Consider the following 87,500-nt stretch of genomic DNA (forward strand, 5'->3'; position numbering starts at 1 on the left):
AAGTCGGGCTTAGTGATCCGGTGGTTCCGCATGGAAGGGCCATCGCTCAACGGATAAAAGCTACCCCGGGGATAACAGGCTTATCTCCCCCAAGAGTCCACATCGACGGGGAGGTTTGGCACCTCGATGTCGGCTCATCGCATCCTGGGGCTGTAGTCGGTCCCAAGGGTTGGGCTGTTCGCCCATTAAAGCGGTACGCGAGCTGGGTTCAGAACGTCGTGAGACAGTTCGGTCCCTATCCGTCGTGGGCGTAGGAAATTTGAGAGGAGCTGTCCTTAGTACGAGAGGACCGGGATGGACGCACCGCTGGTGTACCAGTTGTTCTGCCAAGGGCATAGCTGGGTAGCTATGTGCGGAAGGGATAAGTGCTGAAAGCATCTAAGCATGAAGCCCCCCTCAAGATGAGATTTCCCATAGCGTAAGCTAGTAAGATCCCTGAAAGATGATCAGGTTGATAGGTTCGAGGTGGAAGCATGGTGACATGTGGAGCTGACGAATACTAATAGATCGAGGACTTAACCATATAATATGTAGCAAATGTTATCTAGTTTTGAAGGAATATATATTTAAAATTCCTTTTGACATTCTGAAAAGAATGTGTATAATGATAAAAGTCTGGTAATGATGGCAGAGAGGTCACACCCGTTCCCATACCGAACACGGAAGTTAAGCTCTCTAGCGCCGATGGTAGTTGGGACCTTGTCCCTGTGAGAGTAGGACGTTGCCAGGCTTGTATTATTCCGCAGTAGCTCAGCGGTAGAGCTATCGGCTGTTAACCGATCGGTCGTAGGTTCGATTCCTACCTGCGGAGCCATTATGCTTCCATAGCTCAGCTGGTAGAGTACTTCCATGGTAAGGAAGAGGTCACCGGTTCAACCCCGGTTGGAAGCTTGGAAAAAGTTTTTAAATTTTTGGCCCGTTGGTCAAGTGGTTAAGACACCGCCCTTTCACGGCGGTAACACGGGTTCGAATCCCGTACGGGTCACCACTTTTGGAGGATTAGCTCAGCTGGGAGAGCACCTGCCTTACAAGCAGGGGGTCGGCGGTTCGATCCCGTCATCCTCCACCATATATGTTTAAATGTCGGAGGGGTAGCGAAGTGGCTAAACGCGGCGGACTGTAAATCCGCTCCTTCGGGTTCGGCAGTTCGAATCTGCCCCCCTCCACCATTTTCTTTAAAATAACCTGAGAGGGTTTATTTTTTTGAGAAGATAAGCATACTAGTAAATATTAATGGGCTATAGCCAAGCGGTAAGGCAACGGACTTTGACTCCGTCATGCGCTGGTTCGAATCCAGCTAGCCCAGCCATTTACGAGCCATTAGCTCAGTTGGTAGAGCATCTGACTTTTAATCAGAGGGTCGAAGGTTCGAATCCTTCATGGCTCACCATTTTCGCGGAAGTAGTTCAGTGGTAGAATACAACCTTGCCAAGGTTGGGGTCGCGGGTTCGAATCCCGTCTTCCGCTTTATTACTACGGGGCCTTAGCTCAGCTGGGAGAGCGCCTGCCTTGCACGCAGGAGGTCAGCGGTTCGATCCCGCTAGGCTCCATATAAATAGAGAAAGTGTACATCATATGATGTACGCTTTTTTTGTGTTTAAAAAGACAACTTTCATATTTGTCGTTTAAAATGAAGAAAACGTAAAAATAAAGGATGGGGGATAATTGTGAAAGTTGTCATTGCATCTGATTCATACAAAGAAAGTCTAAAGGCTATAGAAGTATGTGAAGCTATTGAAAGAGGTTTTGGAGCAATTTTTCCTAAAGCAGAGTATGTAAAAATACCAATTGGAGATGGTGGGGAAGGAACTGTTGATTCACTTGTTGATGCCACAGGAGGAAGCGTTGTATCACTTTATGTGACAGGACCGCTTAGAGAAGGCGTACAAGCTTTTTATGGCATTTCTACAGATAAAAAGACAGCGTTTATTGAAATGGCATCGGCATCTGGACTACAACACGTACCGGTTGAAAAGCGAAATCCATTCATTACAACGTCAAAAGGGACAGGAGAGCTTATATTACATGCGCTAGACCAAGGAGTTAAGCATATTATTTTGGGGCTTGGAGGAAGCGCTACAAATGATGGTGGAGCAGGTATGTTATCGGCTTTAGGAGTAAGGTTTATAGATGAAAAGGGTGAAGCAATAGATCCATCTGGAGGAACATTACATTCGATTGTCACGATTGATTTTTCACGAATGGATTCACGCCTAAAGGAGATAACGATAGAAGCGGCGTGTGATGTAAATAATCCATTAGTCGGAATGAGAGGGGCATCTTTCGTGTTTGGTGCTCAAAAGGGTGGGGATGTAGAGATGCTGAAAAGGCTAGATGAGAATTTAAAGCATTATGCGACTATTCTTAAACGATATGTATCTTTGGATGTATCTGAAATACCTGGTGCAGGAGCGGCAGGAGGTATGGGAGCAGCTGTTATTGCAGTGTTAAAGGGGAGCTTACGAAAGGGTATTGAAATTGTATTGGATCATACAAATTTTGATAAGCATATAGAAGATGCGGATTTAATTATAACTGGTGAAGGTAGAATAGATGAACAAACAGCATATGGAAAGGCTCCTGTTGGTGTCGCGGGGCGAGCGAAACGTCTTCATATTCCTGTGATTGCTATAGGAGGATCGGTATCTCCAAATTATCCAGTTGTTTACGAAAAGGGAATCGATGCAGTATTTAGTATTACGCCTTTTCCAATGGCACTAGACGAGGCATATAAGATGGCAAAAGAGAATATTGAAATGACAGCAAGAAATATTGCAGCAGTATGGAAAATTGCATCGAAAAAACACTTCTAAATGTAGAAGTGTTTTTTATTATTATCTAATAATAATGATAGCAGTTGTTTCATTAAGTTAACTTTATACATAAAATGGTCTTAAGATTTGGATTTCAACATAAATATAAGTGAATAAATTGTATATCCATACAGAAAAATGTCGAGTTGAGTCAGAGTATATAAAAGATTTAAAATATTTAGTGAAGGCATAAAAGGGGGATACTATCTATGAAAAAAGAAATCTCAGTTATTGGAGTTCCAATGGATTTAGGACAGATGCGTCGTGGAGTTGATATGGGCCCGAGCGCGATCCGTTATGCAGGGGTAATTGAAAGAATTGAAGAAATTGGATATAACATTAAAGATATGGGAGATATATGTATAGAGAGAGAAAAAGAAGTTGATGAAAATACAAAATTAAGAAACCTTACACAAGTTGCGACTGTATGTAATGAATTGGCAAGTAAGGTGGATCATATTATAGAAGAAGGTCGTTTTCCACTTGTATTAGGTGGTGACCATAGTATCGCAATTGGTACACTAGCTGGTGTGGCAAAACATTATAAAAATTTAGGTGTTATTTGGTATGATGCACATGGAGATTTAAATACGGAGGAAACTTCACCATCTGGTAATATTCATGGAATGTCACTTGCAGCAAGTTTAGGCTATGGACATCCCACGCTTGTAGACTTATACGGGGCATATCCAAAGGTGAAAAAAGAGAACGTTGTAATTATCGGTGCACGTGCATTGGATGAAGGAGAAAAAGACTTTATTCGCAATGAAGGTATTAAAGTATTCTCAATGCATGAAATTGATCGTATGGGTATGACGGCTGTTATGGAAGAAACAATTGCTTATTTATCTCATACTGATGGTGTACATCTATCATTAGATTTAGATGGTCTTGATCCTCATGATGCACCGGGAGTTGGAACGCCTGTAATTGGTGGTCTATCGTATCGTGAAAGTCATTTAGCGATGGAAATGTTAGCGGAAGCTGATATTGTTACATCTGCTGAGTTTGTTGAAGTAAATACGATTTTAGATGAGAGAAATAGAACGGCAACAACCGCGGTTGCTTTAATGGGTTCTTTATTCGGTGAAAAACTAAAATAAATGTAAGAAAAGCAACTGAGAAGTTGCTTTTTTTATTTGAAAATAGACGTATAATAATGATTTATATTATACTGTACGATAAGATTGTTTGACATCTTACCAATTTGATTTAAAGGGGGTTGTTTGTAATTGTCGTTTGTTTCATGTATGGTATAATTAACTAGTTGTTGGAAATACATACAGATAGAGCATAAAACAATATTTCAATATATGGATAGAATTGCTCGTAAGTAGGAGGAAGGGTTAGCATGCCTTTTGAAGATACGACCATTTTGAAATATCTTAGTACGGTATTAGATATTGCCGTTGTATGGTTTATTATATATAAGCTAATTCTTATAATCCGAGGGACAAAAGCTGTTCAACTTTTAAAGGGGATTACAGTTATTATTGTCGTTCGGATGATTAGTATTTTCCTTGAATTGCATACGCTTTATTGGCTAACGGAACAAGTATTAACGTGGGGATTTTTAGCCGTTATTATTATCTTCCAGCCAGAATTGCGAAGAGCACTTGAGCAGCTAGGACGCGGAAGTTTATTTTCGCGTGTTGGAACTCAGGAGGATGATGAACCTGAAATTGTTGCAACATCGATAGCAAAAGCAACGGAATATATGGGAAAACGTAGAATTGGTGCATTAATTACGTTGTCAAAAGAGACCGGAATGGGTGATTATGTGGAAACGGGTATTCCGTTAAATGCAAATGTATCATCGGAGTTACTCATTAATATTTTCATTCCAAATACGCCTCTTCACGACGGAGCCGTAATTATGCAAGGAAGTACAATTAAAGCAGCGGCTTGTTATCTTCCATTATCAGAAAGCCCCTTTATTTCTAAAGAGTTAGGAACAAGGCATCGTGCTGCAATGGGAGTTAGTGAAGTCACTGATAGTATTACAGTAGTTGTATCTGAAGAAACAGGCCAAATTTCTTTAACGAAAAATGGTAAGTTGCATCGTGATTTGAAGACAGAACAACTGAAGGATATGTTATTAGCAGAATTTAGTGGGAACGAAAAAACGACTTCTTCGTCTTTATGGAATTGGAGGAGAAAGCGTCATGGATAAGTTAATGGAGAATCATTGGTTTTTAAAAGGAATCTCATTACTATTGGCGTGTATGCTTTTTATGTCCGCAACTTTAACTGAAAAGAATACGACATCGGGTATATTACCTTTCGCAAATGATACGAAAGAAACATTAACTAATCATGCTATTAACCTTAAGTATGATGAAGATAAATATATTGTAAGTGGTATTCCGGCAGAGGGCGTTAAGGTGAAGTTAGAAGGCCCAAAAGCAGCAGTTGCTACAGCAAAAGCAAAAAAACAATTTGATATAACGGTTGATTTGCGAGATAGTCCAAAAGGGACTTATGAAGTTTCTTTGAAAACGAACGGGCTTCCAGATGATGTGAAGGGAACAGTTCAGCCATCAACAATTAAAGTTACTCTTCATGAAAAAGCGAGAAAATATGTTCATGTAGACTTAAAGTTATCAAATGAGGATCAGATGCCAGCGGGTGCTACTCTCGAAAAATCAAACATTAAACCTGATACTGTTGAGGTAGTTGGGACGAAAGAAGAAATCGAAAGTATTTCATCTGCTAAGGCGTATATTGATTTAAAAGGTGTTAATAAAACTGTTACAAAAACAGCTGAAGTTACATTATACAATAAAGAAGGAAAACGTTTAAATGTAAGAACAAGTCCATCTAAAATTAGTGTAACGTTGAATGTGGCGACGCAAGCTACGGCCAATAATACGGAAAAAACTGTTCCTGTAACGTATACGAAAAAGGGGAGTTTACCAGAAGGATTGGCCGTTACAAATATTAGCGTTGAACCGAGAGAAGTAACGATAGCGGGTCCAAAAGATATTTTGGATAATATACAATCGATAGAGGGGGTCGAAGTAGATCTTAGTCAATTGACTGAGTCTACAACATTCGATACCTCTGTTTTATTGCCAAAGGGTGTAACGAGTTCTAAACCAAATCAAGTGAGGGTTTCCGTAGGGGTACAAAAAGTAAAACAAACAAAAACTAGAACAATTGAAGGTGTCTCGATTCAAAAAAATGGAGTTTCTAAAGATGTCACTGCTCAGCTACTTTCGCCACAGGATGGAAAGATAAGCGTTGATATTTCAGGAGAAGCAAGTATAGTAGATAAAATAACAGCTGCTCAAATAACAGCGGTAATTAATTTGCAAAATGTATCGCCAGGGACGAAGGATGTTTCGATTCAAGTGAGCGGTCCTGGTAATATTTCAATAGAGCCAAAACAAAAAAGTGCTAAAGTTACTATTGTGAAGAAAGAAAAGCCAGATCAAGAAGTACAGGGTAATGGTGAACAACCAGATTCAAATAATAATCAAGATAATCAAACTGAAAAACCAAAAGATCCTGAAACTAATCCAGAAAAAGACCAGGACAAAGAAAAAGACAAAGATAAAGATAAAGAACTTAGTCAAGAACCAACGGTAGATAATCAAAAAGAGCAAGAAAAAGGAGCGAATCATAATGGGTAAATATTTTGGTACAGATGGAGTACGTGGAGTTGCGAATGAGGAATTAACACCTGAATTAGCTTTCAAAATTGGACGTTTTGGTGGTTATGTATTAACAAAAGATACAGATCGTCCAAAAGTAATTATCGGTCGTGATACACGTGTATCTGGTCATATGTTAGAAGGAGCTTTAGTAGCAGGTCTATTATCAACTGGAGCAGAAGTAATGCGCCTTGGTGTTATTTCTACACCGGGTGTTGCTTATTTAACAAAGGCGTTAGGCGCACAAGCGGGTGTGATGATTTCTGCATCTCATAATCCGGTACAAGATAACGGAATTAAATTCTTCGGTTCAGACGGTTTTAAATTAACAGATGAGCAAGAAGCAGAAATCGAAGCTTTATTAGACAAAGAAGTTGATGAATTGCCACGTCCAACAGGTACTAACCTTGGACAAGTGAGCGATTACTTTGAAGGTGGACAAAAATATTTACAATACATTAAACAAACTGTAGAAGAAGATTTCTCTGGTTTACATATCGCTTTAGATTGTGCACATGGTGCAACGTCTTCTTTAGCGCCGTACTTATTTGCGGATTTAGAAGCTGATATTTCAACAATGGGAACTTCACCGAATGGTATGAATATTAATGCTGGAGTAGGTTCTACGCATCCTGAAGGCCTAGCAGAATTAGTGAAAGAAAAAGGTGCTGATATCGGTCTTGCTTTTGATGGTGATGGTGACCGTTTAATCGCTGTAGATGAAAAAGGAAACATCGTTGATGGCGATCAAATTATGTTTATTTGTGCGAAGTACATGAAAGAAACTGGCCAACTAAAGCACAATACAGTTGTTTCAACTGTTATGAGTAACTTAGGTTTCTACAAAGCACTTGAAGCAAACAATATTACAAGTGACAAAACTGCAGTTGGTGATCGCTACGTAATGGAAGAAATGAAACGCGGTGGTTACAACTTAGGCGGAGAACAATCAGGTCACATTATCTTACTTGATTACATTACAACTGGTGATGGAATGTTAAGTGCACTTCAACTTGTAAACATCATGAAAATGACGAAAAAGCCATTATCTGAGCTTGCAGGAGAAATGACGAAATTCCCACAATTACTAGTAAATGTTCGTGTAACAGATAAAAAATTAGCATTAGAAAATGAAAAAATTAAAGAAATTATTCGTGTTGTAGAAGAAGAAATGAACGGTGATGGCCGCATTCTTGTGCGTCCATCTGGAACAGAACCGCTTATTCGTGTAATGGCAGAAGCACCGACACAAGAAGTTTGTAATGCATATGTACATCGTATTGTAGAAGTTGTTAAAGCTGAAGTTGGCGCTTAATAATTTGTTGAATTTATTTTAAAAGGAGCACAAGAAGTGCTCCTTTTTCATATGTTTTAAAGACGATGAAAAAAATTTCATTGACGGTTTATAATGTTTGTTATAAGATTGTCTTGTTCTTTTTCTCAAAGTAAATGTTGTAAATTATAAAAGCGCCAGAACTACAAGTAGTGTAGTTGACGAGGTGGAGTTTTATCGAGATTTCGGCGGATGACTCCCGGTTGTTCATCATAACCGCAAGCTTTTACTTAAATCATTAAGGTGACTTAATGGACAAAGGTGAAAGTGTGATGAGAGAAAAGGAACGGATGAAAACTAGCTGTATAAGTATATACGGACTTAAACCCAATCGAGAGGAAGGTGAAAGCCGTTACAAGCTTACAGGGCTAGCAATATGTAATCCGTTTTTTAGTATAAATAAAAATGGTATCGGACTATGTCGTTACATGTTCGCAAAGCAGTGTAAGCATTTGTAACGGCGACTAAACATGTGTGGAATCGTAGGATTTATTGGAGAACAAGATGCAAAGGAAATTTTATTAAAAGGTTTAGAAAAACTAGAATATCGTGGATATGATTCAGCAGGTATTGCAGTACAAGCAGAGAACGGTGTTGTTGTGTACAAAGAAAAAGGCCGTATTGCAAAACTTCGCGAAATCGTAGATGAGAACGTAGCAGCAAGCGTAGGTATCGGACATACACGCTGGGCTACACACGGTGTTCCAAGTAAGGTAAACGCGCATCCGCATCAAAGTACATCAAAGCGCTTTACACTAGTTCATAACGGTGTAATTGAAAACTATGAATTAGTGAAAAAGGAATATTTACAAGATGTAACGTTCGTAAGTGAAACAGATACAGAAATTATCGTACAGCTTATGGAACAACAAGTGAGCACAGGATTAAGTGTAGAAGAAGCGTTCCGTAATACGCTATCTCTTTTACATGGCTCTTATGCAATCGGATTACTTGATGCTGAAAATCCAAACATGATTTATGTTGCTAAAAACAAAAGCCCGCTATTAGTAGGTGTTGGTGACAACTTTAATGTTGTGGCGAGCGACGCTATGGCGATGTTACAAGTTACAGATCAATTTATTGAGTTAATGGATAAAGAAATCGTAATCGTAACGAAAGAAAGCATTACAATTAAAAACTTACAAGGTGAAACGATTGAACGTGCACCGTTTACAGCGGAATTAGATGCAAGTGACATTGAAAAGGGAACATATCCTCATTTCATGCTTAAAGAAATTGATGAGCAACCACTTGTAATCCGTAATATTATTCAAAAGTATCAAGATGAAAATGGCGAAATTGAATTAGATCAAGATATCCGCAACGCGATTTTAGATAGCGATCGTATTTACATCATTGCATGTGGAACGAGTTATCATGCAGGTCTTGTTGGAAAACAATTTATCGAGAAGTTTGCAAAAACACCAGTTGAAGTACACGTAGCAAGTGAATTCTCTTACAACATGCCATTATTAACAGAAAGACCATTCTTCATTTACATTTCACAAAGTGGTGAAACAGCTGATAGCCGTGCAGTACTTGTGCAAACAAATGAAATGGGTCATAAAGCATTAACAATTACAAACGTACCTGGTTCTACGCTTTCTCGTGAAGCTGACTATACACTTCCACTATACGCTGGACCAGAAATTGCGGTTGCATCAACGAAAGCTTACACAGCACAACTTGCAGTACTTTCAATCTTAGCGGCTGACATTGCTAAAGCAAAAGGTGAAGTTCTTGATTTCGACTTAACACACGAACTAGGAATTGTAGCAAATGCAATGATAGAACTTTGTGATCAAAAAGAAGAAATGGACGCATTAGCAAAACAATTTTTAGCAACAACGCGTAACTGTTTCTTCATCGGACGTAGCGTAGACTTCTACGTAGGATTAGAAGGTGCGTTAAAACTAAAAGAAATCTCTTACATCCAAGCAGAAGGATTTGCTGGAGGAGAATTAAAACACGGTACAATCGCTTTAATCGAAAATGGTACACCAGTTATCGCACTTGCTACACAAGAGCACGTAAACCTTGGAATTCGCGGTAACGTGAAAGAAGTAGTAGCACGCGGAGCTAACCCATGTATCATCTCAATGAAAGGCTTAGAAATGGAAGGAGACAGCTTCGTATTACCAGCTGTACACGAAGCACTAGCACCGCTAGTAGCAGTTATTCCATTACAACTTATCTCATACTACGCAGCACTTCACCGCGAGTGTGACGTTGATAAGCCACGTAACTTAGCTAAATCTGTTACGGTTGAGTAGAAGGTTGGTAGATTTGAAATAAATTTGTGAAGCCTCACCCCTTTGGATATTTTTATCTAAAGGGGTGTTTTTGTGTCCAAAAGAAAGAGAACATTTAAAATCGATAAGTGGATTAAAGAGGAGCGAGGAACTAGCAGTGGGAATGGACAGAAGCCCTACTGATTAAAGGTTCACTTTATCGGATTTGGAACGAAATCACTTTTGTTTATCTGAATTTTCTAGTAATATTTTAAGTATTCATGAACAGTTTTCTTTATTACTACAAGAAAAGACGATTGTTATTGCTGAAGAGCTTGGAATGAAACACCTAGCTGATCCAATTGAACGGGAATCTTGGGAGTATAGATGCATTAATTGACTAGACATGACGAGGGGTGTTTATTAATGAAAGTGAAAGAAAAAACATATTTAAGTATAGAAGAGATTATTTCATTACCGGCCTTATCAAGTACAAATATAAGTGATGATGGCAAAAATGTAGCGTTTGTTAAAAAGACAGCTAACTGGAAAGACAATACATATAGAAACCATGTATGGATATATGAAAAGGAAAAGGGGAAGAGTTACCCATTAACAATTGGAGATATAGATAGTACACATCCATTATGGTCTCCAGATTCTAAGGGTATCGCATATCTTAGCCCTGTTGGAGATGGGAAAAATCAGATCTTTTTTAAGTCACTAGACGGCTATAGTGAGGTTCAAATTACTGATGAGAAAGAAGGAGTCAGTAATTTCAAATGGGAGCCTACTGGTAAAGGTTTTTATTATATTGCACAGTCAAAAGAATGTGAGGAGATAAAGAAACGTAAGGAACGATATGGAGATTTCCATCATGTAGGTAAGGAACATCAGAATAATTGTTTATACTACATTGAAATAGAAAAAGTGAAACAAAATGATAAACAGGAACGGAAGGTTAGCGGTGTTTATCAACTAACGGACGGTAAGGATTTTTATATACATAACTTTGATATTTCAAATAATGGGAAAAAGGTTGTATGTATGGCTACACCAAGCCTAAACGATTATATGAATGGTGATATATATATATTAGATGTTGAAGCTGGGGAACTACAAAAGATGAATATAGATACGTTGTTAGGAGCGAGCATCTGCTTTTCTCCTGAGGGCGATAAAATATGTTACTCAGCAAGCATAAGAGAGAAGGATTACTATAGAAATCATATACAAGATAATACATTAGAGATATATGATATGAATACTGGAGAGGTAATTCAGCCTCTAACAAATTTTGATAGTACGGTTACGCCATTACAGTGGACAGCTAAAGGAATTTTAATTAGATGGCAGGATAAAACGAATTATCGTATTGGATTACTAGCTGAAGATGGCACTGTGGAAGCATTAAGCGACAAGGTAGATGGCTTTATAATGGATGCCTCTATAACAAAGGATGGAAATCATATAACCTATAATAAGGCTATAACAAATGAAACCTTTGAAATCTATTTGGATGATAAAAGAATAACGGATGAAAATAGCTTTTTCGAAGACAAGCTTAAAAGTAATAGGGAAATCATCTCATGGAAAAGTAGAGATGGCCTTGAAATTGAGGGTGTGTTATCAACCCCAGCAGAGTTTGACTCAAATAAAAAATATCCTTTATTAGTAGTAATTCATGGTGGTCCGGCTTGGGCATCCTTTCCGATATTTTCAGACAGCTTCAATGAGAAATATCCGATTGAACAGTTTATCGAAAAAGGCTTTATCGTTTTAGAGCCAAACTACAGAGGAAGTTCAGGTTATGGTAATGAATTCTTAAAAGCAAACTACAGAAAACAGGGAATCGCTGACTATGATGATGTTATATCAGGGGTGGATAAACTAGTTGATCAAGGGATTGTAGATAAAGATACAGTAGGAGTTATGGGATGGAGTAACGGAGGATATATATCAGCTTTCTGTTCTACATTTAGTAGTAGATTTAAAGCTATTTCAGTTGGGGGCGGAATTACGAACTGGAGTACCCATTATGTAAATACAGATATCCCTTACTTTATTAGAATGTATTTAGGAAATACTCCATGGAATGATCCGGGGATCTATACGAAGACATCACCAATGACATATATTAAATCAGCTTGTACGCCTACCTTAATTCAACATGGGGAAAAGGATGCAAGAATTCCAACTACAAATGCATATGAGCTATATGAAGGATTAAGAGATATGGAAGTTGATACAGAATTAATTATATTTAAAGGAATGGCATATAGTTCTGATCAGCCAGGAATGAGAGTAGCTATTATGAAGCAGAACTTGATGTGGTTTTCACATTATATTCTTGGAGAAAGTATGGAGGGCTTTCGTACTATATAATGGATATTCGTACAGGGATTTTTCGTTGTACAATCGGGTCATATTGTTGAAAAAGAGATACAACAAATTATATAATTTGTTGTAAACTGCATGCAAACCATTATGATTATAAGGAAATGTAATTCGGAGGACTAATATGACAGAAAATAAAAATGTGTTACCAGTAGAACAGCGTGAACAATTATTCAAAGTATTGAAAGCTCGTTTTGAGAAGAATATGAATCGTCATGAAGGTCTTGAATGGGCTAAAGTTGAAGCGAAGCTGGATGTTAATGCTGAGAAATTATGGTCACTTAATGAAATGGAAGTAACTGGCGGTGAGCCGGATGTTGTTGGTTATGATAAAGAGAAGGACGAGTATACTTTCTATGATTGTTCAAAGGAGAGTCCTAAAGGCCGCAGAAGTCTTTGTTATGATCTTGAAGCGTTAGAGTCAAGAAAAAAACATAAACCAGAAAATAATGTCATTGATGTGGCAACTGCTATGGGCATTGAATTATTAACTGAAGAACAATATCGAGATTTGCAACAAATTGGGGATTTCGATATGAAATCATCAAGCTGGGTACAAACGCCTTCAGATATTCGCGAACTCGGTGGCGCTCTATTTTGCGATTATCGCTTTGGACACGTTTTTGTGTACCACAATGGAGCAGATTCCTATTATGCTGCTAGAGGGTTTCGCGGTTCGTTAAGAGTTTAAATTTGGAGTAAGTAAGAAAAGAGCCTATACTTAGGCTCTTTTCTTACTTATATTTTAAAAGTAAACTGTTACTACGCAGTTTTACTTAATTTATATGTTTCGTGGTTGTTTTTCCGGAAAAGTTTAGGGAAAACATAACCGTCTAATCCAATACGTCCAGCATTATGACCTGCAATTAAAATGAACATAGTTAAAACAAGCATGTTTGGGTTTACACTAACAGTTCCACTTAATAAGAATGAAAGATTCATTATGATTCCAAAGAATGCAGCAGTTTTTGTTAATCCACCTAAAATTAAACCTAAACCTACTAAGATTTCCCCCCATTGTACGAAAAAGCTAAATAAGTCTGCGTGCGGAAGAACAAAGTTTTGAAGGAAATCCGCCCACCAGCCTTGTACTGCGGGGTGATCGCCTGATGCTTGGGCGATGGCGCCTTTGAGGAAACCGCTGGCATCAAAAGATTGTCCTAAAACTTTCCCTATTCCAGCAGTAATCCAAGAATATCCTATGTAAAGACGTAAAAGTAATAATATGAAAGTAGCACGTTTATCAGTTCTTAAAAAATTGATAACCATTGAAATCCCTCCAATATTGTATTTACATGTTTATTATATATTCATTGTGAATAAATTCACAATGGAGGAAATGTGAACGAATATATGTTGTGAGTAATTGTTTTATTTTTTGTAACATTTCATCTTTTTTGATAGACTAATAATAGAGATATATCAAAAGGAGGCAAAGACTAGATATGTGGATGAACTTGTAATGATTAGCAATTGGATAGATTATTTTTCTCTCATAAGTGAGGGTTTATTTAGCTATCTGTAAATCATTCAAGGACTGCATATTTGGCGTAGTCATTCCTTCGGTAAGGATAGGCCTATTATGTATCTATCTTTTTTGTGGGGAAATTTATATCTCTCATATAAAATATGCGTCCTTTAAAATTGGAGGAGTATATGATGAATCAATTAAAAAATAAAGTAGCAGTTGTTACAGGTGTAAGTCGTCTAGACGGTATAGGAGCAGCTATTTGCACAGAGTTAGCAGAGGCTGGATACGATATATTTTTTACGTATTGGACAGCTTACGATAAAGAGATGCCTTGGGGCGTTGAGCAAAATGAACAAATACAATTAAAAGAAGAGCTAATACAAAAAGGTGTTAAAGTATCGAGCATGGAGTTAGATTTAACTCAAAATGATGCACCGAAAGAGCTTATAAATAGGGTTACTGAACAACTAGGCTACCCTCATATATTAATTAATAATGCAGCATATTCTACGAATAATGATTTCTCTAATTTGTCTGCTGAAGAGCTGGATAAGCATTACATGGTAAATGTTCGTGCGACTACATTGTTAAGTAGTCAATTTGCCCGAGGATTTGATAAGAAATTTGGTGGTAGAATTGTGAATATGACTTCGGGGCAATTTCAAGGGCCTATGGCAGGAGAACTGGCGTATGCAACAACGAAAGGAGCTATTGATGCTCTTACCAGTACGTTGTCAGCAGAAGTAGCCCATTTAGGAATAACAGTGAATGCAATTAACCCAGATCCAACTAGTACAGGATGGATGACTGAAGAGATAAAGCAAGGATTAAAGCCGATGTTTCCTCTGGGCAGAATTGGTGAGCCAAAGGATGCAGCTAGACTCATAAAGTTTTTAGTAAGTGAAGAAGCAGAGTGGATTACGGGACAAGTGATTCATTCGGAAGGTGGATTTAAAAGGTAAAAAGAAGGCATCTCCTTTCGGTGAGATGCCTTCTTTCTAATCTTTCTTCAATCTTCGTGCAACACCATTCCCTAAAGATTGTAATCCTTGAACGAGGATAATTAAAATAAAGACGGTTGCATACATTACTTCAGGTTCATAGCGTAAATGTCCGAAGCGATATGCCAAGTCCCCTAGCCCGCCAGCCCCTACAAGACCAGCCATCGCTGTTGCGCCAATTAAGCCGATTGTTGCGATCGTTAATCCGAGCACAAGAGATGGGCGTGCTTCTTTAACCATGACGTGCCAAATGATTTTTATAGTAGAGACTCCCATTGCTTGGTAAGCTTCAATAACACCACGATCCACTTCTAGTAAAGCTGTCTCCATTAAGCGTGCAATATAAGGAGCTGTGAAGACGACAAGTGGTACGATAACACCTTGCACGCCAATGGATGTTCCCATTAGGAACTTCGTAAAAGGTAAAATGAAGAATAATAGAATGATAAATGGAAGAGAGCGAATGACATTAATAACTGTATTAAGAATAGGATAGATAAGTTTATTTTCTCGCTGTCCACCGGGTCTCGTCAAAACAAGTGTAACGCCGAGCGGTAATGCGATAAGGATAGAGATAAGTAATGAAATAGATGTCATTTGAAATGTTTGAATTGTTGCTTCCCATATGACTTCACCCCATTCATCCAAAAAGGACTTGTTTTCCATAGTCTGTTTTCCCTCCCTCTACGATGATACCTCTCTCTTGTAAGAATGCTAAAGCACGGTTTACTTCATTTTTTTCACCTTGCATATGAACGACAAGTTTCCCATATGCCTCATGTTTTAGCTGCGTAATATTACCGGATAAAATATTTGGATATACTTGGAAACGTTTTGTGGCGAAAGCTAGTGCTGGTTCTCCTGAAGAACTTCCTATAAAAGAAAGTGTTACAATTTCACCAGTAGTTTGTAGTTCTTTTTGTACTTCTTCTGGAATTTTAGCTGCAAATGCGCTATTTACAAACTTCTTCGTTGTTACATGTTGTGGATTTGTAAAAATGTCTTTCGCAGTCCCACTTTCGACTACAGATCCATGCTCCATAACGGCAACCTGGTCACAAATACGCTGGATGACATTCATTTCATGTGTAATGAGTAAAATCGTGATGCCAATTTCTTCATTAATTTTTAGTAATAAATCAAGAATAGAATCAGTTGTTTCTGGATCTAATGCGCTCGTTGCTTCATCACTTAATAAAACCTCTGGTTCATGTGATAGTGAACGAGCGATGGCAACACGTTGTTTCTGGCCGCCAGAAAGTTCGCTTGGATAAGCATCTTTACGGTTAAAAAGATCCACGATGCGTAAATATTTTTCTACTCTTTTTTCAATTTCCGCTTTTGGAATGCCAGCAAGGCGTAACGGCAATGCGATATTTTCATAAACGGTAACAGTTTTAAGTAAATTGAATCCTTGAAAAATCATTCCGATTTTTTGCCTCGCTTTTGCTAGTTCTTTTGTTGATAAAGTGGTTAAGTCTTGGTTGTTTACGATGATGTTTCCTGTCGTTGGTTTTTCTAATAAATTTACACAGCGAATTAATGTGCTTTTACCAGCGCCGCTATACCCAATGATTCCAAATACCTCGCCTTTTTCTACTTTAAGGGAAGTAGACTTAAGAGCCTCAACAGTCCCTTTTTTTGTTGTAAATACTTTGGAGACGTTTTTTAATTCAATCATTATCGTCAGCTCCTACCAAGATGGTAAAACTGAACCATCAAATTTTTTCTCGATAAATTCTTTTACTTCTTTAGATTGATAAGCTTTCTTTAATTTACTTACAACAGCATCATCTTTATTTTCAGTACGAACAACGACCCAGTTCACGTATGGTGAATCTTTTCCTTCGCGGAAAATGGAATCTTTCGCTGGATTTAGTTTTGCACCTAATGCAAAGTTTGTGTTAATTGCAGCTGCTTTCACTTCACTTAATTGCGTTGGTAATTGAGAAGCTTCTAATTCAACAATCTTTAAATTTTTCGGGTTTTCAATTACATCCTTTGCAGTCGCTTTTTCTGTAGCCTTTGGATCAACTTTTAAAACCCCTGCTTTTTCAAATAATTTTAAAGCTCGAAGTTCATTCGTTGGGTCATTTGGTACAGCGATTGCATCGCCCTCTTTTAATTCTTTTACATCTTTTAAGCTTTTAGAATATACGCCCATTGGGAATGTTACTGTTGAAAATACTTCAGTTAATTTCATATTGCGTTCGGCTTTAAATACATCTAAATATGATTTCGTTTGATAGCTATTTACATCAAGACTTTTTTCATCTAACGAAACGTTTGGTGCTACGTAATCATTAAATATTTTTATATCAATGTCGAGACCGTCTTTTGCCGCAACTTCTTTAATCTTCTCAAAAATTTGTTCATGTGGTCCACCTGTTACACCGACAGTAATCTTTTTCTCGTCTAATATTTTTACATCTTTATCTGAATTTGCGCCACATGCGCCTAATAATAGTACTGCTCCGCTTACAATGCTCAATAATACTTTCTTCATCTATAATTCCCCCTTAATATACGTTCCAAAATAAAAAGCACCTCTCAAAATAAGAGAGGTGCCGAATAGACGAAATAGGTTCCTCTCTTATCTTCCAAAACGAAAACTCGTTTTGCAGGAATTAGCACCTTAGCTTATACGTTATAAGCTCGGTTGCCGGGCATCATCGGGCCAGTCCCTCCGCCACTCTTGATAAGAGTATGTATATGTAGTTTTTAAATATGGTACTAATAGTAAATCTAACAAAAGGAATTGTCAACTTTATTTTCTGAATATATTTTATTTTAAGGTAATCGAAACGTTTCCTTTCTTATGGCCCATTTCTACATACGTATGGGCTTCTGCAACTTCTTCTAATCGGTAAGTTCTATCAATAACAGGTTTTAGCTTTTCTGTTTCAACTAGTTGTTTTAGTAGGTTCATATCTTCTTTACTGACCTTTGCCATCATTCCGTTAACAGATACATATTTTCCATTAGGCATTAATGCGTCTGTACAAAGAGACTTTTTATATTTTCCAACTGCATCAAATATAATATCGTAGTTCTCGCCCTGTTTAGTAAAATCTTCTTTCATATAATCAATTACTTTATCAGTCCCTAAAGATTGCACTAGTTCAAAATTTGAATTACTACAAACAGCTGTAACGGTCGCGCCGAAATATTTAGCAAGTTGTACAGCAGCTGTTCCTACTGATCCAGAGGCGCCGTATATGAGCACTTGTTGCCCTTTTTTTATACGGCCCTTCCTCAGAAAATGCAATGCTGAAGTTCCGCCAAAAGGAATAACGGCAGCTTCTTCATATGTCACATTGGTAGGTTTTAATGCTATTAATCCACTTTCATGCACGCATGTGTATTCGGCATAACCACCAAGGTTTAGTTCTGTTAATGCAAAAACTGGGTCTCCTTTTTTAAATTGAGTTACATCTGTTCCAATTTCTTCGATTTCACCGGATAACTCTACGCCGAGTATAGGTTTTCTCGGTTTTCTAAAACCTAATATGATCCGCATAGGAACCCAAAATAAGAGGGGACTATTAAAGCCACGTATTCTACAATCTCCAGTCGATACACTTGTTGCGCGAATTTTAACTAATACTTCGTTCTTTTTAGGTTTAGGTTTTTCTACATTTTGAAGCTGGAGAACGTTTGGTGGTCCATATTGTGTACAAATAATCGCCTTCATAATAACCTCCTGAAATGAGTTGTTATTATTTACATCATATTTAAGATCTTCATTAAACATGTCTCTATATAGAGAATATAGATTAAAAATTATATAGATTTCATAGGAAAAGAGGTGATATTATTTTGGGAAAGGGGGCGACATTATGAAAAAAATTATTTTTGTTTCAAGTTTAGTACTTGCAATCAGTCTAGGGGTAGGGTGTAGTAATGAGAAAACAGCAAAGACGGATGAGCCGAAAAAAGAATCAGTTCAAAAAGAAAAGGAATTAGCAGCGAAGGATGTTTTCAAGAAAACGAACGAAGCTTTTAAAAATGAAGAGCATGTAACGATGACATATGGTGTAGGCGTAAAAGCTGAGGGAACAGAGATGGACATATTAAAGGCTAAGATGCAATTAGAGCCAAAGACAAAGAATTCTCGTTCTGAAATGAATATTTCCGGTACAGATGTTGTAGTGTATACTGTGGATGGTAAAGTTGCTGGTGAGGTAAAAAACCCTAATACAGGAGAAGTTATAACCGTACCAGAGGAGCAATTAAACGCTGGTGGAATGAAAGCGACTCAAGATATTATAGATAAGTTAGAAGTACCGGAAGTAGTTTTAGATAAAATGAAGATGGAGAAAAGCGGAGATAAATATAAACTGAAATTTACATTAAAAGGGCAAGAAACAGAAAGTATGTTAACTAGCATGGATGAAACGCAGAAGAAAATGTTACAAGCACAAAATGCGAAGATAGAAGAAGTGGATGCAGAATATATCATTACAAAAGATTTTAAATATGAATCAGCAAAGATAGACATGATTATGAGTAGTAATGGCAAGGATAAAGCACACATTATTACGAACGCAAAATATACGTCGTACGAAAAGTTTGACCCAATAAAATTGCCAGCAGCAAAGTAACAGTTTTGATGAGGGGGACCTAAAATAAGGACCCTCTTTTTTGTATACTTTCTTCATAGGAAAATAGGTACAATATGAAGAGGAAAAGATGTAGAAGAGGAGAGTGTCATTTGAAAAAAAGAAAGATGATGGTGGTCATTGTAGCTTATACAGTGTTGCTTGCAACATCTGTAAATACATATAAAGAGCAACTAATTCATCCCATTATGAGCGATGTAGGAAAGTTACTTCCAACGAAAATTAAACGTGTTGAACATGCTGAGGATGAAAGTTCATTAAAACAGGTCGTGCAAGATGCAAATGTTTCTAGAGAGAAGATTTCTATTGCAGGTATGCAACATAGCCAAGGCGGACAGACGTACTATCCGAACGGTACGATGCTTGATATGAAAGAGTATAATAAAATATTAGCATTCGATCCAGAGAAGAAGCGGATTACAGTTCAAAGTGGTGTCACGTGGAATGATATCCAGAAGAAAATTAATCCATACGGTCTTGCAGTTCAAGTGATGCAATCTCAAAACATTTTTACTGTTGGTGGTTCATTAAGTGTAAATGTACATGGGCGTGATATTCGTCATGAAGCATTGATTGATACAGTAGAGTCATTTAGATTGTTAATGGCAGATGGCACGGTACGTAATATAAGTAGAGAAGAAAATGCAGAGTTATTTCCATATGTCATCGGTGGTTACGGGTTATTTGGTGTCATTTTAGATGTGACATTAAAGCTAACTGATGATGAATTATATGAAATGCATACGAGAATGATAGACTATAAAGAATACACGTCTTACTTCAAAGAGAAAGTGAAAAAAGAAGAAAATGTTCGTATGCACTTAGCACGTATTTCTGTTGCTCCAAATTCATTTTTAAAAGAGATGTATGTGACGGATTATGCATTGGCACAAAATCAAAATATGAGAGAAGAGTACAGTGAATTAAAAGAAGAAAATATTATAGCTGCACCGAAATTTTTGCTTGGATTATCACGTTATAGTGATTGGGGAAAGAATACATTTTGGGATATACAAAGAAGTTATTTTGAACGTACAGATGGACAGTTTGAGACGCGGAATAATGTTATGAGATCAGATAGTGCTTTTATGGAATATGAAAATCCGAACCTTACAGAAGTGCTACAAGAATACTTTGTGCCTATAGATTCCTTCACGGAATATATAGATGATTTACGTGCCGTATTAAGTGAAGAAGAACTGAACTTGCTCAATATTACGATTCGTTACGTGGAAAAGAATGAAAATGCAGTTTTATCCTATGCAAAAGATGATATGTTTGCACTGGTGCTTTTAATTAACCAAGGACGCTCCGAGAGTGAGGTGAAGAAAACAGAGGATGTCATTCGGAAGATGATTGATGTTACTTTAAAACATAACGGTAGTTATTATTTACCGTATTATTCTTATCCAACGAAAGAACAGCTAAAGAAAGCATATCCTCGTATAGAAGAATTTCTTCAGAAGAAGAAGGAAGTGGATCCAGAAGAGAGATTTGTGAATTTATTTTATAGGGAGTATACGAAATGACATATAGAAGATTTGTAGCCTCACAAAGCATCATTATGATGGCAGGAAGTATGGTATTTCCTTTTTACATTCTATTGCTTCGGAATGTTGGAAATAGCTTCTCACAGTTTGGGTGGGCTTATGGCTTATTTGCATTAACTTCAGCACTTGTATATCCGTTAGTAGGGAAGGCGTCTGATAGAGTAGGTGATCAAAAATTATTAATAATATACGCTTGGTCCATGGCGATATTAATGCTTTGTTTTCCAATTGCAACGGAAGTCTGGCATGTGTATATTCTTCAAGTTGTAATGGGAGTTTTAGGTGCTGTGCAGCGTAATACTGAGAAAACGTCGTTAGCACGAAAGGTTGTGCAGGAAAAGGCTGGTTATGAGATTGGAAAATACCATGTGTGGACATCAATTGGAGGCGCAGTAGCGATTATTGTAACGGGGTATTTAGTAGATTTCTTTACGATTGGTACGATTTTTTATATTGCATCTATCTTATATGTAGTAAGTGGAGTTGTATTAAGTAGTAAAAAAATATAACCATTCCTATTTTTACCTAAATACCCTTTGTTTGTTATACTAAAAGGGAAGACAAAAGAAAAGGGGACATTGCCTTTGATGAAATTTTTAGTTTTAGTTATTCTCACTTTGTTTTTGATTCCATGGACAAGAAGCGGTAGTAAACTTCGAGCAGTGGATAAGAAGGGGGATGAGAAGGTTGTAAAGGGTAAGAAATCATCCATTTTAGTTATTCCTGTTTTATTTTGGATAGGTATTGCAATCTATGAATATTTTTGGCTAATTGATGATCGAGCAGATTCGATTCTTACTCATTATTCTGTTGCAGTAGCAATTTTAATTGGGCTTGTTTTATTTTCACAAGATCAGATAGGGAAATTAGAAGGTACATTAAAAGGTCTTCTAATGTTTGTTTTACTTGCAAGTTACGGCTATTTTGGTTATTTGCACGATATAGTAATCACGCAAAAGAAATATGATTCTGTTGTTAAGGTAGAGAAAGATATTTCAGAGCCATTTACTGAAAATGATCAGCCGTTTACAGTGCCGCCAAAGACAGCGGAGAATAAGATGAAAAAAGTATTTGGGGATATTCCGAAAGTAGCTTATTTTGAGCTAGGAGAATTAACGCCACAAATGGTAAACGGTGAGGCTTTATATGTAGCGCCGATTGAAGTTTCAGGATTTTTTAAAGCACGTAAAGCTGAAACAATTCCAGGGTACGTAACGATGTCAGGTACGAACCCTGATGCCGAAGCGAAACTGCATCTCGGTTATAAGATGAAATACGTGCCAAGCATGTTTTTCGGGAATAATTTAGAGCGTGTCGTACGAAAATCCGAACCAAATTTAATCTTTAAAGGGAAACCTAAATTTGAAGTTGATGATAAAGGGAAACCGTATTATACAATGACATATGGTGAATTTATTTCAGGGAGATCTGGATTTGAGGTAGAGGGTGTTGTTGTAGTAGATGCACAAACAGGTGAAGTGAAAAGATATGATAAAGGAAAGGCACCTAAATTTGTTGATGGTGTATTGAATCATGAGACCGCATCTACATTAAATACGTATTTCGGTAAATATATTCACGGATTTTGGAATACAAAATTCTCGCAAACTGATATGAAGATTCCGACTGAGTGGGGGACGAAAGAAGGAGTGACACCAATCTTCGGTAAGGATGGAACGCTATATTACTTTACTGATTTCACCTCTCCAAAAGAAGGAGTAGATTCTGCGTTAGGTTATTCACTTATTGATGCACGTACAGGTAAGTTGTATTACTATAACGGAAAAGAAGTAAAGGGAATTATGGATGGTTCAGCTGCTTCAGAAGTGGTGGATAATTCCTTTAAAAGAGAGAAATGGCATGGAACGATGCCGGTTATTTATAACGTGTACGGTAAACCTTCTTGGATTGTACCTGTTATTGATGACGGGGGATTAGTACGTGCCCATACTGTCATCTATGCTTCTAATGCAAAAATATTTGCAACAGGTTCGACGCAAAAAGAAGCTCTTGAAAATTATAAAAATGCGCTAAGCGGGAGTGGAGATTCATTTAGACCAACTTCGAGTGGAAAAGAAGCGCAAAAAGAAGGTATTGTACAGCGAGTATATAAAGAAAAATCAGGTGAAAATACAATTGTGTATGTACTGTTAGAAAATGAACAAAAAGTATTTATGATACCTGCGAAAAAATTCCCATATGCTATGTTTACAGAAGTGGGAGATCCAATTCAAATCACATACTTAGATACAGGAGAGGCGATGTCTTCCGTATCTAAATTTACAAATAGCAACTTGAAAAAGTAAAGCGATAGAATTTCTATCGCTTTTTTTTACATTATGAAAGAGGAAAATGCGCTATACTTGACGTATGTTTATGTTGTAACTATAATTGTTACGATTCAGTATGAATACGAAAGGGTGAATGGAAAAAGTGAATGAAGTTAATCACGAAATATATAAACCTGTAAAGATGAACAGGTTATGGATGATTCTTGTATTAGGAACACTTACGGCGATTGGGCCGTTATCTATTGATATGTATTTGCCTTCGTTACCGAAATTAACGGATGATTTACAAACGGGTGCATCCCTTGCGCAGCTTACGTTGACAGCATGTTTACTTGGGCTTTCAGTAGGACAATTATTTGTCGGTTCAATTAGTGATATTTACGGAAGGCGCAAACCTCTTATTATTGCTCTTATTATTTATGTTGCTTCTTCATTACTTTGTGCTGTAGCACCGTCTATTTGGACTTTAGTGCTTTTACGTTTCTTACAAGGCGCTTCGGGCTCTGCTGGTATCGTTATATCCCGTGCAATGGTAAGAGATATGTACTCAGGTTCTGAAATGACGAAGTTTTTCTCACTACTTATGTTAGTAAACGGAGCAGCACCTATTTTGGCCCCGATTATCGGGGGGCAATTATTACAGTTTACAACGTGGCGTGGTGTTTTTATCGTTCTTGGAGCAATTAGTGTATTTATGTTAATCTCGGCTACTTTCGTATTACGTGAAACATTACCTCCTGAAGAAAGAGAGACAGGTGGTTTGTCAGGAACATTGGCGACATACGGAAAGCTTCTGAAAGATCGCTTGTTTATGGGATATGCATTGTCACAAGGATTAGTAACAGCGGCAATGTTTGCCTACATTTCGGGATCACCATTTGTGTTGCAAAATATATACGGGGCATCACCACAGCAGTTTAGTTTATTCTTTGCGATTAACGGTATCGGTATTATTATTGCCAGCCAAGTTACTGGTCGTTTAGCAGGAAAAGTGAATGAGAAAACATTATTTGTTTCCGGTATTATTATCGCCGCTGTTGGTGGCTTATCTCTACTACTTACAATCGTATTAGGAATAGGTCTCATTGGTGTTTTATGCTCGTTATTCCTTGTTGTATCAAGTGTTGGGGTTGTATCGACAACCGGCTTCTCGTTAGCAATGAGAAATCAAAAACAAGCGGCAGGAACAGCATCAGCTTTACTAGGCTTATTACAGTTTATTTCAGGGGCACTTGTTGCACCATTAGTAGGTATTGGTGGAAGTAATACGGCATTGCCGATGGGTATTGTGATAGCTCTTTGTGAAATTGGTGCTGTATTATGTTATCTATTTATGGCCAGAAGAAGTGAAAAGCATTTTGAACTGCAACAAAGACAAAATTTAGAAGCTTAAATTATAAAAAAGAGTTGATTCAAATATTTTTGAATCAGCTCTTTTTTCATTTCTTTGAAATAACTCATACAGCTTTGTAAGGTGATGCAAAAGTTATTTGCATAAAGTGACGATACTGTGACAAAAATGTTGGTATATATATTAAGGTATCCTCTTAAGTGTAAAAAGTAGGGCGTTCTCGGTATAATAACAAGTGGAGATAAAAGAAACTATAGATAGAAGTAGATGTAGATAAAAGGAGAAAAAGAGATGAAGAAGGTTTTGGGTATTGCTGTAATGGGAAGTATGATTCTTCTAGCGGGATGTAATGGAAATAAAGATACGAAAGAACCGAAAGAGAAGGTAGAGCAATCTACAGAACAAACAGAAGAAATGAAAGAATACAGCGCAGTACATGAAAAATATGATATAAAAATGAATAAAGAAATCAATAAAGCACTGCAGTTATTTGAAGTGGCAAAGGAAAAGGGCGGTAAGGAAATAACGAATGCTGCATATAAAGAAGATGTGCAAAAAGTAACAACGAGCATGTTAGAAGATATTGATAATATACGTAAAGAAATTCATGTTCCGAAGTCGAAAGAGCAAGAACATGAGGTATATGTTGGTTTCTTGAATGAATCGGAACAAGCGATGAAAAAATTACAGAAGTTAGCTAAAGAAGAAGATTCATCATTAATTCGTGATATAGAAATTAATTTTGCAACAGCATCGACATACTATAAACGTTTTCAAACAGAAACGAAAAAATAACCTTGCACATGCAAGGTTATTTTTTCTTCTTACCATCACCATCTTCATCTTCGTATACTAACACTTTCTGCTCTTCGTGAAATTCGGAAATAGTTTGTCCGGTAATATTATCGAAGGGTGTGTAAAAAGAAGTAACGCTTTTCTTTTTAATGAAAAGTTTATAAAATCCAATGATAACAAGTATAACAATTGTTAATGGCAGTCCTATAGTTGCTAGAAGTAAGGGATCCATCATATAGCTCCTTTAATATCATTTCTTTATATTATAAACAAAAAACTGCGATTTAGATAAATAACCTCATCGAAAACTGATTTTTCTAAACATATCCAATTTGATTGACTTTTCATTTTTTCAGAATTATAATTCGAAATATACAATTTGAACCAAATAATAATATAGCAATTTACTTATCCAGAGAGGTAGAGGGACTGGCCCTATGACACCTCAGCAGCGGGTTCTGTAATAGGAACACCGTGCTAATTCCAGCAAGCAAGTCTTGAAAGATAAGTGATGGGCCTTTGTTTATTAAGCCTTGATCTTATTTTTTAAGATCAAGGTTTTTTGTATTCTAAAAAGAGAAAAGGGAGTAATGGAAAAAGTACGTTCATAAAACAAAGTAAATTTATGTGTTTAGGGGGTTATTGAAGTGTATGTAATTAAAAAATTATCGGTTATGGTGTTCACACTATGGGTTATTACGACAGTAACATTTCTAATTATGCATATCATTCCGGGAGATCCATTTTCATCAGATGCAAAAATCTTTCCTGAAGAAGTGATTCAAAACATGAGAGCGAAGTATCACCTTGATGAACCGTTGTGGAATCAATATGTTGCTTATTTAGACGGTGTAGTTCATTTTGATTTTGGTGAATCTGTTCAATCAACCGGGCAAGGTGTATCAGAAATTATAACAACTGGCTTTGGTCCATCAGCAATTATTGGTCTACAAGCACTTGTTATTTCATTGTTAGTCGGAATTGCTGCAGGTACATTTGCTGCTCTATATCATGGGAAAGTAATTGACTATAGTGTGAGTTTGCTCGCAATTCTCGGTATTTCTATTCCAAGTTTTATTTTAGCACCACTATTTATACAAGTATTCGCTATTCAATTTGAGCTTTTACCAGTAGCGTCTTGGGGAACATTCGAACATACCGTATTACCATCTTTCGCATTGGCGTTAGGTCCAATTGCGGTTATTACAAGGTTTGTTCGTTCTAATATGATCGAAGTATTGCAGAGTGATTATATTAAGCTAGCAAGAGCGAAAGGCATACCAATTAAGAAGATTATTATAAGACATGCTCTTCCAAATGCGATTGTTCCAGTACTGACATTTGTTGGACCATTAATGGCTGGACTTTTAACAGGGACTTTCGTTATTGAAAAAATCTTTTCAATTCCTGGCCTAGGAAAATATTTTGTAGATAGTATTTTTAACCGAGACTATCCGGTGATTATGGGAACAACAATTTTCTATAGTGCATTATTAATTACTTGTATTTTCATTACAGATATTATTCACCGCATTGTTGATCCACGTATTCGTTCTATTACATAAGGAGGGGGGATATTTAAATGGGAGCTTATGAAATTAATGAACAGTTATTAACGAAAGAAGAGAAAAAAGAATTAACGATAAATAAAAATCAGCAAACGATTAGCAGAAAGAAAGAAGTGTTTCGTAAGTTTATATCGAATCCAATCGCAGTTTTAGGAACAGTGACGTTATTGCTAATTATTGTTTTCTCGCTTATTGGCGAAAGTTTAACGCCATTTACTGCGAGTGAACAAGTAAAAGAGGCAACAAATTTACCGCCGAGTAGTGAACATTGGTTTGGAACAGATGATCTAGGGAGAGATATTTGGGCACGTACTTGGGCTGGTGGGAAGATTTCACTAACAGTTGGATTAGTAGCAGCTGCCCTCGATATAGGGCTTGGTGTACTAATTGGTGGATTTAGTGGATATGTGAGAGGGCGTAATTGCCTTGGAACGTTAATTGATGAGTGGATTATAAGAGGAATTGAAGTATTATACGGCATCCCATATTTATTAATTGTTATTTTACTATTAATTGTTATGAAACCAGGTCTTTTCACCATTATTATCGCCCTTGCATTAACGGGATGGATTGGAATGGCTCGTCTCATTCGAGCACAAGTATTGTCTTTAAAACAACGAGAGTTTGTTATTGCAGCAGAGCGATTAGGTACATCACATATAAAAATTATATATGGGCATTTAATTCCGAATTTAACAGGGATTATTATCGTCAATTTATCATTTACAATTCCAGCAGCTATTTTTTCAGAATCATTTTTAAGCTTTATAGGACTTGGGGTACAATCACCAGCGGCAAGTTGGGGGACGATGACGAATGATGCACTCGGGACATTATTGAGCGGAGAATGGTGGCAGCTATTTTTCCCGGCAATCATGATTGCACTCATTATGTTCGCATTTAATGCAATTGGTGATGGTTTGCAAGATGCAATTGATCCAAAAATCGTAAAACGGAATCGAAAGGAGAAAAAACATGGGACAGCTCTTATCTTTAGAAAACGTAACGTTAGCCGTTGAAAAAGAGAATAGTAAGCAAGCAATTGTGAAACATGTTTCCTTTTCTATTAACGAAGGTGAAATAGTTGCACTTGTAGGAGAAAGTGGTTCAGGAAAAAGTGTTACAGCACAATCCATTATCGGCTTGAATCAAGAATCAATTCATATCGATGATGGAAATGTATCTTTCCAATCAAAGGAATTAACGAATTTACAAGAATTAGAATGGAATCAAATTCGCGGAAAAGATATTTCCTTTATATTTCAAGATCCGCTTTCATCTTTAAACCCAACGATGAAGGTAGGCAAACAAATTACAGAAGTAATTTTGCAACATGGGAAAAAATCGAAAAGAGAAGCAAAGGGAATTGCGATTAACTTGCTAAATGATTTAGGGATACATGAAGCAGAGAAACGCTTTGAGCAATACCCACATCAATTAAGTGGGGGGATGAGGCAACGTATTTGCTTAGCAATTGCATTCGCTTGTCATCCAAAGCTTGTAATTGCAGACGAGCCGACAACAGCGTTAGATGTAACGATTCAGAAACAAATTATGGGGCTATTAAAAGAAAGGAAAGAAAAACAAAATACGAGTATTTTATTAATTACACATGATTTGGCACTTGTGCGTGAAGTAGCTGATCGAGTAGTTGTTATGTACGGGGGACGTGTCGTTGAAAAAGGAACGATACAGGAGGTAATAGGTTCTCCTAAACATCCATATACGAAAAGCTTATTACAAGCAATTCCGAATATGGATGATTCCGAAAAGGTATTACGTGCTATAGAAGGAACGACACCTTCCATTGAAACATTAAATAGCTTTGGTTGTCCTTTTGTAAATCGTTGCCCAGTAGCGATAAAAGAATGTATTCATCGTTTCCCAGAGAGAACAACATATTCTAAGGCGCATAGTTCACATTGTTGGCAGCATGTTCTAGAGCATAATAAAGCGAAATCAAAAGAGAAGGTGAATGCCTCATGACGACAGATTTAATTACTGTAAAGCAAGTAACGAAAATATATGGAAGTAAAAGTAAAGAAATCACAGCGTTAAAAGACATATCACTTTCTATCCCGAAAGGAACAACACTTGGCATTATTGGTGAAAGTGGTTCAGGAAAAACAACACTTGGAAAGCTCATAGCGGGGATTGAGAGTCCAACGTCTGGTGAAATTAATTATAACGGTCAAGTTGTTCACACGCTGAAGTCAGCTCATAAGCGAGATTTTTTACAGAAAGTACAGTTCATTTTTCAAGATTCTACAGCTGCATTAAATCCGCGCTGGAAAGTACGCGATAGCGTAACGGAAGGTTATATTTCATTCGGTTTAGGTGATAAAGGGCTGAAGGATAAAGTAGCAGGTGATGCGCTAGAGCGTGTTGGATTAGATAGAAGATATATTGATCGATATCCGCATGAATTTAGCGGAGGACAACGTCAACGTATCGCTATTGCAAGAGCGTTATTGTGTGAGCCAGAAGCATTGATTCTTGATGAACCAATTTCAGCATTAGACGTTTCATTGCAAATTCAAATTGTACATCTGCTGCAAAAAATCCAAAAAGAACAAGGTTATACATATTTATTCATCGCTCATGATTTACCGATGGTTCACTATTTATGTGAAAAAGTAGCTGTCTTATACAAAGGAGAACTTGTTGAATTTGGAAATACGGACGAAGTATTCCGTAATCCACAACATTCTTATACAAAAACATTATTAGCATCAACACCAAAAATTTCAGGTTAAAGGAGAATGTAGGATGAAGAAGTTTTTACTGTTTGTCATTATGACTGTTTTAGCAATTACTTCTGTTGCTTGCGGTAAGAAAGAAACGCAAAAGGCGAGTGCTGGTAAGGGAGAAGGAGATCGATTAGTAACGAATATTGGTAGCGATCCATATACACTTGATTCCGCTATTGCGACAGATAGTACTTCAGGTTATGTAATTGGACATTTATTCTCAAGCTTATATACACAAGATAGTGATGGGAAATATCAAAATGAATTAGCGGAGAAAGAAGACGTAAATGCTGATGGAACTGAGTATACAATTCATTTAAAGAAAGATATTAAATGGTCAGATGGTTCTCCTATTACAGCAAATGATTTTGAATTTGCATGGAAGCGATTATTAAATCCGAAAACGGGTTCTATGAATGCGACAGAAATGTATTTTATTAAAGGGGCAGAGGCATACAATACTGGAAAAGGTGAAGAGGGACAAGTTGGTATTCAAGTCGTTGATCCTCAAACATTAAAGGTAACTCTTGAACATCCAGTTGCTTCTATTAAACAAAAATTAGCAAGCTCACTATTTATTCCATTATCTAAAAAGTCAATTGATGATAATAATAAATTAAAAACAGATCCAAAAGAGTTAATTACGAATGGGCCATTCACGTTAAAAGAGTGGAAGCATAACCAGGCAATTACAGTACAAAAAAATAAAGAATTCTACGATAAAAAGGTAACTCTAAAAGAAATTGAGTTTCGTATTATTACAGACTCTAAAACAGCGTATCAATTATTTAAATCAAAAGAATTAGATTTACTAAGTGGTTTACCACAAGAGATGATTGAAAAAGAAAAAGGAAATAAAGAATATAAGCGTGTTGCAGGATTCTCATCTTATATTTACTCGTTTAACGTAGAAAAAGAGCCGTTTACAAATGCGAAGGTACGTAAAGCATTTTCATTAGCGGTTGATCGCAAATTTATCGTTGAAAAATTGTATAAAAATAATGCGCAAGAAGCATATGCATTCGTTCCAGAAGGAGCAAAAACACAAAGTGGCCGTGATTTCCGTAAAGAAAAAGGTGATTACGTTAAATTTGATCCAGCAGAAGCGAAAAAATTATTAGAAGAAGGTATGAAAGAACAAGGATGGTCTACATTACCTGAAGTAACATTAAAATTCACTACAGATACACAACATAAAAAAGTAGCAGAAGCAATGCAAGAAATGTTTAAGAAAAATCTTGGAGTAGATATTAAATTAGAAAATAAAGAGTGGAAGAGTTACATCGACACATACAAGCAAAGTGATTTCCAATTAGCTTATATGGGATGGGGCGGCTCTTTATTAGATCCAATTACTAAACTAGATTTATATGCAGGTGATGGTCCGAATAACTATGCAAAATGGCATAATAAAGAATTTGACGCTTTAATAAAAGAAGCAAAAGTTGAACAAAACGAGGATAAGCGTTTTGAATTATTGCATAAAGCGGAAGATATTATGTTTACAGATTCACCATTAATCCCAATTATTTTCCCAAGTTCCTCATATTTACAAAAACCATCAGTATCCGGTGTCCAATTCATTATCGGTTCTAGTCCAGAACTAAGGTACGCAAAAATTAAAAAATAAAGAAGTAGGCAACCGCCTACTTCTTTATTTTATTTCTCTTTTATATTCTTTTTTCGTTCCATCAGAGAAGACAACTTCTAAATCGAATTTTTGATAGTCTTTATCAAGTTTGAACACGTTCACTACTTGATCGATTACTTCTTGGTCAGCAGTATCTTTATCAAATTTTAATTCTTGTAGAAGTGGGCTTAATTTTGTGATAGCCTCGTCTCCTGTTAATTTTACATCTGCTTTATGATCTTCAATTTTTGCTTCCATTTTCTTATCAGCTGCTACATTTTTATAGTCTGCTTCGTAGTCTTTCTTTGTATCTTGGTAGTCTGCCTTTAAATCGAATTCATTGAAGTTTAGTTTTAAATCTGCAGGAGCCTCATTTTTTGCTTCTTCAGTCGTCTTTTTATTAGAAGTTGTGTCTTCTTTTGCAGGAGCTTTACATCCTGTTAATGCAGGTACTAGCATAAGAGCTAATAAAACTGATAGTAGAATTCTCATTATAAATTCCTCCTTATGTAAATTCGTTCTATACAAGTTTTTCCCAAAAACATGTAATTATGTATGTGTTGAAAATAAATTATTATCCTGCAGTCATAAGGGCTAATCCGCAATTTAAATCAAAACAATTTGTATGTATATGGTAAATTGAAGTTGTGAGGGAGGGACTAAAATGCATGAAGAATATAAAGAGATAATAAAAAAATCAATTGAATATATAGAGAATCACTTACATGAGGAGCTTACAACAGAAAGAGTGGCATCTCACAGTGCAGTATCGATGTACCATTTTCATCGCATCTTTCAAAGATATGTTGGGATGAGTGTAACGGATTATGTTCGTAAGAGAAGATTAACTCATGCTGCACAAGATTTGGTATCGACTGAAAGAGCAGTCATTAATATTGCAGTGCAATACGGTTTTTCCTCACAAGAGGCATTTACTAGAGCTTTTAAAAGAATGTTTCAATTACCACCAAAAAAATATCGAAAGTATTTCCAGTCATTTTATATAGAAAGAGAGGGGATTTCAATGGAAAAAGGTATACCGAAAGGATGGGTATTAAGTGGAAGTCATCCCGCTGAATATGAGATGGGTTTAGATTACGAAATTGCCCATCAAGGAAAAGTATCTGCATATATAAAAGCAAAAGAGAACGTTACGCACGGAGGATTTTCAACATTAATGCAAATGTTTCGAGCGGATAACTATGTAGGTAAGAGATTACGTTTAACAGCATTTATTAAGAGTGAGAATGTAAAAGATTGGGCAGGATTGTGGATGCGAGTAGATGGAAAAAATACGGAGCCGATTGCTATGGATAACATGCAAAATCGTCCAATTAAAAATACGAATAACTGGCAATCGTACTCGGTTGTACTAGATATAAAAGAAGAAGCACTTGGTATTGCATTTGGTGTTTTATTATCAGGAGAAGGTTGTGTCTGGTTAGATAGTATTCGATTTGATGAGGTGGATGGAAAAATTCCTGTAACGGATTTGGCAGAAAGTTTTTATGAAACTCTCCTAGAAGAGCCAATGAACCTGCAATTTGAAGAAATGGAAAAAGAATGAGGTAAGGAGAAAATGTATGCTCCAATATGTAAAACTAATAAGTATTAGTTTAGTAGCGTCATCTTGTATTATGGGAATTAACTATTTAATTAGCTATCTTTGGTCAGGGCATATACCTTCTTTGACGTGGAAAACATATTTGATATTTGTATTTATATTTATTATGAGTTTTAGTTCAATACAAAAAGATGGGAAAGAGGATTGTTGACAATAGTCTTTTTCGCATTTCTTTAACACAAATGTTTATTCCTGTATGTGGGATTATTTCCCGCAACATGCGTAGCGAATGGCTATTACAAAATAATATTTGCCGGAGTTAATTTAGAGAAAATATTATCTCATTATTATTTATTAGACTAGTTACACAATTAGTAGCGGGGCTCACTATAGGTATAAAAGAAATGATAAAGGGAAGAGACCTTGTAATTAATGAAGTACACAGTAAAAAGGTATCCTTCAATTGGATACCTTTTTATTAGTACTTATTATTTTGCAACTTCTGCCCACTTGTAGTTAAATTCACCGCCGAAGTCAGTTGTTACAAGTCCTTTAATGAAAGAGCGTTGTAAGTAAGAGCGACCTTGTTGGTACAAAGGAGCGACAGCGCCATCTTGTAATAAGATTTTTTCAGCTTGTTTCATTGCTTCCCAGCGTGCTTTTTCATCGCCAGCTAAATCTGTTTTCACTTTATGAATTAGCTCGTCGTACTCTTTGTTAGAGTATTTATCAAAGTTATAAGCACTATCTGTTGTGAATAAATCTAAGAATGTAATAGGATCAGCGAAGTCAGGACCCCAGCCATCAATTCCGATTTCATAATCACCACTTAATAGTAATTTCAACTGTTGTTTACGTGGTTGTGGCTTTAAATTCACTGTTAATCCATCTAGATTCTTTTCCAGTTCACCTTTTAAATATTCGCCAGTCTTTTTAGCTAAAGCATTATCACTTGTTAATAGTTCAAGTGTTACTTTGTCAGTACTAAGTTCTTGCTTCGCTTTTTTCCAGTTTTCTTTCGCTGATTTCACATCATCTTTGACTAGGTTTCCGTTTTCTTTGCGGAAGTCAGTGCCCTCTGGGCTCTTTGCAAATTTCGCAGGAACCATTCCTTCAGCTGGAACAGCACCGTTATTTAAAATTGTTTCTACGTATGCTTTTTTATTCATTGCGCCGTTAATAGCAAGGCGTGCATGTTGATTTTTTAATACTTCATTTTTTTGATTGAGTCGTAAAAATTGAATGCCGACTTCAGCACGTTCTTTGAAGTTTGGATCGCCCTTATATTTATCAACAAACTCCGCAGTTAAAGCAACACGGTCAATTTGTCCTGAATCATATAAGTTAACTTCTGTAGACTTATCTTTAACGACATTGAAGTTGACTTCTTCTAATTTTACTGTTTTAGCATCCCAATAGTTAGGATTCTTCTTTAATTGGAAGCCTTGTTCGTGCTTCCAGTTATCTAATGTGAAAGCACCGTTGTAGATTAAATGATTTGTTTCTAAACCGTATTTATCACCTTGCGATTTTAAGTAATCTTCATTAATTGGTAAGAATGTTGCAAATGTCGTTAAGCTTAAGAAGTAGGGAACAGGACGGTCTAGTTGTACTTCTAAAGTTTTGTCATCAAGGGCTTTGACACCTAATTGATCAAGTGGTAATTGTTTTTGATTTATTTGTTTTGCATTCTTTATATCGAAGAATAAGAATGCGTATTCGGCAGCTGTTTCAGGATTTACAGCACGTTGCCAAGCGAAGGCGAAGTCTTTTGCTGTAACAGGAGTACCGTTTGACCATTTCGAATCACGAAGATGGAATGTATATTTTGTTTTATCAGGACTAACGTCAACCGACTCAGCGACACCAGGAATTGGTTTATTATCTTCGCCCATTGCATATAAACCTTCAAAAACATTTCGCATTACGTTCATGGATTCCCCATCCGTTGCTTTCGCAACATCCATTGTTGGAATTTCTGAAGCAAATGATAAGTTAATTGCTTGTTTATCAGGTGCTTTATCGTTTGCTTTTGCTCCGCTTGCATTATTTTTATTTCCCCCACAAGCAGTTAGTAGTAGACTTGCCCCTAAAACAGATGCAACAACAGGTACAACTTTTTTCTTCATTGTTCGTTCCTCCCTAAATGTGTTGTTCATAACGTCATATTGTCCATGTCTTGAAGTAGCTATAGAAAGAGATAAAACCTAGTATAAATATTTGTTTATAGGTAATCATGTGTTCTATATGTATATACATGTTGAACTATAATGTATCGTCATATGTTTCAACATAGTAGATATTATATTTTGATGGTTAAATATTTCGTTTCTTTGATTATTTAGAATATTAACACCAGAAAGAACTATATGTCAATAATAAAAACAAAGCGTTAATTTCTTGGAATAATATATTGAAAAAGTAGATTCACTCATATTAAGGAATCTACTTTTAATATATTTTGTCAAAAAAACAATGGGAGTTGGTGGAAATACGTTGTTTAAAGTTTCACTTTATTTTTCAATTTTTGCCCATTTGAAGTTTAATTGACCTGCAAAGTCTACTTGTACAATGCCTTTCACATAAGATTTCTCTAAATAAGATTCGCCTTTTTGGTAAAGAGGAGCAATAACAGAGTCTTTAAATAATATTTTCTCTGATGCTAGTAATGCATCAAAGCGGGCTTTTTCATCACCAGCTAAAGTAGTTTTCACCTTTTCAATTGCTTCGTCGAACTCTTTATTAGAGTAATGATCTAAGTTGTAAGGGTTATTCGTTGTAAACAATTCAAGGAATGTAATTGGATCAGCAAAGTCAGGGCTCCAACCATCAATTCCGATTTCGTAGTCACCTTTTAATAAGAGTGAAACTTGTTGTTTACGTGGTTGCGGTTTTATATTTACTGTTAAGCCCTCTAAATTCTTTTCTAATTGACCTTTTAGAAACTCACCAGTCTTCTTCTCAAGGTCACCGTCACTTGTTAATAATTCTAATGTTATCTTTTCAGAACCTAGTTCTTTTTTTGCTTTTTTCCATAATTCTTGTGCAGATTTCGTATCAACTTTTGTTAAATCGCCGTTTGTAGCACGGAAGTCTTTTCCATCAGGACCTTTTGCAAAGTTTTTTGGCACAAGACCAAAGGTTGGTGTAGAGCCATCATTTAATAACGTATTGACAAAGGACTTTCGATCAATCGTTTGATCAATTGCTTGGCGTGCAGAAACGTTTTGAAGTACTTTGTTTTGTTGATTCATACGTAAAAATTGTACCCCTACGTTCGGACGTTCTTTAAAATTAGCATCCTTTTTATATTTATCAACGAAGTCAGATGTTAGTTTTATACGGTCTAATTGTTTAGATTCGAATAAATTTACTTCTGTTGATTTTTCTTTTACGATGTTGAAATTGATTTCTTCGATTTTGACAGTATCTTTATCCCAGTAGGTAGGGTTTTTCTTAAATTTAAAGCTTTGTTCATGCTTCCAATCACTTAGTGTAAAAGCTCCGTTATACAAAATTGTATTATCTTCTAAAGCGTACTTATCACCTTGTGTTTTAAAGAATTCCTCGCTAATTGGTAGAAATGTTGGGAACGCCGTTAAGCTAATAAAGTACGGAACAGGACGCTCTAATTCTACCTCAAACGTATAGTCATCAACTGCTTTTACACCAAGTTGATCGGCTGGAAGCTCTTTGTTGTTAATTTGTTTTGCGTTTTTAATATCAAAGAATAAAAATGCATATTCAGAGGCTGTTGCTGGATCAACAGCTCTTTGCCAGGCGAAGACGAAATCTTTCGCTGTAACAGGAGTACCGTTTGACCATTTTGAATCTCGCAGGTGGAATGTGTACTTCGTTTTATCGCCACTTACTTCATGGGATTTTGCAACGCCAGGGACAGGTTTGTTACCTTCACCAAGATTATACAAACCTTCAAATACGTTTCTCATTACTTGACCGGAATCAGTATCTGTAGCACGAGCTGTATCCATTGTTCGTATTTCAGAAGGTGAAGATAAGTTTAAAACCTGTTTACTAGATGCCTCGTCTTTTGCATTTGCTCCGCTAGCTTCGTTTTTATAACTACCGCAACCAGTTAATAAAATACTTACTCCTACAACTGATGCGATACCGGGTACAAACTTCTTTTTCATTTGATTTTCCTCCTAAATAATTAAGTTTGGATGATGATGAGGGAAATGAAAAATAAAAAAATCCCTCTTTTCTGATTGAGAAAGAGGGATTTTCACATACAAGTTATGTACCCGTATATAAACGAAGTCCCTCATTCTATCTTTCAAGCATAAAGCTTGCAGGAAGTGGCACAGTATTCAAAATGAACCTGCTGCCGAGGTTTCAAAGGGCCAGTCCCTCCACCTCTCTTGATACAATGAGTAAACGAATGAATTTTATTAATTTTTGTGTTTCTTTGATAATTCAAAATCTTACACCTTGGATAATGAAGTGTCAATCAAATGAAATATAGTTTAAATTTTCAGTTTTTTTAAAAGTGAAAAAACCACTGCACATGGCAGTGGTTTTTCTGCTAGAAGTTAAAGTTATCTGGATCTGGACCGACGCGATGATTTTCATTCAAAGCTTGAATTGCTTTCATATCATCCGAGCTTAATTCAAAATCAAAGATGTTTGCATTTTCAATAATGCGGTGCTCTTTAATTGATTTAGGAATCGTTACAACTTCATTTTGTAAATCCCAGCGTAAAATAACTTGTGCAGTTGATTTACTATATTTTGTCGCAATTTCTTGTAATGTTGGATGATCCAGTAGTTGCCCTTGCATTAATGGTGACCAAGCCTCGAGCTGGATGTTATGTTCTTTACAGAAAGCATGTAATTCTTCTTGTGCTAAACGAGGGTGGTATTCCACTTGGTTGACCATTGGCTTAATTTCAGCAATTTCAAATACGTCTTGTAAGTGGTGAATGTGGAAATTACTCACACCGATAGCACGAACACGACCATCTTTATAAAGCTTTTCTAACGCTTTCCATGATTCAGTATATTTCTCTTTTACAGGCCAATGTACTAAATATAAATCTAAATATTCTAGGCCTAATTTCTCTAATGTAGTTTCAAATGCTTGAATTGTTGTTTCATAACCTTGATCGCTATTCCATACTTTTGAAGTGATAAATAGCTCTTCACGAGGAATATCAGATTCGCGAATTGCTTGACCAACGCCTTCTTCATTTTGATAGATTGCTGCAGTATCGATGCTGCGGTATCCGTTTTTAATAGCTGCTTTTACAGAATCAATTACTTCTGATCCGTCCTCTACTTTAAACACACCTAAACCGAACCAAGGCATTTTTACACCATTATGTAATGTTGTATAGTCTTTTAAACTTGTTAAATTCATATTATTTCCCCCTAGCTTTTTTATTTGTTGCTTCAACTGCTTGTTGAATGACTTCTGAAAAATTATTTTCATATAGAACTTTTAAGCCTTCAGCAGTTGAACCTCCTGGTGTTGTTACTTGTTCTCGGAGCATAGCTGGATCTTCGTTTTGTTGGAGCATAGCGGCAGAACCAGCAATCATTTGAATGACAAGGTGGTTTGCCGTTTTCTCATCAATTCCATAGTTTTTCGTCGCTTCAATTAAACCTTCAGCAAAGTGATAGAGAAAAGCAGGTGCACTACCAGTAATGGCGGTAAGTTGATGAACTTCCTCTTCAGTACAAAACTGTGAGGTACCAATACCTTTTAAAAGGAGTTGTAGCGTTTCTTGATGCGTTTCACCTACGGAATGTCCCGTCGTATATAAGGAGATGGACTTTCCGATTTCGGCAGCTGTATTTGGCATAATCCAGGCAACAGGTGTCCCTTGAGGAAGCCGTTTTTCTAAATAAGATGGTCCAATTCCGGCAGCAACGGTCACAACGAATTGCTCAGTTAGAAGAGGAGATAACTCCTGTAATAACTGTTCATGTGCAGCTGGTGGCATTGCTAAAACAATCGTATCAACGGATGTAATATGCTGCTTCCAGTCTGTAGTGATGGACACATTATATCGCCCTTGTAATTGTTCTAGTTTTTCTATGTTGCTTCGGTTGGAAACGATAATTTCTTCGATATATTCTTTACTCGTTTTAAGTAACCCGGAGAAGATAGCTTCTGCCATACGACCGGCACCAATAAATAAAATTCGATGTTTAGTAAGCATATCCTTTATTCCCTTCTAGTAGAGATATGTTATAAAAAACGATACCATTTTTAAGAGAATTTTGTAAAAAGAAAAGACTTACCGTATATGGAATAGATAATGAGGGGGTTTTTGAATAAGGGAATTCATGATAAAAATAAGAGGAGTTCCTTATACTGGTGATATGGAATTTATTACACATCTGGGGAGAGATAAATATGGTTAGAAGTCCACTTTTTTTACTCATTTCTAGTATTATTTGCGTATTGGTTGGATTTTACATTCAATCGAGTTATATTGAAATTTTCGCATCGGTTATGGGGATTGTTAATGTTTGGTTATTAGCAAGAGAAAAAGTATCCAACTTTTTATTTGGTATGATTACTGTTACATTATTTCTGTATATTTTCATTATACAAGATTTATATGCAATGGCAGTATTAGCAGTCTTTCAATTTATATTTAATGTATATGGTTGGTATTATTGGATTGCACGTAGTGGGGAAGAAGAGGTAAAAGCAACTGTCCGTTTAGATTTAAAGGGGTGGACCTTTTATATAATTTTTATTTTAGTTGCTTGGGTTGGTTGGGGCTATTATCAAGTCCGTCATTTAGAATCGACAAGTCCATATTTAGACGCTTTAAATGCTGTATTAGGAATAGTAGCTCAATTTATGCTAAGTCGAAAAATCTTAGAGAACTGGCATTTATGGATTTTGTATAACGTAGTTAGCATTGTAATTTATATTTCCACTGGTTTATATGTCATGCTAATACTAGCTGTTATTAATCTCTTTATATGTGTAGCTGGTTTGCTAGAGTGGAAGAAGAACTATAAAGGACAAGTGCGTGTAAATAATTATATTTAGAAAATAATTAAAATCGAAAAAACCCCTGGGACACATATGCCTCAGGGGTTTTTAATAGAATATAAGTTTATGCTTTTGTTAGACCAAGTAATACAGCGCCGCCGATAATTAAAACACTACCTAGTGCAATAAAGATCAATTGACGTTTTGTTTTCTTTTCACCTAAGAAGACAATCGCACCGAATGTTGAGATAACGATTCCAGTTTGAGATAATGGGAAGCTTGTCGCTACTCCGACACGTGGTAATGAAAGAAGTAAGAATAAGTTTCCTGTTCCCCAAAGTAAACCAGATAAAGCATTACGAATTGCATATTTGTTAAATGGCTTATGTTTAGATGTCAGTACAACCGCACCGACAAACATACCAACTGCTTGTGGTAAAATAGCAGACCAACCATCAATGTTATACCAACGAATAATAATTACATATACAAGATAGCCGAAAGTAGAAACAATTAAAGTAAGAAGTCCTTTTTTCAATTGTCCTGGTGGCTGTGCATTTTCTTTATCATCTAATGATGTGAATACAACGCCAACTACGATTAATAGGATTGCAATCGTTCCCATAATGATCGTTGTTGTAGTAGTCCACTCGCGGAAAGCGATAACTCCAAAGATAGAAGTTGCAACAAGTTGCATACCAGTAGAAATCGTTACAGTAGTAGAAACACCTAACTTTTCAACTGTTTTTAATTGGTTTACTTGTCCTAAAGCCCAGAATACACCTGAAATAAAACCAACAATCAAGATTGTCATTGTTAAAGCTGGTTGAGTAAATACATACATAACTGTTGCGAAGAATAGAGCACCGATTGTCATACCTACCGTTTGGCTATATGCACCACCGCCCATTTTTACGCTTACTAATAAGATGTTTCCCCATGCAATTGCAGGAAGAAGCGCTAATAAAATGTCCATTACAAGACTCCCTTCGGTTTGCTATACCAATATAATTACATATCGTTCTAACGATCGGTAATGCCCCACTAATAGAGTAGAAGATTACCGATCGCTAAAACAGGATGAAGAATTCACGATATAAATGCGTTTTCATTTCTTCATTTTTTCAAACACCTCCATATAATAACAGGAAATTGCCTATTTTAGAAAGTAAATTCAAATAGAATGTATATTTAAATAAAAGGTAAAATTCAGTCACTTTATATAGTATTTTTTATTTCCTAAGAAATAAAAAAGCAGCTTTTGTCGAAAGCTGCTTTAAGAATTAGTAATTCTTTTATTAATGAGCTGAATACATAGGAGAAATATGAGTGACATACTGATAGTGATAATTACAAGTGTCCAAGCGAGTTGCATATTACTTGCATCAATGGCCATATAAATTGCTGTTGGGATTGTCTGTGTTTTGCCAGGAATATTCCCAGCAAACATGAGTGTAGCACCAAATTCTCCTAGTGCACGAACAAAGCTTAAGATCATACCGCTTAGTAATGCAGGAAATGCAAGCGGTAGTGTAACGTGTAGAAAAACTTGATATTCACTGGCGCCGAGATCGCGAGCGCCCTCTTCAATTTGTACATTTGCGATCGAAAATCCTGTTTTTGCTGATTGATACATGAGCGGAAATGCGACAACTGTAGAAGCAATGATAGCAGCAGTAGATGTGAACATAATGGACTGCTGAAATACCGATTCTATCCACTTTCCAATGGGGCTGTTATTTCCAAAAATAATAATGAGAAAAAAGCCGATTACAGTTGGCGGAAGTACCATTGGTAATAAGAAAATAGTTTCTAGTATTACTTTATATCTCCATGAGGAGCGTGCTAGTGACCGACCGATAATCGTTCCTAAAATTGTGACGATAATGGTGGCGTATGCAGCTACTCGTAAAGATAAAAAGACAGGTGACAAAATATCATCAAAGCTCATGGCAATTATGATAGGACTGTAAATCCATATTTCTTAAAGATAGATTGTGCATCTTTTGACTGCAAATATTCATAAAATGAAGTCGCCTCTTTCTTATGCTTCGATTCTTTTATAACGCCTAAAGGATAGTGGATTGGTTCATGAGAAGTAGCTGCTGCCGTCTCGCCAATTTTTACTTTGTCTGAAATGAGAGCATCTGTTTTGTATACAATACCAGCATCGACATTACCTGTTTCTACATATGTTAACACTTGGCGAACATCTTTTGTAAATACGATTTTATTTTGAATGTCATTCCAAAGATTTTCATGTGTGAGAGAAGCTTTTGCATATTTCCCAGCGGGTACAGATTCAGGTGTACCAAGTGCGATTTTTTTGATTTTCTCATCTTTTAAATCTTGAATTTTTGTAAGAGAGCTATCTTTTGGGACGACTAGAACTAGTTCATTTCCAAGAAGGTTTTTTCCTTCTTTTTCATTAATGAATCCTTTTTTAACAAGTGTTTGGAATTTATCTTCTGCTGCAGAGAAGAATAAATCAGCAGGCGCACCTTGTTCGATTTGTTGTTGAAGTGCACCGGAAGCACCGAAGTTAAAAGAAAGTTTAATATTAGGCTTTTTCTCTTTATATTGTTTTTCAATTTCTTTTAATGCATCTTGTAAGCTAGCAGCAGCTGATATAGTCAGTTCGACTGTTTTTCTCTCTTTAGCAACTGACTTCTCCTTCTTTTCCACGCTTGTACAAGCAGCACTAAATATAAGAAGGAAAGAAAGTATAAGTGCCCCAATAGATCGTAATGTGAATTTGTTCATAAAAAAATCCCCTTTCGTTTTGACATAACTAATTATAACTAAATATAACTAATTATAACTAGTTATAATTGAATATAATTTGAACAATATGGTTGTTTTTAAAAAATAGGAGAAATATTCTTTTCTTTGTTACAATGAAGGAAGAAAGTGAGGAATCGTCTATGGATCATCATTCCTACACAACGGAAGAAGTAGCGAAGCGATTAAAAGTATCAAAACTAACTGTATACGACTTAATTAAAAAAGGAGAACTTCCTTCTTATAGAGTTGGTAGACAGATGCGCATTGATACAGCGGATTTAGAACAATATATAAAGCAAATGAAAACAGGAAAGATACAAGTTACTTCTGTAAAGAATGACGATAGTAGTATCTTGAATACATGCATCATTAGCGGGCAAGAACTAACGTTAGATATGTTGGCAAAACGTATAGAAAATCGATTGCTAAATTCTAATGTATTAAGAGCGTATCAAGGTAGTTTAACAAGTTTAGTGAAGATGTACCAAGGAGAAGGAAGTGTAGTTAGTTTACACTTATTTGATGGTGAAACGGGTACTTATAATGTTCCTTACGTAAAACGTATTTTAGTTGGACAACCGTGTATTATAATCAATTTATTGGCAAGAAATGTGGGGTTTTATGTTCAAAAAGGAAACCCAAAGAAAATAAAGACATGGGCTGACATATTCGGGTCCTCTATAAAATTTGTAAATCGAGAAAAAGGCTCTGGTATTAGGGTGCTAGTGGATGAACAATTACGAATTCAAAAGTTAAATAAAGAACATATTAGTGGATATGAATGGGAAGAATCGAGTCATCTTGGTGTTGCCACGCAAGTTGCGAACGGAAAAGCTGATGTTGGGGTAGGATCGGAAAAGGTTTCGCAAATTGTAAATGTAGACTTTATTCCGATAATGAAAGAACAGTATGATTTAGTAATTTTGAAGAATAAAGACAATGAAGAACTTATTGAAGTTATGAAAGACATTCTGCAATCGGAAGAATTTCATAATGAGTTAAAAGCGATTGGCGGATACGATATTATGAAAACAGGCCAAATTATATATGAAACAAACTAAAAAGCTGCTTGTCTATAAGACGAGCAGCTTTTTCTATATATAAAGGGGTTTGGGGAAACGAATTGTTAAACAAGACTTTGAGCAAGTGTGTAAATGAAAGCTGTAAGAAGAGTCGCTCCACTTGCAAGTCCGATAAAGTCTGATTTGTTGAAAGTAATGTTGTTCATTATAATCTCTCCTTATTTGTTTAATGTAGTTGCAACTGCTTTTGCATCGACAAGTGCGGATAGCACCATGCCCATTGTGTTAAAAAAATTGTTTGATTTCATTTTGTTCATCATGCGTATCCGCTCCTTTTCGAATTGTTGTTGCCCTGCTTTATGTCTTAATTATAGGGAAAATGATGAACTACAACTATCGAATTATCTTACGGGAGACTTACACTTTTGTAAGAAAAAAAGACATTCGTGTAAGAATGTCTTTTAAAGCATATTGATGTGATGGTGCTCTTCAATTGTTTTTAAAAAGCTACGCATTGAATTGGTCATGTAGCTATCTTTGCGGCGTATGAAAACAGTTGAAATACTACCGTATTTCTCGGGAATCGGATGACAGTGTACTTTACCTGCTGTAGAAAGATGTTGTACCGCGGACTGGGGCACGAGTGTAATCCCAAGACCGAGTGCTACACTATTTAATATTGTTTCTAATATGTTAAATTCCATAATTCTTTTTGGTAGCAAACCTTCATCTTTAAGCCATCGTTCTAGTTTGGTACGGTATCCACACCCTTGATTAAAAACGAGTAAGGGCGTCGTAGTAAATTCTTCTATATGAAAAGCTTTATTTTGTGTCACGAGCATTAATTTTTCTGTACTAACATCGTATTGTTCAATTAGTGGATGCTTAATAGGACCTGATATAAAGGCGCCATCTAATTGATGGTCAAGGACTTCTCTAATAAGTTCTTCGGTTAGACCAGCTTGTAATGATAAATCAACGTTTGGATAGCTTTTATAGTAAGAAGACAAAATGGTAGGCAATGTACTTACTGTTTCGACTGTACCGATTTTTAATATACCAGATGGTGTTTCACTATCTAGAAACACTTGTTTTAGCTCTTCAACATCTTGCAAAATTTTATTAACATAAACGAGCATTTTTCTTCCTTCAGCTGTTAAAGTCATGCCTCGTTTATGACGGTAAAAGAGCGGTGTTTTTAGCTCGTTTTCTAATTGTTTAATACGTGCGGTTACATTTGATTGTACATAATTTAATTCCTTTGCTGCGCCGCTTACACTACCGCGATCGGCAACGCTTTGGAAGATTTGTAAGTCTCGTAATTCCATTGTATGCTCCCCCTTGATGTTAACTATCATTATAAATGATAGTTAACATCATTTTGAATCGTTTTACGTGATATGTTTTTTCTTTTACAATTCTCTTTGTGCAAATAGAAAGAAGCGGGGGATTATGGTGAGAAGAGGTCAAATAGTAATAGGAGCTTTGGCATGTTTAATTGCAAGTATGTCATGGGGAGCGATGTTTCCGGTTGCTGATCATGCGCTAGAATACATAGATCCATTTTATTTTTCACTTATTCGTTATGGAGCAGTGGCGATAGTACTGATTATATTATTGTTAATGAAAGAAGGAAAACAGGCATTTCGTTTAGAAGGAAGGGGAAAGTTACTCGTCTTTTTTGGAACGATGGCGTTTACTGTATATAATGTACTCATATTTTTAGGTCAAATGTTAATGGGAAAATCAGGTGTAATGGTAGCCTCCATTATGGAAGCACTCATGCCGATGATTTCCATTTGTATTTTATGGGGATATAAGCATATAAAACCGAAAAAATATATGATAACGAGCATGATTATCGCTTTTGTAGGAGCTGTGTTTGTTATTACGAAAGGTGATATGAGTTTCTTTTTAACATTGAAAGATAACATGTTTTCACTAGCGTTTATATTTATTGGTGTTGTAGGTTGGGTTATTTATACGATGGGTGGTCAAACGTGTAGCGATTGGTCAACATTACGCTATTCTACATTGACGTGTGTATTTGGTACGACTGTCACAGGAATTATAACTGTAATGATTACGGTGCTTGGGTATGTTCCAGTCCCAAGTATGGGAACGATTTCTATCGTGAAGTATGATTTGTTATTTATGATGACATTACCAGGAATCATAGCGCTACTCGCTTGGAATTACGGTGTGAAAATCTTATCATCGATTAACGGCATTTTATTTATTAATTTTGTACCCGTTACGACTTTGATTATTATGATGATACAAGGGTATCAAATAACAATGTTTGATATTGTAGGAACTTTACTTGTTATTGCAGCACTTATTCGCAATAACGTTTGTCAGAGAAAAGAAGAAAATATAAATAAGCAAGTTTTACAAGAAGAGCAATTACGCCAAGCGGTTTAATAGGCAATTGGAGGATTTAACATGTTAGAAAGTTTATTGTTTTTCTTCGCCGTCGGAGTTGCGTGCGAGCTTGCAGCAATTAATCGAAATGGTCGTAAGAAGGTAAAACAACAAGCTGAACTGATACAGCTTTTAAAAGAGTTAAAAGAAAGAAAAATTTAAAAAGACGACCGGGCATAGACGGTCGTCTTTTTCTATATATAAAGGGGAAAGGGGACACAAAGTTTATATAAGCGTAGCAGCGTAAATAAAAGCAGTAAGAAGAAGAGAGCCGCTAGCTAGTCCTAAAAAATCTAATTTGTTAAAGGTGATATTTTGCATAATATATTCTCCTTACTTGTTTAATGTAGAAGCAACAGATTTTGCATCGATAAGAGCGGACAATACCATGCCCATTGTATTCGTAAATTTGTTGTTCTTCATTTTGTTCATCATATCGATCCGCTCCTTTTCAAATGGTTGCCCTGTTTCTGACTTAATTGTATAAGATATTGGGGAGAGTCACTATCGAATTAGCTTACAAGAAAATTACACTTTTGTAAGAATTGAAATTTAACAATAAATACTTATTTTTATTACCAACTCCTAAAACTTAGTGTTATAATCATTGTAAGAAAATGATTATACTTCGGATATTTAGAAAGGAACGAAACAAATGTATAAACCAATTACATTTTCGTTGAAATATATATTTAAAATGGCTGGGAAAGTAGAAGTACAAGGGAGAGAGAAATTACCAGAAGGCGGCCCTTACGTTGTTGCGTGTACACATACGAGTTTTATGGACGTTTTAATGTTAGCAACTGGGATGTATCCAACCCAAATTCATTACATGGCCAAAAAAGAATTATTTGAAGGGAAATTCAAAAACTGGTTCTTTAAAAATGTAAATGCATTTCCGGTAGATCGTGCGAATCCAGGGCCGAGCACATTAAAAATTCCATCGCGTTTATTAAAAGAGGGAAAAGTAGTAGGGATTTTCCCAAGTGGAACGAGATCAACAGAAGACGTTTCATTAAAAGCGGGGGCTGTTACGATTGCACTGCGTTCTAACGTTCCATTAGTGCCGGCAGCTTATATTGGTCCATCAAGTGTAAAAGAATTAATAAAAGGAAAAAAAGCGCAATTAGTTTTTGGAGATCCGATTCAAATTGATGCCGGAGAACAAATAGATCGAAAAACGGCTATGAAAATGATGACAGATCAATTAAACGAAAAATTTGAAGAACTAAAGGAAACTTTGCAATCGAAACAAAAGTAAAAAAGACGACCGGGCATAGACGGTCGTCTTTTTCTATATATAAAGGGGAAAGGGGACACAAAGTTTATATAAGCGTAGCAGCGTAAATAAAAGCAGTAAGAAGAAGAGAGCCGCTAGCTAGTCCTAAAAAATCTAATTTGTTAAAAGTGATGTTGTTCATTATAATCTCTCCTTACTTGTTTGTAGAAGCAACAGATTTTGCATCGATAAGAGCGGACAATACCATGCCCATTGTATTCGTAAATTTGTTGTTCTTCATTTTGTTCATCATATTAATCCGCTCCTTTTCGAATAGTTGTTGCCCTGTTTCTGACTTAATTGTATAAGATATTGGGAAGAGTCACTATCGAATTAGCTTACAGGAAAATTACACTTTTGTAAGAAAAACGAATGAAGGTGTAATGATGAGAAGATTTGACATATGTTCATGGAATTCATTAAGTTAAAAGGAGAGGTGAGTGTATGGCTAATATTAAAGATATCGCAAAGATGGCCGGAGTTTCAGTTACGACCGTTTCGAGGGTGCTAAATGATCACCCATATGTAAGTGAAGAAAAAAGGAAAGCGGTTATTGAGATAGTTGAGAAGTTGAATTACTCACAAAACGCAAACGCTGTTCATTTATCCAAAGGGAAGACGAATATTGTTGGTGTAATTTTACCTTACATTAATCATCCGTGTTTTGATGCGATGGTAGGTGGAATGATGGAGGTGGCGTTAGCTCATAATTACAGGGTGTTACTTTGCCAAACGAATTACAATAAAAAAGAAGAAATGAAAAGTTTACATATGCTAAAAACAAAACAATTGGACGGCCTTATTATTTGCTCGCGTGCGAATGATTGGGAAACGATAGAACCGTATGCTTCTTACGGCACAATAATTGCTTGTGAAGATAATGATATTTCAAATATCTCAAGTGTATATACAAATCATTCTGCAGCCTTTCAGTTAGGAATGAATTATCTTATTGAAAAAGGTTATAAAAAAATTGGTTATTGTACGGGAAGGAAGTTAGGGCCAAGTAGTCAAAAACGTTTTGATGTTTATAAACATCAATTACAATCCATAGATGAAGAGGTTAATGAAGAGTGGATTTTTACAGAATGTTTTACATTAGAAGATGGTGTGAGAGCGGCTCATAAGTTAAAGGAGATGCAGGTCCTCCCAGAAGCGTTAATAGTAGCAGGAGATGAAGTTGCGATTGGGATTATGACAGAAGTTGAAAAGTTAGGTATTCAAGTTCCTGAGGATTTGGCGATTATTGGTTTTGATAATCAACCTATTTCACAAGTGTTACAGTTGACAACGATTGATCAAAATTTAAAGGAGATAGGCAAAAACGCTTTTGAAATGTTTTATAGGCAAGTGAGCAACGAGAGTTATAAACAAGAAAAGGTGGAGATTCCGTATGAACTTGTGGAACGCTCTACAGTTTAGTCTTAATCCGTTATGTGTATAATCGCATAACGGATTATTTTTTGAAATGTCTTTGACAGGAAACGCGTTTCATACTTTATAAAAGAGTTAAACCGGTCTGTAATAATCCATGGATTCTTTTCAAGTGTTAAAACAATGAATAGAATTTGGAGGAATATGCATGAATGAACTTTTATCGAGTATGAAAAAATATGTAGAGGATGACGAAAAGATTTTAGCTGTTGTGGTAGGGATATTTGAGAAGGATGATTTTACCGTAGCTTACCGGCATGGGATTTTCGCTGCTACTACTAGACGTCTCCTTTTTTACGGGAAATTTTCGGGCTACCCTGCAATATTTGAAGAGTATCCGTATTTGCATATAGATGACATAGATCTCTGTCCATATTTTGAATTTACTTGTAATCATGAAAGGGTTAGAGCTAGGTATATTCAGAAAGGGAATGTGGAGCGATTTGTTCGTGCAGTTAGAGAAAATATGAATAATTAATCAACCCTTTGTTTAAACATAATATCTCGATCTTTAAGAGGTAAAATGCGGAATAAAAACCACTTCTAAACCTCTAGGAGATAGTGATACAATGTCAAATGGGGGAGGGTATGAATTATGGTTAATCAACGTATAAAGGAAATAACACTAATTACAATTGGTTCATTATTATTCGCAATTGGTATTAATTACTTTGCAATTCCAAACCGTTTATCGGAAGGTGGAATTATTGGTTTAACGGTTGTTACGTACTACTTATTTGATTGGTCACCAGGGATTGTGAACTTTGCTATAAATGCAGTTTTACTAGCTATTGGTTATAAGTTTTTTGATAAAAAAACGATGGTTTATACGATTTTAGGGATTGTAGAAACATCCTTGTTTTTATATGTTACAGAACATATTGAGTATCATGTAAATAGTGATACGCTATTAGCAGCTTTATTTGCTGGTTTGTTTGTAGGTATCGGATTAGGCTGTATGTTCAAAGCTGGAGGTACATCAGGAGGATCGGCAATTTTAGCACAGTTAGCAAATCAATATTTAGGGTGGAGCGTTGGTAAAGGCGTACTTATTATTGATATCGTTGTAATTGCTGGTTCTGTATTTATAATAGGACAAGAAAAAGCGATGTACACACTTGTTGCAGTATTCATCGGTGCGAAAGTGATTGATTTCATTGTAGAAGGAATGGATACAAAAACGGCTGTTACAATCATTTCAAATCAACCAGATTTAATACGTGAGGCTATTACCAAAAACATGACACGCGGTGTCACTGTATTAGAAGGACGCGGCGGATATACTGGAAAAAATAAAGAAGTTTTATATGTTGTTATTAATAAACAAGAGCTTGTTAAGTTAAAGCAAGTTATTAGCCGAGTAGATGAAGATGCTTTCGTTGTTATTCATGATGTGCGTGATGTGCTTGGTGGGGGCTTTAAAGCGAGCTAAAAGGTGAACGAGTAAAATCGTTCACCTTTTTTTATTCTTACAAAAATGTAAGTGTAATGTAATGAGATTCAATAGTAGATTTTATTGCTTCTTCTTAAAATGGATGTATATATATCCTGCAGAGGAGGAATGTTTATTGTGAAGAAAAAAATGATCACTACTATAATAGCGATGCTAGTGATAGTAGTAATGTTACTGCCTACGAAACTTGGACCAGTTATTGATAAATATAATCCGCTTTATAAGACGAAAGAATACTATACGGTTGTGAATACAATTGGTCAGCATGTTGGTGATGAGTGGTATGAATATGAATTTATTGCATTTGACGAACGTGGAAGAGAACAAAAAATAAAGAAGACTGTTAAGCATATGTTAAAGAGAGATGAAGCATTAAAAGTGTACGCAAAAGGACGATACGGCGAGTCAATTGAAGAAATTGAAGCTGTAAATATTCCTATTAATGCGAAGAGTAAACTTTTAGCGATGAGATAGCGAAATATACCCCTGCCTATTTTTTGTCGAAAATCAAAATACTAGGTAGGGGTATTTCGAGGTTCGTAAAAAAGCCTTAGTCCATATGGGCTAAGGCTTTTTTTATTATATAAAGGGGAAGGGGGTACATTGTAGTAGCATGAGTGAAAGGTATAAGAAGAGTAGCTACTAGCAATGTAATTTGGTTATGTGAGCGTTCTTCTTATTTGGCTTACTTTCTAACTGTATTGTACGAAATATAGATATGGAAAACTATCGAATTACATTACGCATAGCTTACAAACATGTAAGCCTTCTGTAATGTAATTCGATAGTTAAAAGATAGTAAATTTAATATAGTATAAATAGAAAGTCTAATGTATTACTTTCTGTTTGTAATGTAAGGAAGAATGAAAAACCAACTACTTTTTAATAACCCTCATCTGTATGTAGATGGGGCTCTTTTTATAAACCTTACAACATTGTAAGGTTTACGTAAGTTAATTCGATAGTAAATTTGTCATATTTTTTGCATAATAGATACAAATAGATGAAAATAGTTAGGGATTTAGTAAGAAGGGAGAAAAATGGGATGCGTAAAGAAGAAGTAGTGAGGTTTCCAATTAAAGATTTCTGTAGCTACTTTACTGTTGCTGTAGTATGTATTGGATTATTTGATATCATAACAAACTTAATTGTTAAATAATATAGATGATAAAACAAGAAGGGAGTTCCTTTCTTGTTTTTTTTATGGAGGAATAAAGATGAAGTGGATTGATAGCCATATACATGTTGATCAATATAAGGATGAAGAGAAAAGTAGATTACTTAAAGATTTGGAAAATAGTAAAGAGGTAAAGGGGCTTATTGCGGTATCTATGAATTATCAATCATGTAAGGAAACTTTATCTTTAGGAAAGAAATTCCCTTTCATACACCCAGCAATAGGATTTCATCCGGAGCAATCGATTCATAAAGAAGAATGTGAGCGCATATTCAAATTAATTGAAGCTCATGCTGAGGAAATCATTGCGATTGGTGAAGTGGGCTTGCCGTATTATTTAACGAAAGAAGATGAAGGGGTTACTATAGATTCATACGTGGCGATATTGAGACGATTTATAGAACTAGCTAGTGAATATGATTTGCCCATTGTATTACACGCAGTTTATGAAGATGCCGATATTGTATGTGATTTACTTGAAGAATATAAAATTTCACGTGCACACTTCCATTGGTTTAAAGGAAATGAAGCGACAATGGGACGGATGGTGAGGAATGGTTATTATATTTCTATCACACCAGATGTTTTACATAAGGAGAAAATTAGAAAGATCGTTTCGTATTATCCACTGGAATATATGATGGTAGAAACGGATGGACCGTGGGAATTTCAAGAGAATACTATAACACACCCTTGTATGATTAAAGATGTATTAGAAGAAGTTAGTGTAATAAAAAAAATTCCAGTAGAGAAAGTTGCAGAACAAATATATAAGAATACAGTTCGCTTTTATCGATTGACTGAATCCTAAAAAACACCAAGCAGCTCGCTTAGTGTTTTTTATTAGGATTCTAATTTTTTCGCACGTCTTAATAATAATAGAAAGACAATGATAACGAACCCAAGTATAAGGAAGAATCCATATTGTTTTATATAATCAATTACGTCATTTGCACTAGTTGATTTTTCAACGTGGATACCGTCTTTATTAGTAGTAATATGAATATCTTTCATTTTTACTTCATTCGTTTCTTTTTGTAAATCAATCCACTCTATGTTTGGAATACTCTCTAGATCTTTTAATACTTCTTTTAATGGTTTCACACCTAAGTAAGGATGATAGAATGCACCAATAATTCCATCGGATAATTTAGCAACAGATAAAGCACGCTCTTTCATTTGGGCAATAGCTCGTGGTTTATCTTCTTCAATAAATCCAACTGTTTCAGGCATTAATTTCATTCCATGTAGAAATGATGGTGTACTTCTATACGCTGGAGAGTGCATGGATTTCCAAGTTGTATCACTTAACTGCAGTTGACCTACATAAGTTGAAAAGTACTTTGATAAGATTTCATAACCTTTTTGAGACATTGTGTAATGAGGTGCTTCAAATGCGACAGGATATAGTTTAGCATCTACAAGTTCTTGGATACCTTTTTCAATATGATCTGTCGTATATTTTTCTTCAAATGCTTCACCTTTTTTTACATATTGGTTATATGCCTCTATATTTGGGAAATTATCTTTTGTTTTTGGCTTTTCATGCTTCGGTTGACGAATGGGTTGATCAGTTTTTACGTCCCAAAATTCAAACCCTTCACCAGTTTCACTGTCATAAAATTGGTGAGTATAACCATGCATAATAATTGCTGCACCATCATCTTGCATAGAGCGTAAAAGATCGACTAGTTCGGGTTTATCTTTTAAATGTAGTGTTTCACCTGTATCTGGATCTGTATATACAGGAATAACAGTTATCATGTAAGGAATCTTTTTCTTCTTTAATAAGTCGGCAATATCCTGTAATTGATTTATATCTGCAGCTGGGTGAACATCCTCGAGGCGTAAATAGGCTAATTTTTTATTAGTTTCAGGTTTTTGTTGAAAATAAGAAAATAAGCTTTCGCCAATATAATAAGATATCCAATCAAAGAGGTTGGAAGTTGCAACGTAATACGAATTGTTTTGCTGTACAATTAATGGATAAGTATTATTGTCTCTTAAGGCATGGGCAAGAATTGTTCCATTTGTATCAAGTTGTTTAATTGATCTCTCTTCCTCTAATGTATTCTTTAGCTTACGTGTTGGATATTCAATTTTATCAGAGTTTATATCTTCGTTTTTAAGTGTGATGAACGAAAAACGATTAGATAACTGTTCTATGTTTTGACCTAAAACTAGTAGTGGTCCGGGGAAGCTTTCTAGAAATTCTTTTGCTTCAGTAGAAAGTTCTTCTTGTTTTTCACCCATGTAAATAACGTGTGTATACGAAGATTTATCAGTTACTTCAGATAACTGTTTTATATTTTTAATTGTTATATCATTAGTGAAATGTCCTACTTGTGTATTAAGTATTTGGATATCACTTGTAATTTGATCATCATTTGAACTGTATAAAATAAGGACTTTCGACTTTTCGGTTTTTTGTGCGGAAATAGGGACAGGAATTAATAGTAGTAAACTGAATAAGAGTAATAGCCATTTTTTCATATTATTATTCTCCTAGTTTATATTTAGAATTCAATTTACAATTATATACAAAAAATAAGTTATAGTCTATGAAAGTTACATTTTTGCACGTATTTACCAAATGTTTTTTCACAAAATAGGCCTAAAGCATGATGATAATATGTATAGTTATTTGCTATGATAAAAGAGTAAGAGAATGATAGAACATAGGTAATTGTAAAGGGAAGGCTGAAAGGGGACAAATTTCAGCGGAGAAAGAGGTAGAGGTAGTGAAGAAATTCTTTGTAGGATTTTTAGTCGTTCTTGGGGTGTATTTATATTTCCAAGGAAAGTCTGAAGGAATGGATAAGCTAGTGAAAGAGACAAGCTATGTTGATTCAGAAGAAGCAAAACAGATGAAACAAATTATTATAGAGGAAGCAAAGAAAGTAAATCTTCCAGAATGGATACCTCTTACAATTGCCGAACATGAAAGTCGATTGAATCCAAGAAGTATTGGAGACAACGGAACTTCATTCGGATTGTTTCAATTGCACCGTGGTGGTGGACTTGCGCCAGATCATTTAACTGATGAAGAGTTGAAAGACCCACGTACAAATGCACAAATTGCAATGCCGCATTTGGTGAAGGGATATAAGCGCGGGGTGCAAAGAGGCTTGACTGATTTTGCATTATTGAAATATGTAGCGAATACATCAGGATGGCCAGGGAATTTAGGGCCAGAGTGGACGGATAACAATATGAAGTATAACGTTGGATTAGAGAACGTATACTATCGAAATAAAGGTGTACTAAAAGAGTAGGTTTTCGATACCTACTCTATTTTTTTATGGATATTTTTGTCTTCCTGCCTTGTGAAGTACTGCGCTAGTTGTATGTTCACTTCTTCTAGTTTTGTAGAAACTTGTGGTATTTTATATCCTACATACAACGGTGAAACGACAAACCTAGGAACAACTTTACAAATAATTTTTCCGTTTAAGTGATAGAAGAATAAGTTATAACTGCTACACCCTTTATGGAAATCTGTCAGTATGTATCGTACAGTTTGCTGAATGTAATTTGCCATTTCATCTATACATGCAATATCATCAATGATTATATTGAATTCAGTAAAACCGATAATAGGAAGCTCTGAAATATTGAGTTCAATACGTTCATTTTTTTGAACAATTATCCCTTGGAAATTTTCCTCTTCAATATTCTCGAGATAGTCTACATGTTTCATTCCGATAATTTGCATGTGTGCATGATGCAAACTTCCGCCTGAAAATGGACCATGATTTTTGTATAAAATTACAGATGAAAAGTCTTCGTTTTCCTGTAACTTTAACCAATGTTGAATAGAGAAATGAATTAGTTTTCGCATATGCTCTTCTGTATATGTTGCGATATGATCTTCACAATTATCCGTTTCGATTAAAACGGTTTGAAATGTATCTTTTAATGTAGGGAATTTATTTTTCAACCAAATAATTGAGCCCTCAGTTTCTAAAATATCCGTTAAATTTTCTCTATCGCAAAATGGACATGCAGCGCTTCTGTTCCGAATGCTTTCTGGTTTTTGTTTACCGATATCGTTTAAAAAATATAGTTGTTGTGTATCCATTTGTATATACCCCTTTAAAATATGTGTAAAAATCCCGCTTAATACATTCGGGGAAAGGAGGAGGAAATCCTTTAAAGTGAATAGGGAAAAATAAAAGACAAGATATCCTCATTACGATAGGGTATCTTGTCTTTTATTTTTTCTTTAATAATGTGTATGGATAATATAGAGTATTTTCACTATGTTTCGTTTTTCTATTTTTTATTGTGTATAAGGCGATTGCTGTACTTGTGATTATAATAATGGCTTTCTTCATATTCATATACCCCTTTTTATTGTTGGTTTAATTCTTGGCTAACTGCCTTTGCATCGACTAAAGCATGTAAGATCATTTTCACCATGTTCATCATATTTCTTCACTCCTTTTTATAGTTCCTTTAGTTCTTTTACAACTGCTTGTCCGTTCACTAATACCTCAAAGATTGCTTTTACGATTTCTTTCATCATGATTGTTTCCTCCTTTTGTTTGTCTCTCTTGTTTACATCTTTATTGTATAGGGAGGCATCTTTTCGTACTATCGCTTTCCATTACGTGAACATAACAGTTTTGTAAGATTTGATGTCACTTATTGAAATGTTTAGTCTATCTTCATTATTTTCAGAAAAATGACTATTCAAACATAAAATAGGGAAGTATAATAAAGAAGTAAGTATTAAATTCCGTACGAAAGGGGTGAATGAGATGAAACGTTCTTTAGCTGCGCGTGCCAAATTTTTAGATTTTATCTATTTTTGTCGTGCGATTTTTCATGATGTAATTGTTAACGGGATACGTCTGCCCTTTTTTAACAATTGCATAGTAGCTATTGAACGATAGAAATCTCTTCACCCATTTTTAATAAACGTGTGAAAAGGGAGCTATTTGGCTTCCTTTTTCTATGTCGAAAATCATGGGGAATGTTTCTTTCCCATGGTTTTTTTATATTGAAAGGAGTACGGAAAATGACAATTTGTAGTGTAAATAATGTAACGAAATCTTTTGGTGGAAACATCATATTTGAAAATATATCGCTTGAAATAAAGAATGGTGAACGTGTTGGTTTAGTTGGCCGTAACGGTAGTGGGAAGACAACAATCTTTGGTCTTCTAACAGGAATGGAGAATGTGGATGCAGGAGCCGTTCATATGAAGAAAGGTACACGTATTGGTCATGTCGCACAAATTCCAAAGTTTGATGAGGGCATGACTGTATACGATGTATTGGGTTCCGCCTTTAAAGTAGAAAAGGAATTAGAAAAAGAAATGCGTGTTTTAGAAAAAAATATGACGGAGGAACGGGAAGCGTCTGCTTTGCAAAAACTGATGGAGAGGTACGGTGTAATTCAAGAAAAATTTACGTTTCTTGGTGGTTATGAAATAGAGGCAAATATTATGAAGGTAGCAAATGGTCTACAAGTGACGGAACTATTCCTCCGATCATTTCTAGAATTAAGTGGAGGAGAACAGACGAAGGTAAGCCTTGCGTATATGCTATTGCAGAAACCAGATTTACTTCTATTAGATGAACCGACAAATCATTTGGATTTATTTGCAGTCGAATGGTTAGAGCAATTTTTAAAAGAATACACCGGAACGGTTATGGTTATTTCACATGATCGCTATTTCCTTGATGAAGTTGTAACGAAAGTTTTTGATTTAGAAGATGGAGAAATTCACGTGTATCATACGAATTATTCTCAGTTTGTTGAGGAGAAGGAAGAAAGGTTGCTTCATGAGTTTCAGGCTTATCAAGAACAGCAAAAGAAAATAAAGAAAATGAAAGAAGCAATTAAGCGTCTACGTGAATGGGCAAATCAAGCGAATCCGCCGAATGAAGGACTGCATAAGAGAGCGAGAAATATGGAACGTGCGTTAGAACGTATGGAGAAGTTAAAGAGACCGATTTTAGAACGAAAACAGATGGGACTTCAGTTTGAAGGGCAAGAGAGAAGCGGGAAAGATGTTGTTGTAATGAAAGAAGTGAGTAAAGGTTTTTCTGACAAACCTTTATTTGAACAAGCGAATTTACATGTTCGTTTTCAGGAGCGTGCGGCTATCGTTGGTCGTAATGGCACAGGGAAGACTACGCTACTAAAATTACTATTAGAAGAAATAGAGCCAGATGCTGGTGAAATTCGGATGGGTAGTAGTGTCAAAATTGGTTATTTATCGCAGCATGCGTACGGAAATATGAAGAGTAATGTATTGGAAGCTTTCAGAGAGTATGTAGCTGTAACAGAGGGAGAAGCAAGACATATATTAGCTAAGTTTTTATTTTATGGTCCAGCTGTGTTTAAGAATGTAACGCAACTGAGCGGTGGAGAAAAAATGAGGCTAAGACTGGCGCAACTTATGTATCAAGACATCAATTTTTTAATTTTAGATGAGCCGACAAACCATCTTGATATTGAATCAAGGGAAGTTTTAGAGGAAGCTCTTGAGCAATATAATGGAACGATTTTAGCTGTTTCACATGATCGTTATTTTTTAAATAAGTTATTTGAAAAGACGTATTGGATTGATGAACGCAAATTATTTGAGTTTGCAGGGAACTATGCATGGGCTCGTCAAAAGTGGGAGGAAAGGATTGAGAAGCAAGTAATAAGGCAGAAACCTCAAGGGAGAAAAAGTATTGAAACAGTCCCTGTAAAAAAGAAAGAAGCTAGGAATATTGAGGGGATTGAAACCGAGTTAATGCGTGTAGAAGAAGATATATATGCACTTGAATGTAAAATGGAACATGTAGCTGATGTTGAAATGCTTGAACAATTGTATGAAGAAAAAACGAAAAAAGAGTTGTTACGAGCGGAGTTATATAATGAGTTAGATAATATTGTGGGGTAAAGAGTAGAAAGCTAATTCCTTTCAGTTTTGCTGAAGGGATTAGCTTTCTTTTTTTATAACTATATTTTACTGTAAGAGATAAATGAAAAAGTGTGTTTCACGTGAAACAGTAACTTGGGTAAATCTTTGTTACGCATCTTGTATAGGTTGTGAAACATATGCAATGATGAGGCAAAATATATATGTTATTAGTAGATTTTCGATAGGATTAATTACGAAAGTAAAGGCTAATTATTTCCCGAGACATAAGTATGTATGATGGAAATCTGAGATTGAAAATAAAAAAGAAAGCAGAGTCACAGCTTTACGCGCTGAACTCTGCTTTCTTTTTGTGTGGTATCTTCTTTTGTTGAAATGATAATAGCGATCCCGAGCATAATAAAAAAAGCTAAAAAGAGGACGAATTTTGGGAAGAAAGGGAATAGTAATAGCGCCCCGACTATCATAATTGTTAATAATACGTAGTGCAGGACATATTGGAATAGGTTGTCCATGTTTTCGCCCCCTTTTTGGTAATTGATTATTAGTATTCTATGTTTCATGCTGAAGGAATAGAAGTAGTTTTTATGTTTTTTAATATAAAATGTGGATGCATAAACTAAAAAACATTAGAAACGATACATATTGAAAACGAAAAGGGACTTATAAAAAAAGCTATAGTAGGGGTTGAGTGAAGATAACTACAACGATATGTAGTTTCCTAAATTAAATAGACAATATTTTTGAAAAAAACCATAAAAATATTTATTTAGAAAGAATTGACAAAATATATTGAAAGTTATAATCTATTAACCATAAAGTCTACCGGAAAAGTCGGAATAAGATTGTTACCCCTCAAAAACATCTATTTTTTACGATTAAAACCGACTTTTCCGATTGGTTATAAATGTTGCTGTGGGAGGCATACATAAGGCAAGCAGTTCATAAGGTGTAATTATTAAAAAAAAGTTAGGGTGGGGACAATGAAGAAAAAGACGAAAAAATGGGCTGGTGTATTTTCGGTATTAATGAGTAGTTCGCTTGTGCTATCTGCTTGTGGGGGACAGGAAGATAAGGCTTCTACAGAACCGGTTAAACAACAAGATTTAAAAAATATAAAAATTGAAAAGATCGCTGCGACAGATAAAACGAAAGTACCAGATAAAGCGAAGAATAGAAAAGATACGCTAGTAGTTGGTATTAGTAAACCTGGTGGCGTATTTTTACCATATTTCCAACAAAATGGTTGGGATGGAAACGTGACTTCAGTGATTTTTGCATCTCTTGTATCAACGGATAAACAAGGGAAACCAATTCCGGAATTAGCGGAGAAGTGGGACGTTTCTTCTGATCAGTTAACATATACATTCCATTTACGTAAAGACTTAAAATTTAGCGATGGATCGCCATTAACAGCAGATGATGTAGCGTTCACATTGACGCTTTTACATGATAAGGCATATGAAGGTGAAATAGATATCTCTCAATATGCGGTTAAAGGTGGTAAAGAATATAAAGAAGGAAAGGCAACTTCTATTGAAGGTATTCAAGTTGTTGATCCACAAACAATTAAAATTACCACTGAAAAAGTTAATTCACAAGCTATATTTGTTTTAGGTGGTACAGTATTATCAAAAGCTTATTACGGAAAAGATTACAAACAAAATACAAGTTTAGATTACTTAAAAGAGTTATATGGAAAACCGATAGCTGCGGGTCCATATAAATTTGAAAAGTATATCCCGGGGCAAGAAGTTCGATTTGTAGCAAATGAAAATTATTATGCGGGCAAACCCAAAATTCCAAACTTCATTTATAAAATTACTTCTGGCGATACGAAGCTTCAATTATTCCAAACAGGTGAGGTTGACTACACTGGCCTAGGTACTGGTGATGAAATTCTTGAACAGGCTAAGGGTTTAGAATTTGCGAATATCCAAATCGAAACAGCAGCGTCATTTAGTTATATTTATATGAATAATAATAAGCCGTACTTAAAGGATAAAAAGGTTCGCCAAGCACTTATTTACGGATTAGATCGTAAAAAATATGTTGATACAGCATTGAAAGGATACGGTACGGTAGCTAATGTACCAATTCATCCAACTTCTTGGGCTTATACGGAAGAAGGAGTTAATAAATATGAATACGACAAAGAAAAAGCGAAAAAATTATTAGATGAAGCAGGATGGAAAGTTGGTTCGGATGGAGTTCGTGAAAAAGATGGTCAAAAATTAAAGCTTTCTTATTTCGGCCCAAGTTCGGCTAAAGATAGTGATTTATTAATTCCAATTGCGAAAGAGAATTATAAAGAAATAGGTGTAGAATTTAATCCAGAATTTATGGACTTTAATACTATGCTTTCGAAGGTAAATAAAGGTGACTATGATTTAGCTTCTGTTTCGACACCGATTACAAGTGATCCGAGTGAAACAGCTGGTGAATATTTGTCTGGTGTCAATGATAAGAGTCTTGGTTATAAAAATGCGAAAGTAGATGAGTTAATTAAAAAAGGTATTGAGACAGTTGATATTGAAAAACGTAAACCTATTTATAAAGAATTATATAAAGAGTTAAGTGATGACCCACCAGTAATTCTATTAAACTACCGTAGAACAATTACTGGTTATAACGGGAATATAAAAGGAATTGACTCTGAAAAATACAATAGTATTAGCGCAAACTTACCAGTTTTATCATTTGAAAAATAACGATAAGGATGTATAAATAGAAGACATTTTTTCATTCGGTTAGTAATGTACCGCTTTGAAAAAATGTTCTTCTATTTTAGGCATAAGATTGGAGAGAAAAAGGGTGAAAACATATATCGTTCGTAGGTTGTTACAAATGATTCCTACACTGTTCGGAACATCAATTATTATTTTCTTCCTGTTTGCGCTTCTTCCAGGAGACTATATTGATTCAAATCCAAAGATTACACCTGAAAGGGCAGCTGAACTTAGGGAATTATATGGATTAAATAAGCCAATTGTTGAGCGTTATTTTCATTGGTTAGGTAATGCATTGCAAGGGGATTTTGGTTTTTCGCTTCAATATCAGGAACCTGTAACGTCATTATTAAATAAATTTATTTGGAATTCTTTTAGTGTAGCTGTTATTGCATTGTTTTTTATTTGGCTAATTGCACTTATTATCGGCGTATTCTCAGCGACGAAGCAACATTCTTTATTCGATAAACTTGTAACAATTGGTGTCTTTGCAGCAATGTCATTTCCTTCATTTTTTATCGGTTTGTTTTTAATTAAGGTGTTCGCGGTGGACTTTAAGTTATTACCGATAGGCGGAATGATTGATGTCGGGAGTAATTCGACTGGATTAGCTTACGTAATAGAAGTTGCCAAGCATATGGTTTTACCAGTATTTATTTTGACTCTTCTTGGTGTGGGTTCATTAACTCGTTACTTTAGAACAAGCATGTTAGAGGTTGTAAGGCAAGATTACATACGAACAGCACGGGCGAAAGGTTTAAAGGAGAAGACTGTTATTTATAAGCATGCGTTAAAAAATGCAATATTACCGGCGATTACGTTATTAGCATTTGAATTACCAGGTTTATTTTCGGGAGCAATTATTATTGAACAAATTTTTAACTGGCCAGGGATTGGTAATATTCAATTAGAAGCACTAAATTTTCGTGATTATACAGTATTAATGGCATTTACGATGTTTCTTTCTTGTTTAACAATTGTTTCAAACTTTTTCGCTGATATCGTATATGCAGTTGTCGATCCACGTATTCGGTTGAAGTAAGGGGGGATTAGATGGAAACTGTTACAGCAATTACAGAGAAAAAAGAAAAAAAGAGAAGAAATGAATCATCACCATGGCGACAGGCTCTTAAAAAAATAAAGAGAAATAAGATGGCACTCGTGGGGTTTTATGCACTAATGTTTATGTTTTTATTTTGTTTTGTCGGTCCGCTCTTTTCGCCATATGCATCAGGGAAAATACAAGTCGCTTTAATTAACAAACCACCTAGTTTTTCACATTGGCTCGGTACAGATCAATTGGGAAGAGATATTTTAACAAGACTTATGCAAGCAGGACGCATTTCATTAACAATTGGATTAGCTTCAATGGTCTTATCGGTTATACTTGGAGCTTTATTAGGAGCTATTGCAGGTTTTTATCGCGGGATTGTCGACAATATTATTATGCGTCTTGCAGATATTTTAATGTCGATGCCGGGATTGCCGTTGCTTATTATAATGGGAGCTATTTTATCAGAATGGAAAGTACCATCTGATTATCGTCTTTATGTCATTATGATTATTTTAAGTTTAGTAGGTTGGCCAGGACTTGCACGTCTTGTAAGAGGTCAAATTTTATCACTCAGGGAGCAAGCATTTATGCAAGCTGCTGATGTGTTAGGAATAAAAGATTACCGGAAAATTATATATCATTTAATCCCTAATGTTTTACCGATCTTAATTGTTGTATCCACATTAGGTGTTGCAGGCTCTATTTTAGGGGAATCCGCACTAAGCTACTTAGGTCTCGGAGTCGTCCCGCCTACACCATCATGGGGAAATATGATTAGTGCAGCTAACTCATTAATCGATTTCCAAAAGCGTCCGTGGTTATGGATTCCGCCCGGTTTTGCAATTTTTATAACAGTTGTATCAATTAATTTACTTGGTGATGCACTTCGTGATGCGTTAGATCCAAAGATGAGACGGTAGGTGAGGGAATATGAGTAAAGCGGTAGTAGAGCTGAAAGATTTGCAAACACATTTTCAGACAGAAGAAGGAACAGTAAAGGCTGTTAATCATGTTAGCTTTGCAGTTCGAGAAGGTGAAACAGTTTGTGTTGTAGGTGAATCGGGTTGCGGAAAGAGTGTAACGGCGCTATCGATTATGGGACTTATTGCTGAATCAGGAAGTGTAGTAGGTGGAGACATTTTATATGAAGGAAAAAGTCTTTTAGGTATGAAAGAGAAAGAGCTTCGTAGTTTACGAGGAAATGATATTGCGATGATATTCCAAGAGCCGATGACATCGCTGAATCCCGTCTTCACTGTAGGAGAACAAATTGTAGAAACGTTAAGAGAGCATGAATTACTTAGTAAAAATGAGGCGTATAAAAAGGCAATCGAATTAATTCGTAAAGTTGGTATAGCTCGTGCGGATGAAATTGTCCATTCGTATCCACATGAACTAAGTGGAGGCATGTTACAACGCATTATGATTGCTGTTGCGCTTAGTTGTAATCCTAAGTTATTAATTGCTGATGAGCCGACAACAGCTCTTGATGTTACGATTCAAGCCCAAATATTAGACTTATTAAGGCAAATAAAAGAGGAACTTAAAACATCCATTTTATTAATTACACATGATTTAGGCGTTGTAGCAGAAATGGCTGATTACGTTGTCGTTATGTATGGCGGGAAAGTTATTGAAGAAGCACCGGTACTAGAGATATTCCAAAATCCGAAACACCCATATACGAAAGGGTTGTTGAAATCAAAACCAGTGATGGGAAAACGAATAGATAAACTATATTCTATTCCAGGGCAAGTTCCTAATTTAGTTGGTTTGGATGAGTTTTGCTATTTTAGTGGTCGTTGTGAGCATTGTATGGAAATATGTAAAGAAGAGGCACCAAATTTGAATGTGCACGATGAGAACCATAAAGTAGCTTGCTGGTTATATGAGGAGCGTGCGGAACAATGAGTGAACCATTATTAGAAGTGAAAAACTTAAAGACGTATTTTCCAATTAAGGGCGGCATATTTAGTAGAACGATTGGACATGTAAAGGCAGTTGATGGAGTAAGTTTTACTATTAATAAAGGTGAAGTGTTTGGCCTAGTTGGAGAATCAGGAAGTGGAAAAACAACGATAGGAAAAACAATTTTACGTCTCGTCCAAAAAACGGAGGGAGAAGTAAAGTTTAAAGGGCACGATGTTTATTCCTTATCCAAGGAGGAATTGAGAAAACATCGCCCTAATATGCAGCTTGTTTTTCAAGATCCATTTAGTTCATTAAACCCAAGAATGAGAATTGGAGAAGCACTTGGTGAGCCGATGTTGGCTCACGGACTAGCGACGAAAGAAAATGTTCGTGCAAAGGTGATAGAAGTATTGGAGTTATGTGGTTTAGCTCCGTATCATATTGACCGGTATCCTCATGAGTTTTCTGGTGGGCAACGTCAGCGTATCGTTATCGCAAGAGCTATGGTATTAAATCCAGAATTCATTGTAGCTGACGAACCTGTGGCAGCACTAGATGTATCTATTCAAGCACAAATCATTAATTTATTTAGTGAGTTACAGGAGAAAAAGGGATTATCTTATTTATTCATTTCACATGATTTAAGTGTTGTGGAACATTTATGTACAAAAATAGGAATTATGTATTTAGGAACGATTGTAGAAACGGCACCGCGTGATGAGTTATTTACGAATCCACTTCATCCGTATACAAAAGCATTGTTATCAGCTGTGCCAATACCAGATCCAACAGTGAAGCGGGAGCGAATTATACTAGAGGGGGATATTCCCAGTCCAGCAAATCCACCTTCAGGTTGTCGTTTTCATACACGCTGCCCGTTTGCGACAGATGTTTGTACACAAACGGTACCAGAGTTTCGTAATGTTGGTGAAGATCATTTTGTTGCTTGTCATCATGTATAAAAGAGAAGGACCCTTTCAGAAGTTGAAAGGGTCTTTTTTTTATTTACTAGATAAAGTTTGTTTTAAAACAAATTGCTCGATTGCATGGGCAACACCATGTTCATTGTTTGTTAATGTTACAACGTCACATAATTTTTTTACATCTTCTTCAGCATTTCCCATTGCAACAGATAAACCAGCAACTTCTAACATTGGTACATCATTAAAATTATCACCAATAGCAATTGTATCTTCAATTGGTATATTAAAATGAGCTGCCATCTGCTGTAGCCCATTTCCTTTATGGCCATTCTTATCCATAATTTCTAAATTAGTAGGAGCAGATGCTGTAACCATAATAGCAGTGTCTTCTTGTAACATACTTAATAACTGGGCGCGATGACCTGCATTGAACGTTAAAATGAAGAATTTAGATATTTCGAGTTCTTGATTGTTTACAACATCTTCGATTTTTTGGAAATCAGTAATTAGGTTTGATTTCTTTTGTTTTTCTGTAATTCTTTCGAGTTCTTCTAATGTAACATCTAGCGCATGCTTGTTTTCTTCGAATGCCTGCATCACTTGATCTTGCCATGTAGAAGGAGAGTAAACCCCTTTATTTGTATATAGCTTATATGGAAAACCTTCAGCTTCTAGTAATTTTGCAAGTTTGTACACTTTATCGTTTTGTAAACAACGCGAGTTAATTACTTTTCCATCCACGTAAACAATTGCCCCATTGCTTGCTCCAACTGGAAGAGATAATTGGTATTCTTCCAATAGTTTTAAAGCATCCTCTTTTGCGCGGCCAGAACAAATCATTACAATATGTCCAGCTTCTTGTGCAGTTTGGATTGCTTGTAAGTTCTCTTTGGAGATTTCAAGATTAGATGATAGTAGTGTACCATCCATATCTAATGCGATTAATTTCAAAATGACCACCTCTTTGTTTTTATTATACATAGTTATATAGAGGAAACATATAAACTTATCTTGGAAAGATAGTATTTTGTCCTATAGTGTACCATCCAGTGAAAACCTAGTAGATTCAACCTTACTTATTAAAGATTCACCTTGATTTGTAACAAAAGTAGAGAGGAATATAGTTATATTTAGGTTTATGACTGTAATGTTACACGAATGTTACAAACGTGAATGTAGTGGGAAATGCATTGAAATAGGGTTTTTAAGGGTGTTTATAAAAAAACGTAAAAAAATGTAATAAAATTTACGTAATCATATTGCAACGTAATAATAGTTATGTTACATTAGTGTTACAAACGTTACGTTATCAAATTCAATGTAACGATAACATAAAAACTATGAAAAAAACATTTCTTAGAAATTACATATAGAAAACTTATTCAAAGGGAGGATAAATGATATGAAAGAGCAAGTATTACAAGTAACAAAAGGTGACTTCGTAGGATCAGCAAGTGGAGCGGTAGTATTAACAGCATTAATCGTATTTCTATCAAGCGTATTAGTATAATAGAAGTTTTGTAACAAAAGATAAATGAAGGGAGAATGAAAGATATGAAAGAGCAAGTATTACAAGTAACAAAAGGTGACTTCGTAGGATCAGCAAGTGGAGCGGTAGTATTAACAGCATTAATCGTATTTCTATCAAGCGTATTAGTATAATAGAAGTTTTGTAACAAAAGATAAATGAAGGGAGAATGAAAGATATGAAAGAGCAAGTATTACAAGTAACAAAAGGTGATTTCGTAGGATCAGCAAGTGGAGCGGTAGTATTAACAGCATTAATCGTATTTCTATCAAGCGTATTAGTATAATAGAAGTTTTGTAACAAAAGATAAATGAAGGGAGAATGAAAGATATGAAAGAGCAAGTATTACAAGTAACAAAAGGTGATTTCGTAGGATCAGCAAGTGGAGCAGTAGTGTTAACGGCATTAATCGTATTTCTATCAAGCGTATTAGTATAATAAAAGTTTTAAATTGTACAAAATGAAAGGAGAATGAGGAATATGAACAGTGAACAAGTGCTACAAGTAACAAAAACAGATTTATTAGGATCATTAGGCGGAGCAGTAATATTAACATCATTTATTCTATTCCTTGCAAATATATTAGTATGAGAAATATAAATACAATTATTCAAAAAAAATAAAGACTCTAACGTATTAGTAAGTAGTTAATATGTTGGAGTCTTTTTTGTTTTCCCCACATATATACCTTCAATTATGAATATTTTCCCCTTACTTTAAAGAGAAAAAAGTCGAATTTTATATGTAAGAAAAAAAGAGGAATTTGACAGAAAAGATAGAAAATTTTAAAGGTCAGAAATTGTTAGCCTGCTAACTAATTTCTATAAATTGATGTTGGAAGCGTTTTCGGTTGGTTTTAGGTATGGACCATTTAATCTATTTACAGGGGGATGAAGAGATTATGAAACAAAAATCTATGGATACGCTAGCTGCACAAATGGAGGACTTTTTTCCGGTACGTGATGTAGATCATTTGGAGTTTTACGTAGGGAATGCAAAACAATCGAGTTATTACCTTGCGAGAGCGTTCGGATTCAAAATTGTGGCTTACTCTGGATTAGAAACAGGAAACCGTGAAAAGGTATCTTATGTTCTTGTGCAAAAAAATATGCGTTTTGTTGTGTCCGGGGCCCTAGGTAGCGATAATCGTATCGCAGAGTTTGTAAAAACTCATGGTGATGGTGTAAAAGACGTTGCATTACTTGTCGATGACGTTGATAAGGCTTACTCGGAAGCGGTGAAACGTGGTGCCGTCGCAATTGCTCCACCTGAGGAGTTAACAGATGAGGATGGTACATTGAAAAAAGCAGTTATTGGTACGTATGGTGATACAATTCACACGCTTGTAGAGCGTAAAAATTATAAAGGAACATTTATGCCAGGATTCCAAAAGGTTGAGTTTAATATTCCATTTGAAGAATCTGGTTTAATTGCTGTAGATCATGTAGTTGGTAACGTTGAGAAAATGGAAGAGTGGGTTAGTTATTACGAGAATGTTATGGGCTTTAAACAAATGATCCATTTCGACGATGATGATATTAGTACAGAGTATTCGGCATTAATGTCAAAAGTTATGACGAATGGAAGTCGTATTAAGTTCCCTATTAACGAACCAGCAGATGGAAAGAGAAAATCGCAAATTCAAGAATATCTTGAATTCTATAATGGAGCAGGTGTACAACATCTTGCCTTATTAACGAGTGATATTGTTAAAACAGTTGAAGCGCTTCGTGCAAATGGTGTGGAGTTTTTAGATACACCAGATACGTATTACGATGAGTTAACTGCGCGAGTTGGAAAAATCGATGAGGAAATTGATAAGTTAAAAGAATTAAAGATTTTAGTAGACCGTGATGATGAGGGCTATTTACTGCAAATCTTTACGAAACCAATTGTAGACCGTCCAACTTTATTTATTGAAATCATTCAACGTAAAGGTTCTCGTGGATTTGGTGAAGGGAACTTTAAAGCATTATTCGAATCAATTGAAAGAGAACAAGAGCGTCGCGGAAATTTATAAGATTTGTATCCACCAGCAAGAATTCTTTTGCTGGTGGAAATTTCATTTTCATAGGGAGGAATTATGATGAAATTTGTTACATTTCGTCTCCCTTCGAAAGAAATGCGAGCTGGGTGGCTTGAAGGTGACAAAGTAATCGATATGAATCTTGCTAGTGACGGAAAAGTCCCTTCCTCTATGCTCGCCTTTTTAGAGAAAGCGGATGAGTATGTAGAGCTGCTGCGTAATAGTAAGAATCCAAACAAGGGTATATATTCCTTAGAAGAAGTACAATTGACAGCTGTTATTCCTAATCCGGGTAGCATTCGAGATTTTTATGCATTTGAACAGCATGTAAAAACAGCTCGCGGACGAAGAGGACTAGATGTTGTACCTGAATGGTATGATGTCCCGGTTTTTTATTTTACTAACCATCGTGCTGTTATTGGTCCAGATGATTTTGTAATTGGTCCGAAGAAGTCTAAAAAGCTTGATTATGAATTAGAGATTGCTTGTGTAATCGGAAAAGAAGGAAGAAATATTTCTCGTGAGCAAGCAGAGGAATATATTTTTGGTTATTGTATTATGAACGACTGGAGTGCAAGGGACTTACAAGCAACAGAAATGAAGGTAGGGCTTGGACCAGCAAAAGGAAAAGACTTTGCAACTTCATTAGGAGCGTATCTCGTTACGAAAGAGGAATTAGACATTTATCGTAATGGTAATCGATATGATTTAGAGATGACTGCTCACGTGAATGGGAAACTATTATCAAAGGGAAATTTCCAAGATATTTACTATACGTTTGCTGAAATGATTGAACGTGCTTCACAAGACGTGACCTTATATCCGGGAGATGTGATCGGTTCTGGAACAGTAGGAACAGGATGTATTTTAGAACTTGGTACAGAAGAGTGGCTACAAGATGGAGATGTTGTAGAGCTGTCGATTACTGGTTTAGGTACGTTACGTAATACGGTCAAAAAAGACATGAAAGCAGGTGATGGGCATGTTTTATCGTCACATGGGGGAGCTACCTCATAAACGACATGTACAATTTCGTAAAAAAGATGGAGCGCTTTATCGTGAACAGGTAATGGGAACGAAAGGTTTTTCTGGTACGCAGTCTATTTTGTACCATCATTATATGCCAACGGAAGTAGGTCATGCGGCAGTATCTCATTCTTGTCAGTTGCAGTATGAAGAAGATGTAGCTCTTGCACATCGTCATTTTCGCACGAAAGAAAATAAAAAAACGGGCGATGCAGTAAGCGGAAGAAATTTTATGCTTGGGAATGAGGATTTATTAATTGGAGTAGTGACTCCGACAGAAAAAATGGACTATTTCTATCGTAATGGCGATGGCGATGAAATGTTATTTGTTCATTATGGAACAGGAAAAATCGAAACAATGTTCGGAACGATTCACTATAGAAAAGGTGATTATGTAACGATCCCAATTGGAACGATTTATCGTGTTATTCCAGATGAAGGAGAGACTAAGTTTCTTGTTGTAGAGGCGAATAGCCAAATTACAACACCACGTCGCTATCGCAATGAATATGGGCAATTGTTAGAACATAGCCCGTTTTGTGAGAGAGATATTCGTGGCCCGGAAAAATTAGAGACATATGATGAGAAAGGTGAGTTTGTCGTAATGACAAAGTCGAGAGGATATATGCATAAGTATGTTTTAGGGCATCATCCGCTAGATGTTGTTGGGTGGGATGGTTATTTATATCCGTGGGTCTTTAATGTGGAGGATTTTGAACCAATTACAGGCCGTATTCATCAGCCACCACCAGTACATCAAACATTCGAAGGGCATAATTTCGTCATTTGCTCTTTCGTACCGCGTTTATACGATTATCATCCAGAATCTATCCCGGCACCGTATTATCATAGTAACGTGAATAGTGATGAAGTACTGTACTATGTAGAAGGAAACTTTATGAGCCGAAAAGGTGTGGAAGAAGGGTCTATTACACTTCACCCGAGCGGAATTCCTCATGGGCCGCATCCTGGGAAAACAGAGGCAAGTATCGGAAAAAAAGAGACGCTTGAATTAGCCGTTATGATAGATACATTCCGTCCGCTTCGTATTGTAAAACAAGCACATGAAACGGAAGATGAAAAGTATATGTATAGCTGGATTGAAGATGGTTCATATACTGTGAAATAAGCAAAAAGAGGCGTGCTCAATAAAGGAGCACGCCTCTTTAATATGTATAATGACACCAAAATAAGGTGATAGAAAGATTCTCAGAAAGAATAATAAGGATATTGTATATTCCGAAAGATTTCTACTTATTTCGACAAAAGTATTGACGAGAAAAAGTGTTATGAGTAAAATAAAAAAGCGAATTAAAAATTTTCAGAAAATTTAAAACTTGGAGGAGTGGACGATGAAGCAAATTTTTCAAAAGAAGCCTATTGCAAAGTTAATGCAAGAAAGTAAGCAAAAAACGTTAGCGAGAACATTGGGCGCACTGGATTTAACTATGCTTGGAATCGGAGCGATTGTTGGAACTGGTATTTTCGTTCTTACAGGCGTAGTGGCAGCAAAACATTCTGGACCAGCTATTATATTATCATTCGCGATAGCCGCATTAGCCTGTGCCTTTGCTGCATTTTGTTATGCTGAATTTGCTTCTTCAGTTCCTGTCTCGGGTAGCGTATATACATATACGTACGCGACGATGGGAGAAGTATTCGCGTTTTTAATTGGTTGGGATTTAATGCTTGAATATTTACTTGCTACATCTGCTGTAGCAAATGGATGGTCCGCTTATTTTCAGTCTTTACTAAAGGGATTTGGGATTCATATTCCGACCATTCTTTCTTCGGCCCCAGGCACAGGAAAAGGTGGAATAATTGATTTGCCTGCAGTCTTAATTATTTTAGTGATGACAGCTCTTTTATCTAGGGGTGTTCGAGAGAGTGCACGTGTAAATAATATTATGGTATTTATTAAAATAGCAGTTGTTCTTATTTTTATCTTTGCTGGTTTTAATTATGTGAAGCCTGAAAACTGGACGCCTTTTATGCCATTTGGTTTAGATGGTGTAATGGCTGGGGCTGCTACAGTATTCTTCGCATTTATAGGATTCGATGCAGTTTCAACAGCTGCGGAAGAAGTGAAACGTCCACAACGTGATTTACCAATCGGCATTATTGCATCGTTATTAATATGTACAGTTCTTTATATCGTTGTTTCACTTATTCTGACAGGAATTGTTCCATACGGCCAGCTGAATATATCAGATCCAGTTGCTTTTGCACTTCAATTTATTGGACAAGATGGTTTAGCGGGGGTAATTTCAGTAGGGGCAATCACAGGGATTACAACTGTAATGCTAGTGATGATGTATGGGCAAGTTCGTGTTTCATATGCGATGAGCCGTGATGGGTTATTGCCGAAGCGTCTGGCTAAGGTTCACCCGAAATTTAAAACACCGTTTTTAAATACATGGATAACGGGTATTATTGCAGCATTGATTTCAGGATTAATAGATTTAAATGTATTGGCACACCTTGTAAACATGGGGACATTGTCAGCCTTTGCACTCGTAGCTGTTGCGGTTATTGTGATGAGAAAGACTCATCCGGATTTACCAAGAGCATTTAAGGCGCCACTCGTACCATTTTTACCAGCGTTAACAGTAATTTTCTGTTTATACTTAATGCTTCAATTATCAGGGACAGCGTGGATTAGTTTTGGAGTATGGATGGTTATCGGTATAGCGGTTTACTTCTTATATAGTCGAAAACATAGTGTTTTAAATAATAGTAAAAAAGAAGATGATGTAGCGAATTTATAAGTGGAAAAATCCATTCTAATTCTGTTAGAATGGTTTTTTTATTTGAAAATTTACATTTTTCTGAATCTATTATAAGATAATTGTTGGTCAACTAAAGGGGTGAAAATATGAAAAATACATGGCGTGAGCTAAGGGAAATGGATCGTAACGTATGGATTCGATTTATCGGTGAGACATTGAATGGAATTGCGATGATGATGTTAATGCCTTTTTTCGCATTATATTTAAAAGATAAGGTAGATTCTTTATTACAGGTTGGAGTTATTATGGCGCTTTCTCCAATTGCTGCAAGCTTTGGATCGCTTATAGGTGGAAGAATTGCTGATATATATGGAAGAAAGCCGATTATGATATTTTCAATGGCAAGTAATGCATTATTAATGCTCGGTTTTTTATTTATAGAAGGGTTTATTTCATATGCAATTTTATCTGTTTTTTTAGGATTAAGTAATTCTTTATTTCATCCAGCTGCATCAGCGATGGTTGCAGATGTGACCGCGCCAGAAAAAAGAACCGAAGCATATGGTTTATTGCGAATGGGACACAATATAGGTGCTGCAATCGGTCCAATAATGGGTGCATCAGTAGTGGTGTTGTCAAAGAATCTTGTGTTTATTATTGCTTCTTCTACGATGCTATTTTATGCATTACTTGTACTAATTCTTATCCAGGAGACAATGCCAAAAGCAGCAGATAAAAAAGAAGAGAATGCAGAGAAGGAATCAGGTGCAGTTTGGAAAGTTTTAATGAGAGATAAGGCGTTAATGATTTATTTGTTAGCAGGTATCATTATTTCTATGGGATTTTCTCAAACAGAAGGCATGTTACCACTTCACTTTGATAATGAAATGAAGGATATTTTTGGAGTTAACAATCCATACCCGTATTTAATGGCGCTAAATGGACTATTAGTTGTGTTGTTCCAGTTTCAAATTTCAAAATGGGCGACAGATAAACCTGTCGGAAAGACGATGTTATACGGGGCGTGTTTGTTTGGAATTGGTTTGTTTTTTATAGGGTGGTTACCGAAGTGGTTTGGAGAATTTAATACAAATGCTACAATTATTTTAGTGACGTTAATGTTCGTGTATGCCATATATACGTTAGGCGAGATGATTATGTCGCCTGTACAGATGACGTTTGTAGCGAATTTGGCCCCTGAGCATTTGAGAGGAACTTATATGGGAGCAGCGAGTTTGCAGTGGATTACGGGAAGTGCATTTGGTCCACTTCTTGGAGGTTTTTTATTAGATAGATTACTCGGACATTTCTTATTTACAATTTTAGGTGTAGGATGTTTAGTTGCAGGTATTGTATACGTTTCTTTAGATCGCCTTGTGGAACAAAGGCAAAAGGACACACTAACCAAACAATCTTCTTAATAAAATAGGTGACATACACAAAAAGGGGATTTCTACATATTTTAGGTACATAACTAGATTAGGTTGCCATTTCATTTTGTGTAGTTGTGAAGAAAATGAAATAGAAAAGTGTAGAAATCCAATAAGTGGTGTCATTTAATTATTTGTGGAAGTTACATTTTATTTCAAATAGGAACTACCTATTTTTATAAAAAGTGCTAAAATAGAAAAATGAAAACAATTGGTTAGGGTGATTTAATTGACGAAAATTAAATTAGGTTTATTATATGGTGGAAAATCAGCTGAGCATCAAGTTTCGTTACAGACGGCTCTTGCTGCTATTAAAGCGTTAAATCAAGATAAATTCGAGATTCATCCGATTTATATTACAGAGCAAGGTCAATGGGTACGCGGTGAGCGTATTGAAGGTGAAGTAACGGATGTTGAAGCTTTAAAAATGAGCGGTGCAGAAAATTCGATTTCTCCGTTATCATTAAGCACGGAAATTATTCCATCTGCAACTTCTGAGGAAGATGCTATCGACGTTATTTTTCCATTACTACATGGACCAAATGGTGAAGATGGAACGGTTCAAGGGTTATTAGAATTAATGAACATTCCTTATGTAGGAAATGGTGTTCTAGCATCGTCTGCCGGTATGGATAAAGTTGTTATGAAAAATATCTTTGCAGAAGCTGGTTTGAAACAAGCGAAATATGCATCTTTCATTCGTAGTGCATGGGAAAAAAATCGCGAAGAAGCTTATGACAAAGTAGAAGAGAAGTTAGGGTATCCTTGCTTCGTAAAACCAGCAAACCTTGGTTCAAGTGTTGGTATTAATAAATGTAAAAATCGTGAAGAACTTGAGAGTGCATTTGAAGAGGCATTCCAATTCGACCGCAAAATTATTGTAGAAGAAAATATCGTAGGTCGTGAAGTAGAAGTTGGTGTACTAGGTAACGACGAACCGAAATGTTCAGTTGTAGGTGAAATCGTACCGAAAAAGGACTTTTATGATTATAAGTCGAAGTACATCGATGGTGATACAGCGTTAATTATTCCAGCTGAAATGACAGAAGAAGAGTCTAATGTAATTAAGCGAGATGCAATTGTTGCATTCCAATCTTTAGATGGTGCAGGCTTAACACGAGCTGATTTCTTCTTAACGAAAGACGGAGAAGTATATATTAACGAAGTAAACACAATGCCAGGATTTACGCCGTTTAGTATGTTCCCTCTATTATGGCAACATACTGGATTACCATATCCAGAATTAATTGAAGAGCTAATTCGTTTGGCGATTGAACGTCACGAAGAAAAACAAAAAATTAAATATACAATATAACAAAAAAGGAGGAGGCACTATTCGAAGGAATAGTGCTTCCTCTATGTAAGGAGTGTTTTCATGATTAATCGAACGTTAAAACAAGTAGAACAGATGATAAATGGTACGGGATTAGCAGAGCAGTATGAGGGAATTACTATACAGGGAGTGTCTATTGATACGAGAAAAATCGAAAAAGGAAATTTATATGTTCCGATTCAAGGTGAACGTTTCGATGGACATGCTTTTGTAGATAAAGCTGTTGAAAATGGAGCTGTTGCTACATTATGGATGAAAGATGTAGCAAATCCGCCTGAGAATCTTCCAGTTATTTTTGTAGAAGACACACTATTGGCATTACAAATGTTAGCGAAAAACTATCGCGATCAATTGGATGTTAAAGTTATTGGTGTGACAGGTAGTAACGGTAAAACATCTACGAAAGATATTGTAACAAGCCTTCTTGCGACTAAATTCAAAGTTCAAAAAACAGAAGGTAATTTCAATAACCATATCGGTTTACCTCTTACTATTTTAAACCTAGAAGAAAATACGGAAGTTGCTGTATTAGAAATGGGTATGTCAAGCCGAGGAGAAATTGAATTCTTATCTAAGTTAGCTCGTCCTAATGCAGCTATCATTACGAACATTGGTGAGGCGCATTTAATGGATTTAGGCTCTCGTGAGGCAATTGCAGAAGCGAAATTAGAAATTGTGGCAGGATTACAAGAAGGCGGAGTGTTCGTATATAACGGAGATGAGCCATTATTAACAAATCGTGTTCCTGAAATGAATTTAGCGACGGAAACAGTAACATTTGGTGATGCCAGAGCAAACGATTACTATCCAACGACTGTAACATTACAGGCAACTGGCACACATTTTAAAATGAATAGAGAAGAAAACATTTCATTCTATATACCAGTGTTAGGGAAACATAATGTGTATAATACACTTGCTTCCATGGCGATTGCGAAACATTTTGGTGTGACATGGGAAGAAATGAAACAAGGTTTAGTAACACTTCAAATGACAGGTATGCGCATGGAAATTGTAAAAAAGGATAGTGGGTTAACAGTTATCAATGATGCTTACAATGCAAGTCCGACAGCTATGGAAGCAGCATTCCATTTAATGAATGGTTTAGATGGTTTTTCTCAAAAAATCGTCGTGCTTGGTGATATGTTAGAGCTTGGAGACCAAGAGGTTCAATTTCATTATGAAGTAGGTAAATTAATTGACCCAGCAAAAATCTCATATGTATTCACATATGGTAGATTAGGGGCTCAAATTGCTGAGGGAGCGGAAATTAATTTCCCTGGTGAACGTGTAAAGGCCTATCATAATAAAGAAGAGCTTGTAAAAGATTTACAGGCGGTAGTTGGTAATAACGATGTTGTATTAGTTAAAGCATCTCGTGGTATGAAATTAGAAGAAGTTATTACGATGTTGAAATAATTGGTGAATATAAATAGGGATGATAGTCACGAAAATAGAAGAAACTTATAATAAGCGCTTACAGAGGATGTTAAAAAATAAAAGTGAAGAAAAAAAGTCCTGAATATGAAAATAAGGTAACAGTTGGGTTTGCTTTTTGCACATACAAAACTTATAATTGATAAAGTGTAATAACGTTTAAAAGTATTTTCGTGTAGAAATACGCCCGTTTATATACGTGAGCATTCAGGAAAAGGGCTTTTCCGCCAATTCGGAAAATGCCTTTTTTTAAATGATAAGTATAGGATAGAAAAGGAGAAGTAACATTGACAACATTTCGAGAATTAGGATTAAGTGAATCTTTATTGCAATCTGTTGAAAGTATGGGCTTTGAAGAGGCTACGCCGATTCAAGCTGAAACAATCCCACATGCATTGCAAGGTAAAGATATTATTGGGCAAGCGCAGACAGGTACAGGGAAAACAGCAGCATTTGGATTACCGCTATTAGATAAAGTAGATACTCGTAAAGAAGCAGTTCAAGGTATTGTTATCGCGCCAACGCGTGAATTAGCAATTCAAGTTGGAGAAGAACTATACAAAATTGGTAAACATAAACGCGTTCGTATTTTACCAATTTATGGTGGTCAAGATATTAACCGCCAAATTCGTGCTCTAAAAAAACACCCACACATTATTGTTGGTACGCCGGGTCGTATTTTAGATCATATTAACCGTAAAACACTTCGCCTACAAAACGTTGAGACTGTTGTTCTTGATGAAGCGGATGAAATGTTAAACATGGGCTTCATTGAAGATATTGAAGCAATTTTAACAGATGTGCCAGAAACACATCAAACATTATTATTCTCAGCGACAATGCCAGATCCAATCCGTCGTATTGCTGAGCGTTTCATGACTGAGCCTCAACACATTAAAGTAAAAGCAAAAGAAGTAACAATGCCAAACATTCAGCAGTTCTATTTAGAAGTGCAAGAAAAGAAAAAGTTTGACGTATTAACGCGCTTACTAGATATTCAATCTCCAGAGCTTGCGATCGTATTCGGTCGTACAAAGCGTCGTGTTGATGAATTATCAGAAGCATTAAACTTACGTGGTTATGCAGCAGAAGGTATTCATGGTGACTTAACACAAGCGAAACGTATGTCTGTATTACGTAAATTTAAAGAAGGTGCTATTGAAGTTCTTGTTGCAACAGATGTTGCTGCGCGTGGTCTTGATATTTCAGGCGTAACACACGTATACAACTTCGATATCCCACAAGATCCAGAATCATACGTTCACCGTATCGGTCGTACTGGCCGTGCAGGTAAAAAAGGTATTGCAATGTTATTTGTAACACCACGTGAATCAGGACAATTAAAAAATATCGAGCGTACAACAAAACGTAAGGTTGACCGTATGGAAGCACCGACACTTGACGAGGCACTAGAAGGTCAACAACGTTTAATCGCTGAAAAACTTCAAAGCACAATTGAAAATGATAACTTATCATACTACAAGCGTATTGCAGAAGAAATGTTAGAAGAGAACGACTCTGTAACAGTAGTAGCTGCTGCTTTAAAAATGATGACAAAAGAGCCAGATACAACACCAATCGCTTTAACATCAGAACCACCAGTTGTTTCAAGAGGTGGCGGTTCTAAAAAACGCGGTGGTAACGGAGGCGGATACCGTGATGGTAACCGTAATCGTAGTCGTGATGGACGCAGTGGCGATGGTCGTAACCGTGACCGTAACCGTGACGGACGCAGTGGCGATGGTCGTAACCGTGATCGCAATCGTGATGGTGGCCGTGATGGTAACCGTGGTCGTAGAGGTGAAGGTCAAGGTCGCCCTGGATCTTCTTCAAATGGACGCGGCGAAAGAAAACATCATAGCCGTCCACAAGCTTAATAAAAAAAGAGAATGCCCTTTGTTGGCATTCTCTTTTTTTATTTCTAAAATTGTACATACTACATAATAACTCATGTAGAAAAGAGGTACGATATGCTTGTAAGGCTTGGGTATGTTGCGATGAGTGTGCATTTGAAGAACGCATCTCCATCTCAAACGATGACATATGCACAGTTTCAACGGATTGATGATCGAGAGGCTGCGATTCGTAAACTTGAAAGAATCGCTAATTCGAATTTGGAAAATTGCTTGCGGTTATTAAAGCATAATAAGGGGCATGATATATCTTTCTTTCGACTTAGTTCTAAGCTTATTCCTTTAGCGAATCATGAGGAGTTGTTAGAGTGGAACTATATTCGTCCATTAAAAGAAAGTTTAAAAGTGCTAGGTGAATACGCAATTCGTATGAATATGCGTATTGATTTCCATCCGGATCACTTTGTTGTACTAAATTCACCGGAGGAAAGTATTTTTAAACAGTCAGTAAAAACTTTGCAGATGCACAAAAAAATGTTAAAAGGTATGGGGATTGCACATAAGCAACGATGTGTATTACATGTTGGAGGAGGTTATAAAGATAAAGAGCTCGCATTAGAACGCTTTATAGAAAATTGGTCTAACGTTCCAAGGGGTATTCAAGAAATGATCATGTTAGAAAATGATGATACAACCTTCACGCTAGCGGAAACATTGTATTTAGGAGAAAAATTAGACATTCCGGTCGTGTTTGATTTGCATCATCATACGATGAACAATGAACGAGAAGATTGGCATGAAGATTGGGCGCGTGTTGTTCATACGTGGGAAACATCTTTGTTACCAGTTAAAATGCATATCTCCAGTCCTAGAGATGAGAAAGACCCGAGGGCACACGCTGATTTTATTGATGTTGATGCATTCTTATCTTTTTTAAGAAGGATTAAGGGAAGTGTTGGGCAAATTGATTGTATGATTGAGGCGAAGCAGAAGGATGAGTCTTTATTTCAACTCATGAGAGACTTAAGTAAACAAATAGATGTGGAAATTATCGATGGTGCGAGCTTTTACATTAAATAAGCTCAGCACCATCGAATTTTTTTGTTAAAAAAGGAGTTAAAATACCACCGGTTATTAATCCTGCTAAATGGCTTATAGGATTGGCGAAAGGATTAAAGAAAGTAAATAATAGTAATATAAGTATCATGATTGAGAAAATAGCAATTTCTTTTGAGTGTGAAGGGCGGTATCGATTGTACAATAAAAATAGTTGGGCGCCTAGTAACCCGAAAATCCCACCAGATGCTCCCGTATGAATGTATTCAGGAGGCATAATAATATAAGAAGCGATATTTCCGGAAATACCGGGAAGAAAAAATAGAATGATAAAAGAAATGTGTCCGAGTTGTTTTTCGATAGAAGAGCCAAGAATAAATAAGCAAATACTATTAGAAAGAAAATGTTGTAAGTCCACGTGTACGAGCAGAGAAGTTATGACACGCCACCATTCTCCTTTAGTGATATATTCATTGTTAGCTGCCATTGGAAAGAGAAAGAAGTCGCCTAACATCATCATGAATAGTTGAATAAGAAGTAAAGAGAGGATGATTGGATTTAAGGAAATGCGAGTGGGTCGTATTAGCATGCTGGTAGTATCACTCCTTTTGCATCAGAATGATTCTCTGTTATTCTTACAATATGAAAGAAGAAAGCTAAATAGAAGAAGGGGATTTCGAAATGATTGTAGGGATTGGAATAGATATTATTGAATTGAATCGAATTGAAAAAATGCTAGATGGAAAGCTTAAATTTATGGAACGTATTTTAACTGAAAGTGAACGTAATGTTGCTATGGAACTGAAAGGGAGTCGCCTTACAGAGTTTGTAGCGGGAAGATTTGCAGCGAAAGAGGCGTATTCAAAAGCGGTAGGCACTGGTATCGGGAAAGAAGTGAGTTTTTTAGATATTGAAGTGAAAAATGATGATAGAGGGAAGCCGCTTCTTATTGCAAATACAGAGCATATTGTTCATTTATCAATTAGTCATAGTAAGGAATTTGCTGTTGCACAAGTTGTTTTAGAAAGCTTGTCACGCTAGTCTGCATATTTCATATCCTTGTCTCATATATTTGAGGTAGCGATAAGGAAGGTACACCTTCCATTCATTTATAGGGGCAAAGGGGCTGAAGTGATGAAAAGGCGTCTGTTTTTAGTTCTTGTCGGTTTATTGACCGTTTTTGTGTTGGCGGGCTGTATGGAAAAGAAACAAGATGATGTTGTGAGAGATTTAGAAGCGAAAGTGAAAGGGATGAAAAGTTATCAAGCTGAAGCGAAATTAACTATTAAAACAGGGAATGAGCCTCAGGAGTATAAAGTGGAAATTTGGCATAAAGAACCTTCTTTTTATCGTGTGAATTTACAGAATGCAAAAAAAGATCAGAGCCAAATTATTTTAAGAAATGAAGAAGGGGTATTTGTATTAACTCCAGCGCTTAATAAGAGTTTCCGTTTTCAAAGTGATTGGCCGCAAAATAGTAGCCAGGCCTATTTATATGAATCACTTGTAAGAGATATTTTGCAGGATAAGAAAAACCTTACTTTCGAGAAAACAGATAAATATTATATTTTCAAAACAAAAACAAACTATCAACATCAAAATATGTTACCGAAACAAGAGATTACATTGAAGAAAAGCGATTTAACACCAGTTTCGGTGAAATTAATGGATAATGATCAAAATGTTCTTGTGAAAGTAGATTTCTCTAAAGTGAAATTCGATGCGAAATTTGATAAAGGTGCATTTGATACGAAACAAAATATGTCTAGAGCGCAAGTAGATGTTCAAACAACAGCGAAAGAAGACAAACCATTTGCTATTTTGTATCCGCGTGATACGCCGCAAGGCATGACTCTGAAAGACGAAAAAGAGTTGAAGACAGACAGTGGCAAGCGTACGATACTCACATACACTGGAAATAAGAAATCCTTTACCTTAATACAAGAAAAGGCAAAAGTTGCAGAGGCTTCGTCAGCAGTAAGTGTAAGTGGAGAGCCGGTTGATCTTGGGTTTACGATTGGTGCATTGACGAAAGAATCTGTAACGTGGTCACATAACGGAGTAGAATATATGCTCGTGTCTAAAGGTTTAGAGCCGAATGAGTTGTTAATGGTAGCTCGTTCAGTTACAGCGAAGCAGGTGAAGTAAACTTCTTAGACGTGGTGATATATGTGCACCACGTCTTTTCTTAGTTTGAAGGTGGATTTCATAAAAGAAGCATATAAAAGAATAAGCTTCGCATATCGTGTATAAGGAAGTGTATTTATGGAAGAAGCGTCATTTTACCGTGATACTTGGGTGGAAGTGGATTTAGATGCGATTTATAACAATATTACGCATATTAAAGAGTTCATTCCGAGTAATGTTGAGATTTTTGCTGTAGTTAAAGCGAATGCATATGGGCACGATTATGTACCGGTGGCTAAAACCGCATTAGAAGCAGGTGCAACAAGATTAGCAGTTGCTTTTTTAGATGAAGCCTTAGTTCTTAGAAGGGCTGGTATTACCGTACCAATTTTAGTGCTAGGTCCTTCCCCGCCTCGAGATATAAATGTAGCTGCTGAAAATGATGTAGCATTAACTGTTTTTCAAAAAGAATGGGTGGAAGAAGCCATCAAACTATGGGATGGTTCATCTATAATGAAATTCCATATTAATTTTGATAGTGGTATGGGGAGAATTGGAATACGCGAACGCAAAGAATTAAAAGAATTCTTAAAGAGTTTAGAAGGTGCACCATTTTTAGAGTTAGAAGGAGTATATACGCATTTTGCAACAGCAGATGAGGTTGAGACTTCGTATTTTGATAAGCAATATAACACGTTCTTGCAGCAGTTAAGTTGGTTGAAGGAATTCGGAGTGGATCCTAAATTTGTCCATACAGCTAATAGTGCTGCAACTTTACGTTTTCAAGGAATTACATTTAATGCAGTACGAATTGGTATTGCGATGTATGGATTATCCCCATCTGTAGAAATACGTCCTTTTTTACCATTTAAATTAGAACCGGCGTTATCATTGCATACGAAAGTTGCTCATATTAAACAGGTGATTAAAGGGGATGGAATTAGTTATAACGTCACTTACCGAACAAAAACTGAAGAATGGATTGCAACTGTTGCGATTGGATATGCAGATGGCTGGCTTAGAAGATTACAAGGATTTGAAGTGCTTGTGGATGGTAAAAGAGTACCGATTGTAGGGAGAGTAACAATGGATCAATTCATGATTCATCTTCCTTGTGAAGTCCCGCTTGGTACGAAAGTTACACTCATTGGACGACAAGGTGATGAATATATTAGCGCTACAGAGGTTGCTGAATATTCCGGGACTATTAATTATGAAATTATTGCAACGATTAGTTTCCGTGTGCCGAGAATATTTATACGACATGGTAAAGTTGTAGAAATCATCAATTATTTGAATAATATATAGAAGATCATCTAATTTGCTTCTTGTCATTTAATTGAGCTTTTTATTGATGGAAAATATGCTCTTTTTTGATGAGAAGCTTTTACTTATAATCACTTTTAATATAAGTTTTGCATAGGAATTCTTTTGTTCCTTGTTTAAAATAAGATGAAAAATAATAGAAGATGAATGTTTTTCCTGTGAATTGGAAAACATAAGCAAGGAATAAGGAAGTCTTTGCAACAGGCTCCATACAATGGTATTATTACAATAGGTGTCATATATATATTTGGGTGTGTAGTTGACGGTGGAGGTGTATTTTTGTGTCCGAATCAAGTGTAACTACTGAAATCGTGGTTCGGTTGCCAAAGCAAATGGTAACGGAATTGGACGGAATTGGAAAACAAGAGAATAAGAATCGCCATGAACTAATTTGCCAGGCAACACAACTGTTATTGCGTCAACATAAGACGAAGAAACGCTACCAACATGAATCAATGCGACGTGGGTACATTGAAATGGGAAAAATTAATCTTGGTATTGCATCTGAAGCTTTCTTAGCAGAGTATGAAGCAGCTCATACGGTAGAACGCTTAGTTAGCGGGGGGTAATATTTTGATTGTAAAACGCGGCGACGTGTATTTTGCAGACCTTTCCCCAGTTGTTGGTTCTGAGCAAGGAGGCGTTCGTCCGGTTCTTGTCATTCAAAATGACATCGGAAATCGTTTTAGTCCAACGGTGATTGTAGCGGCTATTACTGCACAGATTCAAAAAGCGAAATTACCCACTCATGTGGAAATTGATGCGAAAAAGTATGGATTTGAGAGAGATTCTGTTATTTTACTTGAGCAGATTCGAACAATCGATAAGCAACGCTTAACGGACAAAATCACTCATTTGGATGAAGTGATGATGATTCGTGTAGATGAAGCGTTACAAATTAGTTTAGGACTAATAGATTTTTAAATCGGCAGTTTAAGTTGCTCTCTTTGAAGGGCAACTTTTTTTTATTATAGAGGAGGTTACGGTTGTATATGGAAATGGTAGATAATCGACAAGCGTTAATGAAAATGTTAGTGAAAGAATTAGGCTTTACCGAAAAGCAAGTTCGTCATGTTATTCAATTAACAGAAGAAGGTAACACAGTTCCATTTATTGCTCGTTACCGAAAAGAATGGACAGGCTCTTTAGATGAGGTGCAAATTCGTGCAATCTTAGAGAGATGGCAATATATGATGCAGCTTGAAGATAGGAAAGAAGAGGTTCTTCGTCTTATTGGTGAAAAGGGTAAGCTAACCGAAGAGTTGCGCCGTCATATTGTTGCCGCAACGAAACTACAGGAAGTAGAAGATTTATATCGTCCTTATAAAGAGAAAAGAAGAACGAAAGCGACGATTGCAAAAGAAAAAGGATTAGAACCGCTAGCTGAATGGTTATTGTTATATAAAAAAGAAGATCCGGCTAAAAAGGCTATGGAATTTGTTAATGCAGAAAAAGAAGTGGAATCTGCAGAAGAGGCGTTGCAAGGTGCGCAAGACATTATTGCAGAAATCGTTTCAGATGAAGCTGCGTATCGTAGTTGGATTCGGAATGTTACTTTTAGAAAAGGTGTTATGTCTTCGGTTGTAAAAGACGAAGAAAAAGATGAAAAGAATATATATGAAATGTATTACAGTTATGAAGAACCGTTGCAGAAAGTAGTACCGCATCGTGTATTAGCGATGAATCGCGGTGAGAAAGAAGATATATTGAGAGTTTCTGTTGTTCCACCAGTAGATGAGATAATAACTTTCTTATATAAGAAAGTAATCCGTGATAACGATTCAAAAAGTGCGCATTATGTACAATTAGCGATTGAGGATGGCTATAAACGATTAATTCAATCTTCGATTGAAAGAGAAATTCGAAAAGAATTAACAGAAACAGCTGAAGAACAAGCGATACATATTTTCTCTGAGAACTTACGTAATTTATTATTACAACCTCCAATGAAAGGGAAGGTTGTGCTAGCCGTAGACCCTGCATATAGAACTGGTTGTAAATTAGCTGTAGTAGATGATACGGGGAAAGTTCTATATATCGATGTTATTTATCCGCATCCACCTGTTCGTAAATATGATGATGCAAAAAAGAAAGTTCTTTCTATTATAGATAAATATCAAGTTGAAATGATTGCAATTGGGAACGGCACAGCTTCTAGAGAAACGGAAGAGTTTATAGTAGATGTATTACAAAGTGTGAAACAGGATGTTTTCTATATTATTGTAAATGAAGCAGGGGCAAGTGTGTATTCGGCTTCCGATTTAGCTCGTGAGGAATTCCCTGATTTCCAAGTTGAAGAAAGAAGCGCGGTTTCAATTGGAAGACGCCTGCAAGATCCACTTGCTGAGCTCGTGAAAATTGACCCTAAATCGGTAGGGGTGGGGCAATATCAACATGATGTAACTCAAAAGAGATTAAATGAATCGTTAACATTTGTGGTAGAGACAGCAGTTAACCAAGTTGGTGTGAATGTAAATACAGCTTCAGTTGCATTGTTACAATATGTTTCGGGGTTATCAAAAACAGTTGCGAAAAATATTGTAGCTAAGCGTGAGGAAGATGGGAAATTTACGAAGCGTACTGAATTAAAGAAAATCCCTCGTTTAGGCGCGAAAACATATGAACAGTGTATTGGGTTTTTACGTATATTAGAAGGCGCGAATCCGTTAGATCGTACAGGGATCCATCCAGAACAATATAAAAATGTCGAATTGCTACTAAAGAGTCTAGGGTTATCGAAGAATGATGTAGGGAAACCGAACTTGCAGGAGAGTTTAGAGGGAGTGGATGTTTCTAAATTATCTCAAGAGACGGAGATCGGTGAGCCGACATTGGTTGATATTATTGATGCCTTAATTAGTCCAGAGCGAGACATGAGGGATGAATTGCCAAAACCACTTCTGAAAAAAGGGATTTTGAAATTAGAAGATTTACAGCGTGGTATGGAACTGGAAGGGACAGTTCGTAACGTTGTTGATTTTGGTGCTTTTGTTGACATTGGTGTAAAACAAGATGGTTTAGTGCATATTTCTAAATTAAGCAAACAGTTTGTAAAGCATCCATTAGATGTTGTATCTGTAGGGCAAATCGTAAAAGTATGGGTAGATGATATTGATACAAAAAAAGGTCGTGTTGCATTATCTATGTTACCGATTGAATAGTAAGAAAAGAGAGCAGATAAAACTGCTCTTTTTTTATGGAGTAGAAAGTGTAATGGATTATGAGCTTTGATGTATTTTGCTATAATAAAACCAGCATTCATTTAGCAATTTAATTTGATACCGGTTTTTTTCAAAATATGCACGTTGCATTTGTTTTTTTAGCCATGTAGGCATAGGAATCCCTCCTTGTATAATCCTACTCTCAAAAATTTACCTTTGTAGTTAAGGTACTATTGACGAGAGGTTAATGAGTGGATTTCTATTAATGTCGTATTTTTAGAAACCACGCTTCTTGAATGAGGATGGGTATATGTACTATTTAATATATGTATAGGAAGGGAGAAAAGTGTAAAAATATTTTTTTGTTTAGGAGGAATGAGAATGCATGAGAAAGAAATTCAGCAGCTAGTGGAAGAAGTATCCCTACGATACTTCGGGATGCCATTCTTACATAAAGCGATGTTTAATAATAGATTACGTACAACTGGTGGACGTTATCTATTGAAGAGTCACAATATCGAACTGAATTATCGATATTATGAAATGTATGGTAAAGAAGAATTAGTCGGGATTATTAAACATGAACTTTGTCATTATCACTTGCATATTACAGGGAGAGGATATAAGCATCGGGATAGGGATTTTCGTGAACTATTAAAAAAGGTAGGTGCACCACGTTTTTGTAAGCGAATGATTAATGAAGAGAAGGAAAAGAAGGAAAAGAAGGTTTATATGTATGAATGTATGGAGTGTTCGCTTCAATATGTAAGAAGACGTCAAATAAATACAAAAAGATATGTCTGTGGAAAGTGTAAGGGAAAACTAAAACCGGTAGCGAAAACATCTTGACAGTGAAAACGCAATCCAGTATATTATAAACATGTCACGTTTGTGCAAGATATTGTTAAAAAACATCTTGACTTACGATGAGAAGTTTTATAAGATACAAATTGTCTTCATTATTCCGCAGTAGCTCAGTGGTAGAGCTATCGGCTGTTAACCGATCGGTCGTAGGTTCGAGTCCTACCTGCGGAGCCATACAGAGAAGTACCCAAGTGGCTCAAGGGGCTCCCCTGCTAAGGGAGTAGATCGCTAACGCGGTGCGAGGGTTCGAATCCCTTCTTCTCTGCCATACATATTGGCCCGTTGGTCAAGTGGTTAAGACACCGCCCTTTCACGGCGGTAACACGGGTTCGAATCCCGTACGGGTCACCACTTTGGAGGATTAGCTCAGCTGGGAGAGCACCTGCCTTACAAGCAGGGGGTCGGCGGTTCGATCCCGTCATCCTCCACCATATAAATTTATATGAATAGTATTATCGCGGGGTGGAGCAGCACGGTAGCTCGTCGGGCTCATAACCCGAAGGTCGCAGGTTCAAATCCTGTCCCCGCAACC

89 protein-coding genes, 14 tRNA genes, 2 rRNA genes, 1 pseudogene and 3 riboswitches (2 of these 109 cut by a window edge) are annotated in these 87,500 nt (G+C 36.1%); of the genes and pseudogenes, 81 read left to right on the top strand and 25 right to left on the bottom strand.

Translation table 11 applies throughout. The annotated features are described in order from the left end of the window. From ACUN26_RS24775 to ACUN26_RS24875, 21 genes are all read left to right on the top strand, one after another. Window positions 1-523 (top strand): 23S ribosomal RNA (locus ACUN26_RS24775) (it extends 2,399 nt beyond the left edge of the window). A 91-nt stretch (window positions 524-614) separates the two neighbouring features. Beyond that, a 5S ribosomal RNA gene (rrf, locus tag ACUN26_RS24780) occupies window positions 615-730 on the top strand. A gap of 9 nt (window positions 731-739) precedes the next feature. After that, window positions 740-814 (top strand) — tRNA-Asn (locus ACUN26_RS24785). 4 nt (window positions 815-818) lie between these two features. Beyond that, a tRNA-Thr gene (locus tag ACUN26_RS24790) sits at window positions 819-891 on the top strand. Window positions 892-913: 22 nt separating this feature from the next. After that, window positions 914-988, top strand: a tRNA-Glu gene (locus ACUN26_RS24795). Between the two features lie 5 nt (window positions 989-993). Then, a tRNA-Val gene (locus ACUN26_RS24800) sits at window positions 994-1,069 on the top strand. A gap of 16 nt (window positions 1,070-1,085) precedes the next feature. Continuing rightward, window positions 1,086-1,169, top strand: a tRNA-Tyr gene (locus tag ACUN26_RS24805). A 65-nt stretch (window positions 1,170-1,234) separates the two neighbouring features. Beyond that, a tRNA-Gln gene (locus ACUN26_RS24810) sits at window positions 1,235-1,309 on the top strand. A gap of 5 nt (window positions 1,310-1,314) precedes the next feature. Further along, window positions 1,315-1,390, top strand: a tRNA-Lys gene (locus tag ACUN26_RS24815). A 5-nt stretch (window positions 1,391-1,395) separates the two neighbouring features. Further along, window positions 1,396-1,467, top strand: a tRNA-Gly gene (locus tag ACUN26_RS24820). 10 nt (window positions 1,468-1,477) lie between these two features. Next, window positions 1,478-1,550, top strand: a tRNA-Ala gene (locus ACUN26_RS24825). Between the two features lie 117 nt (window positions 1,551-1,667). Next, the gene (locus ACUN26_RS24830) at window positions 1,668-2,813 is read left to right on the top strand and encodes a glycerate kinase (protein WP_000869568.1); all 1,146 of its coding nucleotides are present in this window, start codon (window positions 1,668-1,670) and stop codon (window positions 2,811-2,813) included. 209 nt (window positions 2,814-3,022) lie between these two features. Then, the gene (rocF, locus tag ACUN26_RS24835) at window positions 3,023-3,916 is read left to right on the top strand and encodes an arginase (protein ID WP_000711576.1); all 894 of its coding nucleotides are present in this window, start codon (window positions 3,023-3,025) and stop codon (window positions 3,914-3,916) included. A 248-nt stretch (window positions 3,917-4,164) separates the two neighbouring features. Continuing rightward, window positions 4,165-4,986 (top strand): diadenylate cyclase CdaA, encoded by an 822-nt coding sequence (gene cdaA, locus ACUN26_RS24840; RefSeq protein WP_001115710.1) that lies wholly within the window; start codon window positions 4,165-4,167, stop codon window positions 4,984-4,986. Beyond that, a complete protein-coding gene (locus tag ACUN26_RS24845; RefSeq protein ID WP_000359589.1) occupies window positions 4,979-6,448 on the top strand; it encodes a CdaR family protein in 1,470 nt (489 codons plus the stop codon). Before cdaA ends, ACUN26_RS24845 begins: the two co-directional genes overlap by 8 nt. After that, window positions 6,441-7,784, top strand: coding sequence for a phosphoglucosamine mutase (glmM, locus tag ACUN26_RS24850; protein WP_000521472.1), 1,344 nt, complete (start codon window positions 6,441-6,443; stop codon window positions 7,782-7,784). Before ACUN26_RS24845 ends, glmM begins: the two co-directional genes overlap by 8 nt. 290 nt (window positions 7,785-8,074) lie before the next feature. Beyond that, on the top strand, window positions 8,075-8,260 hold the full coding sequence (locus ACUN26_RS24855; protein WP_033657406.1) for a hypothetical protein: 186 nt from the start codon (window positions 8,075-8,077) through the stop codon (window positions 8,258-8,260). A 12-nt stretch (window positions 8,261-8,272) separates the two neighbouring features. After that, window positions 8,273-10,075 carry a glutamine--fructose-6-phosphate transaminase (isomerizing) gene (glmS, locus tag ACUN26_RS24860; RefSeq protein WP_000334150.1) on the top strand — a complete coding sequence of 601 codons (1,803 nt, stop codon included), beginning with the start codon at window positions 8,273-8,275 and terminating at the stop codon, window positions 10,073-10,075. 184 nt (window positions 10,076-10,259) lie between these two features. Continuing rightward, a complete protein-coding gene (locus tag ACUN26_RS24865; protein WP_002037801.1) occupies window positions 10,260-10,433 on the top strand; it encodes a hypothetical protein in 174 nt (57 codons plus the stop codon). 26 nt (window positions 10,434-10,459) lie between these two features. After that, complete coding sequence (locus ACUN26_RS24870) at window positions 10,460-12,418, top strand: S9 family peptidase (protein WP_000864980.1); 1,959 nt, start codon at window positions 10,460-10,462, stop codon at window positions 12,416-12,418. A 136-nt stretch (window positions 12,419-12,554) separates the two neighbouring features. Further along, on the top strand, window positions 12,555-13,121 hold the full coding sequence (locus tag ACUN26_RS24875; protein ID WP_000138398.1) for a DUF4256 domain-containing protein: 567 nt from the start codon (window positions 12,555-12,557) through the stop codon (window positions 13,119-13,121). Window positions 13,122-13,192: 71 nt separating this feature from the next. Here the strand turns inward: ACUN26_RS24875 and ACUN26_RS24880 are convergent, their stop codons facing one another. Beyond that, window positions 13,193-13,699 carry a DoxX family membrane protein gene (locus ACUN26_RS24880; protein ID WP_000236354.1) on the bottom strand — a complete coding sequence of 169 codons (507 nt, stop codon included), beginning with the start codon at window positions 13,697-13,699 and terminating at the stop codon, window positions 13,193-13,195. 387 nt (window positions 13,700-14,086) lie between these two features. Here ACUN26_RS24880 and ACUN26_RS24885 point away from each other — a divergent pair, with 387 nt between their 5' ends. Then, the gene (locus ACUN26_RS24885; protein WP_002093853.1) at window positions 14,087-14,863 is read left to right on the top strand and encodes an SDR family oxidoreductase; all 777 of its coding nucleotides are present in this window, start codon (window positions 14,087-14,089) and stop codon (window positions 14,861-14,863) included. 36 nt (window positions 14,864-14,899) lie between these two features. Here the strand turns inward: ACUN26_RS24885 and ACUN26_RS24890 are convergent, their stop codons facing one another. The 4 genes from ACUN26_RS24890 to ACUN26_RS24905 form a co-directional block, all read right to left on the bottom strand. Further along, the gene (locus tag ACUN26_RS24890; RefSeq protein ID WP_000428866.1) at window positions 14,900-15,568 is read right to left on the bottom strand and encodes a methionine ABC transporter permease; all 669 of its coding nucleotides are present in this window, start codon (window positions 15,566-15,568) and stop codon (window positions 14,900-14,902) included. Further along, the gene (locus tag ACUN26_RS24895; RefSeq protein WP_000571367.1) at window positions 15,543-16,583 is read right to left on the bottom strand and encodes a methionine ABC transporter ATP-binding protein; all 1,041 of its coding nucleotides are present in this window, start codon (window positions 16,581-16,583) and stop codon (window positions 15,543-15,545) included. Before ACUN26_RS24895 ends, ACUN26_RS24890 begins: the two co-directional genes overlap by 26 nt. 12 nt (window positions 16,584-16,595) lie before the next feature. Beyond that, the gene (locus tag ACUN26_RS24900) at window positions 16,596-17,408 is read right to left on the bottom strand and encodes a MetQ/NlpA family ABC transporter substrate-binding protein (RefSeq protein WP_000756963.1); all 813 of its coding nucleotides are present in this window, start codon (window positions 17,406-17,408) and stop codon (window positions 16,596-16,598) included. A gap of 84 nt (window positions 17,409-17,492) precedes the next feature. Next, window positions 17,493-17,607: riboswitch (SAM riboswitch) on the bottom strand. A gap of 80 nt (window positions 17,608-17,687) precedes the next feature. Further along, window positions 17,688-18,596, bottom strand: a complete 909-nt coding sequence (locus ACUN26_RS24905; protein ID WP_000643901.1) for an NAD(P)-dependent alcohol dehydrogenase — start codon at window positions 18,594-18,596, stop codon at window positions 17,688-17,690. 145 nt (window positions 18,597-18,741) lie between these two features. On the opposite strand from ACUN26_RS24905, the gene ACUN26_RS24910 reads away from it, so the two are divergent. The 6 genes from ACUN26_RS24910 (at window position 18,742) to ACUN26_RS24935 (ending at window position 25,511) form a co-directional block, all read left to right on the top strand. Then, window positions 18,742-19,506, top strand: a complete 765-nt coding sequence (locus tag ACUN26_RS24910; protein WP_000720091.1) for a DUF6612 family protein — start codon at window positions 18,742-18,744, stop codon at window positions 19,504-19,506. 110 nt (window positions 19,507-19,616) lie between these two features. Beyond that, window positions 19,617-21,053, top strand: coding sequence for an FAD-binding oxidoreductase (locus ACUN26_RS24915; RefSeq protein WP_000746388.1), 1,437 nt, complete (start codon window positions 19,617-19,619; stop codon window positions 21,051-21,053). Next, entirely contained in the window at window positions 21,050-21,583 is a 534-nt protein-coding gene (locus ACUN26_RS24920; protein ID WP_000222357.1) for an MFS transporter, read from the top strand. Before ACUN26_RS24915 ends, ACUN26_RS24920 begins: the two co-directional genes overlap by 4 nt. A 78-nt stretch (window positions 21,584-21,661) precedes the next feature. Beyond that, entirely contained in the window at window positions 21,662-23,380 is a 1,719-nt protein-coding gene (locus ACUN26_RS24925; RefSeq protein WP_000670921.1) for a DUF3981 domain-containing protein, read from the top strand. 118 nt (window positions 23,381-23,498) lie between these two features. After that, window positions 23,499-24,758 (top strand): multidrug effflux MFS transporter, encoded by a 1,260-nt coding sequence (locus ACUN26_RS24930; RefSeq protein WP_000416911.1) that lies wholly within the window; start codon window positions 23,499-23,501, stop codon window positions 24,756-24,758. 249 nt (window positions 24,759-25,007) lie between these two features. Next, window positions 25,008-25,511 carry a hypothetical protein gene (locus tag ACUN26_RS24935; protein ID WP_000756534.1) on the top strand — a complete coding sequence of 168 codons (504 nt, stop codon included), beginning with the start codon at window positions 25,008-25,010 and terminating at the stop codon, window positions 25,509-25,511. A 16-nt stretch (window positions 25,512-25,527) separates the two neighbouring features. Here ACUN26_RS24935 and ACUN26_RS24940 read toward each other — a convergent pair whose 3' ends face one another. Continuing rightward, window positions 25,528-25,743 carry a DUF3951 domain-containing protein gene (locus ACUN26_RS24940; protein WP_000371394.1) on the bottom strand — a complete coding sequence of 72 codons (216 nt, stop codon included), beginning with the start codon at window positions 25,741-25,743 and terminating at the stop codon, window positions 25,528-25,530. Window positions 25,744-25,916: 173 nt separating this feature from the next. Further along, window positions 25,917-26,022: riboswitch (SAM riboswitch) on the top strand. A 136-nt stretch (window positions 26,023-26,158) separates the two neighbouring features. On the opposite strand from ACUN26_RS24940, the gene ACUN26_RS24945 reads away from it, so the two are divergent. From ACUN26_RS24945 to ACUN26_RS24965, 5 genes are read left to right on the top strand one after another with little or no spacing between them, the layout of a single operon-like run. Continuing rightward, complete coding sequence (locus ACUN26_RS24945) at window positions 26,159-27,076, top strand: ABC transporter permease (RefSeq protein ID WP_000289319.1); 918 nt, start codon at window positions 26,159-26,161, stop codon at window positions 27,074-27,076. Between the two features lie 17 nt (window positions 27,077-27,093). Beyond that, window positions 27,094-28,098, top strand: coding sequence for an ABC transporter permease (locus tag ACUN26_RS24950; RefSeq protein ID WP_000501534.1), 1,005 nt, complete (start codon window positions 27,094-27,096; stop codon window positions 28,096-28,098). Then, window positions 28,055-29,065, top strand: a complete 1,011-nt coding sequence (locus ACUN26_RS24955; protein WP_000531246.1) for an ABC transporter ATP-binding protein — start codon at window positions 28,055-28,057, stop codon at window positions 29,063-29,065. The genes ACUN26_RS24950 and ACUN26_RS24955 overlap by 44 nt, the downstream gene beginning before the upstream one ends. Next, window positions 29,062-29,835: an ABC transporter ATP-binding protein gene (locus ACUN26_RS24960; RefSeq protein ID WP_000205656.1), complete on the top strand. Its 774-nt coding sequence runs from the start codon at window positions 29,062-29,064 to the stop codon at window positions 29,833-29,835. Before ACUN26_RS24955 ends, ACUN26_RS24960 begins: the two co-directional genes overlap by 4 nt. A 13-nt stretch (window positions 29,836-29,848) precedes the next feature. Further along, window positions 29,849-31,459 carry a peptide ABC transporter substrate-binding protein gene (locus tag ACUN26_RS24965; RefSeq protein WP_000714104.1) on the top strand — a complete coding sequence of 537 codons (1,611 nt, stop codon included), beginning with the start codon at window positions 29,849-29,851 and terminating at the stop codon, window positions 31,457-31,459. 24 nt (window positions 31,460-31,483) lie between these two features. On the opposite strand, the gene ACUN26_RS24970 is transcribed toward ACUN26_RS24965, so the two are convergent. After that, complete coding sequence (locus ACUN26_RS24970) at window positions 31,484-31,951, bottom strand: YusW family protein (protein WP_001221551.1); 468 nt, start codon at window positions 31,949-31,951, stop codon at window positions 31,484-31,486. Between the two features lie 172 nt (window positions 31,952-32,123). On the opposite strand from ACUN26_RS24970, the gene ACUN26_RS24975 reads away from it, so the two are divergent. The 3 genes and pseudogenes from ACUN26_RS24975 to ACUN26_RS24985 all read left to right on the top strand — a co-directional run bounded on the left by ACUN26_RS24975 (window position 32,124) and on the right by ACUN26_RS24985 (window position 33,505). Beyond that, complete coding sequence (locus ACUN26_RS24975) at window positions 32,124-33,026, top strand: helix-turn-helix transcriptional regulator (protein WP_000544207.1); 903 nt, start codon at window positions 32,124-32,126, stop codon at window positions 33,024-33,026. A 16-nt stretch (window positions 33,027-33,042) separates the two neighbouring features. Beyond that, a complete protein-coding gene (locus tag ACUN26_RS24980; RefSeq protein WP_000942529.1) occupies window positions 33,043-33,234 on the top strand; it encodes a hypothetical protein in 192 nt (63 codons plus the stop codon). Further along, window positions 33,228-33,505 (top strand): annotated as a pseudogene (locus ACUN26_RS24985) (hypothetical protein). Before ACUN26_RS24980 ends, ACUN26_RS24985 begins: the two are co-directional and overlap by 7 nt. Window positions 33,506-33,511: 6 nt before the next feature. Here the strand turns inward: ACUN26_RS24985 and ACUN26_RS24990 are convergent. The 4 genes from ACUN26_RS24990 to proC all read right to left on the bottom strand — a co-directional run bounded on the left by ACUN26_RS24990 (window position 33,512) and on the right by proC (window position 39,208). After that, window positions 33,512-35,152: a peptide ABC transporter substrate-binding protein gene (locus tag ACUN26_RS24990; RefSeq protein WP_000731096.1), complete on the bottom strand. Its 1,641-nt coding sequence runs from the start codon at window positions 35,150-35,152 to the stop codon at window positions 33,512-33,514. A 384-nt stretch (window positions 35,153-35,536) separates the two neighbouring features. Beyond that, entirely contained in the window at window positions 35,537-37,177 is a 1,641-nt protein-coding gene (locus ACUN26_RS24995) for a peptide ABC transporter substrate-binding protein (protein ID WP_000726492.1), read from the bottom strand. Window positions 37,178-37,310: 133 nt separating this feature from the next. Next, a riboswitch (SAM riboswitch) is annotated at window positions 37,311-37,415 on the bottom strand. Window positions 37,416-37,569: 154 nt separating this feature from the next. Further along, window positions 37,570-38,403 (bottom strand): aldo/keto reductase, encoded by an 834-nt coding sequence (locus ACUN26_RS25000; RefSeq protein WP_001054813.1) that lies wholly within the window; start codon window positions 38,401-38,403, stop codon window positions 37,570-37,572. Window position 38,404: 1 nt separating this feature from the next. Next, window positions 38,405-39,208, bottom strand: coding sequence for a pyrroline-5-carboxylate reductase (gene proC / locus ACUN26_RS25005; protein ID WP_000956243.1), 804 nt, complete (start codon window positions 39,206-39,208; stop codon window positions 38,405-38,407). A gap of 197 nt (window positions 39,209-39,405) precedes the next feature. Between proC and pnuC the strand changes: the two genes are divergently transcribed. Beyond that, window positions 39,406-40,056: a nicotinamide riboside transporter PnuC gene (gene pnuC / locus ACUN26_RS25010; RefSeq protein ID WP_000252475.1), complete on the top strand. Its 651-nt coding sequence runs from the start codon at window positions 39,406-39,408 to the stop codon at window positions 40,054-40,056. 67 nt (window positions 40,057-40,123) lie between these two features. Here the strand turns inward: pnuC and ACUN26_RS25015 are convergent, their stop codons facing one another. The 3 genes from ACUN26_RS25015 to modA form a co-directional block, all read right to left on the bottom strand. After that, window positions 40,124-40,975, bottom strand: coding sequence for a GRP family sugar transporter (locus ACUN26_RS25015; protein WP_000353553.1), 852 nt, complete (start codon window positions 40,973-40,975; stop codon window positions 40,124-40,126). 300 nt (window positions 40,976-41,275) lie between these two features. Further along, window positions 41,276-41,950, bottom strand: coding sequence for a molybdate ABC transporter permease subunit (modB, locus tag ACUN26_RS25020; protein ID WP_002037814.1), 675 nt, complete (start codon window positions 41,948-41,950; stop codon window positions 41,276-41,278). A gap of 5 nt (window positions 41,951-41,955) precedes the next feature. Continuing rightward, a complete protein-coding gene (gene modA / locus ACUN26_RS25025) occupies window positions 41,956-42,762 on the bottom strand; it encodes a molybdate ABC transporter substrate-binding protein (RefSeq protein WP_001032238.1) in 807 nt (268 codons plus the stop codon). Between the two features lie 134 nt (window positions 42,763-42,896). Between modA and ACUN26_RS25030 the strand changes: the two genes are divergently transcribed. After that, the gene (locus tag ACUN26_RS25030) at window positions 42,897-43,844 is read left to right on the top strand and encodes a helix-turn-helix transcriptional regulator (RefSeq protein WP_000657122.1); all 948 of its coding nucleotides are present in this window, start codon (window positions 42,897-42,899) and stop codon (window positions 43,842-43,844) included. Window positions 43,845-43,909: 65 nt separating this feature from the next. Here ACUN26_RS25030 and ACUN26_RS25035 read toward each other — a convergent pair whose 3' ends face one another. Continuing rightward, window positions 43,910-44,011, bottom strand: coding sequence for a DUF3948 family protein (locus ACUN26_RS25035; RefSeq protein ID WP_001060020.1), 102 nt, complete (start codon window positions 44,009-44,011; stop codon window positions 43,910-43,912). Window positions 44,012-44,266: 255 nt separating this feature from the next. Then, window positions 44,267-45,133 carry a LysR family transcriptional regulator gene (locus ACUN26_RS25040; protein WP_000423064.1) on the bottom strand — a complete coding sequence of 289 codons (867 nt, stop codon included), beginning with the start codon at window positions 45,131-45,133 and terminating at the stop codon, window positions 44,267-44,269. Window positions 45,134-45,260: 127 nt separating this feature from the next. On the opposite strand from ACUN26_RS25040, the gene ACUN26_RS25045 reads away from it, so the two are divergent. Further along, on the top strand, window positions 45,261-46,229 hold the full coding sequence (locus ACUN26_RS25045; protein WP_001252495.1) for a DMT family transporter: 969 nt from the start codon (window positions 45,261-45,263) through the stop codon (window positions 46,227-46,229). Window positions 46,230-46,250: 21 nt separating this feature from the next. Continuing rightward, entirely contained in the window at window positions 46,251-46,391 is a 141-nt protein-coding gene (locus tag ACUN26_RS25050; protein ID WP_000894071.1) for a YrzO family protein, read from the top strand. Between the two features lie 63 nt (window positions 46,392-46,454). Here ACUN26_RS25050 and ACUN26_RS25055 read toward each other — a convergent pair whose 3' ends face one another. Continuing rightward, the gene (locus tag ACUN26_RS25055; RefSeq protein WP_001179702.1) at window positions 46,455-46,550 is read right to left on the bottom strand and encodes a DUF3948 family protein; all 96 of its coding nucleotides are present in this window, start codon (window positions 46,548-46,550) and stop codon (window positions 46,455-46,457) included. Window positions 46,551-46,884: 334 nt separating this feature from the next. Here ACUN26_RS25055 and ACUN26_RS25060 point away from each other — a divergent pair, with 334 nt between their 5' ends. Next, window positions 46,885-47,490, top strand: coding sequence for a lysophospholipid acyltransferase family protein (locus tag ACUN26_RS25060; protein WP_000277795.1), 606 nt, complete (start codon window positions 46,885-46,887; stop codon window positions 47,488-47,490). Window positions 47,491-47,554: 64 nt separating this feature from the next. Here ACUN26_RS25060 and ACUN26_RS25065 read toward each other — a convergent pair whose 3' ends face one another. Continuing rightward, window positions 47,555-47,650 carry a DUF3948 family protein gene (locus ACUN26_RS25065; RefSeq protein ID WP_001060006.1) on the bottom strand — a complete coding sequence of 32 codons (96 nt, stop codon included), beginning with the start codon at window positions 47,648-47,650 and terminating at the stop codon, window positions 47,555-47,557. A gap of 302 nt (window positions 47,651-47,952) precedes the next feature. On the opposite strand from ACUN26_RS25065, the gene ACUN26_RS25070 reads away from it, so the two are divergent. The 6 genes from ACUN26_RS25070 to ACUN26_RS25095 all read left to right on the top strand — a co-directional run bounded on the left by ACUN26_RS25070 (window position 47,953) and on the right by ACUN26_RS25095 (window position 52,383). Beyond that, the gene (locus ACUN26_RS25070) at window positions 47,953-48,930 is read left to right on the top strand and encodes a LacI family DNA-binding transcriptional regulator (protein ID WP_001273894.1); all 978 of its coding nucleotides are present in this window, start codon (window positions 47,953-47,955) and stop codon (window positions 48,928-48,930) included. A gap of 160 nt (window positions 48,931-49,090) precedes the next feature. Then, window positions 49,091-49,420, top strand: coding sequence for a PH domain-containing protein (locus ACUN26_RS25075; protein ID WP_001004254.1), 330 nt, complete (start codon window positions 49,091-49,093; stop codon window positions 49,418-49,420). Window positions 49,421-49,537: 117 nt separating this feature from the next. Continuing rightward, window positions 49,538-50,374: a YitT family protein gene (locus ACUN26_RS25080; protein WP_000248049.1), complete on the top strand. Its 837-nt coding sequence runs from the start codon at window positions 49,538-49,540 to the stop codon at window positions 50,372-50,374. A 138-nt stretch (window positions 50,375-50,512) separates the two neighbouring features. Further along, a complete protein-coding gene (locus ACUN26_RS25085) occupies window positions 50,513-50,869 on the top strand; it encodes a YxeA family protein (protein ID WP_000728436.1) in 357 nt (118 codons plus the stop codon). 529 nt (window positions 50,870-51,398) lie between these two features. Next, on the top strand, window positions 51,399-51,554 hold the full coding sequence (locus ACUN26_RS25090) for a hypothetical protein (protein WP_002037818.1): 156 nt from the start codon (window positions 51,399-51,401) through the stop codon (window positions 51,552-51,554). A 58-nt stretch (window positions 51,555-51,612) separates the two neighbouring features. Continuing rightward, window positions 51,613-52,383: a TatD family hydrolase gene (locus tag ACUN26_RS25095; RefSeq protein ID WP_000871077.1), complete on the top strand. Its 771-nt coding sequence runs from the start codon at window positions 51,613-51,615 to the stop codon at window positions 52,381-52,383. Window positions 52,384-52,415: 32 nt separating this feature from the next. Here ACUN26_RS25095 and ACUN26_RS25100 read toward each other — a convergent pair whose 3' ends face one another. Then, window positions 52,416-54,065, bottom strand: a complete 1,650-nt coding sequence (locus ACUN26_RS25100; RefSeq protein ID WP_000759032.1) for a DUF2334 domain-containing protein — start codon at window positions 54,063-54,065, stop codon at window positions 52,416-52,418. 248 nt (window positions 54,066-54,313) lie between these two features. On the opposite strand from ACUN26_RS25100, the gene ACUN26_RS25105 reads away from it, so the two are divergent. Further along, entirely contained in the window at window positions 54,314-54,847 is a 534-nt protein-coding gene (locus ACUN26_RS25105; protein ID WP_000713241.1) for a transglycosylase SLT domain-containing protein, read from the top strand. 11 nt (window positions 54,848-54,858) lie between these two features. On the opposite strand, the gene ACUN26_RS25110 is transcribed toward ACUN26_RS25105, so the two are convergent. Both ACUN26_RS25110 and ACUN26_RS25115 read right to left on the bottom strand, forming a co-directional pair. Beyond that, entirely contained in the window at window positions 54,859-55,653 is a 795-nt protein-coding gene (locus tag ACUN26_RS25110; protein ID WP_002037820.1) for a DUF4931 domain-containing protein, read from the bottom strand. A gap of 133 nt (window positions 55,654-55,786) precedes the next feature. Beyond that, on the bottom strand, window positions 55,787-55,915 hold the full coding sequence (locus tag ACUN26_RS25115) for a hypothetical protein (RefSeq protein WP_002037821.1): 129 nt from the start codon (window positions 55,913-55,915) through the stop codon (window positions 55,787-55,789). A 420-nt stretch (window positions 55,916-56,335) separates the two neighbouring features. On the opposite strand from ACUN26_RS25115, the gene ACUN26_RS25120 reads away from it, so the two are divergent. After that, window positions 56,336-56,470: an RAxF-45 family protein gene (locus ACUN26_RS25120; protein ID WP_000830640.1), complete on the top strand. Its 135-nt coding sequence runs from the start codon at window positions 56,336-56,338 to the stop codon at window positions 56,468-56,470. A gap of 125 nt (window positions 56,471-56,595) precedes the next feature. Beyond that, a complete protein-coding gene (gene abc-f / locus ACUN26_RS25125) occupies window positions 56,596-58,476 on the top strand; it encodes a ribosomal protection-like ABC-F family protein (protein WP_000150880.1) in 1,881 nt (626 codons plus the stop codon). Between the two features lie 296 nt (window positions 58,477-58,772). On the opposite strand, the gene ACUN26_RS25130 is transcribed toward abc-f, so the two are convergent. Then, window positions 58,773-58,970 (bottom strand): hypothetical protein, encoded by a 198-nt coding sequence (locus ACUN26_RS25130; RefSeq protein ID WP_000369250.1) that lies wholly within the window; start codon window positions 58,968-58,970, stop codon window positions 58,773-58,775. 468 nt (window positions 58,971-59,438) lie between these two features. On the opposite strand from ACUN26_RS25130, the gene ACUN26_RS25135 reads away from it, so the two are divergent. From ACUN26_RS25135 to ACUN26_RS25155, 5 genes are all read left to right on the top strand, one after another. Then, a complete protein-coding gene (locus ACUN26_RS25135) occupies window positions 59,439-61,166 on the top strand; it encodes an ABC transporter substrate-binding protein (protein WP_000730694.1) in 1,728 nt (575 codons plus the stop codon). A gap of 103 nt (window positions 61,167-61,269) precedes the next feature. Further along, window positions 61,270-62,226, top strand: a complete 957-nt coding sequence (locus ACUN26_RS25140; RefSeq protein WP_000860741.1) for an ABC transporter permease — start codon at window positions 61,270-61,272, stop codon at window positions 62,224-62,226. Between the two features lie 11 nt (window positions 62,227-62,237). Then, complete coding sequence (gene opp4C, locus ACUN26_RS25145; protein ID WP_000451062.1) at window positions 62,238-63,158, top strand: oligopeptide ABC transporter permease; 921 nt, start codon at window positions 62,238-62,240, stop codon at window positions 63,156-63,158. Between the two features lie 10 nt (window positions 63,159-63,168). Further along, the gene (locus ACUN26_RS25150) at window positions 63,169-64,149 is read left to right on the top strand and encodes an ABC transporter ATP-binding protein (RefSeq protein WP_000030775.1); all 981 of its coding nucleotides are present in this window, start codon (window positions 63,169-63,171) and stop codon (window positions 64,147-64,149) included. After that, entirely contained in the window at window positions 64,146-65,111 is a 966-nt protein-coding gene (locus tag ACUN26_RS25155; protein WP_001294496.1) for an ABC transporter ATP-binding protein, read from the top strand. Before ACUN26_RS25150 ends, ACUN26_RS25155 begins: the two co-directional genes overlap by 4 nt. Window positions 65,112-65,150: 39 nt before the next feature. Here ACUN26_RS25155 and ACUN26_RS25160 read toward each other — a convergent pair whose 3' ends face one another. Continuing rightward, the gene (locus ACUN26_RS25160; RefSeq protein WP_000766432.1) at window positions 65,151-66,023 is read right to left on the bottom strand and encodes a Cof-type HAD-IIB family hydrolase; all 873 of its coding nucleotides are present in this window, start codon (window positions 66,021-66,023) and stop codon (window positions 65,151-65,153) included. A gap of 451 nt (window positions 66,024-66,474) precedes the next feature. On the opposite strand from ACUN26_RS25160, the gene ACUN26_RS25165 reads away from it, so the two are divergent. The 14 genes from ACUN26_RS25165 (at window position 66,475) to uvsE (ending at window position 79,514) form a co-directional block, all read left to right on the top strand. Beyond that, the gene (locus ACUN26_RS25165; protein WP_000664237.1) at window positions 66,475-66,582 is read left to right on the top strand and encodes a DUF3948 family protein; all 108 of its coding nucleotides are present in this window, start codon (window positions 66,475-66,477) and stop codon (window positions 66,580-66,582) included. Window positions 66,583-66,617: 35 nt separating this feature from the next. Then, window positions 66,618-66,734, top strand: coding sequence for a DUF3948 family protein (locus tag ACUN26_RS25170; RefSeq protein ID WP_000654250.1), 117 nt, complete (start codon window positions 66,618-66,620; stop codon window positions 66,732-66,734). Window positions 66,735-66,769: 35 nt separating this feature from the next. Continuing rightward, window positions 66,770-66,886, top strand: coding sequence for a DUF3948 family protein (locus ACUN26_RS25175; RefSeq protein ID WP_000654250.1), 117 nt, complete (start codon window positions 66,770-66,772; stop codon window positions 66,884-66,886). Between the two features lie 44 nt (window positions 66,887-66,930). Then, window positions 66,931-67,038: a DUF3948 family protein gene (locus ACUN26_RS25180; protein ID WP_000664237.1), complete on the top strand. Its 108-nt coding sequence runs from the start codon at window positions 66,931-66,933 to the stop codon at window positions 67,036-67,038. A gap of 42 nt (window positions 67,039-67,080) precedes the next feature. Then, complete coding sequence (locus ACUN26_RS25185; protein ID WP_001083697.1) at window positions 67,081-67,191, top strand: DUF3948 family protein; 111 nt, start codon at window positions 67,081-67,083, stop codon at window positions 67,189-67,191. Between the two features lie 310 nt (window positions 67,192-67,501). Next, the gene (gene hppD, locus ACUN26_RS25190; RefSeq protein WP_000810910.1) at window positions 67,502-68,620 is read left to right on the top strand and encodes a 4-hydroxyphenylpyruvate dioxygenase; all 1,119 of its coding nucleotides are present in this window, start codon (window positions 67,502-67,504) and stop codon (window positions 68,618-68,620) included. Between the two features lie 66 nt (window positions 68,621-68,686). Then, window positions 68,687-69,643 carry a fumarylacetoacetate hydrolase family protein gene (locus ACUN26_RS25195; protein ID WP_000674026.1) on the top strand — a complete coding sequence of 319 codons (957 nt, stop codon included), beginning with the start codon at window positions 68,687-68,689 and terminating at the stop codon, window positions 69,641-69,643. Then, on the top strand, window positions 69,609-70,781 hold the full coding sequence (locus tag ACUN26_RS25200) for a homogentisate 1,2-dioxygenase (RefSeq protein ID WP_000499906.1): 1,173 nt from the start codon (window positions 69,609-69,611) through the stop codon (window positions 70,779-70,781). The genes ACUN26_RS25195 and ACUN26_RS25200 overlap by 35 nt, the downstream gene beginning before the upstream one ends. Window positions 70,782-71,004: 223 nt before the next feature. Then, window positions 71,005-72,420, top strand: a complete 1,416-nt coding sequence (locus tag ACUN26_RS25205) for an amino acid permease (protein ID WP_000809351.1) — start codon at window positions 71,005-71,007, stop codon at window positions 72,418-72,420. A 107-nt stretch (window positions 72,421-72,527) separates the two neighbouring features. Further along, complete coding sequence (locus ACUN26_RS25210; RefSeq protein ID WP_000799751.1) at window positions 72,528-73,802, top strand: MDR family MFS transporter; 1,275 nt, start codon at window positions 72,528-72,530, stop codon at window positions 73,800-73,802. Between the two features lie 238 nt (window positions 73,803-74,040). Beyond that, window positions 74,041-75,126, top strand: coding sequence for a D-alanine--D-alanine ligase (locus tag ACUN26_RS25215; RefSeq protein ID WP_000161430.1), 1,086 nt, complete (start codon window positions 74,041-74,043; stop codon window positions 75,124-75,126). Between the two features lie 60 nt (window positions 75,127-75,186). Next, complete coding sequence (gene murF / locus ACUN26_RS25220; RefSeq protein WP_000610669.1) at window positions 75,187-76,563, top strand: UDP-N-acetylmuramoyl-tripeptide--D-alanyl-D-alanine ligase; 1,377 nt, start codon at window positions 75,187-75,189, stop codon at window positions 76,561-76,563. Window positions 76,564-76,868: 305 nt separating this feature from the next. Beyond that, window positions 76,869-78,458 (top strand): DEAD/DEAH box helicase, encoded by a 1,590-nt coding sequence (locus ACUN26_RS25225; protein WP_000206605.1) that lies wholly within the window; start codon window positions 76,869-76,871, stop codon window positions 78,456-78,458. Between the two features lie 93 nt (window positions 78,459-78,551). Next, window positions 78,552-79,514 carry a UV DNA damage repair endonuclease UvsE gene (gene uvsE, locus ACUN26_RS25230; protein WP_000961174.1) on the top strand — a complete coding sequence of 321 codons (963 nt, stop codon included), beginning with the start codon at window positions 78,552-78,554 and terminating at the stop codon, window positions 79,512-79,514. On the opposite strand, the gene ACUN26_RS25235 is transcribed toward uvsE, so the two are convergent. After that, entirely contained in the window at window positions 79,507-80,079 is a 573-nt protein-coding gene (locus ACUN26_RS25235) for a rhomboid family intramembrane serine protease (RefSeq protein ID WP_000908503.1), read from the bottom strand. The two genes, uvsE and ACUN26_RS25235, sit on opposite strands and share 8 nt — an antisense overlap. Window positions 80,080-80,171: 92 nt before the next feature. Here ACUN26_RS25235 and acpS point away from each other — a divergent pair, with 92 nt between their 5' ends. The 6 genes from acpS (at window position 80,172) to ACUN26_RS25265 (ending at window position 86,104) form a co-directional block, all read left to right on the top strand. Further along, window positions 80,172-80,531, top strand: a complete 360-nt coding sequence (acpS, locus tag ACUN26_RS25240) for a holo-ACP synthase (protein ID WP_000635048.1) — start codon at window positions 80,172-80,174, stop codon at window positions 80,529-80,531. A 156-nt stretch (window positions 80,532-80,687) separates the two neighbouring features. Next, entirely contained in the window at window positions 80,688-81,638 is a 951-nt protein-coding gene (locus tag ACUN26_RS25245; RefSeq protein WP_002037834.1) for a LolA family protein, read from the top strand. 117 nt (window positions 81,639-81,755) lie between these two features. Continuing rightward, window positions 81,756-82,925 (top strand): alanine racemase, encoded by a 1,170-nt coding sequence (gene alr, locus ACUN26_RS25250; protein ID WP_000390621.1) that lies wholly within the window; start codon window positions 81,756-81,758, stop codon window positions 82,923-82,925. A 299-nt stretch (window positions 82,926-83,224) separates the two neighbouring features. Continuing rightward, entirely contained in the window at window positions 83,225-83,512 is a 288-nt protein-coding gene (locus ACUN26_RS25255) for an antitoxin EndoAI (RefSeq protein ID WP_000004570.1), read from the top strand. Window positions 83,513-83,516: 4 nt separating this feature from the next. Beyond that, the gene (ndoA, locus tag ACUN26_RS25260; RefSeq protein WP_000635963.1) at window positions 83,517-83,867 is read left to right on the top strand and encodes a type II toxin-antitoxin system endoribonuclease NdoA; all 351 of its coding nucleotides are present in this window, start codon (window positions 83,517-83,519) and stop codon (window positions 83,865-83,867) included. Between the two features lie 68 nt (window positions 83,868-83,935). After that, window positions 83,936-86,104: a Tex family protein gene (locus ACUN26_RS25265; protein ID WP_000426215.1), complete on the top strand. Its 2,169-nt coding sequence runs from the start codon at window positions 83,936-83,938 to the stop codon at window positions 86,102-86,104. 57 nt (window positions 86,105-86,161) lie between these two features. Here ACUN26_RS25265 and cmpA read toward each other — a convergent pair whose 3' ends face one another. Then, entirely contained in the window at window positions 86,162-86,278 is a 117-nt protein-coding gene (cmpA, locus tag ACUN26_RS25270) for a cortex morphogenetic protein CmpA (protein ID WP_001143642.1), read from the bottom strand. A gap of 207 nt (window positions 86,279-86,485) precedes the next feature. Between cmpA and ACUN26_RS25275 the strand changes: the two genes are divergently transcribed. The 6 genes from ACUN26_RS25275 to ACUN26_RS25300 all read left to right on the top strand — a co-directional run. Next, on the top strand, window positions 86,486-86,953 hold the full coding sequence (locus tag ACUN26_RS25275) for a SprT family protein (RefSeq protein ID WP_000544525.1): 468 nt from the start codon (window positions 86,486-86,488) through the stop codon (window positions 86,951-86,953). A 114-nt stretch (window positions 86,954-87,067) separates the two neighbouring features. Beyond that, window positions 87,068-87,142, top strand: a tRNA-Asn gene (locus ACUN26_RS25280). Between the two features lie 3 nt (window positions 87,143-87,145). Next, a tRNA-Ser gene (locus ACUN26_RS25285) sits at window positions 87,146-87,236 on the top strand. An 8-nt stretch (window positions 87,237-87,244) separates the two neighbouring features. After that, a tRNA-Glu gene (locus tag ACUN26_RS25290) sits at window positions 87,245-87,319 on the top strand. Between the two features lie 4 nt (window positions 87,320-87,323). Beyond that, window positions 87,324-87,399: transfer RNA gene (locus tag ACUN26_RS25295), tRNA-Val, on the top strand. Between the two features lie 25 nt (window positions 87,400-87,424). Continuing rightward, window positions 87,425-87,500 (top strand) — tRNA-Met (locus ACUN26_RS25300) (it continues 1 nt past the right edge of the window).

This window comes from Bacillus sp. WC2503, assembly GCF_052682895.1.

Bases quoted from the DNA above. Each gene is read 5' to 3' on its own strand.
- ACUN26_RS25175 (WP_000654250.1), top strand. From the start codon at position 66,770: ATGAAAGATATGAAAGAGCAAGTATTACAAGTAACAAAAGGTGATTTC.
- murF (WP_000610669.1), top strand. From the start codon at position 75,187: ATGATTAATCGAACGTTAAAACAAGTAGAACAGATGATAAATGGTACG.
- ACUN26_RS25235 (WP_000908503.1), bottom strand. From the start codon at position 80,079: ATGCTAATACGACCCACTCGCATTTCCTTAAATCCAATCATCCTCTCT.
- ACUN26_RS25065 (WP_001060006.1), bottom strand. From the start codon at position 47,650: ATGAACAACATCACTTTTAACAAATTAGATTTTTTAGGACTAGCTAGC.
- ACUN26_RS25200 (WP_000499906.1), top strand. From the start codon at position 69,609: ATGTTTTATCGTCACATGGGGGAGCTACCTCATAAACGACATGTACAA.
- ACUN26_RS25135 (WP_000730694.1), top strand. From the start codon at position 59,439: ATGAAGAAAAAGACGAAAAAATGGGCTGGTGTATTTTCGGTATTAATG.
- ACUN26_RS24875 (WP_000138398.1), top strand. From the start codon at position 12,555: ATGACAGAAAATAAAAATGTGTTACCAGTAGAACAGCGTGAACAATTA.
- ACUN26_RS25210 (WP_000799751.1), top strand. From the start codon at position 72,528: ATGAAAAATACATGGCGTGAGCTAAGGGAAATGGATCGTAACGTATGG.
- glmM (WP_000521472.1), top strand. From the start codon at position 6,441: ATGGGTAAATATTTTGGTACAGATGGAGTACGTGGAGTTGCGAATGAG.
- ACUN26_RS24950 (WP_000501534.1), top strand. From the start codon at position 27,094: ATGGGAGCTTATGAAATTAATGAACAGTTATTAACGAAAGAAGAGAAA.
- ACUN26_RS24975 (WP_000544207.1), top strand. From the start codon at position 32,124: ATGCATGAAGAATATAAAGAGATAATAAAAAAATCAATTGAATATATA.
- ACUN26_RS25100 (WP_000759032.1), bottom strand. From the start codon at position 54,065: ATGAAAAAATGGCTATTACTCTTATTCAGTTTACTACTATTAATTCCT.
- uvsE (WP_000961174.1), top strand. From the start codon at position 78,552: ATGCTTGTAAGGCTTGGGTATGTTGCGATGAGTGTGCATTTGAAGAAC.
- ACUN26_RS25030 (WP_000657122.1), top strand. From the start codon at position 42,897: ATGAAGGAAGAAAGTGAGGAATCGTCTATGGATCATCATTCCTACACA.
- ACUN26_RS25090 (WP_002037818.1), top strand. From the start codon at position 51,399: ATGAAAATAGTTAGGGATTTAGTAAGAAGGGAGAAAAATGGGATGCGT.
- ACUN26_RS25275 (WP_000544525.1), top strand. From the start codon at position 86,486: ATGCATGAGAAAGAAATTCAGCAGCTAGTGGAAGAAGTATCCCTACGA.
- ACUN26_RS25050 (WP_000894071.1), top strand. From the start codon at position 46,251: ATGTTAGAAAGTTTATTGTTTTTCTTCGCCGTCGGAGTTGCGTGCGAG.
- ACUN26_RS25095 (WP_000871077.1), top strand. From the start codon at position 51,613: ATGAAGTGGATTGATAGCCATATACATGTTGATCAATATAAGGATGAA.
- ACUN26_RS25205 (WP_000809351.1), top strand. From the start codon at position 71,005: ATGAAGCAAATTTTTCAAAAGAAGCCTATTGCAAAGTTAATGCAAGAA.
- ACUN26_RS24895 (WP_000571367.1), bottom strand. From the start codon at position 16,583: ATGATTGAATTAAAAAACGTCTCCAAAGTATTTACAACAAAAAAAGGG.
- ACUN26_RS24965 (WP_000714104.1), top strand. From the start codon at position 29,849: ATGAAGAAGTTTTTACTGTTTGTCATTATGACTGTTTTAGCAATTACT.
- cdaA (WP_001115710.1), top strand. From the start codon at position 4,165: ATGCCTTTTGAAGATACGACCATTTTGAAATATCTTAGTACGGTATTA.
- alr (WP_000390621.1), top strand. From the start codon at position 81,756: ATGGAAGAAGCGTCATTTTACCGTGATACTTGGGTGGAAGTGGATTTA.
- ACUN26_RS25150 (WP_000030775.1), top strand. From the start codon at position 63,169: ATGAGTAAAGCGGTAGTAGAGCTGAAAGATTTGCAAACACATTTTCAG.
- ACUN26_RS25000 (WP_001054813.1), bottom strand. From the start codon at position 38,403: ATGAATTTAACAAGTTTAAAAGACTATACAACATTACATAATGGTGTA.
- ACUN26_RS24855 (WP_033657406.1), top strand. From the start codon at position 8,075: ATGAGAGAAAAGGAACGGATGAAAACTAGCTGTATAAGTATATACGGA.
- ACUN26_RS24935 (WP_000756534.1), top strand. From the start codon at position 25,008: ATGAAGAAGGTTTTGGGTATTGCTGTAATGGGAAGTATGATTCTTCTA.
- ACUN26_RS25165 (WP_000664237.1), top strand. From the start codon at position 66,475: ATGAAAGAGCAAGTATTACAAGTAACAAAAGGTGACTTCGTAGGATCA.
- proC (WP_000956243.1), bottom strand. From the start codon at position 39,208: ATGCTTACTAAACATCGAATTTTATTTATTGGTGCCGGTCGTATGGCA.
- ACUN26_RS24845 (WP_000359589.1), top strand. From the start codon at position 4,979: ATGGATAAGTTAATGGAGAATCATTGGTTTTTAAAAGGAATCTCATTA.
- ACUN26_RS24940 (WP_000371394.1), bottom strand. From the start codon at position 25,743: ATGGATCCCTTACTTCTAGCAACTATAGGACTGCCATTAACAATTGTT.
- modA (WP_001032238.1), bottom strand. From the start codon at position 42,762: ATGAACAAATTCACATTACGATCTATTGGGGCACTTATACTTTCTTTC.
- ACUN26_RS24905 (WP_000643901.1), bottom strand. From the start codon at position 18,596: ATGAAGGCGATTATTTGTACACAATATGGACCACCAAACGTTCTCCAG.
- glmS (WP_000334150.1), top strand. From the start codon at position 8,273: ATGTGTGGAATCGTAGGATTTATTGGAGAACAAGATGCAAAGGAAATT.
- ACUN26_RS25075 (WP_001004254.1), top strand. From the start codon at position 49,091: ATGAATGAACTTTTATCGAGTATGAAAAAATATGTAGAGGATGACGAA.
- rocF (WP_000711576.1), top strand. From the start codon at position 3,023: ATGAAAAAAGAAATCTCAGTTATTGGAGTTCCAATGGATTTAGGACAG.
- ACUN26_RS25055 (WP_001179702.1), bottom strand. From the start codon at position 46,550: ATGCAAAATATCACCTTTAACAAATTAGATTTTTTAGGACTAGCTAGC.
- ACUN26_RS25130 (WP_000369250.1), bottom strand. From the start codon at position 58,970: ATGGACAACCTATTCCAATATGTCCTGCACTACGTATTATTAACAATT.
- modB (WP_002037814.1), bottom strand. From the start codon at position 41,950: ATGAGCTTTGATGATATTTTGTCACCTGTCTTTTTATCTTTACGAGTA.
- ACUN26_RS24910 (WP_000720091.1), top strand. From the start codon at position 18,742: ATGAAAAAAATTATTTTTGTTTCAAGTTTAGTACTTGCAATCAGTCTA.
- ACUN26_RS25015 (WP_000353553.1), bottom strand. From the start codon at position 40,975: ATGGACATTTTATTAGCGCTTCTTCCTGCAATTGCATGGGGAAACATC.
- ACUN26_RS25185 (WP_001083697.1), top strand. From the start codon at position 67,081: ATGAACAGTGAACAAGTGCTACAAGTAACAAAAACAGATTTATTAGGA.
- hppD (WP_000810910.1), top strand. From the start codon at position 67,502: ATGAAACAAAAATCTATGGATACGCTAGCTGCACAAATGGAGGACTTT.
- pnuC (WP_000252475.1), top strand. From the start codon at position 39,406: ATGGTTAGAAGTCCACTTTTTTTACTCATTTCTAGTATTATTTGCGTA.
- ACUN26_RS24920 (WP_000222357.1), top strand. From the start codon at position 21,050: ATGACATATAGAAGATTTGTAGCCTCACAAAGCATCATTATGATGGCA.
- ACUN26_RS24980 (WP_000942529.1), top strand. From the start codon at position 33,043: ATGCTCCAATATGTAAAACTAATAAGTATTAGTTTAGTAGCGTCATCT.
- ACUN26_RS24880 (WP_000236354.1), bottom strand. From the start codon at position 13,699: ATGGTTATCAATTTTTTAAGAACTGATAAACGTGCTACTTTCATATTA.
- ACUN26_RS25035 (WP_001060020.1), bottom strand. From the start codon at position 44,011: ATGAACAACATTACTTTCAACAAATCAGACTTTATCGGACTTGCAAGT.
- ACUN26_RS25245 (WP_002037834.1), top strand. From the start codon at position 80,688: ATGGAAAAGAAACAAGATGATGTTGTGAGAGATTTAGAAGCGAAAGTG.
- ACUN26_RS25265 (WP_000426215.1), top strand. From the start codon at position 83,936: ATGGAAATGGTAGATAATCGACAAGCGTTAATGAAAATGTTAGTGAAA.
- ACUN26_RS25155 (WP_001294496.1), top strand. From the start codon at position 64,146: ATGAGTGAACCATTATTAGAAGTGAAAAACTTAAAGACGTATTTTCCA.
- abc-f (WP_000150880.1), top strand. From the start codon at position 56,596: ATGACAATTTGTAGTGTAAATAATGTAACGAAATCTTTTGGTGGAAAC.
- ACUN26_RS25080 (WP_000248049.1), top strand. From the start codon at position 49,538: ATGGTTAATCAACGTATAAAGGAAATAACACTAATTACAATTGGTTCA.
- ACUN26_RS24925 (WP_000670921.1), top strand. From the start codon at position 21,662: ATGAAATTTTTAGTTTTAGTTATTCTCACTTTGTTTTTGATTCCATGG.
- ACUN26_RS24930 (WP_000416911.1), top strand. From the start codon at position 23,499: ATGGAAAAAGTGAATGAAGTTAATCACGAAATATATAAACCTGTAAAG.
- ACUN26_RS25115 (WP_002037821.1), bottom strand. From the start codon at position 55,915: ATGAATATGAAGAAAGCCATTATTATAATCACAAGTACAGCAATCGCC.
- ACUN26_RS24955 (WP_000531246.1), top strand. From the start codon at position 28,055: ATGGGACAGCTCTTATCTTTAGAAAACGTAACGTTAGCCGTTGAAAAA.
- opp4C (WP_000451062.1), top strand. From the start codon at position 62,238: ATGGAAACTGTTACAGCAATTACAGAGAAAAAAGAAAAAAAGAGAAGA.
- ACUN26_RS24900 (WP_000756963.1), bottom strand. From the start codon at position 17,408: ATGAAGAAAGTATTATTGAGCATTGTAAGCGGAGCAGTACTATTATTA.
- ACUN26_RS25110 (WP_002037820.1), bottom strand. From the start codon at position 55,653: ATGGATACACAACAACTATATTTTTTAAACGATATCGGTAAACAAAAA.
- ACUN26_RS24885 (WP_002093853.1), top strand. From the start codon at position 14,087: ATGATGAATCAATTAAAAAATAAAGTAGCAGTTGTTACAGGTGTAAGT.
- ACUN26_RS25120 (WP_000830640.1), top strand. From the start codon at position 56,336: ATGAAACGTTCTTTAGCTGCGCGTGCCAAATTTTTAGATTTTATCTAT.
- acpS (WP_000635048.1), top strand. From the start codon at position 80,172: ATGATTGTAGGGATTGGAATAGATATTATTGAATTGAATCGAATTGAA.
- ACUN26_RS25170 (WP_000654250.1), top strand. From the start codon at position 66,618: ATGAAAGATATGAAAGAGCAAGTATTACAAGTAACAAAAGGTGACTTC.
- ACUN26_RS24890 (WP_000428866.1), bottom strand. From the start codon at position 15,568: ATGGAAAACAAGTCCTTTTTGGATGAATGGGGTGAAGTCATATGGGAA.
- ACUN26_RS25070 (WP_001273894.1), top strand. From the start codon at position 47,953: ATGGCTAATATTAAAGATATCGCAAAGATGGCCGGAGTTTCAGTTACG.
- ACUN26_RS24995 (WP_000726492.1), bottom strand. From the start codon at position 37,177: ATGAAAAAGAAGTTTGTACCCGGTATCGCATCAGTTGTAGGAGTAAGT.
- ACUN26_RS24960 (WP_000205656.1), top strand. From the start codon at position 29,062: ATGACGACAGATTTAATTACTGTAAAGCAAGTAACGAAAATATATGGA.
- ACUN26_RS24870 (WP_000864980.1), top strand. From the start codon at position 10,460: ATGAAAGTGAAAGAAAAAACATATTTAAGTATAGAAGAGATTATTTCA.
- ACUN26_RS25195 (WP_000674026.1), top strand. From the start codon at position 68,687: ATGAAATTTGTTACATTTCGTCTCCCTTCGAAAGAAATGCGAGCTGGG.
- ACUN26_RS25060 (WP_000277795.1), top strand. From the start codon at position 46,885: ATGTATAAACCAATTACATTTTCGTTGAAATATATATTTAAAATGGCT.
- ACUN26_RS24970 (WP_001221551.1), bottom strand. From the start codon at position 31,951: ATGAGAATTCTACTATCAGTTTTATTAGCTCTTATGCTAGTACCTGCA.
- ACUN26_RS25040 (WP_000423064.1), bottom strand. From the start codon at position 45,133: ATGGAATTACGAGACTTACAAATCTTCCAAAGCGTTGCCGATCGCGGT.
- cmpA (WP_001143642.1), bottom strand. From the start codon at position 86,278: ATGCCTACATGGCTAAAAAAACAAATGCAACGTGCATATTTTGAAAAA.
- ACUN26_RS24990 (WP_000731096.1), bottom strand. From the start codon at position 35,152: ATGAAGAAAAAAGTTGTACCTGTTGTTGCATCTGTTTTAGGGGCAAGT.
- ACUN26_RS25180 (WP_000664237.1), top strand. From the start codon at position 66,931: ATGAAAGAGCAAGTATTACAAGTAACAAAAGGTGATTTCGTAGGATCA.